We start from the raw sequence: 89,858 nt of genomic DNA, 5'->3' as shown, positions 1-89,858 counted from the left end.
GGGAGATCCGAATTGAGATCAACTGTTTTTTGAAGTTTTTATGAAAAAAATGACTGTTCGCGCAAAATACGAACGAAACGGGTGAAAATAGCACTAAAAAAGGCCCTAAAGGGCCTTTTAACGTTATTTTACTATGAGCTTCCAACCTACTTTTGCTTGTAGCTTGGACTCTAGTTGCAGTTCACTGGCCATTAATGGATGATATTTTAACCAATCACCATCAAATGTCAGTGTGAGGGTGTTTTCATTAACACTGAGATCAATCGCTGGTAGTACATCATCTTGGCGACGCATTGATAAGATCACAGCGATCCGCACTACCCTTGTTAAGCATTCAGCGAGTACTTGATGACAGCCCAAGTGAGCAAAACTGTTTTTAACTAGATCAGCGCGATGCTCACAAGCAACAGCGGTAATTAATTTATGCTCAGATTGCGAGAAACCTGGCATATCAGTGTTTTCTATAATGTAAGCTGTGTGCTTATGATAAAGCTTGTACTCTATTAGTAAGCCAATCTCGTGCAATTTTGCTACTGTTCTTAGTAATGCGATTGCATTTTCATCGATTGATTGCCATTGCCCCATCACGCTTTTTGCCAACTGCTCTGCAAGTTGCGCAACCCGACAAGCCTGTTTTTGATCTACATGATAGCGATTCATTAAACCATCAACTGTACGCTTGCGAATGTCGTGGTTATGAAGCTCTGGCACCATGCTATATAAAACACCTTCACGCAATGCACCGCGAGCAAGACCCATTTGTTTTATATCTAACGATTCAAACAAGGCGATCAATATAGCGAGGCCAGAAACAAACACTAGACGACGCTCTTCACTCAAGCCTGGAAGCTCAAGATCAGCAATTGTTTCAAATTGCACTGATTGCTCTTTAATAGCGAGAAGTTTATCAAGCGTTAAAAGCTCATCTTGGTTTTGTGCAACCATGATTTCTTGAATCGCTTGTACTGTGCCTGACGCGCCGCTCGCAATTTGCCATCCGGTTGCTTGGTATTCATCGACAATTTCTGCAACCACTTCACTTGCAGCTTTAATTGCAGCAGCAAAGTTTTCATTACTGAGCTTTTGATCTTTGAAGTAGCGCTCTAGAAAGGTAACACAGCCCATATGCAGGCTTTTATAATGCAGTGCATCAAAGCCCTGACCGATAACAACTTCAGTACTGGCTCCGCCAATATCGATAACCAGTTGTTTACCGCTGCAAGCTGAGGTATGAGCCACGCCTTTATAGATTGTCTTAGCTTCTAGCTCACCGCTGATAACATTGATTTTATGACCAAGGATCTGTTCAGCTTTATGCTTGAATACATCAGCATTGCTAGCAAGACGTAAAGTTGCGGTCGCAACAATTGTGATGTTTTTCTGTGGTATGTCTTGCAGACGTTCAGCAAACAAGGCTAGGCATTCCCAACCTCGTTGCATGGCTTCAGTGCTAAGGACGTTGTTTTCATCAAGCCCTGCAGCAAGCCTTACTTTACGTTTGACTCGACCGATCGTTTGTAGACCGCCAGCAATCGATTTAGCGATCAGCATATGAAAGCTATTTGATCCTAAGTCGATTACTGCATACACATTTTTTTGCGGTTGAAGTTGCCCCACCGTTCAAAAACCTCTAGTTACTACTAAGTCTTCAACAACGGTCGTTTATTACGACCGTGATTTCTGGTAACTATTATTTGGTCGACGTCCGTTGTTATTACGACTACGTGGGCCTGTAGAATAGTTCCGCTTTTTCTGAATAGTAGGCTTAGTTAAATCATCAAGCAATGCACTTTTATCATAATGTGATAATGGAATGCTGTGTTCTATATATTGCTCAATTTCGTGGAGATTATAGGCATACTGTTCACAGGCAAAGCTAATAGCGTGTCCTGATGCACCAGCACGTCCGGTACGACCAATACGGTGTACATAGTCTTCACAATCATCTGGCAAATCAAAATTAAATACATGACTTACTTCTGGGATATGTAAACCACGAGCTGCAACGTCTGTTGCTACTAAAAAGTCTAAATCGCCTTTGGTAAATTGAGCCAAAATTGATTGACGCTTTTTCTGGTTTACATCACCGGTTAATAATCCAACTCGGTGACCATCGGCTTTCATCCATGCATAAACATTTTCACAACTGTGTTTCGTATTTGCAAACACAATCGCTTTATCTGGCCATTCTTCTTCAATTAAAGTTAACAGTAACTTAATTTTGTCATCTTGTGATGGATGGAATAGCTCTTCTTGAATACGCTTACCTGTTTTTACATCAGGCTCAACTTGTACGTGCTCTGGGTTAGTCATATGTTCAAACGCTAATTCCTGCACACGATATGACAAGGTTGCAGAAAATAATAGGTTTAGTCGCTCAGAGGTTTCTGGCATACGTCTAAACATATAACGAATATCTTTTATAAAGCCTAAATCGAACATACGATCTGCTTCATCAAGTACTACAACCTCGATTTCATTGAGGGTATAACAGCCCTGCTTGTATAAATCGATAAGGCGTCCAGTAGTACCAATTAAAATATCAACGCCTTTTTCTAGTTGTGCACGTTGTTTTTCGTAATCTTCGCCACCATATACTAATCCTAAGTTAAGATTACAGTGTGGCGCTAAAATTTTTGCATCTTTGTGTATCTGAATCGCCAGCTCCCTTGTTGGGGCCATGATCAGGGCTCTTGGATGTTTACTAGATGCTTTGCTAGATTGTAATAACCGATGGCACGTGGCAGTTAAAAACGCCAACGTTTTGCCCGTACCTGTTTGCGCTTGGCCCGCAATATCGCGGCCTTCACAAATAAAAGGTAGGCATTTCGCTTGAATGGGTGTGCAATATTCAAACCCATTTTCGGTTAAACCGGCAACCACTTCCGGTGCGATAGCAAAGTCTGAAAACTTTTTATCGGTCAAATGTGTCTTAGTCATAGCGTTTAAGCATAACGTTTAAACTTGCAATAAGAAACAAGAGTGTTTAAATACGCATTAAATATTTCGCCTAACTAATCGGAGATCGCAATGAGCGAGAAAATTATTCAATTAACTGACGATAGCTTTGAAGCTGACGTACTACAATCAGACAAACCTGTACTTGTTGATTTTTGGGCTGAATGGTGCGGACCTTGTAAAATGATCGCCCCTATTCTTGACGAAGTAGCTGGCGAGTTTGATGGCCGAGTTACCGTTGGTAAACTTAACATCGACCAAAATGCAGGCACACCACCAAAGTTTGGTATCCGTGGTATCCCTACATTACTCCTTTTCAAAGATGGTCAAGTTGCAGCAACTAAAGTTGGTGCACTTTCTAAAACTCAATTAGTAGAGTTTTTAGAAAACAACATCTAATGAAAATATAAAAAAAGGGCTTTTTGCCCTTTTTTTAGCTTTATTTTGTTTAAAGACTGGACGCCTTGCTAGTGACCTGCTAGTTTATAAAGCCAACTAATCCTTAGTTATACCAACAAACCTCACTCATGTATCAAACGATGATTTTGAGTATGACAATTGTAATAAAGAACCCACCAATATGCATTTACGCGAATTAAAAGACAAGTCTATCAAAGAGCTTGTAAACTTAGCTGAGTCCATGGGGCTCGAAAACGTAGCCCGTTTAAGAAAACAAGACATTATTTTCGCCATCCTTAAAGCGCACGCTAAAAGCGGTGAAAACATCTATGGCGGCGGTGTACTAGAGATCTTACAAGATGGTTTTGGTTTCTTAAGATCATCAGAAGCATCTTACTTAGCCGGTCCAGATGATATTTATGTATCACCGAGTCAAATCCGTCGATTCAGCATGCGTACTGGTGACTCAATTTCAGGCCTTATTCGTCCACCTAAAGACGGTGAACGTTACTTCGCACTATTAAAAGTAAATGAAGTAAACTTCGACAAACCTGAAAATTCTCGCACAAAAATCCTATTTGAAAACCTTACCCCACTACACGCAAACGAACGTTTACGTATGGAGCGTGGTAACGGTAGTACTGAAGACATCACAGCACGTGTACTTGATTTAGCTTCACCAATTGGTAAAGGCCAGCGTGCGCTTATCGTTGCTCCGCCAAAAGCGGGTAAAACGATGCTCCTGCAAAACATTGCGCAATCAATCAGCTATAACCAGCCTGATTGTGAGCTTATGGTTCTTCTAATCGACGAACGTCCAGAAGAAGTTACAGAAATGCAGCGTCTTGTTAAAGGTGAAGTAATTGCATCAACGTTTGATGAGCCGGCAAGCCGTCACGTTCAAGTTGCTGAAATGGTAATTGAAAAAGCGAAGCGCCTAGTTGAGCACAAAAAAGACGTGGTTATCTTACTTGATTCAATCACACGTCTTGCCCGTGCCTACAATACGGTTATCCCTTCATCTGGTAAGGTATTAACTGGTGGTGTTGATGCAAACGCATTACACAAACCTAAGCGTTTCTTTGGTGCAGCTCGTAACGTAGAAGAAGGCGGTAGCTTAACAATTATCGCAACGGCTCTTATCGATACTGGTTCGAAGATGGACGAAGTTATCTACGAAGAGTTCAAAGGTACTGGTAACATGGAATTACACTTAAATCGTAAGATTGCTGAAAAGCGTGTATTCCCAGCGATTGATTTTAACCGCTCAGGTACGCGTCGCGAAGAGTTACTCACTAAACCTGATGAACTTCAGAAGATGTGGATCTTACGTAAGATCGTTCATGAGATGTCAGAAATTGATGCCATGGAATTCTTAATTGATAAGCTTTCAATGAGCAAAACCAATGATGAATTCTTTGACTCAATGAAACGTCAGTAACTATTACTAGTTTTTAAAAAATGCCTGTTTAATACAGGCATTTTTTTTGCGTAAAACTGAGGACATAACACTTTAAAAGTTATACTTTTACAGAATAAGTTTATTGGTAATAAATAGAAATTTGTTCTATACATTATAGGATTAAAAGGTAAGGACCCCCCTCAATGACTCGCATTAAAGTAGCTGTAGCTCTATTCTTAGTAAGCTTACTTAGTTGTATTGCTAGTTTTACTGTATTTGATATTTCTACTACTGCTATGGCTGTGCTTACACTTGTTGTAATCATTCCATGGCTAGCTTTGATTGCTTTTGTTTATACAACGGATAAAAAGCAACAAGATCATTTAAGCTACTTTGTTAAGCAGATTACTTCTGAAAAGGGCATCGATTTCACTTTCCGTTTTGACGAAAATGATCGTCAATTACCACAAGCTTGTCATGCCCTCAATGCAAGCCTGACGATGGTTGAGCACATGCTTGGCGAAATATACTCGTCATCTGCCCGCTTATTACCTATGGCTGACGCACTTCGTGATACCTATGCATCGATGACTCAAAAAGCCACCATACAAGATGCTCATGGTATTGATTTAGCAGATACCATTACCCGCACCATTGAAGTATCGAAAGAGCTAGATAAAAGTTTAGAACAAATTTTTAATTCAGTATCTGATGCCACCAAATCAGTACAACAAACCCGTTTAGACACAGATAAAAGCCAGGCGAGTCTTATCAAGCTTGCCGATAATATTAACCTGACGAGTGAGCAGATTATTTTACTTAAGCAAGATAGTGATGCGATTGGCTCAGTTATTGATGTTATCAATAGTATTGCCGAACAAACTAATTTACTTGCGCTAAATGCTGCTATTGAAGCTGCGCGTGCTGGCGAGCAAGGGCGTGGCTTTGCGGTAGTCGCTGATGAAGTAAGAAACCTGGCTGCCCGCACCAGTAAATCAACACAAGAAGTGCGTGAGATGGTAGCTAAAATTCAGCACAGTACAGAGCAAGCATATCAATTAATGCAAACCGCACTGAAAGAAACCGAGCGCACGGTTGAGCTATCTGAGGCATCAACTAAAGAAACCAATAAAATTGAACAAGCGATGCTAGAAATTAATGCGTTTTCTGAGAGTGTTCATGAGCAGGTGGCGATGCAAAGCCAAATGTCAGATGAAGCACAAACCAGTATTGATGCAATGGTTGAGCTCAATTCCGATGCACTTTCAAGTTCACAAATACAAGCTGTATCGAGTAAAGACTTGGTTCGCCTTGCCCATACCTTAGACGATAAGCTTTCGATGTTTCATATTACACCACCAGAAACCGATCACGAACAGCGCATCGATCGCTCACGCTTCGATACCAATCAAGAAATTGAAAAAATTCAAGACGGTGATATTGAACTGTTTTGATCAACCGAAGCATTATGTAGTTGCTCAAGTAGTTGAGCAACTAAGCTTGTTAAATCAGTCAGTTTATCTTGCTTTAACGCCGACTCAAGTGCCATGGCACTCATCGCAACGTCATCTAACTCAAACATTTTTGCCGCGCCACCTATACGGTGAGCATCCTGCTGTAAATTAAACAATTCATAAGCTGCAAGGTGCTGTTGTATTAATGCGCTTTCATGCTCAAAGCTATTGATAAAGCTTGCCACTAAGTCACTCATATCATGCTGGGACTTAGTTGTGGCACTGTCTTTTTTGCAATGCTTAGCAAGTTGCGTGTAAAACACTTTTTTATCAATCGGTTTAGCAAGGTAACCTGTAAAACCAGCTTCAAGGTAACTGTCGATTTCGTGGCTAATTGCATTGGCAGTTAATGCATATACAGGCTGGGTAAAGCCACACTCTTGTAGTAGCTTGAGTGCATTTAAGCCATCTAACACTGGCATTTGAATATCGAGCAGCACCACATCAGGGAATTCCTTTAGACAATGCTCTACAGCTTGCTCACCATTTTCTACCGCAATAACCTCAAGGCCCATTGACTCTAAATAACGAGAAATTAAACGGCGGTTATCGGGATGATCTTCAGCAAGTAGCACTTTTCCAGACAAGCCTTTTGTTACTGGCTGGACATACTTTGCAAGCTCAACTGTTTCCGTGCTTGGTGTATGCTCTTTACACGGCAAGTAAAACGAAAATATGCTGCCTTTATTTAGCTCACTTTCAACACTGATATAGCCGCCCATCATCATCGCAAGCTGTTGCGATAGGCTTAAACCAAGCCCGGTGCCCCCAAAGCGACGGCTGATGCTATTGTCGCCTTGTCTAAAACATTCAAAGATTTGCTTAAGCTGCTCAGCGTTCATACCAATACCGGTGTCAGTTACACGAAACCATACGCCTTGCTCAACTTTATAGACTTTTAACTCTACTTCACCTTGATTAGTGAACTTAATTGCATTGGCACATAGGTTGATAAGAATCTGTTTAATGCGGGTAAAGTCGAGCTGACTGTAAAACTGTTCGCCAAGCTCATTATGAAATGAAAAGTTAAGCCCTTTATCTTTAGCTTGACCACTAAGCATAGAATGAACATCAGTAAGTAATCGAACTAAATCACCTTCCTTTAGGCTTAACTCTAGCTTGTTAGCTTCGATTTTACTGATATCAAGTACGTCATTAATCAGCTCTTTTAAGTGATCGCTTTGTTTTTGAATAACAGCCAGCTCATCGTTTAACTGCTCTGGTTTATAATAACCATTCATAAGATTATCGGTTTGGCCTAGGATTGCAGTTAAAGGTGTACGAATTTCATGGCTAATATTTGCTAAAAACTGACTTTTAATTTCATTAGCGCTGCGTAGTTGATCTGCGGTTTCTTCAAGCTCTTTGGTGCGTTTAGCAACCATTAACGAAAGTTGCTCTTTTGCCCCTTTTTCAATATTACGGCGATAAATAGTAATACCCGTCACCACTATCATCACAAACAAGATAAATAGCATAATGCCCAACTGACGTTGTTTAGACATTTCGAGCTCTTGCACATTCTGTAGCTGCTTTAATTCAACAATTTCTTGATTAAGCTGACTTGCTTGGATTTGGCTTTGCAGCTCACCCATAGACTTTAATAATTTTAGGCTTTGCTCGCTTTTGAAAGCACGAACAAACTCATCAAAACTAGCAACGGCTGCTGCATAGTCACCCTTACCTGACTTAATTAGGGCCATCATTCCGGCGCCGTCTTGTACTCTCAAATCATCTTTATATTGTTTAGCCATAAAAACTGAGGTAGTCAGAGTGGCCTCAGCTTCAGTGAGCTTTCCTTGTAATAACTCGATTTTTGCTTGTGACAATAAGCCAGCCAGCTCTAATGTTTTATTATCAATTTTTTTTGCAAACTCAACGGCTTTTTCTGCATGACTTAAGGCAAGCTCTAAATCACCGGTGCGAAGATACACATTAGCGATATTAGTGTGGCGTGAAGAGAGAAAGTAAGCGTTATTCGTTTCTTGGTAGTAGCGCAAGGCACGCTGATAGTAGTGTAAAGAAAGTTGATACTGGCCAAGCTCTGAGTAAGCCACTCCCATATTGCCATACGACTGAGCAACGCCATCTTCATCACCTAATTTTTGGAAAATCTCTAGCGTTTCTCGATACATATCAAGCGCAATATCATAGCTCGACAAACGAATATAAATACCCGCTATGTTGTGTAAAATATCGGCTTTATCTTGCTCGCTACCATGCTCTTCATAAATTTCTTTCGCTTCTTTGTAATATTTAAGTGCTTGATCCATATTGAACATGTCAAAGTAAGCAAGGCCAATATTACTGAGTAAGTTTGCTTCGGCAATTGGCTCTGGTAGTTTTTCTGCAACGCTTAATGCCTTGCTATAAGCAAGCACCGCTTGTTGCATCAAGCCTTGATAATAATAAGTGACGCCTTGCATTTTTAGGCTACGAAAATAGCGATTTGGCGTTGCTGTAAAACTAGTTACTTGCTCTGCCAATTGGTAGTTTTTTACCGCCGCAGAGAAATTACCTCTCTCTAACGCAAAGTCGGCAAGCTGCATGTATATATCGAGGCTTAGTTCTTGATTTGTTGTATTTTGATTAAGCAGCTTTTTGGCAAGCTGTTGCTTTTCTTGCCATTGCTCGGATTGGCTAAATTGCTCAAGTAGCGAAGTGGATGCAAAGCTAGACTGCGAACCAAACAAACTACAGCTGAACAATAAAGCAGTGAGCAAGCTTACACGCAGTGATGTGAACATATGGCGAAATCCCTTAAAATCAACTTAGCCTGAAAATGAAGTTATTTAAGCTCGGCTAAATGCATTCCCTAGTATCTAAAAACATTAGCGTAGTTTCAAAAAAGCAGCTGTGATAGCGTATACCACTGTAGATTACACTAAAGATAGGCTTGCGAACAATGGTTAACCCACTGATTGATGAGATTTTTTACCTTCTTTTGGTACAGCCTATTTGGAAGGTTCATACGCTTGCCAGCGCACTTAGTGAATCAGGAAAAATAGAGCAATTAGACAATGACCCACAAAAAGATCTGTTTAAACGCAACTTTTTAGTTATGAATGGTCTTTATCAACTACAAGCACAACTTGCACCTGAGCAACAGCTACAGATTGCGTCACTTCACATTGAACTTGTTAGTAAGCAAACGGGTAACGCATTAGAAAGTCATGATCCACTACGGGATTACTATTTAGATTGGCAAAACTTTGATACAACGAGCGATGAAATAGGTGCGTTGTTAACTGATTTTTGGCAGCGCTTTTCATCATTTAGCTCAAAAAAAGCCATTCATTCATTACCTCAGCAGCAGCTATTACAATTACTAAAAGCGTGGCAGCTACCTACTGATTTTTCGGAAAAACAGTTACAAAAGCGTTGGCGACAACTGGCGCTAAAACACCACCCAGACCGCCAAGGCTGTGCAATTGAGTTTAAGAAAATACAACTCGAATATGAGCAACTTAAAGCAAGCTGCTCATAACTCAACAATTTATCTGCTCAAACGTCGCGCACGGATCTTGCGCTTTTTAATATTACCTTCAGTCAATTTACGTAATGCAGGTTTTGCAGCAGCTCGCTCCACAGCAATAAAGGCCACATTATCAAGTACGTTAATTTTACCTACCTGATGACCGGCAATTCCCTCTTTACCAGTTAATGCACCTAAAATATCACCAGCACGAATTTTTTGCTTCTTGCCAGCATCAATCATAATGGTTGCCATGGCTGGCTTATAAGCGGGTTTTTCTAGCAAGCTAAATGGCGGAATTGGTTCAGGGTCAAAGTCGCGCTCGTAGTGGTCGCCAATTTGTGCCACTTTAAATTGCTCAGCTTCACCATAAATAGAACATGCAATACCCTTTTTACCTGCTCGACCAGTACGACCAACACGGTGCACATGGGTTTGTGGGTCATGCGCTAGGTGGTAATTCACTACCATATCCATATCGTTGATATCTAAGCCGCGTGCGGCAACATCCGTTGCAACAAGAATACAGGCGCTTTTATTAGCAAAGCGAATTAAAGTACGCTCACGTTCACGTTGATCTAAATCACCGTGTAAGGCAACCGCACTAAACCCTTCAGCATAAAGATCATCACAAATCTGCTGTGTTTCAACCTTGGTGTTACAAAAAACCACACAGCTTTCTGGTTGGAACTTCAATAACAACAGCTTCAATGTATTAAAGCGCTGCTTGTTATTATCTAGCTTGTAAAAGTATTGCTTAATTGTGCTTTTTGTTTGCTCTTCTTCTACCTTAATCATTTCTGGGTTGCTAAGCACCCGCTCTGCAATCGCTGCTATTGATTTTGGATAAGTCGCACTGAACAATAATGTTTGGCGTTGGTTAGGAATACACTCAACAATAGCATCAAGGGTATCCTGAAAACCCATGTCTAGCATTTGATCAGCTTCGTCTAACACCAAGGTCTCGACATCATCTAAGCGCAATGTGCCTTTGCGAATATGGTCATCAACACGACCTGGAGTACCAACGATGATATGCGCACCATGCTCTAATGAGCCAATTTGTGGACCAATAGAGACACCGCCACATAAAGTTAAAACTTTAATGTTATGAATACCACGGGCAAGCTTACGAACTTCTTCAGCTACCTGCTCTGCTAACTCACGGGTTGGACATAAAATGAGAGACTGAATACGAAAGCGTTTCACATTTAACTTAGCCAGCACACCTAAACTAAATGCAGCCGTTTTACCCGACCCCGTTTTGGCTTGGGCAATAATATCTTTGCCTTGCAAGATCACTGGCAAACTTTGCGCTTGCACTGGCGTCATTTGCGTATAACCTAAAGTTGATAAGTTATCGGTTAACTCTCGCGGCAAAGCCAAAGATGAAAAAGCAGTAGCAGTCACAGTAATATTCCAAACTTGATAATTGAGGGACATCCTCGAAGATGCTGTGGATCATAGCAGAGAATGTGCTGTTTCTCTAAACGAAAACACTGTTCAGCATATTTAATTCATATTTGCTTACAGTTTGCTGCTTTCTAACTCTCTGCATTTGTTCTAGTTTATTGATAGCAACCTTCAGGAAGAAACTATGCTTCTATTTAATACTGCTGCAGCTGATGTTTTCTATAAAAAACAAAAAACGTGCCCTCACTGTCATAGTGAACATTATTCTTTAAGCAATCACAGTAAAGTTTTGCGCTTTACTATTTTGCCCATCATGCCACTTTCTATTAATTATCAAAGACAATGTGATGACTGTGGCTATGTTACTCCTGCACCTTGGTATTCATTGCCCGCCTTAGAGTTAGCGTCGTTTATAAAATACTTTATTGGCCTGTTCATTATCGTTTACCTATTAACAAATGCATTAATCGGTGCGAATAAACAAACTGAAAATGAGCAAAATTACTTAAACGAGCCAAAGTTATTTGATACCTATTTTGTCTATTCAGATAAATTTACTGGCAAACCAAAACGTATTAACAACTTAAAAGTAGCTCAGCTCGTTGAATTCGATGACAAGAACATGACTTTTAGAGTTGCTAACTACACTTACAAATACAATAAAGACATCGAGATTGCCATGCGTACCAGCATGCTAGTTCAAGATGATTACTTTTCTAGTAAAACCCTGACTTTCAGTAAGTCACAAATAAAGCAGCTTTATGATGAGGGCAGCATTTATAAAATTATGCGACCTGAGCTTTATAGTTTATTTGGTGGTTTTGTTATGCACCCGCCTAGACCTAAGCCTTTATATACGGGCGTTAAGCTCGATAAACATAATCAAGAAGGGATTACTTACTTCAAAGATGGCTTATACGAGGAAGCGTTGAAAAGTTTTACTCTGTCTGCGGAAGATGGTTATGCATGGGGGCAATTAAACTTGGGTCAGATGTATCGTGATGGCCAAGGGACAGAAGTGAATAACGAAAAAGCAGCTTACTGGCTCAACAAAGCTACCTTACAAGGGAATCCTAAAGCAAAGATTGAGCTCGCAGAGCTATGCTTGAGTTACGATTGTAGTAAATTGAATACTCAATAATCTATTACCCATAAATATCACACATAAGAAACCAGCCTAATTATATGGTTCTCACTATTTACTTTAAACTTGTTATGTTATAACATTTTTATAGTGGCGTAGTATTTATACTCTTTTAAAGCCGAGTTACTCTCCCTGCTCTGCTTTTGAGATTACGCGGCCTGATGAAAGAATCATCTTTTGAGTTTGTATAACTTGAAGGAAGACCTTGCACACTAGCACGCTTACGTTCCCGTGCTAAATCCTTGCCGGCGAGCTTGCTCGCCGGCACTTTTCTTTTAAAGCTTTAAATGTTCATCTAAGAAAGCCAATACTTTTTTATAGTAAAGAGTACGGTGCTCTTCTTTATAAAAACCGTGGCCTTCATCATCTAGAATAGTGATTTCATATGGGTGCTTAGCTTTTTTCAACGCTGCTTCTAATGATTCTGCTTGCTCAATTGGCGCACGTTCGTCTTCACCACCATGCACAATAAGAACAGGTGCTTTTAGCTTATCGACATTATAAGCAGGTGAGAATGCTTTTAACTCGGCTTCATCAGTACCAATCACTGTTTTAAGGTAATTAACACCATAGCTTCGGGCTTGCGTATCACCTTCTTCATACATAAGAGGCAAGTCGTAAACCCCCATCAGGCCTATTGCACACTTGAACATATCCGGCTCGATAATCGCGCTTTGTAGTGCTGAGTAACCACCGAAGCTGGCTCCCATAATACAAATATTATCTTTATCAACTGTGCCGTCATTAATTAATAGTTTCACACCATCAATAATGTCGTGTTGAATATTTTGTCCCCACTGACGATAGCCAGCTTCTCTAAAATTCTGTCCAAAACCTGGTGAGCCACGAAAATTCACCTTTAGCACTGCCATACCTCTATTAGCTAGCATTTGCGCTTCAGGGTCGTAACCCCAATAATCTCTTGCTTGGTAAGGACCACCATGCGGCATAACAACTAAAGGTAAGTTTTTCTCAGCTTTGCCATTTGGCACAGTTAAATAAGCAAGAATTGTTAAACCATCGCGGCTTTTAAAACGCAGTGGTGTGGTTTGCGCCATATCTTTTTGGTTTATCCAGCCACGCGCAGAGAATAACGCTCGTAATTTATTGGTATTCGCGTCATATAGATAATATTGCCCAGGGTTTATATCGCTCGATGCGAAAATAATATTTTTTGAATCATCTTCTGTACTGCTGACTAGCTGCACTTGACTACCAGGCAATGCACCTAACATATCTTTAAGACGCTGAGACTTTACTGAGTTACTATCAACAAAAGAGTAGCTTGGGTAGTCAGCCTCCGTTTCTATTGCAAATAACTCTTTAGTAACTTCATCAACCCAAATATGTGATGGTGACACATGCTTATCTTGGAAGATTTTCGTCACTTCTTTGGTTTTTAGGTTAATTTTAATAACGCTCTCAGCTTCACCACCCTTTGATGCAGTGGCATATACAGACTCACCTGATTTATCAAATGCCTTTAATGAAATATCGGTGTAATCAATACCTTCTAAATCAAGCTCTTTCCAAAAGCCACCCTCAGGCTCTCGAACATGAAGTGTCGCATTGAGGTAATCGTCACTCGATTCAGCGATACGGACGTTACCATCATGGTCTGTTAGAAACTCACCCATAGGTGCTGGTGAACGAGTAATTAAAGTACGAAGGCCGCGATAAACATCGACTTCATATACAACGGTAGTTGGTTCATTGGTTGCAGTCCACGGGTAAGTGACAACCAAAACTTTTTTATCATCATGAAGTAAGGGATCTAAAAGGTATGACGTTCCTTGAACTGGTGTTTGTTTTTTTAACCGAGTACCAGTTTGCTGTTCACCATGATAACCAATTACGTATGCGCCACGGCTACCATCGACGTTCACGGCAAATAACTCACCATAATAAATAGGGGTATCTTGCCAACCTTTTAAATACTCTTTTTCAAGAATAACTCGTTCATTGTTAACCCAATGGTATTCGCCAACCTGTGCATTACCCGGAAAAGCAACCGCATGGGTTACTGCAAACTTGGTTGTATCAACAATGATGAGTGAATTTTTACCTTCGTGTTTTTTTATAGCTGCGACGTAGTTGCCATCAGGGGAGATAGTTACACGACTAAAGTCATTACCTTTACTAAAGTCTTCTACTGATAATTTTGCAGGTTTAGCGAAGCTGGTAAATGATAGCGTAAATAACGCTAGTCCCAGCACAAAAGTGAGATATCGAGACATGATTAACTCCATTTAACGATTTAATTGTTATTTTTAGCTGAGCAATAATAAAGCAAAGACCCTATATTTGCTACAAAAATTTAACAAAACAACCCAATAATGGATGCTATTTAGCGACGAATTTTGTGCCAAAGTTCAACCACTAACACAACGATAACCCCGGCAACAACGCCTAATAAACCATCAAATATAATCGGCGTAGCCAGCTCACCCGTTTTACCAACTAAATCCGTAACAAACTCAGTGCTACCTTGCTGGGCGTGATGTAAAACGGGGATCCCATGTACCAATATGCCTCCGCCAACTAAAAACATAGCAACCGTTCCTGCAAAGGCTAAAAAGCGCATTAACTTAGGCGCTGCAGCAAGTAAAAACTTACCTACTAACTCTTTAAACTTACCGCCACTTTGCTGCGCTTTTTGCAGTAAATACAAACCAGCATCATCTAGTTTAACAATGCCTGCAACTAACCCATACACGCCAATGGTCATAATAATTGCTATTTCACTAAGCACTAAAGCTTGATTCACCAGTGTTGCGTCAGCAACCGTGCCTAGCGTTATCACGATAATTTCTGCTGAGAGGATAAAATCAGTGCGGATCGCCCCTTTCACTTTTTGCTTTTCGTATTCTTGTAAGTCTTTTTGTTCAGCCAGAGTTTCATCTTCTTGTTGAGCATGACCAAACAGCTTTTCGATAATTTTCTCTGCACCTTCAAAGCACAAAAACAGCCCGCCAACCATTAACAGCGGAGTAATTAACCAAGGCAACCAAACACTAATCAATAATGCTGCGGGCACTAAGATGGCTTTGTTAATAAACGAGCCTTTTGCCACAGCCCAAACTACAGGCAACTCTCTATCGGCAGTTACCCCTGTGACTTGCTGAGCATTAAGAGCCAGATCATCACCTAACACCCCCGCTGTTTTTTTTGTTGCGACTTTACTCATCGTCGCAATGTCGTCTAAAAGTGTCGTAATATCATCAAGTAAGGTTAGTAAATTAGTGCCTGCCATGGTGGTTCCTTGCCCATTAAATACACTATCAACATAACTTATCCTGCCATTTTCACCAACGGTTAATTTTTCTTTGTTAGGCTTATAGCTCATTCAAAAATAGAGGTGTTTCTATGATTAAACCACTTCTCTCAGGGCTCGCTTTAGTTACCTTGTGCGCGTGTGCTGAGCAAAGTGCACCAAGCAATTATCTGTGCGATGAAACCCTTAGCGCCAGTATTGTTGAATACAGTGATGAGGAAGCAAGACTGACATTTAAGGACTCTGAATTTTTACTCAATCGCCAAGTAAGCGGCTCAGGGGTTAAATACAGTGCCGATAATGTGCTGTTTTGGTCTAAAGGCGATGAAGCCATGCTGATTTTAAAAGGTAAAAAGTACCAATGTAGCTTAACTCAGTAATAGCAAAAGCTTTGCTCGCTAAATTAGCTTAATCAGTGGTTTTGAGTATAATAGCGACAGTTTATTCAGCGTTTAAGCGGCTATAATGAAATACAAAGATCTTCGCGAATTTATCGAGTTATTAGAACAAAAAGGTGAATTAAAAAGGATCAAACAAGAAATTGATCCTTACCTTGAAATGACCGAAATTGCCGACCGTACTTTACGTGCCGAAGGCCCAGCTCTGTTATTTGAAAACCCTAAAGGCCACACTATTCCCGTTCTTGCCAACCTTTTTGGTACGCCTAAGCGTGTTGCAATGGGCATGGGGCAAGATGATGTTAGTGAACTGCGCGAAGTTGGTAAGTTATTAGCTTTTCTAAAAGAGCCTGAGCCACCGAAAGGCATTAAAGAGGCACTAGGGCAAATCCCAGTATTCAAACAAGTACTGAATATGCCAGCTAAAGAAGTAAAAAAAGCGCCTTGTCAGCAAGTTATACTTGAAGGCGATGATGTTGACTTAACTAAGCTGCCTATCCAACATTGCTGGCCAGGTGATGCTGCTCCCTTGATCACATGGGGTCTAACGGTTACCAAAGGGCCTTATAAAAAGCGCCAAAATTTAGGCATTTACCGTCAGCAGCTATTGGGTAAAAACAAAATTATTATGCGTTGGCTATCGCACCGCGGTGGCGCATTAGATTTTCGTGAATGGTGTAAAGAGCACCCAGGCGAACCTTACCCTGTGTCTGTCGCATTAGGTGCCGATCCTGCGACTATCCTAGGCGCTGTAACACCAGTACCAGACACCCTAAGCGAATATGCATTTGCTGGTTTACTACGCGGTAGTAAGACTGAAGTTGTTAAATCGGTTTCAAATGACCTACAAGTGCCTGCTACCGCAGAGTTCGTACTTGAAGGTTATATTATGCCGGGTGAAACAGCACCAGAAGGCCCTTATGGCGATCACACAGGTTACTATAACGAAGTAGACGAGTTCCCGGTGATGACGGTGACTCACATTACACATCGTGAAAATCCAATTTATCACAGCACTTATACTGGCCGTCCACCTGATGAGCCAGCAGTACTCGGGGTTGCCTTAAACGAAGTATTCGTGCCAATTCTGCAAAAGCAATTTCCTGAAATTGTAGACTTTTATCTACCACCCGAAGGCTGTTCATACCGTATGGCTGTGGTCACGATGAAAAAACAATATCCAGGTCATGCCAAGCGCGTGATGATGGGGGTGTGGTCTTTCTTACGTCAATTCATGTATACCAAGTTCGTGATTGTTTGCGATGATGACGTAAACGCACGCGATTGGAACGACGTGATCTGGGCAATTACCACGCGTATGGACCCAGCTCGCGATACGACGATGATCGAAAACACGCCAATTGATTATTTAGATTTTGCATCGCCAGTTTCTGGCCTTGGCTCAAAAATGGGCATGGATGCAACCAATAAATGGCCAGGCGAAACAGATCGTGAATGGGGTGAGCCCATTGTTATGGATCCAAAAATCAAAGAACGTGTTGATGAATTATGGGACAGCTTAGATATTCTCTAGGCTGTGTCTATGTTAAACTGCTCAAAATTTAACGGTTATGAGTGCGATTCATAACCGAATTTGCTTCTGTGCTTATAAAGGTAAACTATGCAAACACTACTCGCTGACGTTGTTGCGATCAGCCCGCTTACAGACCATGTACATAAGGTCATTTTGAAACCACAGCAACCTGTGTCATTCGAGGCAGGCCAATATATGCAACTAGTATTAGGCGAAAAAGATAAGCGTGCCTTTTCTATTGCAAGCCGCCCGTCGCAAACTGAACAGATTGAACTACACATTGGTGCCGCGGGTGCTGATTCGTATGCAATGCAAGCGCTTGACCATTTACGCCAAGCTCATACAGAGCAACAGCAAGTTAATGTTGAAGTAGGCTTAGGTGTATCACAGCTGCGAGTTGAGGGTGAGCGCCCTATTATTCTACTTGCTGGCGGTACAGGTTTCTCTTATGCCAAATCAATGGCTGATCACCTTGCTGAAATTGGCTGTGAGCGTCCTGTATTATTTTACTGGGGTGTACGTGAGCAAGCTGCACTTTATGCTCATGATGAAATGCAAGCATGGGCAAACAGCAACCCACATTTCCAATACATTCCAGTAGTTGAAAATGCGCCGCAAAGCTGGACTGGCAAAACCGGTTACGTCCACAAGGCTGTTATGGAAGATATCGTGTCTTTAGAACCATACGATATATACATGGCAGGCCGCTTCGACATGATTGGCGTGGTTCGCGATGATTTTATTAATCATGGTGCGGTACGTGAGAACATGTACGCCGATGCATTCGCATTCATTAAATAACTAGCTCATACCGGTTATTTTTAAGGCATCCAATTGGATGCCTTTTTTATTTGTTTTACCTATCGCCTTAATCCGTCTAAACGATTTCACAAACTGCATTTCCTTGACCATACTCTGATTAGAATAACGATGGGGAGAGACCCAAATGCTAAATACAAAAGTACAAGACTTTATGCAACGTAAGTTGCCACACATTACGCCTGAAACTGAAATGACCACCGCGATTAGCGAGCTGCAAAAGTTTAAATTACTAGGCGCACCTGTATTCGATGACAACAAAAGCCTAGTTGGCTTTATTTCTGAACAAGAGCTGCTGCAACCGCTCATGCAAAACAGTTATTTCTGTGATGGTGTAGTGAAGGTAAAACAGCTAATGCGCACCGATGTTGTCACGGTAAGTAGCGATCAAAACATCATAGAGCTGGCAGATGGCATGCAAACAGGTAAGCCAAAAAACTACCCGGTTATCGAGGATGGTAAGGTTGTTGGCATGATCAGCCGGGGAGACGTGCTCAAAGCATTGTATGAAAACTATGTCTCATGCCAAGAGCACCAAGTGTAAGTTAGCTGCTTAACGATTAGCAGCTAACTGTTTTAAAGCAGCTTTATCAGCATCGCTTAAATAAGCAATTTCAAGCGCATTAGCTTGCGCTTTTTCCATATCGGCTTGGCTTAAGCCTGCCGCAGGTGCTGCTACTTGATACTCATACGCTATTTCAATACCTTCAACTGCTGGATCATCAGTATTAATTGATGCCAAAATACCATGGTCTAAGAAGGTTTTTAACGGGTGTTTTGCAAGCTCAGCAACAGTGCTGGTTTGAATGTTACTGGTTAAGCAAGACTCAATACCAATGCGCTTATCACGTAAGTAATCCATTAGCGCAGCATCTTCAATCGCTTTTACACCATGACCAATACGCGTTGCACCAAGCTCGTTAATTGCTTGCCAAATGCTTTCACTACCTCGCGCTTCACCGGCATGGATAGTGGCAGCTAAGTATGCATCGTGAACTTGTTTAAAGTGATCAACAAATAACTCACCTGGGAAACCAATTTCATCACCAGCTAAATCAACCGCCACTAAATCATTTTTAAAAGCAAGTAGCGCATCAAGCTCTTGCTGACAGATTTTGGTGCCATATGTACGCGACATGATGCCGATTAAGTTAGCTTTAATTGGTGCGTTATGACACGCACTTTTTACACCATCAACCACCGCTTCAACAACACCTTGCGGGTGTAGGCCTTGGCTTTGCGCCATATAATATGGGCTAAAACGAAGCTCAACGTAATCGAGGTTTTGGGCAATCGCATCTTCAACGTTTTCGATAGCAATACGACGACAAGCATCGTAATCACCCAATACTTTTACACCCCAATCTAGCTTGTGTAAAAACGCCACTAAATTTGGTTCAGGGTCGATAACCTGTACGTGCGGAATAAGCGCTTCAATGTTGTCAGCAGGTAATTCAAGATTAAACTGACGACCAAGGTCTAAGATCGTTTGTGGGCGAACATTACCATCTAGATGACGGTGAATATCAAGCAAAGGGAGTTTGTTATTGATCATAATTAGCACTCAGGTTCAGTAAATTTGCGCGGATCATACGTACCCACGGCGATATTTCAAGTTTAGATGATTTTATTTACTTTTTAGAGGTCAAATGTCTGCTTTAATGGCTGCTAGCATTATGCAAAAAATGCCACAAAGTTTTAAAAAGCTTATCTGCATCAATTGGTTTAGTTAAATAACCATTCATACCACTGGCTAAGCCTTTCTTAAGGTCATCATCGTGGGCATTTGCCGATAAGCCAATAATCGGTAAATCGGTGATCAGCAACTCATTACGAATAACCTTAGTCGCTTGTAAGCCATCCATATTCGGCATTTGAATATCCATGAGCACAAGGTCATAGCTTTTTTCACTGATCATCTTAATAGCCTCGTGGCCATCTTTAGCGATATCAGGTTGGCAGCCTTTAGTTTTTAAAATCGAACTCGCCACATGTTGATTCAATGGGTTATCTTCAACCAATAAAATTGCATCATTGGCAAATGAAACAGCAGTCACATCGATATCAGCTAACTCATCATCACTATGAATCACCTCTTCAAGAGGAGACTCTAATGGCAGCGAAATTGTAAACGTTGAACCTTGCCCCTCAGAGCTAGTTAGGCTTATCTCGCCTCCCATCATAACAATGAGTTTTTGACAAATGCTTAAGCCTAAACCTGTGCCACCAAAACGACGAGAGGTTGAGCTATCGGCTTGTGAAAATGGTTTAAACAGGCGCTGCTGAGCCTCTTTACTGATGCCAATGCCTGTATCAATAACACTAAAGTAAGTAAATTCACCCTGCTGCCAAATACGTAATGTAATCGTGCCTTCTTGAGTGAACTTCACCGCATTGTTTAACAAATTCAACAATACTTGTTTTAAACGAATTGGGTCGGTATGGATCAGTAGGTGTTCAGAAGCATCAAACTCAACTCTAAATCCTAAAGAGCGAGAGTTAAGCTCAAACTGCAATAAGTTAGTCAGCTCACTAACCAACGCATTCACAGCTATGGGTTCTTGATGTAGCTCCAATCGCCCAGCTTCTATTTTAGAAAAATCTAAAACATCATTTATCACCCGTAATAGTACATTCAGTGCACCATCGGCTTGATCAATATAACCACGGGCTTGTTGCCAGTCAGACTCTTGCATTGCTAAATAATGCAAACCCTTAATACCATTAATAGGCGTGCGTATTTCATGGCTCATATTCGCCAAGAACTCACTTTTAATTTGGCTGGCTTTATCGGCTTTTAATTTTTCTTCGCGAAGGCTTTGAGTTTGCTTTGCCACTTGCTGACGAATTTGAATATTAGTACCAGTTACAGAAATCAAAAAGGTGATCAATAACCAAACAAACAGCATACCGACTATTTGCGCCAACCAATAAGGCAACCATGACGACTGTGCAACTGACTCCCATAATTTTACCTGCCAAACGCGCTCACCAATAATAAAGTTGAAGCTCGCAATAGCTGTTGTACCTACACGGTGTGGGCTGTACATTTCGACAGGATTACTGCCGTCAGTAACGTCATAGAAGCTGGCATCGATATCAGTGTTCTGATTAAAATTAAGTGTTTGTGCTAACACTTCTAAATTGACCACGGCGACAACATAACCTCTAAATCCGACCTGGTGATTAATGTCTGAATAAACTGGGTTGAAGAATAAAACGCCCTTTTCGTTACCATCACCTTGCATCAGGGTAATAGGCTCACTGACGGTGACATTCTTAATTAACCGAGAGTCAGTTAACGCTTGTTTACGTAACTCGTTTGAGGCTAAATCAAAGCCTTGTGCTGGTTCGTTCCCTGCTAAAGGATGAATATATTGCACCGGAAAATAAACCGTTCGCTTACTCACCGGCTGCCACTGCCCTGCAGCATTTTTTTCTTTCACATAATAGTCAGCGCCCAGTTCATCACGCAGTAAATTTTGATAATTATTTAGTTGTGAGTGAATAACCTTAGGTGCCCACTCAAGGGCAAGAATTTCTTCGCTGTATTGTAGTTGCCTTGATGTGAAGCGCTTAAATTCGTCAAAATCAACCATGTCACTACTAGCAAAAAAAGTTGCGAGTAAGGCTAAGTGCGACTTAATTTCATCGACTTTATGTTCAAGGTTCGTGTGAATCGCACTGACTTTAGCTTGCTGGCGCTGTAAGTCTTTGTCTTTTTTTACACTGGCTGCACCATAAAAGCTGACACAAATAACCACGTAAATTAATAGCGCCGGCACAATGATTTGCAGCCGTTGGCGAGTATGATGGTAACTAAATGCCGCTAAAATTAATGGCGTGAATATCAGAACCCCAATGCTATCGCCAATCCACCATGCGATAAAATTATTAAGCGCCGCATAACTCGGAATAACATTGTTAATGACCAGTAAGCCGGTGCCAATTGATGCAGCAATCAAGCTACACAAAGGGCCGCCAATCATTAAACCAAGCATACTTTGCTTTAATGACGATAATTCAATCGGGCGTTTAACGACATGAATAATAATGTAATAGGCAAGCCAAGCTTGGAATGTAGATGCAGTTGTTACGCCAATTGCCTGCAGCATCATTTGCCAGTGAAAAATATCAGTGGCTTTATCAAGGTGAATAAGGTTTACAAAGAATGCCCCTAGCAGAACCCCTGGCAAGGCACGATTTCTAAGTAGCAAGATACTGGCAAGCGCAATACCTGAAGGCGGCCATGCTGCAACCGCATAGCCATCAATCGCCAGCAATGAATTACTTAAGTACCCTGTAAGAAAGTAAGCAAGTGCAATGCTTATTGTCAGTGTAAATAAGTTCTTCAAGCCATCGCTCCTTTGCTGGCTGGAGTAAAATTATTGATAGAGTACCAATGCTTTTTCTGGTTGGGCACTCTTACTGTAGCTGAGCACCGCTTGCTGCAAATAAGCATGGCGATTATCTGCATTAAGCGCTTTATCAAACACTCGCGCGGCTAGGTCATATTCACCGTGAGCATTTGCTAAACATGCAAGGGCTAGTAATAAGTCTGTATTTTCGGTGTCTTTTTTTAATACATCCTGCAAACTTGATTGCAGCTTGAGTGCATCGCCAGCGCTACTAGTACGTAAAATACGTGCTAAATCTTTATGCTGTAGCGGTTTTTTGAGCATTTTAATTAAGCTTAGCTCAATTTTGTTTAACTCACCTGCCTTCGCCATCGCCGTTAAATAGCTTACCTCTGCGTGTGGCTTCAAGTTTTTGGCTAATTTCTCATAACGCTCAGTTAAATCCCCATTTGACTGAGCTGCAAAGTAACGGTCGAACAATTGTTGCCACTCTTGCTCAGAAAGAGCTTTTTTACGTAATAAACGTGGCATAAAGTCATTAAGTGCCGCCCACTTTTGCTCTTGCACTAAAACATGGGCATACATTTTAAGCTCTAAACGAGAGGCTTTTTTGCGTTCAGCTAACGCTTTAAGGTCAGCAAAGATAGTGCTGGTTTCGCCGCTAGCAATCCATAAATTAGCCACTTTTAGCTGCTTATCTTGGCTTATTTTATCAAGATAGCTAATTGCTTTTTCATTTTCATTATTCGCCAGTGCCGCTTTAGCTAGAAGCGCAAAACGTATATCGCTCCACTTTTCTGCAACACTGTTGTTATCAAGTGCAAGCTCAAGCTCCGTATAATCGTTATTAATTAAGCTCCATACACCTTGCTCAATAGCCGCTTGTTTACGCTCTTCACTGCGCGCAAAGAAACCATGGCGTGTATGGCTATATAAAGATATTACGTAACGGCAAAGCTTATAAAGTAAAAACAGTGCAGCGAATGCCAATATTAAAAGTGCAGTAACGCCCCAAATAGTCCCTTCAATGGTTGTTTTATTAAAGGCAATTAGTACATAACCCTTTTGATCTATAAAAAAAGGGGCAATCCCTAAGCAGACTGCTATTGCAATAATGATTAATAAAAAGCGGATCATTGTGCCCACTCCTTCACCTGCTCAGTACTTTGTAGTGACACTTTTGGACTAAAATCGAGCTGCTCTTTAGAAAGCTCAGCAAGACTTTTTAAGGCCGCTTTTGTTTGCGCATCATCTTGTTTAAAGTAATCTTTTACCAAACTATGAGCAGCATCAACAGCACTAAAATACACACTACTTTGTTTACTTAATACCGCATCTTGCGCTTGAGCTAAGTATAAACTTAAGCGCTGTTTTACTAGGTGACGCTCTTGCTCACTTAAAAATGGTGCGATAACCATATCTTCACGTGTGCGCACTTCTACAAAGAAGTCTTTAAACTGCTGCCACGACTTCGCAAGGTTTTGACGCCATTCACTGACATTTTCACTTAATTGATTTGGGTCTTCTTTGACGACCTCTTCAGGGAGTGAAATAGCATTAAATACCAGTTCATCAACTTTTTGATTAATGCCATGCAGTTTTAAATAAATTGCTTCAACAGCCACAGGTTCTATGGCATTCAAGGTTTGTAAATCTTGGTGAATTGCTTGGCGAATAGCGCCTGTACCCGGGTGTTCTGCAAGTAAGCTATCTAAGCGAGATAGCACAGCAGCAGCCCCTTGGTAATCGTGCTCTGCCCACAATTTAAACTCGGCCATACGCTGCAGGCTTGTGACTTCTTGCGGATTAAGCGTGAAAGTTTGCTGCTCGGCGCGCTTTAAAGCTGCTTGTAATTGCTGCTGTGTTTGCTCAGCACTTTCATTTAGTGCATCAGTGACCTTTTGTTCACTGTTATAAAGCGAGTGCTGCATTGTTTGTTGGGCACTTTTTAATGCATCAATTTGCTGCTGTAAGCGTAGGTTTTCATCTGTCAGCTCAGTCAATGCCACAGCCGATTGCTGATCGCTATTTAATTTTAGATAAAACTCATAGCCAACTGCACCAGCCACTAAAAGTGAAATAAGTAACGCTAAGCTACCTGTTTTGCTGATACCTCTTTTAGCTTGTGCAGGCGCTTTCGCCCCAGTATTTGCCGTTTGCGCTTTTTTCTCTGGCTGTGCGGTCACTGGCTTTGCGGGTTGTTTTGATTCTGCTTCACTCATTTTGCTACCTTGCTGATTAATGCAGGTGAACATAGCGCTGTCGCTCGCCCCTGCAGCAATATGTATCTGTGTTCTTGCGACATTTTGTTGCTTTAAATAATCAGCGATACGCTCACTGGCAACGAAAAATTGTCGCTCTTTCAACCATGCAAGCTGAGGCTCATTTAGGCCATTAAAAATGGCATCCACCGCTGCATTACTGGTAATGACTATACCTTCTACATCAATTGTTTGCCAGTGGTCCATCCACTTGCCCGGTTCGCTCTCAATTGCGCTCCGCTTGTAAACAACCAACTGATTTAATAAAGCACCACGTTGTTTTAAGGTTTTTGCTATGGTCGTGCGCCCACCTTCACCTTTCACTAAAACGATGTTACTTAGCTCAACATCTTGTAGTGTTTTTAATTCAAGCAGACCTTCTGAATCATGCTGTTTGGGTACTGCAGCACGTCGCCCAAAGGCTTCATAAACCGCATCAGCCGTTTGCTGGCCGACCGCATAAAGTTGCGCTGCTTTGTTGATGGTTGGTGTGAGTTTTAACAAGGCATGCACGGCATCTTGCGAGATAAAAATGATTTTATCGGCATTTTCTAGCGGCGCGAGCTCACTACTATTTACTGTGAGGTAATCTAAGGTAAGAACAGGACACAGGGTTGTTTGATAACCCGCCTGCTGAAGCTCAAGAGCAAGCTCAGTGCCTTTACCTTCTGGACGAGTTATCAAAATATGCATATTAAGCGTCTCTATATACTTCAGCTAAAATTTTATCAGCACCTTGCTCAAGTAGTTTTTCAGCAAGTGTAATACCTAACTGCTCTGCGTCAGCCACAGGGCCTGTCACTTCATCACGCAGCATTTGGCTGCCATCAATAGCGCCCACTAAACCACGTAAATGCACTTGCTCACCATCAACCAATGCAAATGCACCAATTGGCACTTGGCAACCACCTTCTAAACGGCGATTCATAGCACGCTCGGCATTAACACGAATACGTGTTTCATTATGTTCGAGTGGCGCTAACAGTGCTTTTGTCACTTCATCATCAATACGGCACTCAATACCCACAGCACCTTGACCATTTGCAGGTAATGATACTTCTGGCTCGATAAAAGCTGTAATACGCTCAGGCATTTCTAAACGAATTAGACCCGCTGCAGCTAGAATGATTGCATCATATTGACCATCATCTAGTTTTGCTAAACGCGTATTAACATTACCGCGTAAATCACGAATGTCTAAATCTGGGCGAGCTTCGCGAATTTGGCATTGGCGGCGTAAGCTTGATGTACCAACAATAGCACCTTGTGGTAACTCATCTAAGCTTTTGTAGTTGTTTGATACAAACGCATCGCGTGGGTCTTCACGTTCACAAATAGTGTGTAATGCTAGGCCTTCAGGAAACTCAACAGGCACATCTTTCATTGAATGCACCGCAATATCTGCACGGCCATCTAGCATGGCTTGCTCAAGCTCTTTTACGAATAAGCCTTTACCACCAATCTTTGCCAGTGGCGTATCAAGGATAATATCGCCTTGTGTCGACATAGGAACCAACTCTACCGTTACGTCGTCATGGAAGTGCTCTAGTTGAGCTTTTACAAATTCAGCCTGCCATAAAGCAAGTGCACTTTTACGGGTAGCGATACGAACTAGTTTTGTTGTCTGTGTCATGAAAAATCCAATTAATTATCAGGCTGATACTAAATATTACTCAGCTAAAATTCTAAATTCTTTTTGGGCCAGTAAGTTGCCATCTGCGTCAATAACTTCAACACGCCAATCACCCAGTTGCTCTGGCATAATGTTTTTCGTTGAATAAGTACGAAAACGTGGACTACTTACCGCCAATTCAATCGAAGCAAGCTGTTGATCTTGGTAATACCATTGGTGACGAACAGTTTGCCCTTGCATATTTCTAAGCTCGCTAAAAAAGCTCAGGCTATTGCTTATTTGCGCTAATTTTACATCGTTTTTTAAAACGTTTACTGGTTCTCGATCAACAACATCGGTTGTTAATACCGCGCGGCTTACTTTGTCTGTGTCTATTTTAGCGCCAATTGCGACACTGGCAATATGCGCTGACTGCGAAAACTGCTGCTGAGCATCAGGGGCTGCAGCAATCTCTACTTGCTGTTCGGTTTGTGGTGGCTCTTCATCAAGAGTGACCTCTGATGTTTCCGGTTGTTGCTCGTCAACAACCTGTTCACTGTCGATCTCAACCTCTACTGTCGTAACCTCAGGTTCAACAATGTTTGAGCTCACAACCTCTGCTTTAGCCGTTTCTGTGCTATCAGCCTGCGGTGTTTGCTCATTAATTGACGAAGCAACAACTTCTTTTGGCTCTTCTTGCTCAGCGTCATTTAAAGGAGCTTGTAATTCAGCATTTGTAAACTCTGCTTGCGGTTCATCTTGCGGTGATTGTTCAGCATTTACAGCACCAGTTAAGCTATACACTAAAATAGCCAATGCTACTAAGATAACACTGCTAACCATAAAAATGCGTCGCCAATGCCATTGATAAGTCACTGCTGTAGGAGTTGAACCTGCCGATTCAACGGCATTCATATTTGCTGTAATTACAAGTTTCTTTGTCATGTTGGCCTCTAAAACCAAAAATTAACTCAAGCGAGCAATTAACCACTCACGAATAGCCATTAACTCTTCACCACAAACTTGGTGCGCCATCGGATAGTCTTGCCAGCTTACTTCCATGTTGTTAGCGCTAAGCACGTCAAATGCTTGTCTGCCTGCGCTATGCGGTACCACATCGTCAAATCGACCATGTGCCATAAAAATATTTAACCCCTGCTGCTTGGCTTCATCGGCTAATTTTGCAGGCACACACATGTAGGTTGAAAGTGCCATTACACCCGCTAATTTATAATCTAGACGTGGCGCTAAGTGCAGCGATACCACACCCCCTTGCGAAAAACCGGCAAGAATAATTTTGTTAGGAGCGATACCTTTTGCAATTTCTTGGTCAATAATTGCAGCCACTTTTGCAGCAGATTCACGCACTCCTTGCTCATCAGCACGCTTATCTAAATCCATCGATTTAATATCGTACCAAGAACGCATTGCCATACCACCATTTATGGTGACCGGCTGCACTGGCGCATTTGGAAACACAAAACGTACGCCAAGCTCTTTTGGTAAAGCAAGTTGCGGTGCAACGGGCGCAAAACCATCACCAGAATCACCCAAACCATGTAGCCAGATAACCGTTGCTTTGTGGTCGCCTTGCGCTGGGTACTCAACAAACTCTAAACTCATAGTTCAGAACGCCATTCAATTGTTTGACCTGCTTGGCGAGTTGCCGCATCACACATAAATTGCCAAAACTCTGCACCTGAGCGGTTATCAATCCACTTATCGTCGCGTAGTTCAAAATGGTGACCATTAAATTTAGTCGCTACCCAAACTTGGTGTAATGGTGCTTGCTTGTTGATCACAATTTTACTGCGATCAGGAAAGATGATTTCTAAAATACCTGACGCTGATTCATAGTCTAAATCGGCATCACATTCATCGATTTGCTCTTCAATAGTTAGCATTAATGCATCGGCTAGTGTGTGGTATTCATGATCAGTCATTTTAGTGTCCTTTAACTGGCTTTAAGCCTAGATCTGGGGGCAGATTGTGTACATCAAGTGTAACAGGAATAAATTCATCCGCGAATAGCTGCATTTTTTAAATATTCTGTTACTCTGCGATTATAAAGCCAGCAACCGTATTAATCTAATGAAAGAGACTCATAGCCAAAAATTAAAAACCATTTTACCTCTAAGCGTCCTTCTACTAACCCTAGCAGGTTGCGGACAAAGTGGTGCTCTTTATCTGCCAGATGATACTAAGCCGCCTGCAAAGTCTCAGCCACAAGCTGATCCATCCGAACAACCAGAGCAAAAACAGGACCAATAGATGGACTTTTTTAACTACAATAATAATCAGCTGTTCGCTGAAGACATCGCTGTCAAAGAGCTTGCCGAACAATATGGTACGCCTTGTTATATCTATTCTCGCAAAACCTTTGAACGTCATTATTTAGCATTTGCAGACGCTGCTAAGTCACATAAAAGCTTGGTGTGCTATGCCGTAAAAGCCAACTCAAATATTGCCGTGCTGAATATTTTAGCGCGACTTGGTTCAGGTTTTGACATCGTTTCAAAAGGTGAGCTTGCGCGCGTTATCCAAGCAGGCGGAGACGCAAGTAAGGTTGTGTTTTCTGGCGTTGCAAAAACCGCTGACGAAATTGCCTATGCACTTGAATTGGGGATCAAGTGTTTTAACGTTGAGTCAGTGGCTGAGCTTGAGCGTATTTCAAAAGTGGCAACGGATCTTAACTTAGTGGCACCGATTTCGATTCGCGTAAACCCAGATATAGATGCAAAAACGCACCCTTATATCTCAACCGGTTTAAAAGAGAATAAGTTTGGTATTGATATTCAAACTGCGGTAACTGTGTATCAACATGCAGCATCATTACCCGGTTTAAAAATTACCGGTGTAGATTGCCACATCGGTTCGCAGCTAACTGAAATTAAACCTTTCTTAGCAGCCCTTGAAAAAGTACTGACTCTTATCGAAGAGTTAAAAGCGGTTGGCATCAAGCTAACACACCTAGATATCGGTGGTGGTCTTGGCGTGCCTTATAATGGCGAAACACCTCCTCACCCGAGTGAGTATGTTGATAAAATTACCGCTCGATTAGCAGACTACCAAGATTTAGAACTTATTTTTGAACCTGGCCGTGCGATTGCAGCCAATGCAGGCATTTTAGTTACTAAAGTTGAGTTTATTAAACAAAACCAAGATAAGTTCTTTGCTATTGTTGATGCAGGCATGAACGACATGTTGCGTCCATCGCTGTATCAAGCTTGGCAAAGTATTGTACCAGTTGAACCTCGCGCAGATGATACGCCTACTTACAACTACGACATTGTCGGCCCTGTCTGTGAAACCGGCGACTTTTTAGGTAAAGACCGTGAGCTTGCACTTCAAGCTGGTGACCTATTAGCACAACGCAGCGCTGGCGCGTATGGTTTTACCATGAGCTCAAACTACAACTCACGCCCGCGTGTTGCAGAGATTATGGTGGATGGCCAGCAAAGCCATTTAATTCGCCAACGCGAAACCTTAGAAAGCCTTTGGCAAGGTGAGAAAATTTTACCATAAACGTTTTTATAACCGCCCTGCTCTGTGGCATGATTAGCTCAGAGCAAACCCGAATTAGAGCGTTATGTTAGTTAATTTTTCAAAAATGCACGGCCTAGGTAATGACTTTGTCGTTATTGATAACATTACTCAAAATGTTTTTTTATCACGTGATCAAATAAAGAAGCTGGCAGATCGCCATTTCGGCATTGGCTTCGATCAACTGCTTATGGTTGAAGCCCCTTACTCTCCTGATCTCGATTTTCATTATCGTATTTTCAATGCCGATGGTAACGAAGTTGAACAGTGCGGCAACGGTGCGCGTTGTTTCGCTCGCTTTGTACGTATGAAAGGCCTGACCAATAAGCATAAAATCTCGGTTTCAACAAAATCTGGTAACCTCACGCTTTATATAGAGAAAGATGGTCAAGTAACGGTAAATATGGGCCACCCCAATTTTGAACCGAACAAAATCCCATTAAAAGCCAGCAAGCGTGAGCTGACCTATATTCTTCGTACGGAAGAACATACGGTATTTAGTGGCGCAGTATCGATGGGTAACCCGCATTGCGTGTTAGAAGTTGATGACATTCATAGCGCAGAAGTCGCCACCTTAGGCCCACTCCTTGAAAATCATGAACGCTTTCCACAACGCGCAAATGTTGGTTTTATGCAGGTAATTTCGCAAGATCACATTAAACTAAGAGTGTGGGAACGTGGCGTTAGTGAAACCTTAGCCTGTGGTACAGGTGCTTGTGCTGCGGTCGTGGTTGGTCAAATTCAAAGTAAACTTGCTACTACCGTACAAGTTGACTTACCAGGCGGCAGTTTACAAGTACGCTGGCAAGGTGAAGGGCACCCTGTACGAATGACAGGCCCTGCTGAGCATGTTTTTGATGGACAAGTGGCACTATGAGCAAACTAACAGAACAACAAATTGCTGAATATTTAAAAGCACACCCTGATTTTTTTATTAAAAACCCTGATGTACTCGCTGAAGTTGAACTACAACAGCAAACGGCGGGAGCAACGTCTTTGGTGCATATTCAACAGCGCCAATTACGTGAACACAATACGTTATTAAAAAATAAGATTGAGCAGCTCGTTGAACAAGCAAAAGAAAACGAGTTAATTTACCGCTTATTTAGCGACTGTCATCGTCAGTTATGGACTAACTACGACTTTACGACACTGGCTAGCAACTTGCGCAATATTATCTGCACGAACCCATCCATTAACGAATGCCACTTAGTTAAGTACGATACAAAGTTTGATGAATTAATTGCCCACCGCCTGCAAAACGACGGTATTTATTTGGGTCGAGTAAGTCAGCAAGAAAGAGACTTACTGTTTTCAGACACAACTCAATCGACTGCTTTATATTTAATCGGTAACACGAAACACCCTGTGGCTATTTTGGCGTTTGGTAGTGATGACGTAAATCACTTCGAACCGGCAAAAGACAGCTTTTTTGTCCTTGAGTTTGTGCGCTCATTGCAACTGCGCTTATTGGAACTTGCATGAGCGATGTGACGACGCCAGACATTGATGAATTAAGTGATGCTTGGCAAACACCCATCCAACTATTTGCAGACTACTTACGCTACGAAAAACAATACTCAGCGCACACAGTAAACCAATACACTAGCCAGCTAGGCTTCGCAGCTTTGTACTTTAGTAAACTATGTGAAGACTGGTTTGCTGTTCAAGGTGAGCATATTCGCCGTTACAGCATGCAAATGCGAAGTAAACAATTGAGTGGTCGCACAATCAGTTTAAAACTAAGTTGTATTCGCAGTTTATATAAATTCTTAAAAGCCAAAAATATAGCCAGTCAGGCACATTATCACAATCCGGCAGAGGCCATTAAAGGGCCAAAATTTTCCAAGCCTTTACCCAAAAATTTAGACGTAGATCAAATGGCTAAGCTACTAGAACTGCCAGATGATGAGCCTTTAGCTATTCGTGACAAAGCCATGATGGAATTAATGTACTCTTCGGGTTTGCGTATTAGCGAGTTAGTTGGCGCTAACATACAAGATATAAACCCCACTGAAGGCGAAATTTTAGTCCGTGGTAAAGGTAACAAAGAACGTTTATTACCTGTAGGCAGCAAAGCGCTCAGTGCATTAAAAGCATGGCTGAAAATTCGCCCTCAATTTGCACATCCTGATGAAATAGCCGTGTTTGTTAGCAGCCAAAAAAAGCGAATTTCCGTACGCCAAGTTCGTCTTCGCATGCAAGAATGGGGTATTAAGCAAGGGATCAGCTCGCAAGTGCACCCACATAAATTACGCCACTCGTTTGCTTCACATATCTTAGAATCATCAGGGGATTTGCGCGCCGTACAAGAACTGTTAGGACACAGTAGTTTGTCTGCAACTCAAGTTTATACGCATTTAGATTTTCAGCATTTAGCTAAAGTGTACGATAACACCCATCCACGCGCTAAAAAGCGCTCAACATCAGAGTAACCCCTTGCCATTATGATCCGATTTAACCGTGCCCTATCGCCAGTTTCTGTTTTAAGTTTTGATTTAGACGACACACTTTACAACAACCATCCGATCATAAAGTCAGCCTTGCAAGCACAAGCTGATTACCTCGAAGCGTTAGACCAATGGCCCGCCGATAGTATCAGCTACTGGTTAAAATGCCGCGAGTGTGCTTTAAAGCAGGATGCCACTCTAATCGATGATGTGACGCGCTGGCGACAAGCAGCATTACACTATGCCATGACCGATCTGGGTTTTTCAGCAGAGCAAGCTCAGTTGCATGCCGAAAACGCTTATCAGGCATTCGCTGATGCCCGCAGTCAAATAACCGTGACTGATGAAGTGCTTGAATTACTTGCTAACCTCAGTAAACACTACCGCCTCATCGCCATCACCAATGGTAATGTCGAAGTAGAAAAGTTTAACCTTAATGGTGTGTTTGAGTTAGTTTTACAAGCAGGCCCACACGGAAAAGCAAAGCCGCACAGCGCCTTATTTGATAGCGCAGCCAAAAAATTAGAAGTGCCTCACAAGGAAATTTTGCACATTGGCGATAGCCTAGATACTGATGTCCAAGGTGCCAATAATGCCGGATGCCAAAGCGTTTGGCTAAATAACCAAGCAACGCAATATCGTTATCAAGGATTAGCAGATATTGAAATAAGCAATATCATGGCGCTCAATCATTTGATTACAAAGTAACGACTTTGAGAAATTTGTTTTATGCTGAGTAAGTAGGCAACGAAGATTTAAAACTGGTGGGCGAAACGGATGAATGCTTTTCTTAAATTAATATTGCTACTTTCTCTTAGTTTAAATGGTTACTTTATTTGGCAGCTTTTTAACCCTGCAAAGCCTATAGAAATAGAAACTGTCGCACCAGCGCCTAAAGTACAAAAAGGCACGGTCTTACCTGCCCACTTCCAGCAAGCAGTTGCACTATTTAGCAATCAGTTATTTGATAAAGCCGTCGCTGAGTACACTCAATTACTTGTGAATGAACCTCGCTATGCAAGGCAGCTAAAGCAAGCTTGGCAACAACAACTTGAGACATGGCTTTCCCATCAAAAATTCACTTTAAGTGAGCAATTTTTAACGGCCTTCTTAAATAGCCACCCTTACGATGTCACCATGCTTGAACTTGAAGCTAAGCGTTTAATCGCACAAGGTGATACCCAACAAGGTATTATCAATTTACTGGCTCTTAGCAACCAGTTAGACAGCAATGATAAGCAACAACTTAACAAACAAATAGACGAGCTAAGCACATCCTATATTGATGAGCTTACTGCAGCACAACAATGGCAAGCCCTACTTAATATTAGTCAACAATGGCTTGATTACGCGCCTGGCAACGCCCATTACTTATATAACCATGCATTAGCTAACTACCATTTAGAAGATTATGTCGCGAGCCAAATAACCCTAGATCAACTACCCGAAGATCATGACTATAAACAACAGGCTGAGCAATTACATAAATTGATTCAACAAGCCCTCGCAGGTGTTGAAGTTATAGAGTTAACCGCTCGAGGTTCACATTATTTAGTAAACAGTATTATCAACGATGATATTGAAACCGAGCTGATGATCGACACGGGCGCTAGCTTTACTGTAATTAACCAAACATTATTAAACTCGCTTAACACCCCAGCCAATTACCTTGGCACCTTGCAAGTAAACACAGCTAATGGAATTGTTGAAGCACAGCGTTATCAGCTCGCATCATTTCAAGTCGGTCAACAACGTATTCGTAATTTTGAAGTGCTGATAATAGAAAATCATGCTGGCTATGGCTTATTAGGTATGAACTTTTTAGAGAATTATAAGTTTAATATCAATCAGCAAGTGAATGAGTTAGAGTTGATAAAGAACAATTTTTAAGGACAAGCAATGACTCTTAACGAATTTCTGGCGACATTAGCAAGCTCACCACAGCAAATTGAGTTTACCGATACCATGGCGGTTATAGACAACAATTATGATTTTACCCCAAGCGGTTTTAACAATCATGGCCTGCTAAGCGAAGCAAATGAAAATAACGGTTCGTGTAAAATTTTTGCCTTTGCAAAGCTTAATCAACTAAGCAAACAAAATACCCTAGATTGTTTTGGCGCGTTTTATCGTGATGACGTGTTGCCCAATCCTGAAGGGCAAGACCATATGAACATTCGCACCTTTATGCTTGCCCCTGAAGCGACCCCTTTCTTAGGGATTACTTTTACCGAGCAAGACGTGCTTAAGGCGAAGTGATTAAAACCAATAGTTAAAGGGTTTTTTCCATAAAATAACGGCAGCCGTCGAGTGGGTAGTTTTTCATCTCGTATTTAACTTGGTAGCCGTTTTTTTCGTAAAAGGGTTTGGCTTGGAAATCGAGCGTATCAAGTTGAGCGGTGCTTGCACCAAATGCTTTAGCTTTGCTCTCTAATTCAGCTAACAATCGTGTCGCTAGCCCTTTACCACGAGTCTTATCATCACACCAAAGCCAACTAATAAGCAGCCAATTACCAAATACTTGGCCATGAATACCGGCAACAACACTATTTTGTTTATTAACAAATTTAAAGCCTAAAGGAGTACGCTCGGCATTAAAATGCGCAGCGTTAAAAGCCACAATATGTTCTCTTAGCTGGTTGTTGAGATCAGCTGAGTCATCACTTTTTAATTGATACATAGCATACCTATAAAATGTTATGACTCAGTATACGCTTATATCGTTAATCAGTATAAGTGGTTCTTGCCATAGGGTACTTCGAGCATGTTACTCGCCAGCTTTTCGGGCTGACCGCACATTTCATCATAAGCACTGGTGTGGCGTAGAACCATGTCACCATAACTTAGGTGATCAAGACGCTTTTGAATATGCAACGGGCTAATATCACGAATAAACTCACCTTGCTCATCAGTAACATAATACTCAACGTTATTAATTACCACAGACACTTGATACAGCGCCATTTCTAATGAATGAAGGATGACCTTTTGCAGTGGTTGGTGATCTGCAAGCTCTGATAACTTGATAGGCATGTGCGTTCCTCTTTGGTGGTGGAACTATTTATACGTGATTTTGATATACTGTGATCAAATTAATTGTACAAAAATCACTCATGCCAGAAAAAGTACGACTTGCTAAATTTATTGCCCATGCGGGTGTTTGCTCTCGAAAGCAAGCATCGCGCTTGATAGATCAAGGTGAGGTAACAGTAAATGGCCGTGCCGCAAATCATATAGATCATGTTGATGAGCACGATGATGTGATTGTACTTGGCGAAAAAATATCAGAAAAAGCGCCACTCACCTACTTTGCTTATCACAAACCCGTTGGTATAGATTGCAAATTAAATGCTGACGACCCAACCAGTCTTATTCATAGTCTACCTAAAACCACTCGGGTTTACCCAATTGGCCGGCTCGACAAAGACTCCCGAGGTTTGTTGATTTTGACCAATGACGGTGAGTTTTGTAATCAACTGATCCACCCTGATTACCACCAACCCAAACGCTATTTAGTCACCGTAGATAAACCCCTTGATAGCGACTTCTGTAAAAAAATGGCGAGCGGTGTGCCTGTCGATAAACAAATAACCCTCCCTTGCACGGTAACTCAAGTCAACGAAACGCAGTTTTGCATCGTCTTAAAACAAGGCTTAAATCGGCAAATACGTAAAATGGCACGTTTTTGTGGCTACAAAGTCATCGACCTTTACCGCACAGATATCGCAAAATTGTCACTCACCACGCTGAATTTGCCCGAAGGACAGATAGTCAGTATCAAAAAAAGTGACATTCTCTAACAAAAAAGTTTGCATTAATTGATTACGCGTGTAATCTTAACTTAAAGATTACATCTGTAGGCATAAAAATGATTGAACTTTCTAAAGCTGAATTTGAAGTATTAGATGCGGTATGGCTTGGCTACCCAGCCACGGCTAGTGAAATAATTGCGCGTTTAAGTGACGATAAAGAATGGCACGAAAAAACCATTAAAACGCTACTAAGCCGTTTAGTTAAAAAAGGCGCACTAAGCTTCGAGAAGCAAGGTCGCCAATATAACTACACCCCTTGCATTGCCCGTGAAGAATACACATTAAAAGAAAGCCAAAGCTTTATTGAACGCTTTTTTAATGGCCGAATTGCGCCGCTGGTGAGTGGCTTTGCTAAATCAGAGCAACTCTCACAACATGATATTGATGAGCTGAAAAAGGTCATCGATGATTGGGAAAAACAGCAAAAATAAGGCGTTGTTATGTTGGATGCATTTTTTAATTGGTTGTTAGATCAACAACTTTTGATCTCATCTGCAATTATGTTTTTATTGCTGCTAGAGCGAAAGTTACTAAGCCAGCTATCGGCACGCTTGGTTTATACACTGTGGGCGCTTTTACCAATTAGTTTATTGTTAGCGAACCTACCAGAACACTTAAAGCCAATTCAAAACGACTTTATCAGTAAGCTGACTATCACGCCAAACACAGCAATAATGCCGCAGTTTACGCTCACTTGGTTTGCTATTTATGGCTTTATTAGTGCCGCACTGCTGATCACTGCCGTATATTTTCATTACCGTTTTCTAGCAAAACTGCAATTAGCGCCAATTACGCTTGATCAGCACAGCAACCAAAGCATGCGCTTATACCAAAGCAATCAGGTGAGCTCACCTATGGTTGTAGGGGTTATAAACACCAAGCTAGTGCTGCCAACAAACTACCAAAGCCATTACAACAGCCATGCTTTAGCGCTTATTTTAGAACATGAATCAGTGCACATTAAACGCAAAGATAACCTAATTAATGCCATCGCTTTAAGTGCCACTATTTTGTTGTGGTTTAACCCTGTCGCTTGGCTTGGTTATGCAAGTCTGCGCCGCATTCAAGAGCTTTCATGTGATGAGCAAGTACTCAAAAATAAATCAACTGAGCAACGAATTCTATACAGTAAGGCATTAGTGCACTGTGCAAGCTTTAGCAGAACAGGCTTAATGGCTTATTCACAATACGGAGATAAAAACACCATGTTACAACGTCTAAATCAAATAAAGCAGATCGACAACAGCTCATTTATTGCAAAAACAGCGTTAGTTATTTTTACAGCGGGCATGCTTAGCAGCTTTGCCATTGCAAAACAGCCGATGTCCGTTGAAAAGACAAAGGACTATCAAGCGGTTATGCGTGTAGAGCCGATATACCCAATTCAAGCTGCAGAGCAAGGTATTAGCGGTTCAGTCGTTTTGAAATACGATATTTTACCAAATGGCGCCACCAGCAATGTTAGTGTGGTAAGTGCCGAACCAAAAGGTATTTTTGACCGACAAGCCAAAATAGCATTAAGACAATGGCAATATGCGCCGTCTGAATCTGGCTTTATAAACGCCTTAGTACAACTCGATTTTGCCTTAGACGAAAACTATCAAGCAAAGGATTTAATAGAAAAAATTAAAGTTAGCTCTAAGTAAAAGTAACCACTTAAGACCCTAAAGCAAGCGCCTTATTTAAGCCGCTTGCTTTGTGGTTTTAACTCATTGCTTTGTAACTAGAGACAAACAGCAATCATCGCCACAGCACAAACATAACCCACTAGCCAGACTAATGAGCGCAGAATATCTTGATTTATGTAGTAGAAAATACAGTACAACACGCGGGCAATAACATGCACAATCGCTAGGGTCTCAGTTGCCTGATAGGCATTATTGCTACCTATTACAACTGCCAGAGCGACAGCAAAAATAATCAGTGACTCAAAGCTATTTTTATGCGCAGCCAATGCACGAGCACCAAAGCCGGTTAGTTTTGCTTGTTGTTCGCGAGGGTGCTTATTGTCGTAGCCTGCTAGCTTATTTTGTGCAAAAGCCACGGGGGCTTTAGCTAAATAAGGTATGAGTACTGCGATGAGTGCGCAGATAATCAGTGTGGTCATGATATTTCCTTATTTTTAACTGTAATAGCTTACCCTACAGCAAACAAAAAAAAGCCGCTACTTCTAAAAGCAACGGCTAGCAATAGCATCATTGTCACTATAGTCTAAAGCCGGCATAAAAGCCCTGCGACATATTGTCACAGCTGAGTTTTTCTCAAGTTGGTCGATAAGCTAATGCCCTAATACTTTGGTTTTGATACTCTAAGCGCCTCTCCTAATTAATATATTTTCAATATGACTTGGATTTTCTTAACTATTTTTGCAGCGTTTATGCAGTCATGGCGCAATGCTCTGCAAAGTAAACTCAGTGCAACAGTGAGTGTTGCAGGGGTGACGCTTGCCCGCTTTATTGTTGCCAGCCCGATTGCTGCCCTTTATTTATTTGCTCTTTATCAATACCAAGATGCTGCACTTCCTGACTTTAATCTGGCTTTTATTGGCTACATTGTTGGCGCCAGTATCGTCCAAATCCTTGCCACAGGCTTGATGGTAAAACTATTTAAAATGAATAACTTTGCAGTCGGTGCTGGGCTTGCCAAAAGTGAAGCGCTGATGGCGGCCATTTTAGGCGTTATGTTCTTTGGCTCAGCGCTGTCGTTACTAGGCTGGGTTGGGGTATTTATTGGTGCAATTGCGGTATTGCTATTAAGTGGCATCGCGAATGTTAAACACTTTAATTTGGGCACTGCACTGCTTGGGCTTGCCTGTGGTACTTCATTTGCTCTCTCTTCATCATGGATCCGTGAAGCAAGTTTAAATTCAGGACTGACTTTCCCACACTCTGCCGCTTGGGTGTTGTTACTGATAATCAGCTTACAAACCCTGATGCTGTGCGTGTATATTGCATTCAAAGAACGCGATACATTTAAGAAAATGTGGCATCACAAAGGCACTACTACCGCTGTTAGTGTTTGTAGCTGTTTAGGTTCAATCGGTTGGTTTAGTGCCATGAGTTTGCAGCATGTTGCTTATGTAAAAACGCTTGGGCAGATAGAAGTATTCTTTACCATTATGGTATCGATTCTTTGGTTAAAACAACCTTTAAAGCGCCAAGACACGGCTGGGCTTGTGTTAATTGCACTGGCAGCCATTCTGGTAATGCTACCAAATTAGTCTTATCCCAAGTCATTAAAAAAGCGGCATTGCCGCTTTTTTAATGACTAATTTTTAGCGTTATTACACCGCTAATTATCAGCAATACTCCGGCAATGCGGCCAAATGTTGCGGCATCACCATAAAATAAAATACCAACTAAGAAAGTGCCCGCGGCTCCTATGCCTGTCCATACCGCATAAGATGTTCCCATCGGAATATCCTTTTGCGCCAACCACAGCATAAAACCACTAGCGACCATAAATGCGACGGCAATTGCAATGCCTAACCAGCGACTGTCTGCCTGTTGAGACATTTTAAGGCCAACAGGCCAGCCAATTTCTAACAGACCTGCGACAATTAAATACAACCACGCCATTAGTTATCTCGCTTTTTCAAGATCACGTCATACAAATCTTCGCGGCGGTCTTTTAAGTTTCTAACAGTACCTTCACTGTGAAGGATTTTCAGTTTATCCATATCTAAATCACTGAATAACAGCATTTCGGTATTCGGTGTTGCTTCATTCAAGGTCGCATCATGTGGGAATGAGAAATCAGAAGGAGTAAGCACTGCTGATTGCGAATACTGTACGTCTAAACTCTCAACCTCAGGTAAGTTACCAACCGAGCCTGCAATCACAACATAACATTCATTTTCAATTGCACGTGCTTGCGCACAATGACGAACACGTAAGTAACTATTTTTTGTATCCGTCCAAAATGGCACGAACAAAATATCTAACCCTTGCTTAGCGAGAATACGTGACAGCTCAGGGAACTCTACATCGTAACAAATTTGAATACCGACACGACCCGCATCGGTTTCAAATACAGCAATTTTATCACCGCCTTGGATCACCCAGTCATTTTGCTCGTGGGGCGTAATATGAATTTTGCGCTGCTCATCGATTTTACCGCTACGATGGCATAGGTAGCTGACATTATAAATCTTGTCATCTTCAGCAAGCGGCATGGAGCCTGTGATAATATTGGCATTGTATTCAACCGCCATGCGCGACATTGCATCACGGAAGGTTTCTGTGTATTCGGCCAGATAGCGAATGGCTTCAGTTTGATTGCTTTGCTCGGTGAGGCCCATTAACGGGGCATTGAAAAACTCCGGAAACAGAATAAAGTCACTCTTATAGTCAGACACCGTATCAACAAAGTATTCCACTTGCTTGAGCAGCTCTTCAACAGACTCAACACAGCGCATTTGCCACTGTACGGCACCGACACGGACAATTGATTTGGTCGACTCAAGTACTGTATCAGTCGGCTCAAACATAATGTTATTCCACTCAAGTAAAGTGGCGTAACCAACTGATTCTTGATCTTCAGGAAGGTATTTTTTAAGTAAACGTTTAACTTGGAAATCATTAGATAGCTGAAAGCTTAAAATCGGATCGTACAGCTCTTTGTGGTCTACTTTTTCGATGTACTCCATCGGAGTCATCTCTGCACTGTGATTGTAATAACGCGGAATACGCCCACCCGCTAGAATGGCGCGTAAGTTATACTGACGGCACAGCTCTTTTCGTGCATCGTATAAGCGACGACCCAATCGCATACCTCGGTGAGTTGATGAAATCACCACATCTAAACCATAAAGTGCATCACCTTCAGGATCACTAAATACACGGTCATGGCCATCAACAATATCTTCGTAGGTATGTGGGTTAGAAAAGCGCGCGTAATCTACCTGAACACTCAGGGCGATGCCGACTAAGACACCATCGTCAACAATACCTATTTGCCCTTCCGGAAACTGGTCTATTAGCCTAAAAATAGTATGGCTTGGCCAAGCTCCACCAAGCCCTGGGTACGCTTGATCCATAAGGGTCTTTATTTGTGGGTACTGTTCTTTGGTTAGATTACAAATCTCTAAATGCGTTTTTTCCGCCGGCATAGCTACTCCTTTTTAGGCACGAGAGAATAATCACAGCAAACATTGCTCAGCATGTTTCTAGATTAGCTTTAACTAGAGTGGCATCAAATGCCCACTCTGCCAAGCCCCAAGCTTAACAAACATGATGTGAACAAACGCTTAGCTTCATTCATAAACATCAGTGACATGCGTTTACAAAGCAAAAGCGAGCAATTATAAACCTGCATTGCTCAACTTTTCATCTATAATTACGCTACTCTCCATGTGTATTTGAGGTTGGATTGATCAAACACTTACTAAAACAATCAAAGCAATCTGGCTTAGAAGAGATTGAACACGTTAAATTTCTGATTATTTCTAAAATCGCCTATTTCGCGTTGATTGTTCATGTCTTGCTGATCCCCGTATTTGCTCACATAGGGGCAAATACGCTTGCTTTAGTTAATATCTTGAGTGTGCTTGCTTGGGCAAGCGGCATCTTTTTAATTAAACAAGGGCTGACTTCGCTTGCTCTTAGAGTATTTTGTCTTGAAGTAATTATTCATGCAGTGATTGTCTGCGCCACCCTTGGCTTAGGCGCAGGGTTCCAGTTTTACCTATGGACTGTATCTTGTATTTTAATGATCGATTATCAATTAACCTTTAAGCGTGCAGCTTTATATAGCTTAGTGATGATTGCGATATTCGCCCTGCTATATGTATTTTTTTCAGATGTTCAGTACGGCTTTGCTTACCCAGAGTTACTACCACATGTAAATGTAATCAATATTATTATTGCCGGTTTACCTATGGTCTATGGCATGGGTCTAATCAGAGAAATCACTTTGTCACAACGGGTTGAGTTAACAGAAATGGCAGCCCGAGATCCACTCACTAAGCTCTACAACCGCCGTTTTGCAAAAAAATTAATCACTGCTGCACATCAAAAGAGCATAGAGCTTGAGAGCAGTCTTTGTATTGTTATGGCAGACATCGATAAGTTTAAAAGTATTAACGACAATTATGGCCATGAAAAAGGTGATACGGTGCTCGTTAATGTTGCAAGGCTAATTCGCCAATTTATTGATGATGAAGATATAGCGGTACGCTGGGGTGGTGAAGAATTTTTAATTTTATTAACTAATACAGATGCAAAGCAGGCCTTTACAAAAATTGAAACCTTACGTTTAAGAATTGCCGAACTAGAGGCGCATCATGAATTCCCCGATCTCAATGTCACTATGAGTTTTGGGCTTATTGAATGGCAACCGCTCGCTTCAATAGAAAAAATGCTACAACACGCTGATGAAGCGCTGTATAAAAGCAAGCACGCAGGACGCAACCAAACTACCATTGCTAAAGGTCAACGCCCTGCTTTCAAAGATACTGATGCGGTTAATTAACCGCATCGATAGTGATACTGTGGGCAATCTCTTGTGGCAATAATGGCGTTAAACCATTACTAACATAATCGTTAAACCCGGCACGATAAAATTCTGACAATGGATGCCCCGATTGCCCACCCGGAATAGCCATTATCGCTTTATCTAAGTGCCCAGGTTGAACAATAAAGCGCTGTGAAGCACCAAAGCTACGTCCTTGCACCGAAGGCATAAAAGTATCACCAAACCCAGGCTCCGTAGGCATATTCAATAAGCTTTTCAGTGCAGGTATTTGCTTGGCAAATGGGTGCTCAATCACTAATTCGTTAACCTTGCCCCACTCCCAGCTATGCGGGTTGTTACCGTATTGATCGGTTAGTTTAGTGATAACGCGGTCAAAGGCTCCTATCATTTGTTGTTGCCAGTTTGCATACTCAGGGTTTAACCATGCCTGAGGCTGCGCTTCGATAAGTTGCCAAACAGCAGGTTCTAAGTCTCGTTTTACTGGTTTTAAGCTACTATCGAGAGCTTTTAGCTTATTCTCTAACGGGCTAAATAAGCCGTTAATCACTTCACTGCGGTAGCGCTTTACTAAGGTGTAGCCAATTGAGTCGCTACAAGCACACGCCTGCCAATTATTTAGCTCTTTTAAATACAGCGCGTATTTATCGCCTGCGTTGCTAAGCTGTTTGACCAGCAGTTTATGCCAAGCCGTTAAGAAACGCGCTTCGTTATCATGTTGTAAGTCATAAAAATCTTGTTCGTTGAACTGTTGTTTTTCAAATAAGCGGTCGCGAATTTGTGCCGAGCGAGCCCCCATTGCATAACCACCATTACCAAAGCGCTGGTCATCCTCTGCGGAAACAACTCGTGAGTTGCCCGTCCATAAACGGCCACTTTCTGGGTTTTTAACAAATGGACGCTGGGTTTCGTTTTCGTGCCACTGTGCAGGATACGCTTGCTCAGCCACAGATAATTGATGGGGCTCTTTACGGGCAGGCACGGCTCCCATATTCTTCCAAGCTGCATTACCTTTATCATCAACAACCATCAGATTTTGTACAGGAATACCCACCTCAGCAGCAAGCGCTAGTGCATCATCAACCGTGTTTGCTTGCTCAAGCTTAAGTAACTCCATATCAACCGCATACTCATGGTGGGCAACCCAACTTAGCGCATAAGATTTGCCATTAATTTCTTTAACTGGGCCATACTCGCTCATGGTTAAAGCGTAATTTTCGCTGTTACCGTCATTGAGTAAAATAGGTTCATCTATCTGCCAGGTTTTCTCTTTGCTCTCAAGGGCTATCCAATCGGCTGTATCTAAATAACCATTGGTGAATCCCCAAGCTATTTTATTATTGGTACCAACAACAATGGCAGGAGCCCCTGGTAATGACACACCGGTGATTTGTTGCATTTCGCCATTGAGAGGGTAATTAAGCTGGGCACGGTACCAAATGATTGGCACAGCAAACGATAAATGCATATCGTCAGACAGCATTGCAGCACCTGTTTCAGTTAACTGCCCAGTAACCGCCCAGTTATTACTGCCAAGTTCCTTTCGGTCTGCAATGTCAGTCATAGCCCATTGAGGGTCTTTGAGATTAGGAATACTGCCGTCATAAGGTGCTAATTGGCTGTTGTCGAGTGCCGCTTGATAAAGGCTAGGCTGAGTAATAAAGTCTACCATCGCCTTACCATATAAATCTTCGATTTCGATCAGTGTTTTGTCGCGCTCAAAGGTGGCTGTTTGTAAATCTAAATACATACTAAAAATGATTAGTAAGCTGTCTTCGCTTTGCCAAGGTTTTGCTTCAGCGCCTGTGAGTAAATATTCAAAGCTATCGAAACCCACTTGCGCATGGCCTTCATTAACCCCATTCGCGTAGGCTTTTAATAGCGCTTTATCTTTAGCAGGTAACTGCTCGACAGCAATCTGACTGCGTTTACGTAACTGATGAAAGCGCATTTTTTTATCAAGCCCAACGGCAGCTTTACCAAATAACTCACTAAGCTCACCTGCAGCATTACGGCGCAGTAAATCCATTTGAAAGAATCGGTCCTGACCATGAGCAAAACCAAGCGCATAGGCTGCATCTAATCGGTTTTCGGCATGAATAACAGCCTGTCCTAAGGTATCTCGCTCAATCTTAACTGATTGCGAAATAGCGTCGCTTTTACCGCGACCATCAAGTGCCGGTAAACTTAAGTTTAATACGCCATAAACAAGCCCCGTTGCGAGTAACACCACAACGAACAAACCTATTAGTAACCATTTGATTATCTTAAACATGCCAATTATCCTTGCGCTAAAGTAACACTATATTAACCTGAGTTTTGTGAAAGAATAGTGTTGCGATACAAATAATTGAAATTAGGTTTATAGATTTGCTGTTCATTGTTAATTACCACAGAAATTGTCTATAGTAGGTAAATAGTATAAAACCTGATATTTCTCATGCCGCTAGCGACCGAAACAGATAATAAAAAACTACAAAAACTGAAGCTAGCCTTCTGGTTTTCACTTGCCTGTATCATCGTGATTGGTCTTGTAATCGACCAAATTAATTACAGCCGCGAGAAAGATGCTTTTCGTGCACAGGAGCTGGCAAAAGTAAGTGCCTATCGTGCAGAGCTCGAAGCCACCTTAATATCTAACATTCAACTTGTACGCGGCTTGGCGGTTGCCGTTGCGGCTGAACCCAATTTAGACCAAGCCCGCTTCACGCAAATTGCCAGCCCCCTATTTTCAACGTCTTCAGAGCTTAGGAACATCGGCGCAGCACCGGATATGGTTATTCAGATGACTTATCCTCTTGTGGGTAATGAGAAATCTATTGGGCTCAACTTTTTAGAAAACCCAGCGCAGCGTGACGACGCAATTAGAGCACGGGATGAAAACCGTATTGTTATGGCCGGCCCATTAGAGTTGGTGCAAGGTGGTCAAGCATTGATAGCAAGAATGCCCGTATTCACTCCACCAGAGCTCACTTTTTGGGGGTTACTCTCTGTTGTCCTCGATATAGATAAAATCTATACAAACTCGGGGTTAATCGCACTGAGTCAGCATTATGATGTTGCCCTGCAAGGCAGAAATGGCCTTGGTGCTAAAGGTGATTTTTTCTACGGTTCACAAGACGTGCTCAATACCAACCCTTTGAGCTTTAGAATTAACTTTCCAGGTGGTGAGTGGCAGATGTACGCCACACCAAAATCTGGATGGCAGCCACCAAGTTCTGCTATTTGGCCGCTTAGACTGGCCATTATTCTATTTTGTATTTTATTTGCTGGCGCCTCTGTATTCTTTTTACGCATGGTCGAAAGACAGTACAAAAGCGAACGTATGTTAGAAACTATGAGTAGTCTTGCTAAAGTCGGCGCTTGGTCTTTTAATCTAGAGACAAGAACCGTCTATTGGTCTGATATGACCAAGCAAATTTTTAAGTTTCCTCTTAATGTACAGCCAGAGTGGCCTGCTAACTTTACACTTTTTAAGGCTGGTGAAAGCCGGGATAAAATTCGTCGCCTTAACGAGCGTGCAATCAAGTATGGTGAGAGTTTTGAGACTCAAGTGCAAATCATAACTGCTGAAGGTGATGAAGTTTGGGTGCTGCTACATGGTGAAGCCGAGCATAAAAATGGCCGTTGTATAAAACTTTTTGGTTCACTACAAAATATTGATACCCGTAAGCGAGATGAGCTAGAAAACAACAAAATAGCCTTACATAATGAGATTTTAGCCTCTCTTACCGTTAATGATGCGGTACTGACGGGTAACCTTAACTTATCTAAACATGTTATTGTGCAAGCAATTTGTCACGCTTTTGATATTGATCGCGCTAGTATTTGGCTATTTAGTGACGATCGCCAATCGCTCAATACCTTTGCTATTCACGACCAAAGTCAGCCTGAATTTAGTGAGCCGATTTCACTCCAGCAGTTTGAATTTCAAAATTATTTTGATGCTATTAACAATCACGCTGTAATTAATGCCAGTGATGCACAGCAACATCCACTGACTAGTGACCTACGTAGCAACTATCTTGATTGGTTTAATATACGCTCAATGCTGACTGTGATAATCCCCACAGGTAGCAAAACAATGGGGGTTGTGTGCGCCGAAAAATGTCATAACCGCAGACATTGGAGTAAAAATGAAGAAAGCTTTTTAATCGCAGTTGCGGCACTCATTGGTAGTTTACACGCAAGTCAGCGCCGTATAGAGACCGAACAACAACTCGTTCAAGCAAAAGAAGCTGCTGAACAAGCAGTAAAAGCCAAAAGTGAATTTTTAGCAAGCATGAGTCATGAGATCCGCACCCCTATGAATGGCGTGATCGGGATGCTCAATATCATCAAACAAACCAAACTAGACACCCAGCAAAACCACCATATAGATTTGGCGCAATCATCGGCTGAATCACTATTGCATATCATTAACGATATTTTAGATTTCTCTAAAATTGAGGCCGGTAAGCTCGATATTGAAAATGTTAGCTTTAATGTATCAAAACTACTTGGCGATACTATCGAATCGTTTGCCATTAAAGCAGAACAAAACAATACCAAGTTGCTGCTAGATACCACACACCTTAATCACGGCTTTATCATTAGCGACCCAAACCGGATTAGGCAAATTATCAATAACCTAGTTAGCAATGCGGTTAAATTCACAAAAGATGGTGAGATTATCGTCATCGCCAAACTCGAAACAAACAACGAAGAATTGTTCTTGAACTGCTCTGTTATTGATTCGGGTGTAGGTATCAAGCCCGAAAAGCAAGCCACTTTATTTGACTCATTCACGCAAGCGGATGCATCAACTACACGCCAATACGGCGGTACAGGGCTTGGCCTTGCAATAGTAAAACAGCTGTGTCAGTTAATGGATGGTGATGTCAGTGTGGTTAGTTCGTACGGGGAAGGCAGCACCTTTAATTTTACTGTAAAAGTTAAACGTGATCATACAAAGCAAGCGCCAGAGCCAAGCCACATTATAGATAAAAAGCATATTTTAATTGCTGATAATTGTAAGCTCAGTAGCAATATTGCCAAAAAACAATTGCAGCTATGGGGAGCAGAGGTCGAGACCTATAGTGATATGCCAAGCTTACTCAATCGTGCTGCAATGCCAACCGATAATGGCTGCGATGCAATTTTAGTGGATTATCTTTTTTATAGCAGCGCAACAAAAGAGCACCAACAATCATTCTTAAAATACTTTAATGCCACCAGCTGTAAACGGATTTTGATGGCCCCAATGAGTCTTACTGAAAAACAAACGAGACAAACATTAAAAGTTGAGAGTATTATCTTTAAACCATTAACGCAGTCTGATTTATTTAATTCTCTGGCAAACGACAAGTACATTGAACAGCAGCAGGTTAATAAAGAAACCTTAATAACTAAGGTCGTGACCAGTAGCGATAGCGCTGAATCGCAAGTCTTACTGGTTGAAGATAATAAAGTGAATCAGATGGTGGCAGGTTCGTTGCTAAAACAAGCAGGCATTAGTTTTGATATCGCTGAAAATGGCCTTGAAGCGATTGCAAAGCTTTCAAGCCGCGAGCAAAGCCCCTACCAATTAGTGTTAATGGATTGCCAAATGCCAGAAATGGATGGTTACCAAGCAACGCGAGCCATTCGGGCAGGTGAAGCAGGCGCAGCTCATCAGGGGGTTAATATCGTCGCACTCACTGCAAATGCGATGCAAGGTGACAAAGAACGTTGTTTAAACGCAGGTATGAACGACTATGTCACCAAACCCCTTAAATTTGACTCGCTCAATAAAAAGTTAACAGTGTGGCTAAGCACTGAAGAATAAAAAGAGAGTAAAACCATGCAATTATCATCAATTCAACAACGTGTTATTGGCTGTTTACTCGAAAAGCAAAGTACAACACCCGAACATTACCCGTTATCTTTAAATTCACTGACTAATGCATGTAATCAAAAGTCGAACCGTGAACCTGTATTGTCTTTAACTGAAGCGCAAGTACAAGATACCCTCGATGAGCTTATTGCATCACGCTTAGTGACGGTTGATGAAGGGCTGTCAGGGCGTGTAAATAAATATGCTCACCGCTTTTGTAATACCGAATTTGGCAGTTTGCAGTTTACTGAGCAGCAACGCGCCATTATTTGTTTGTTACTGTTACGTGGCCCGCAAACACCAGGCGAGTTGAGAACACGCAGCAACCGCCTCGCTGAGTTCAGTAACGTCAATGAAGTCGAAGCCGCATTAAACGCACTCATTGCACAAGAACATGTGGCACGCTTAGCACGAGAGCCCGGCAAACGAGAGAGCCGCTACATGCACTTATTTGTTGACCCAGACAGCATTACTGAGGACATGGCTGCTAATGAGCCAATGCAGGATAATAGTAGTGAAGTGCAGCAATTACGAAGCGAAATCGAAGAACTTAAGCAACAAATTAACGCAATAAAAGCGCATTTAGGTCTTTAATAAAAACCGCGCCCGTAACATAATGTACAAGACGCTGACAACCACAACGAAAAATAGGAGCTCTACCATGCGTGCCGACATTCTGGCGGAAATGAAAGTCCAACCAACTATTGATGTAAAAGCGGAAATCACCCGTCGTGTTAACTTTCTTAAAAGCCGACTTATTGCTGCGCACTCTCGCTCACTTGTATTAGGGATCAGTGGCGGTGTTGACTCATCAACCTGTGGCCGTTTATGCCAATTAGCGGTTGATGAATTAAATCAAGAACATAACACCAACGAATATCAATTTATTGCTGTGCGCTTACCTTACGGCGTACAAGCAGATGAAGACGAAGCACAACTAGCCGTAGATTTTATTCAACCTAGTAAACGTATGACGGTTAACATTAAAGCGGCTGTCGATGGCATGCATGAACAAGCAATGGCGGCAGTTGTTGGTGGTGGTGCTGAATTACCAGAGCAAGCTAAAATCGACTTTATCAAAGGCAATGTAAAAGCGCGCCAACGCATGGTTGCGCAGTATGAAATTGCCGGTTTCAGCCAAGGCTTAGTTGTTGGTACCGATCACAGTGCTGAAAACATCACTGGCTTCTACACAAAATTTGGTGACGGAGCATGTGACCTGGCACCTTTATTTGGCTTATCAAAGCGTCAAGTTCGTGCGCTTGCTGAGCACTTGGGAGCGCCAGCTGTCCTTGTACATAAAGCCCCAACGGCCGACTTAGAGTGTGATCGCCCAGGTCTAACTGACGAAGAAGCGCTTGGCCTCACTTACGATCAAATTGATGATTTCTTAGAAGGTAAAGAAGTCAGCAATGAAGTCGAAGAAAAGCTAACAGCAATTTACTTACGTACTCAACATAAGCGCCAAGCGATCCCAACGGTATACGACGAGCTTTAAAAACGGTTAAAACACTAAAAGGGCAATAATAATTGCCCTTTTTCCTTCCTCGTAAAGTCCCTTAGCAATATTCAAAAACTTCAATCACTCATTATCGGCCGCGCTAAATGATCTAGAGCGCTATGCTTGACGTAAAAGTTAGCAACATGATTGCAGTAAAGATGAAATAGTTCTGTAATTTGGTTTATAGTTGTTACAGTTAAATACATTACATTTCAAATCAAAAATCTAAGGTTTTATATTAGTTTATGTCATCGCCCATTTTAATTACTGGCGCAGGCCAACGTATTGGACTCGCTCTGGCCGAGCACTTTTTAGCGCAAGGGCAAGAAATCATAGTCACTTACCGTACCCGCCATGAAGCAATTGATGTGCTTGCAGGTAAAGGCGCTATTTGCATCCATGCTGATTTTAATAGTGACCAAGCTATCGGGCATTTTATCGAAGAATTAAAAACCCATACCAACCAGCTCAAGGCAATTATCCATAATGCGTCTAGCTGGGATTGCGAAGCAAATAACCACGACTACGCAGACCTATTCGATAACATGATGCGTATCCACGCCAAAGCGCCCTATTTAATTAATTTAGCAGCTTCTGATTTGTTACTGCATTATCAGCAAAACAGTGGTAAAGCCGCAGATATTATTCACTTAACCGATTACGTAGTTGAAAAAGGCAGCCCTAAGCACCTTGCTTATGCAGCAAGTAAAGCGGCGCTTGATAATTTAACCAAGTCGTTTGCCGCTAAATTTGCACCAGACATTAAAGTGAATGCTATCGCCCCTTCGTTAATTATTTTTAATGAACACGATAGCGCCGAATACAAAGCCAAAACATTAAAGAAATCGCTAATGGGCATTGAGCCCGGCTGCGCCGAGATTATTAACAGCGTAGAACTATTACTAAGCAGTCACTACATCACAGGTCGTTCTATGCCTGTTGATGGTGGCAGACATTTAAAATAACGAATTACTGAGAAAGCTATGCACGATGATTTAAAAAATAGTTACCAACAAATAATTACCGCAGTAGGTGAAGATCCTGCTCGTGAAGGATTACTCGACACACCAAAACGCGCAGCAAAAGCGATGGAGTATCTGACTAAAGGCTATCGTCAAACATTAGATGAAATCACCAACAATGCGGTATTCACTTCAGATGCCGATGACATGGTATTGATCCAAGACATTGAGCTTTACTCTATGTGTGAGCACCACTTGCTGCCATTTGTTGGCCGCTGCCATATCGCTTATATTCCTGATGGCAAAGTACTTGGTTTATCTAAGTTTGCGCGAATTGTTGACATGTTCGCACGTCGTTTTCAAATTCAAGAGCAATTAACCCATCAAATTGCTAAAGCAGTTGAAGAAGTAACTGGCGCGAAAGGTGTTGGCGTAATCGTTGAAGCAAAACACATGTGTATGATGATGCGCGGCGTTGAAAAGCAAAACTCAAGTATGCGTACATCGGTTATGTTAGGTAATTTCAGAGCCGATCCAAAAACCCGTAACGAGTTCTTACAACTAGTTAGAGGGTAATGATGGCCAACGCAATTATTAATGTCACTAACCTCAGGCTAAGAACATTTATTGGTTTTAACCCTGAGGAACGTGAGAAAAAACAAGATGTAGTGATTAATTTAGAAATTCATTACCCAGCTGATCAAGCTTGTGAAACTGACGCAGTCGATAAAGCACTAAACTACAAGACCATTACTAAAGAAGTGATCAGCCTTGTCGAAGAAGGCCACTTTTTGCTGTTAGAAAAACTGGTTGCTGAAATTTTAGCAATTTGCCACCAGCATCAAAGTGTTCACTATGCCAAAGTACGCGTCGATAAACCTCATGCGCTGCGCTTTGCAGATTCAGTATCGCTGACCCTTGATTGGCTAAAAGGTTAAAATAATTTATCAAGTCCAAGAGCAAAGGCAAGCACAGCTAAATAACGTGCGCCTTTGCCTAGGGTCACGAGTAACAAAAAGATTGAAAACTTAACCCTAAAAATTCCGCCAACAACCGTTAAAGGGTCGCCGATAATAGGCAGCCAAGCAAACAACAAACTGTAAACACCGTACTTATTAAATTGCTGTTCGGCTTTGTCTATCGAGTTTTGTGAAACAGGAAACCATTTACGGTCTTTAAATCGCATAACCTGCGTGCCCAGCCAATAATTCACACAACTCCCAAGCACATTGCCTACAGTTGCACTTAACCATAACAACCAAAGTAGATAGTCACCACTGGCTATCATAGCTGTCATTACTAATTCTGAAGAGCTAGGTAATAAGGTTGCGGAAATAAACGCGCTGAAAAATAACGATAAGTAGGCCATAAACATCACATAAAAAAGCTCAGCAAATGGCTGAGCTTTTAGTATATGGCAATTAGTTTACTTTATAAATTCTATCGCCATTGGATATTTAACTTCTTTACCATCGTTGGCTTTAATCGCCGATACGACCACCATAATCAATGAGAATAGCGCTACTAATGGCAGCAGGATGACTCCAACGACAACAAACATCAGCATAAAGCACACAATGTAAGCAATCATCATGGTTAATTGAAAGTTTAGTGATTTGCGGCCATGCTCAGCAACAAGTGGCATTTCTTCTTTTTTTACAAGCCAAACAATCAAGGGCCCAATCACCGAACCAAACGGGAAAAGCAAGCCAGCTAAGGCACTTAAGTGACAAAACATTGCCCATGTGCGCTGCTCTTTATCTGCCACAATTATTTCAACTTTTTGATTATCATCCATTTTAAATTCCTTGTTATGGGTCTGTTTGTATCTCTACTATAAACCGTAATGACCTTTTACCCTAGTTAAATTGGTTAAATTTAAAACTCTCAACCAGCAAAAAAGGCTGTAATCAACGTTGTGATAAAAATGTGATAACTTCGTGAGGGTTTCTGGATATTGCTATTCGATACTGGTTTTGAATCATCAAAAACAGGAATCTCACATGAAAGCTTTACCTTTAACTTTATTCGCTGCATGCGCAGTAACTAGCCTTGCAAGCCAAGCTGCTGAGCTTGATATAAAACTAACTAACCTCACGCAAGGTTTACACTTTACCCCTATTCTCATTACTGCCCATAACAGTGATGGCAAACTTTTCAGCGTTGCTATGCCTGCTTCTACAGCCCTACAGACTATGGCTGAAGGTGGCAATCTCGAGCCATTAATGACTGAAGCCACAGCCGCAAACAGCGACATGGTTGCCAACCCAGCTGAAGGTTTATTAGCCCCAGCAAGCTCAACGATGGCGAGCTTGTCCACCAAGGATGGCAATAACTACTTATCTCTAACAGCCATGCTACTGCCTACCAATGATGGCTTTGTAGGTTTAGATAGTTGGATGATCCCAACCGAAGCTGGTACCTACACTGTTTATCTCAATGCCTATGATGCAGGAACCGAAGCCAATGATGAGCTTATTGTTGAGGGTTCAGGAATGCCGGGCACGCCAGGCATTCCTGCCGCACCTGGTGGTAATGCGGGTATGAATGGCAGCGGCGTCACCAGTAACGAAACCAATATGATGGTGCATATTCATCCGGGTAATTTAGGTGACGACGATTTAGAAGCAGGTATGAGTGACCTCGATAACACCGTACACAGATGGTTAAACCCAGTTGCGATGCTAACAGTTACGGTTAAATAGGAGGTTATTATGCGCTTTTCAAAAAGCTTAATTATCCTCGCATTGAGTGCCGGCCTTGCGGCCTGTGGGGATTCAGATAAATCATCAGACAACATGGATGAAGCGCTGGAAGAAATGACAATGGAAATGGGTGAGATGGCAACAAATCATCAATTTATGGTGGAGGTAGTCAATCTCACCGCTGCTCAACCTTTCTCCCCTGTTGCTGTGATTGCTCACACCGATGGCATGCTTTGGAAAATTGGCGAGCCAGCATCTGAAGCACTTGAAATTGTGGCTGAAGGCGGCAATAACAGCGAGCTACTCGCAGCAGAAATGACAATGCAAGCAGCTTCAGCAGAAAGCCCATTACCACCAGGGGAGCAAGTCACGCTGACCCTGACAACGGGAGAGCTTGATTCATTAAAAATTAGCTTAGCGACCATGTTGGTGAATACAAATGATGCGTTTACCGGTCTTAATGCTATAGACGTGTCTTCGTTAGCGGTTAATGAGTCACTGTCTCGTACTAGTTTTGCCTATGATGCAGGCACCGAAGCTAACTCTGAAGCGCAAGGCACGATCCCAGGCCCTGCAGACTCAGGCGAAGGCTACAACGAAATACGTGACGATATTAACCGTGTTGCAATGCACCCAGGTGTGGTTAGTCAAGATGATGGCCTGACAAACTCAGTGCTCACCAGCCAGCATAAGTTTGATAACCCGGTTGCTCGGATCACGATAACGCGGACGCAATAATAATCGCACTCCTTACACAGAAGGTCATAAGGATGTGCCTCTGTGATTTGGAGTGAGCCATGCGCCAAGAAAAATTATTAATCGTCGAAGATGATAGAGCAATCCGCCAACTTATCAGCACACAATTGCACTGCCTAAACTTACATATTGATGAAGCCTCGAGCGCAGAAGCTGCAATAAAGAAGCTTGCCAGCTCAAGTTACGGCTTAGTACTGCTTGATATTAATCTGCCACAAATGGATGGCTTGAGCTTATGCCGCAAAATTAAAGAGCACTACCCAAGTATTGCCGTTATTTTACTGACCGCACTCAGTAGCGATATGGACAGAGTGATTGGTCTGGAAATGGGCGCTGATGACTATATTTGCAAACCTTTCTTCGCCAGAGAATTACAAGCACGAATAAAAACACAATTACGGCATAGGTCACAACTTATGGCAGCTCAATCACATCATGAAGATAGCGCTCAAGCGGCAATTCAACTTGGAGAACTACACATTGAATTTGCCAGCCACCAAGCATTTTTAGCTGACCAAGCAATTAACTTAACCGCCACCGAATTCGATTTACTGGTCTATTTTGCTAAACACCCAAACCATGTTTTTAGCCGCCAACAGTTACTTGACCAAGTATGGGGTTATCAACACAGCGGCTACGAGCATACGGTTAATTCCCATATAAACCGTTTACGCAGTAAGTTTGAGCAACATCACCCAGCCAACTTTATCGAAACAGTTTGGGGTGTAGGCTATAAACTAAACCCCGGTCAATTGAGTGCAAGCTAATGAAACCAATGACGCTATATCAAAAACTCGCTTGGTCATTGGTGCTTATTTTTAGCCTGTTGTGCGCACTCGTTTTAAATTGGAGTAAGCAATTAGAACAAAGCTCTGTTCATCATGCTCAGCAAAACTTGCACCTCCAACTAGCCGAGCATTTAGTGCACGACAACCCACTGATCCAGCAAGGTGTGTATGACTATAAGGCACTAGAAAACTTATTTCACACGCTGATGATACTTGGTCCGGCTTTTGAGTTTTATTTTGTAGACCCAGAAGGTCATTTACTGACTTATTCAGCCAAACCGGGGCAAGTCGTAAGGCAACAAATAAACTTAAGCCCAATACAGCAGCTACTCGACAACCCCACTGCCACGCCAATTTATGGTGACGATCCACGTAGCAAGGATGGCGTAAAAATTTTTTCGACCGCACCAGTTTATAATCAGCAACAACTGCAAGGCTATTTGTACGTGATAATTGGCGGGCAAGCTTACGATACAACCCTGAAAAACATTAAAGCCAATGATAACCTTTGGCTAGCCGCAATGTGGTTTGTAGCCGCCTTAGTTGCGCTCTTTATTGCGATGTTGCTGTTATTTCGGTTTTTCACCTTACCGCTCAAAAAACTCAATAAAGAGCTTAATAAAATAGAAGCGGCTAACTACAGCCTAACCAAAATGTCATTGGACTCTAGCTATACAGCTGATGATGAAATTGGCAATTTAAGCAAAGGCGTCAATGCCATGCTGGCGCGTATTGATGAGCAGTTTCAGTCATTACAGCACGCTGATAAGCAACGCCGAGAGTTACTCACTCATTTATCACACGATTTACGTACGCCGCTCTCTTCACTGCACGGCTTTCTAGAGGTGATCAATAAACCGGATAGCCACTTAAACGAGCCCGAGCAACGTCATTATCTCAACCTTGCAATGGATAACTGCCAGCAACTAAAACAGCTGATTGAACAAATTTTTGAGCTGGCTAATTTAGAGTGCGGCCAAGTGAAAATACAATCCGAGACCTTTAATTTGGGCGAGTTGATTTATGATTGTGTGGCAAAGCTTGCTCTAACAGCGCAATCAGCTGGGATTTCGCTCAAGGTTATTCCCGAAATTTGCGATTTTACCGTGACAGCAGATATTGCAAAATTAGAGCGGGTGCTTACAAACTTAATCGAAAATGCCATTCGGCACACCCCAAATGGCGGTGAAATAGCCGTTAAAGTTAGCCAGCAAAGTGATCAGTTATACGTGGCAGTGTCTGATACCGGGGTTGGTATTCATGAGGATGAACTCAATGCGATTTTCGAACCTCACTATCAGGCGCGTAATAGTATAAAACGAGGCTCAACAGGCTTGGGACTTGCTATTTGCAAGCAACTGCTCAACCTAATGGATAGTGAAATAAACGTAAAAAGTACCTTAGGAAAAGGCAGTGAATTTCGTTTTAATTTAGCGATGCAGGCATCCGCTTAATCACGGATGCCTGTGTTGTTATTATTTTTCGATACCCGCTAAATCGAGCATAAAGGCGTAATATAAAGCGGTATCTTGCAAGCTTTTAAAGCGCCCAGAAGCGCCGCCGTGCCCTGCTTCCATGTCGGTTTTGAACAGCAACAGGTTATCATCGGTTTTATATTCACGTAGCTTGGCAACCCATTTTGCAGGCTCAAAATACTGAACTTGAGAGTCGTGTAAGCCGGTGGTGACTAACATATTTGGGTAAGCCTGCTTCTTAACTTGGTCATACGGCGAATATGACAGCATGTAATCGTAATAGACTTTATCGTTCGGGTTGCCCCACTCGTCATACTCATTCGTTGTCAGTGGTAAGCTGGCATCTAACATGGTCGTGACTACATCAACAAAAGGCACTGCTGCAATCACCCCTTTATAAAGTTCAGGCGCTTGATTCACAACAGCCCCCATTAGTAAGCCACCTGCACTGCCACCCATGGCAAAAATATTATCCTTATCACCATACTTTTGAGCTGCTAATGATTTAGTCACATCAACAAAGTCATTAAAGCTGTTTTGTTTTTTCAGCAACTTGCCGTCTTCGTACCAAGGACGACCCAGCATTTGTGAGCCACGTATATGCGCAATCGCAAACACAAAACCACGATCAAGTAAGCTTAATCGAGAGCTAGAAAAGCTCGGATCCATGGTCGCACCATACGAACCATAACCATATTGCATAAGCGGATTAGAGCCGTCTTTTTTGAACATGTCTTTACGATAAACAAGGCTCACAGGAACATCGACACCATCTCGGGTGGTCACGTAAACTCGCTCAGAGGCATAATTGTCAGGATTAAAATCACCTAACACTTTACGCTGTTTAAGCAGGTTTTTTTCACCACTTTCTAGGTTGATATCGTAGCTGCTGCCTGGCGTCGTCATACTTGAATAGTAAACACGTAAGTTAGGGTTATCTAACTCACCATTACCATAACTAAAGACCATATAGGTTGGGTCATTAAACGCAACGACTTGCTCTTGTTGGTTACGAAGGTCACGAATAGTGATACGGGTTTGCCCTATTTCTCGCTCTTCGTATACTAAATGATTGTTAAATAACTCAATGCCTTCAAGCTTTACGTTATCACGACCAGCAATTAGCGTTTGCCAATTTGCTTTATCATGCGCTTTATCGCGATGCACTTTCATCAGTTGAAAGTTAACTGCATTTAAATTGGTAACGATGTAATACCAATCGCCTAACTTTTTGATGTCATATTCAAGCCCTGCTTCGCGTTCAATAAAACGTTTTGGCATTGCTTTGACATCATTTGCATCAATAACCGAGACGCCCGATGCACTGGTGCTGCCATGGCTAATATAGATTTCTTGTTGGTCTTTACTCTTGTAAATACCGGTGTAATAACTGGTATTTTTCTCTTCGTAAACGAGTTCGTCGTCGGCTTGCGGGGTGCCTAGCGTATGGCGATATACTTGGTAGCCTAACAGCGTTTGTAGGTCTTTTTTGATGTAGTAAAAGGTTTTGTTGTCATTAGCCCACACGACATCACCTTCTGTACCTTCAAGGCTTTCTGTGAGCATTTTACCTGTGGTTAAATCTTTTACTTTAATTGTGTAAATACGACGACTCACAGTGTCTTCACCATAAGCCAGCAAATTGCCATTTGGGCTGACAGCTAAACCTGTTACGGCAAAATAATCATGATTTTTAGCAAGCTCATTCACATTTAAGATAACCTGCTTACCTTCTCCTTGGCTATCTTTGCTGCGCACATAAACCGGATATTCGTCATCACCGCGCGTTTGTGAGAAATAGTAATATTCCCCTTTTTTTGTCGGTACCGTATCATCATCCTTCTCAATACGCCCTTTAAGTTCTTCGAACAGGGTGTTTTGTAGCGTTTGAGTATGCGCTAACTTACTTTCAACATACGCATTTTCAGCATTCAAATGAGCAATAACAGCGGCATCTTTGCGCTTATCATCACGCATCCAATAGTAGTTATCGACACGAGTGTCTCCATGAATGGTCATTTCATGAGGTATTTTTTTGGCGACGGGTGCTGCAATCTGAACTTGCTCTGTGATAACAGCTTTTTCTTTATTATCTGGGACTTTATTACACGCTGATAGAACAGCTAAAGAGAGTGCCGCTAGGCAAAGTGAATGGCCAACTTTCATGGGATTCCTGTTTTCGTTTTATTATTCTGTCTCCAATATAAGTAAAAAAACTGCAATATATAAGTAGCCTTTGTGAAGCAATGTAAAAAGGGAGCCGAAGCTCCCTTTTATCACTTACTTATCAAGTAATTACTTTTGCTTACGACGACGCATAAATGCGAACGGTGTAGCAAGTAATGTTAACCATGCTAGTGAACCTGAAGAAGATTTTTTCTTCTCTGGTTCTTCAACTACAACTGGTTGCTCAGACGCTTCATCAGCTAGGTTGTTAACTGTAACAGTTACCATAGCAGACTCTGAAACATTACCTGATCTGTCAGTTGCAACAACTTCTAGTTCAATTGATGTTAAACCAGCGTCATAATCAAGTACGTCTTGATTCATAACTACAACATCACCTGAAGATGTTACTGAAATAGCTGTTGAACTTGAGCTAATTACAATGAACTCTGTAACAGGGCTTGCTAAATCAGCACCATAAGTTGCTTCTAGCGTACCAATTACCGTACCATTTTCAGTGTTTTCATCAACAGAGAACTCAGTATCAACAATAACTGGTGGAGTATTCGAGTCTGATTCAGGTGTTGCAGCATACGCTTTAGAACCCGAGTCTGAAAGAATCATGAAGTCTTCACCTGCATTGTATAAAGTAGCTGAAGCACCTGGTTCAATTGAGCTAACAGCTTCACCAGCTTCATCTACAAACATTGCATATACATCACTTGATGCATCTGTGAATGTGTAAGTACCCATTGCAACATCACCTTCTTCAGTTGCAATTGGTGTCCATGTTTCTTCTTCTGTACGGAAACGAACATCTACAGTTGCTCGACCAATGTCATCGGCTGTTAGGCCAAATGCTTCAATACAGCTTTGCATTGTGAGGTGGTTGTTACCGATAATTTGGTAATAATTATCTAAGAAACCAGAAGCACTACCATAGCCGTGAGTAAAGGTAATTGCAGTGCCCGGCTCAACATCGTAGAACCACTCTAACTTACCATTTTGTACTGTAACATCGTAAACACCATCTTGGTCCATATCGAAGTCAGCCATGAAACCACCCACGTAAGAGTGAGTAATTCCCTCGTTTAGCACTAATGTAGTAAGTGTTACATAACCGCTTTCACAAATTTCAGCTGATACAGCAAATGTTTCGATTGATGCGCCTACTAAGTCAAAACGTTGGTCTTCATCAATATCATCAGTCATTACTGTAGGAGCAAATACAGGATCAAGTGCTACCGCACCTGTGTTTGTTACTTCATGTGCAACGCCGTTATCAGTCACAACTGGCATGAAGCTCATTGCCGCATTTGCTTTTGGTAATACGTGATAAACAAGGTGGAATGCTTCATCGCTGCCATCAGAGAAGATTAGCGCACCATCAAGCTCTAGGTTAGTTAAGTCAGCCGTAGCATCTTGAGAACCAATATTTTCCTCAGTTAAAGTCCACTCAGGTAGAGTTGCAGGATCAATTGTTGCTGTCACGTCAAATGACATTGTTTGACCTGCTGGCACTGTAATTGACTCTGGGTAGTCAAGTGAGAATGAACCACGCTCAACATCGTCTGCATAACGTTGTTCAAGAGAAAGTGTGTACACTTGGTCTTCGTTAGAGAAGTTCTTAACTTGAACTGTTTTAGTAAGCTCAACTGTTTCTGATGCGTTTACTAAACCAAACGAAAGCGCAGCTTGTTTGGTATCTGCAGCCCAAGCAGCAACCGGTAAGTTAGCCGCTTTGTTTACATCAACAAGACCCGCACCGATATAACTAATTGGTGCAAGCTCAGCGTCTGGGTTAATCGCTAACGGCTCCATAGTTACATTTAGGTTTGCCGTGTTCATTAATGTCGCTTTAATTTCAAACGCGTTACGCTCTGGCAGCGCTTCTTTTAATAAGCTCACCGCACCAGCAGTAATAGGACCCGAGAATGAAGTACCTGTTGCGCCAGTAAGACCATCACCAAGACCAGGATGAGCAGTCATGATGTTTACACCTGGTGCTGTAATCTCTGGTTTTAACAGCCCGCCCATTGAAGGACCACGCGATGTGAAATCAGCAATCGCGCCAGACATAACAAGACGCTCAACTGTTAGGTTAAACGTACCGCCCGCTTTTAGAGCTGTACCAGCTGCAAACGTTACGCCTACAGAAGGGATAGTAACAGTTGGATCTGAACCGCCCATAGGTGCTGGCGTGCCATCGTCATTATTGTTTGCAATAATAACAAACTTTGCGCCTTTAGCTTGTGCTGCTAATACTTTAACTGTAAATGCACATGCACCACGGTCTATGATAACGCCTTTACCTGTAAAATCTACGTCGTCAGCAAACGCTTCACAAGCCGTTTGATTTGCATCTGGGTACACAAGTTCCAAGTTTTCATTAGTGTAGCTAAATGCCATCTGTGGACCAAAGCTGGCTGGCTGCACAACAGCTTCTTCACCATTAACTGTACCACTACCAACTGATTCTTCACCGGTAGGGTGAGTCATCGCACCCACTGAAAGAGCGTTTTCAGTTGTACTTGGGCCACCTACGATGAATGGATAAGCACCATCATTACCAGCAGAGATAACAACGTTTGTACCAAGTTTAACTGCTTGGTTGATGAATAGGCCAACTGCATCGTTTGCAATATCACCGTAATCGCCACCAAGTGACATATTTACAACATCAACACGGTCGCTCATATCACCGTCACCATTCGGATCCATTGCACTTTCAAGAGCTAAAAGTTGTGCAAGGCCTGGACAGCCACTATTACATACAGAGTAAACAAATAAATCTACGTTTGGTGCAATACCGTTAACAGAGTGAGAAACGTGTGTACCGTGGTTTGTATCTACATCAATAGGATCGGCATCATCGTTAATGTAATCATAACCACCTAATACTTTACCTTGTGGCCAATCAACTGACGCAGGATCAGCAATAGCTGCCGCATAGGCTTCATCAGTCCCCGCACCACCAAAAGCGGTATGAGTGTAGTCAATACCTGTATCAAGCACAGCAACGCGAACACCTTCACCTGTTGCTAAACCATTAGATACCAAAGGAGTTGCTTCAATATAGTCAGCGCTGTCAGCAACATGCAATTCATAATCGTATACTGGGTAAATGCCCTCAACTTGAGAGTTCGATAGTAACTTAGCAACATCTTGCTTATTACCATTGACTACGATTGAGCTTACTAGTGTTGATGTTTTAGCGACAACTTGTACAGGCAAGTCCATACTATTGATTGCTTGCTCTACGCTTGCTTGCGCTACTTTTGCTTGCGCTTGAATTGACGCTACATCCGCGCCCATTGTTTTAGCATTAACTGATGCTGGAGCATTTAACTTAATTAACCAGCTTGTAGCTTCGCGATGAGCTTTTTGTTCTTTTTTAGTTACCGCGCTCGATTGGATTAATTTTTTGCCGGCAAGATTATATTTAGAAAAGTCATTGGCTTGTGCACTAGCGCACATTGCACTGGTTACAGCCAAAGCAACTGCAGTTCTTTTTATTAGATTTTTAGACATGGGTTCCCCTGGGATATGTTATGTTATCGTCTAAATAGTGATTGAAACAAAGTTTCAGAACCAATATAAAACGGAAACCCTAGCAAGAACAACATTTCTGTTACATAAGAATTACATTCAGCTAAAACAAAGAACACTGAGTTTAAGTAACATATTGTTTTAAAATGATTTAAAGATGCAAGCTAGAGTTGTAAATATTTGTAAATGAACAGTGTGTTGAGTTTTAGTAAATAGAGTATTGAAAATGAATTCAGAAGTAATCAACATTCTTACCATGGCAAAGGTGATTCAAACGGCTGTTGCACCCGTCTTTTTAATTACCGGTATTGCTGCAACGTTAGGCGTGCTTTCAAACCGCTTAGCGCGTATTACCGATCGAGCGAGACAGTTAGAACGTAAACTTAAAGTCAGTACGGATGAAGACTTCAATAAGTCATTAACAACGGAGCTAAGGGCACTGTTGAAACGCTCTCGCTGCATCCATATTGCATTTAGTCTAAGTGTACTCAGTGCCTTATTAGTATGTGCTGTGGTTATGTGTCTATTTTTATCGCATATTCAATCTATCAACTTGAGCGTGACAATTGCTAGCTGCTTTGTGGCTGCTATGGCGCTTTTGATATGTGGATTTTTATCTTTACTATGCGAGGTTTTCTTAGCAACAAGAAGCATGCGCCGCGGCATGATCTTCGCTGATATTGATATAAATGATTAAATTAAACTTAAGTTAAGATTAACCGCGATACACTTGAATATTATATTGAGCTAAGATAAAACTCAGTTAGTTTACTTTTATGACATCTTAAGGGGCAAAAGGAATGAAATTAAAACAATTAGTAGTGGGTGCAATGCTTTCAACAATGGCACTAGGCGCTTCAGCAAATTCTGTATTTGAAGAGCCAAGCGATGCAATCGAGTATCGTCAAGCAGCATTTTCAATGATCCGCGTACAAATTGGTGACATGGGCGATATGCTAAAAGGAAAAGTACCTTTTGATGCAGAACGTTTTCAAAAGCGTGCCGACAATGCAGCGGCATTATCTAAAATGCCTTGGGAAGCTTTCGTAGCGGGTTCTGACAAGGGTGATACATCTGCACTTGCAGCTGTATGGAGCGACAACGAAACCTTTATGAAAAAAGCAGTTGCTTTCCAACAATATGCTGATGAGCTAGCAGTAGCAGCACAAAGTGGCGATAAGAAAGTAATCGGCAAAGCATTTGGCGCTTGGGCTAAAGGCTGTAAAGATTGCCATAAGTCTTTCAAAGACTAGTCAAGTTATGATTTAAACTAAAAAGGCGCTTATTAGCGCCTTTTTTTCATGTTTTGAAGTTGCTACCCAAGCAAATAGCTGAGCGGCTCTGCACCCCAAGTCGTAAATAGCACCACTAAGCACACTGCAAAAATAACAAAAGCTATCAACGGTGATTTAGTGACAGGCTCAGTAACCGCAACTTGCTCACTATTACCCGTAAGCATAGGTTTCACTAAGTTTTTTCCTTTAATGCGGTAAATCACAATCGCTATTACATGCAACACAATGGCATACAACAAAATATCAAAGTTTAAATGATGTAACCAACCGGCAAACTCTACGGTATCTGAGGATACATGCTCGACGAGTGGACCATCCGTTAATATATCGTCACTAGTCATTAAGCCAGAGGTTAGCTGCACAATGAGTAACGCAAAAAAGGCTATCACCATATAACTACCCGCCGCGCCGTGACCCGCCTTATGTTCATTGCTTGTAAATGACTTAATTGCAGCAACAGGTGAGTGAATAAGCGCAGACAGCTTTGCCGTTTTACTACCAATAAGGCCCCAAACAAGACGTGTAATAATAAGCGCTAGAGTGAAGTAGCCTGCAGCAAAGTGCAGCTCCAACATACCTTCTTCAGCACTAAAATAGAGGGTTGCGATGGCCGCAACTAATAACCAATGGAAGCTTCTTATAAAGCCATCCCATACTTTAACTTTAGACATTGTAACTTTCCCTTTAAAGACGCTTATAACTTGCAGATATGAAATTTCAGCAATGGGTTCGGCTATACATTATTGCAAACTTCAGTTATTTTGACACACCTCTATTTCAGCTGTTTTGATCTGAGCCATAACAACAAACATGAGCGATAAGATGCATAAATCAACAATAAGAGCCTTGCTAAAAGGGTTTTTCGACATGCTCCCCTTATGTCTTGCGGTGTTACCTTGGGGGATTTTATGTGGCTCGTTAGCCGTTCAAAATGGCTTCAGTGCTTTAGAAACACAAGCTATGTCGTTGTTGGTATTTGCAGGATCAGCACAACTCGTTGCGATTGAATTAATGGCCGGCAATACCCCGCTTTTAACTATCTTATTTACCACTCTCATTATTAGCTCACGGCACTTTTTATATGGTTTAGCTATTCGCCACAAAGTCATAGATCAACCCTTTCGTTGGCGACTACCAGTGAGTTTTGTACTGACGGATGAGTTATTTGCTTTTTCGCACCATCGCAAAGCGTACCGCACAAAAGTGCGCCTTATTTATGCACTCAGTGCCGGTTTTAGTTTTTATATTGCTTGGAATATCTGGACCTTGCTAGGTATTGTCGCAGGAAGTCTCCTTCCCGATTTAACAAATCTTGGCCTTGATTTTGCCATCGCTGCCACGTTTATTGCTTTAGTTATTCCGGGTGTAAAGAACCTTGCAACACTGGCTACAGTGATCACCGCAGGCGTTGTTGCAACACTATTAAAAAGTCAGGGCTTTCAACTTTGGCTTGTCACCGCGGCTCTTATCGCTATGACGGTTGGTTATCTAATTAGTCGCTGGCAAGCAAAAGAGGAGCATACACAATGATGACCACCATTTTATTAATGGCGTGTATCACCTTCTTCACACGTTACTTATTTTTACACCGCGCATTACCGTTTAAAGTCGGCCCGAAAATGCAGCAATTCTTAAGTTTTAGCGCCCCTGCAGTACTCACCGCAATTTGGGTGCCCATTGTGTTTATTAATGACGAAGGGATAAATCTAGATTGGCAAAACCCTTACCTAAGTGCTGCTGTTGTGTCTGTTATCGTGGCCTATAAAACACATAACATATACTACACAACACTGGCAGGGATGGGATTGTTTATAATTTTAAGTTAGCTGCGATGCTTAACGCCAAGTAAGAAAAACCGCTGATTAAAATTTACCCTTTTAGAAAGATGCCAAGCAAGTTAGAATCAATGCAACAATAATAAAAAGTTATCATTATGAGCGAATTTCACCAACTTTCTGCCACCAGCCTACAAGGCCAAACCGTTGACTTTTCTGATTTTGAAAACAAGGTTGTGCTTGTTGTAAATACCGCAAGTAAATGCGGTTTCACTCCACAATATGAAGGCTTACAAGCACTGCATGAAAAGTATCATGAGCAAGGCTTAGTCATAATTGGTTTTCCATGTAACCAGTTTGGCAAACAAGAACCAGGTGATGCAAAAGAAATTAAAGAAGGCTGCCTAATTAACTACGGCGTTAGCTTTTTAATGATGAGCAAAGTCGATGTGAATGGCGAACATGCTCACCCTGTTTTTAGATACCTAAAATCAGAATTACCGGGGTTTATTACCCGCAAAATAAAATGGAATTTCACCAAATTTTTAATTGGTAAAGATGGCAAGGCCATTAAGCGATATGCGCCACTGACAAAGCCTGAACAGCTCGAGTCAGACATCGCAGCTGCACTGGACAAATAACAAAGCCTAAAAGCAATAAAGAGGCAAATTGCCTCTTTATCTAAATTTATGCTTAGTCGTTCAAGTACTCGTCAAAGTCGTCATCGCCTAAGTTTCTGCGCAAGCGTTTTTGTTCAAGATAGTCTTCCAACTTCTTCTTTACGCGTTGCTTTTTCTTGTCGTGTTGATTACGCCCGACCATTTCGTACTCGTCTTCAACAAAATCGTCATCTAGCGCGTCATAACTAAATGTCTTACCCACAACCCACTCCATAAAGTGTTTGAGACCAATTCTTGAGATTAAAATTTGCTCGATGAATTGGCAAAGATTAAAAAGCTCAGTAGTAATTTAGTATCTAAAAAACCACCAAAATAAAGCCATACACCCATGCTAAATAGGTCATATGTCAATATTGTGAATAAATAGCGCTAAATTTGATTTCTGAAAAGTGAGAGTTTTTTATCGTTTCGATAAAAGTCATTTATGCATGTGTATTTTTTAGTTAATTTGACTAAAAAATGGTTAAAAAGTTATTCCCCGCAATTTTTGAAAAAGCCTCAAAACACAGCAAGATTTTGAATTAATTGAATTTATAAATTTTGGCATTCAATTTGATTATGTATTTGTGTCATTTCAAACAGGAAAGAAAAAAATGAAAAAGTTATTGTTAGTAAGTTCTTTATTTATCGCTACCGGCGCAATGGCTCATAACGATAATGATACAAATATTTCATTCAGCGGTGAGCAGTGTGATGTTGAATTTATAAATGATGTACGCATTACACCAAGCGAGTTAGAAGTATACACAGCCGATAATCGCACTATGAAAATCATCGATCAACACACTTTATATATCGATGGTCAAAGCGTGTCGCTTGATGCTTCACAACAGCAAGCAATTGCAGATTACTCAGACAGCTTACGCAGCCAACTTCCTGAAGTAGCAAATATCGCACTTGATGGTGTAAAAATAGCTGGTGTAGCCATCGAAGAAGTCTCAAATGCTTTCAATATTGATGGCCTAAGCGACATTTCAGAATTAATGGACGATATCAGCGTAGAAGTACAAAACGCTTTCTATCAGCAAGGTGCGTTCACCATGGGTCAGCAAAATTTCGAAAAATTTGGCCAAAACTTTGAAGACCAATTCGATGAGCAAATCGAATCGGCTGTCGAGTCAGCCATGATGCAATCGATGGGCAGTATTTTAGTGGCGCTAGGCTCTGAGCTTTTAGGTTCAGGTGGCGACATGGATGAGTTTGAGCAACGTATGGAAAACATGGGCGCACAAATCGAAGCTCGTGTAGAAACACAGGCAGCTCAACTTGAAGAGCGTGCAGATGCATTATGCGGCAGCTTTGCTGATATCGCTCATAAAGAGCAAGAGCTAGTAGTTCTAGTACCAGAGCTAAAAGAGTATCAACTATTTACTTTTAAACAGAACGCAGAGTAATGAATTAACATCCCTGAACCAAAACACTTGGTCCTTTCGCGCAGAGCTTGCTCTGCGCTTTTTTATTTTTTGGCCAGCACAGTCAGCTGCGATAACGTTTTAATCGCCTGCTCTAAATTCTCAGACCAAGGCAAGCCATAACTTAAACGAAAACAGCTACGGTACTTTTTACCCGCTGAGAATATCAACCCCGGAGTAATACTGATCCCCGCCTCAAGTGCCAAATGGAATAACTTTACCGCATCATATTGGATACCAAGGTCAACCCAGATAACACAGCCACCCTGCGGATTACTAATACGCGCACAACTTGGCATATATTGCTGCAGGCACCAAATCATACGCTCTTTGTTGGTACTTAAGCGCTGTCTAAGCAAACGAATGTTACGGTCGTACTCACCGCTAGCTATAAACTCATACAAGGTCCACTGGTTTATAAGTGGCGCGGAGCAACTAAGCGCGCGTTTGTGTCGCCTTGCTTGTTCTGCAAACTTACCGGCAATGATCCAACCAATGCGGTAGCTAGGTGCGGCTGTTTTTGAAAACGACGCGCAGGTGATCACTAAGCCCTTTTTTGAATAAGCTTGTGCAGGAGTGGCGCGCTTAGCTGTAAAATGTAAGTCGCCATAAACATCATCCTCAATAAGCACCACGTCACGCTGCTCTAAAAGTGCCACTAATTGCTCACGCTTGGCATCAGGCATAAAACTGCCAACTGGGTTATTTAATGAGGTTGAAAACACACAGGCTTTTATATCATGCTCATCGAGTGCTTGAGCCAAATCATCTAGCCATATTCCTTCATCGGGGCACAGCGGTATTTCCAGAGCCTTTAAGCCTAAGCTTTCAATTAATTCGATAATGCCAAAATAACAAGGCGACTCGATAGCAATAACATCACCGGGTTTAGCGACACACTTAAGGGCAATCGCCAACGCTTCTTGAGCACCATTGGTGATCACTAATTCATCGCTATCAACCCCAATGCCAAAGTCCAGATAGCGATGAATGAGTTGTTTTTTAAGTGGTGCAAAGCCATCCATCGGGCCGTAATTAATTGCCGATGCGCCCGCTAATGTCATTACTCGGCGCATTGTTCGTGCCAGTGCTTTATCTGTCGGTGCAGCGGCTACAGGGTTGGCGATACCAAATGGCACCACATTAGCTTTATGGATAGCGCTGTAGACTTGCTCAATCAAGCCTTGCTTATTGACTGTGGTCGGCTCTCGACTGAGCCTAACTCGCTTTGGTCGTGACTGATTTAACTGTGAAGACTTTAAAAAATACCCTGACTTTTCTCTTGCTTCAATCAATCCTTGCCCTTCAAGTAATTGATACGCTTGCTTTACAGTAGGAATACTGATGTTGAGCTTGTCTGCCATTTTTCTGAGCGAAGGTAACTTTTCACCCGGTAATAACGAGCCTTGCAAGCAAAGATCTCTAACTAGCTGAATAACTTGTTGATATAAGAACTCACTGTTACTACGACTGATAACTTGTGACATAGCCCACCAAACTGTATAGGTTGCATTTCTAGTTTTCTGTATATGTTAAGTATACAGAAGAGGATTAAAATGAACATACTTTCAATTTTTGGGTACTAACTATGAAAAGCGCCGCTCTCTACCTTGCTACAGTACTGATCTGGGGATCGACTTGGCTAGCTATTGAGTTTCAACTAGGTGATGTTGCTGTTGAGGTCTCTTTATTTTACCGCTTTGCCATTGCAGCTATTTTAATGTGGGCCTTTGTGCTCATGAAAAAGCTGCCTATGCATTATTCACTGCGTGATCACGGATTTTTTGCTTTATTAGCCTTATTTAACTTTGGTTTAAATTACTTAGTGCTGTATTGGGCGCAGAACTATCTCACCTCAGCAATGGCCTCAATTGCGTTTTCTATGTTGCTATTGATGAACATTATTAATACCCGCTTGTTCTTCGCAAAGCCAATTGCGAAACGAATTTACTTTGGCGCTCTACTCGGCGTAATGGGTATTGCCAGCTTGTTTTGGCCACAAATTCAGCAATTCGACTTGAGTAATGGTGCGTTGGTCGGGTTACTACTTGCGCTATCTGGAACCTTTGTGGCTTCATTGGGGAATATGGTCAGTGTTCGAAATTCACAACGTAACATTGGCGTACTTCAAGGCAATGCCTGGGGTATGTTATACAGCGCTTTAGGTCTAGCAGCTTATGTTTTAGTAAGTGATGTTGAGCTCACGTTGAACGCCCCGAGTAGCTATTGGGTGTCGCTTTTCTACTTAGCAGTGTTTGGCACCGTAATCGCATTTGCTTGTTACTTCGCGCTACTTAAAAACATCGGCCCTGAGCGAGCAAGCTATGTAATCGTATTATTCCCACTGGTTGCAGTGGTGTTAAGTACTTTATTTGAAGGATTTGAATGGCAAGCGAATACCTTTATGGGTTTTAGCCTAGTGTTATTCGGTAATGCTATCGTGCTGACTCCTACTCGACAAATTAAAGCATTTTTTGCTGCGCGTAACTTGCAGCAAAAAAGCTCCGTCCCCAGTTAGAAGTGACTATGTCGCCTCTAACACCAAGCGCTGGCAAATTTTGCCGGCGCTTTTTTATGGCACATGAAAACGAAGTGCTTGTTTGTGAATCTTAACTTTAGCCGGAGTAAAACCAACAAGCTCACCATCGGCTTCTATAGCCAACCCTTTCGTGGTGACCTCAGCAGTAGTTAACCGGGCATATTCTAGCGCTTGCAAACCATGATGCTTTACGAGCAGTAAATACAAAAAGCTGATCAGGTTTTTCAACAAACCGCCAGCTGGCATACAGTAGCAATCAAGCTGACCATCATTTAACTTTGCCCGAGGGGCAATCTTTAAGCCACCACCAAAGTAATGATGATTAGCAAAAATCGTCGCTAAATTACTGTAGCCGAGTGCTTTACCATTAAACTCACCCTGAAGTGACTGTGCCTTAAATGAAAATAGCTGCTTGATGCCCTGCCAAGTGTAGCCAAACGAGCTAAAACTTCCGGCTTTATTTAGTTGAGTCACGACTTCAGCGTCAAAACCTATTCCCGCCACATTAATAAAATAGCGCTGATTGATTTGTCCAACATCGATTAACTCAGTACGGCTATTAAAAACAGCGTCATACCAAGCCTGTTGTTTACACGCAAAGCCGCGAGCAAAATCATTTCCTGTGCCTGCCGGAATTAACGCGATAGAACAACGACTCATCATTAATGCATTAACAGCTAAATGCAGCGTCCCATCACCACCAATCACCACAACTTGAGTCTGGTTCTTAGCCAAAAGCGCTATATCAGCGCAATCATTCTCAAACTTGCCTGTGGTTAAATACAGTTCAGGCTCAATCTGTCTTTTTTTACATTCTTTTAGTAGCCAATCAACACTGTTTTTATGATTTTTTTTGTCACTTGGCTTTATTATTATCAACATCAACGGTTACTTCTTTTCTTGCATGGTAAAAACACCACACTCGTTCAAATTATATTAATCTGAATATTTAGTCACTTTCTCACTCTAAAAACGCATAAATAAAAAGAATAAAAACTAAAAACCTTTATTTACCTAAACTTCAGCGTCAAACAAACTGCATAAGAATGCAAGATACCACTAAGGTAAAAACTTAACCCCATGTTAATAAAAGGTTTTTGGATTAGAAAAAGTTATCCGACAGACTCAATTTTTATCGTTTTATTTTTGTTCAGTTTGATTGCAAAATACTCACGTTTTCAACCAAACACAACCCGGAGCAAAGTAATGAACCCAATTAATACATTAAACCAAAACGCTGCAACTCATGTTGCCGTAAAACCAACAAACCGCAAAGCAAAAATGTTGGCAAAACTAAATCGCTACGGCAAAAAGTTAGCTCTTGGCGGCGCAGTACAACACAAGTAATCCCCAACCATGGTTACTTTATCGGTGCAGTAAACACCCAACCACTAACGAAGATCCTTCTTTAGCTCCTCCGTTTACTGCTCCAACCCCTTTCTTTTAAGTTAAAAACAGCAATTAATTAAACCTTTTTACAAAAAACTCCCTCTTTACGCTCAAAAAACAAGCAAACAAACTTTTTCCTATTTACACAGCCGATTCAGCTAAGTATTATTCTCGCATCACGATGTGGAGAGATGGCAGAGTGGTCGAATGCACCGGTCTTGAAAACCGGCAGGGGTTTGTAGCCCCTCTAGGGTTCAAATCCCTATCTCTCCACCACTTATTTTTATTTGTTGATTAATTTCAGCAAATTACAATCAGAATTATGCGCTGGAGAGGTGGCCGAGTGGCCGAAGGCGCTCCCCTGCTAAGGGAGTATAGGGTTTGTAGCTCTATCGAGGGTTCGAATCCCTCCTTCTCCACCATTTTATTATTAAAAACCGCTTTTAAGCGGTTTTTTTATGCCCGAAAACTTGCACACTTCATTATATTTCATGCATGCTAAGTATCTATTTGCTACACAAAGTGATGCTATGTTTCGTTTTGCATTTTTTACTCTTGCCCTACTTGCCTGCGCCAACAGTCAAGCCACTATTTATAAGTGCATGATTGACGGGGTTGCCACTTTTACGGAGCAGCCTTGTGGAAAAGATGCAGTAATCGTGAAAATTGCACCGCCACCAGCAACTAGCCAAACACCAGCTACAGAGCAACCGCAAAAACCACAAAAGCCTGCCGACTTAAGTGTTGAAGATTATTTAAAAATTCAAAAAGCCGATCGTGAAATAGAGCGCCTTCAGCTAGAAATTAAAGAACTACAAAAACAACAAAGTGAGCGCATCGATAAACTCAATAATATGACGCAAGATGCCGCAAATAGGTTAGGCGCAACGTCTATTGATGATGCTATCAGCAAACAAAGTGAGCGTATTAACGCTTACTATAAGAGCCAAATCAGCATCCTCGAAAAACAGGTAGCACAGTTAGAAGAAAACAAAAAGCAGCTCAAAGAGCGAGGCACGCAATCCAATTAGCTTAACTTACCAAAACTGGTCAGACATGATATAACAACATTTGCTGATTTAGTTTAGGGATCAATTGTTTTGCACATTCACACGCTCGAAGGTTATATTCAAAATATCTATTTAGTTGAATATCCAGATAAATTGATGCTGCTTGATGGGTGTTGCCGTGCTGATGTTGATACAGTATTTGACTATATTACCGAACAACTAAAGCGTCCCATCACTGACTTAAAACTGATTGTTGTCACCCATATGCACCCAGATCATGCCGGTGGAGCGCATGCACTAAGAAAGTTAAGCGGCGGCAAAATAGCGACGTCGAATGCTCCAGGTCAATGGTATAGAGGCATTGATGGTTTCTTAATGCATTTAACCGATATCGCTTTGGCTTGGTGGGTCGCCGGTAGGTTAAATAAAAAACGGCACAACCTTTGGTACAGCCGCCATCTAGATGCAGATTATTACCTTGCTACTGATGCAACCTTACCCGGCTTTGACGATTGGCAAGCACTACATAGCCCAGGTCACACTGACCGAGATATTAGCCTGTATCATATTCCTAGCGAGCGAATTTACATTGCTGATTTACTAGTGAAAGTAAAAGGGCAGCTTGTACCACCCTTTCCTGTTTTTTACCCGAAGCTGTATTTAAGCTCTTTGTTGATGCTAAAAGCGCTACAACCAAAACGGATTATGTTTGCCCACAGCAACGAAGTCAGTATTGATGACATCGACTTTGAGCAAATTTTAGCGCTGGTCCCCGAAAAACCAATGACGCACTGGCGTTCCGTCAAAGCAAAAGCTCGACAAGCTCTTAATTTAAGGCGCTTTTCACAGTCGTGATAAAAGTATCTATATCCTGCTGATCATTATAAATATGAGCAGAGACTCTTAAGCCTAAGTGACGTTCATCAACCGCAATATTCGCTGCAATAAGCGCAGCTTTAACAGCCGCTTGTTGCTCGCCAAAATGCATAATAGCCGTACCAGAGCATTTGTCAGCCTGTATTGGTGAGCGCATATAATCAGCTAATTGATCATGAAACTGAGCGAGCATTGCTAAGTTATGAGCGCGTACTTTCTCAATACCAAGATCAGCAAAGTAATTAATACTATGCGAAGCTAAAATATAAGGTGCAACTGAAGGAGTACCGCCCCAAAAGCGTAACGCGGTTTGATGATAAGCAAAGTGCTTAATATCAAACTCAAACGGATTTTGATGAGAAAACCAGCCAACATCTTGTGGCTGACAAAGTGATAGCTGCTTGCTGTTAACCCATAAATAAGCAGCACCCGGTCCACCACATAGCCATTTAACACTCGAGCCCAACATAAAATCGGCATCAAGCTTAGTTAAGTCGACCTCTAAAATACCCGCAGACTGCGCAACATCTAGTAAGCTCAATGTGTTGTGTTGTTTCGCGATATTTATAATTTCATGAATAGGCGCTTGCTGACCCGTGTTTGAATAAACATGGCTAATAAAGACTAAATCAATATCATTTTTCGCTAAATATGACTGCCAAATCTGCGCATCAGTTAAATCTTCATGCTTACCAATAAACACGATTTCAGCACTTTCAGGTAGGGCTTTTTGCATCGCAAAACCCATGCTTGGAAAGTCACTTTCTGCCATTAACACTTTGCAATTTTCTTGTTGCAGTCGCGGGTGCGACATCAACAGCTTGGTTAAACCACTCGATAAGTTAACTTGTGGACAAAATAACTCACTTTGCGAGTTAAATAGTTTAGCGAGACTACTCGTAAATGCTTCAACACCTTGCAACCACTGTTGCCATGGTTCTTTATTTTCATTTTGCCAAGCGGCAAAAAACTGCTGATGAAAATGCTGCTCAGCAGATTTTAAGGGGCGCCCAACAGAGTGGTTAAGCAAATAGCTGCCTTGTGGAATTACAAAATCGTCTTTACTCATTACTTAATCCACTGCTTTAACTTAGTTAAATCATCAAACCGAGTACGAATATCATCCCGTTTTGCTGCCGCACGGCGATCACGTAACTGCTCTAATGAGTTAAGTAACACATGCAAAGGCGGCCCACTGGCTGTGACTTTATCCATATGTTGTTGCTGCATTTGCTGTGAAGGCTGCGCAATGTATTTACTGACTAATTGATTATGGTGGCCAATGGCTGTATCACCATGCAGTTTACACACTTGAATGAACAGCTTTAAGTTAGTTTGTAACCATTCGCTATCGCGCTCAGCTTCTGCTGCTAAAAAGTCATCCATAATGCTTGTCATACGCATGCTTTCACGCAGGATCTGCTGATCTTCAGGCATCATATACAAGAATTTATCCACCAGCATTTGCGAGTAACTAGGTTCGTTAGCAAAACAAAGACCAAGCAATAAATCGATGACATTAATGCCCGCAAAATCACCAGCATTCGCGCCACGATATACCTCTTTACCTACTCGATACGGCTTGTAATACGGGCGTACACAATAGAAAAAGCGGTCTGTATCGAGCTTGTTGTATAACGTATTGTTCGACTCAATCACATCAAGCAATGCTTGTTTTGCTACTGCGAGTAAATCTGCCGCGATAGGATGTGATATCCCTAACGGCTGAATTTTTAATAAAGCATCCGCCGCGCGCTTATACGCTAAAATGCCCTTGGTATTGTAATCGATAAAGATTTTCTCATCTTCAAGGTCAGTAAAACGCTTATACAAACCATCAACCGCTTTGTTGTGGGTGGTTAAATGCGCCGTTGCAAAACGCGGGGTTACACCAATAGATGCACCAATGTGCATTGCCAACGCAGAAGCTTCAACAAGAGGTGAACTTGTTTCACGAGAAGGCTCAGTGATCTCATGACGACGGCATGCCGCCATATACAAACCAACATTACCTAATAAATCGAAGGCGTTATCAAAGCCTTCATCGGTATTGCCCTCAGCCAGTAAAGCACGAATATGCTCATTACCTTCTTGCTCTAATTGACGTTTAAGGTGCTCACCGACACCCTCTACATTCGCTTTATCGTCTTGTTGCCAATATAGTTTTTCTAATTCGCTGTTGATCTCAACAAAACGGGTGCGAAGCCAGCTATCAAATGCCTTAGTGTTCTCAGTCACAGGCTCACTCCAAAATAATTATATTGCGATAATGTTAACAGAGTTCAATGAGTGCTAATCGCCAAAATATAGACTAGAATCCATCTAGATTAGTGAAAATCACTCAAATAAAAATGAAATTAGATAAAAAAGACCAACAATTACTTAATGCTTTACAGGATAATGCGAGAACTTCTGTCTCAGAGCTGGCACACTCGGTTAGCCTGTCCGATACCCCTTGCCTACGCCGCATTAAAAAGCTCGAATCAGCAAATGTGATCAGTGGTTACCATGCTGCCATCAATCCTAAAGCAGTTGATTTAAATGTGTCTGTGTATGCCTTTGTTCGCTTAAACCAGAACTCTGTTGCCGCTGCTGAGCAATTTGAACAGCAGGTTGAGAAGCTTGACCATGTACTTGAGTGTTCTGTTATTTCAGGCAGTTATGATTACCTGCTGAAGATCGTTGCCGCTGATTTAGAAAGCTATGAAAGCTTTGTGAAACATAAATTAGGTAGTATTGATTGTATTGCTAACATCGAATCGACAGTGGTCTTAAAACAAGCGTTCACTAAGCGTCATTTACCGCTCGCTTGACGCACCTTGCTTGCAAATAAAACATAACTCGATAAGCTAAAAACAGGCTTTAAAAGGATGCTTAAATATGAAATTCATCAACTTAGTTGCTATCTCTTGGGCCATCAGTGGGCTATTTAGCAGCTCATTAATGGCGCAGCAACAAACCTGCCTTACTCAGCTTGAAGACCAAAAACTGATGATGAAAAGTAAGCGCGAAGGACTATTTAGAGAGCCATTACCACGCACCCATAGCACCTTTAGCTATAATATCGAGCAAGCATTTAGTGACTATTTAACCGCTGCCTACTTGCAAATTAGTAGCGAAAACCCGCGTGCTAGTTTGCCATGCCCTGTTTACACAGACACCTATCAGCAGCTTGTTGCACAAGGCGCTCGACCAGCTAACGCGACTGTTGCCGATTTAATAAGCCCATTTGAACTTAAACAGGCCAATAGCCGTAAAGCAGTGCTCTTGATCCACGGTTTAACCGACTCACCCTTTACCTATCACGACCTTGCACAAGTGTATTATCAACAAGGGTATACGGTACGCACAATTTTACTACCTGGGCATGGTACCGCTCCTGCAGCACTTAGAGACATAGATGCCGATGATTGGCAAAAGGCTAGCGTGTATGCCATTGAGCGCACATTAAAAGATTTTGATCAGGTGATATTAGGGGGGTACTCAACCGGTGCTGCACTAGTTATTGATTACTTAACTCAAGGCCCGGTCGATAATAAGATTACTGCTGCTATGCTGTTTTCACCCGCAAGCGAGCCACACAATAAAAACGGTTGGCTGGCGAAATGGGTCGATGCGATTCCATTTGTGAATTGGATTGATAAAGACGCGGACCTTGATTTTGCCAAGTATGAGTCGTTTCCATTTAGTGCAGCCTCAGCTAGTCACGAAGCAATGAGCCGTATTAGCCTTGATGAACTACGTCATCGCCAACTCCCTAATGTAGCGATATTTAGCACTTTTAGTGATGTTGACACCACAATAGATAACCAAGCAACCTTTAAGATTTTAACTAAGCTGCACGACCCAAAAACACGCAAGAATAACCAACTTGATCGGCTTGTATACTATGGGGATGACAAAAACATCCCCGCCAGCTTTCCAGCTGATTACCAAATAATTCGTGATGACTGCGACACCGATGACTGTAAAAAAATCAAAGGAATGTCACATATTGGTATTGTTAATAAACCCAGCAACCCTTACTACGGTCGCACAGCATTGTATCGCAATTGCGGAAGCTACTTAGATGACGACACGCTTTATACAGCCTGCAAATACCAAAAAGACATTGTGATGGGTGAACGAACAGCCGAAAATTTACAAGCGCACAAACCCTTTGCACGACTCACGTTTAACCCTTATTTCGATAAGCTTGCTATGCATATCAACGGTTTCATCAAAGATATTGAATCGGCTGCACAATGAGTGAGTTTAGCCACCGCTGGTTTAATCAAATAAGCGAGATTGATGCCGCTCTTTGGCAGTCATTTTTTGATGATACGCCCTTTACTGATCACGCTTTTTTAGCGGCTTTAGAACAAACGGGCTGTGTGAGTGAAGAGTCGGGTTGGCAACCTATGCACCTAGCAATTTACCAGCAAGAACAGGTCATAGCCTTACTACCCGGGTATCTAAAACACCACTCTTATGGTGAATATGTATTTGACTGGGCTTGGGCTGAAGCCTATCAACAACATGGCCTAGAGTATTACCCTAAATGGCTGTGTGGCGTCCCCTTCACACCTATTGCAGGGCAACGAATTAGTATAAATCACAATAAGCCCACTGAAGTCTATGCGTATATTCAGCACATACTCACAGCAACAGCAGCGCAATTAGACTGGTCAGGTTGGCATATAAATTTTTGCCACCAGCAACAAGCGACAGCATTAACTAGCGACACCGTAATGCAACGTCATGGCGTGCAGTTTCAGTGGTTTAATGAAGGCTATAATTGCTTTGAGGACTTTTTAGCTTCACTCACCGCAAGAAAACGTAAATCGCTCAAAAAAGAACGCGCTAAAATAGCTGAACAACAGATAACCATAGAATGGCTCGAAGGTGCTGACATCAACAAACAGCATATGCAGCAATTTAGTCATTTTTACCGCCAAACCTATTTAAAGCGCTCAGGCCACAATGGTTATTTGAATACCGCCTTTTTCGAGTTATTGCAGCAAAGCATAGCCGACAAACTGGTGCTAATGTTCGCTAAGTATCAAGGAGAAGTGATTGCCGCCACACTCAGCTTTAAAGATCAGAACTGTTTATATGGTCGATACTGGGGAACGAACTATGAGCTCGATAGTTTGCACTTTGAGCTTTGCTATTACCAAGGCATTGAATACTGCATTGCCAACAAACTTAAACAGTTCCATTCTGGCGCACAAGGTGAGCATAAAATAAGTCGCGGTTTTAAGCCCGTAAATACCTATTCATTGCATCATATTCAGCACACTGAGTTTGCAGTTGCCATTAGTGATTTTATTAGTAGAGAACGCCAACATATGGCGCTCTATAAAGCCCAATGCGAAAGCTTACTGCCTTTTAAACAGCAATAATTGGTTATTCGCTGGCATTTGCACATCTTCAACCAAGGTTAAGCCAGCTTGCTCTGCAAGTTGGCAAATCGCTTCAAAATCACGAATCGCACTATTTGCATCTTGCTGTTTTAAAAAAGCATCGAATTCAGCATTACTAGCACTGGTAAACTTACCTTGGTACTTAAATGGTCCATAAATACACAGCTTACCTTTTGGCGCTAAGTGCTTTGCTACACCTTGGAAAAAGCGCTCCACCAGTGGCCAGCTAATAATGTGCATTGTGTTCGCCGTAAAAATGGCATTCACAGTTTCAACCGGCCAAGGATCATTAAGGTCGAGTGTCAGTGGCGCATGCAAGTTAGTTAATGCAGCTTCTTGATGCCATTGTAAAATCCCCGGGTGATTAACCTCGCGATCACTACAATGCCACTGCAAATGTGCTAAATGCGTTGCAAAATGCACACTATGTTGCCCAGTACCTGAGCCGACTTCTAATACATCCGTCACATCAGAAAAGAACGCTTCTAATACGTTTAAAATAGGTAATTTGTTGTTTTCACAGGCTTGAGAGAAGGGTTTATCCATACAAATTAGTGCACCATGTTTGGTAATTAGTGCACAACAGTAAAGCAAAAATAAATAATAAAGTCGCGGTAAATTCATTAGTTAAAAATATAAAACTATTATTTTCAACAAGTTAAATTTATTGATCAATATTGGTACAGCTTATGCTATTTCCTAAGTGAGTTAACCAATAGGAGCAATATTATGTATATCTCACCCTACACCGCTGTAGATGCAGCACTTGCAGCCAGCGAACGTGCTGAAAGCGAAAAAGCCGCCTTAACAAGTTGTGACGACAGAGCAACCGTGATCGATCTTCTTTCTCAATGTAACAAAGAAAATGTACAGGCGCCGAAAAAACATGAAACAGACCAGATTTTTATTCTCGGCTACAATTAATCACACACAGTTAATCCATTCAGTCTTAGCTTCATTATATAAGACTTGCACTAAAACCGATTAACTGTAATGATAACAATTATCATTACAGTTAATCGGTTTTTCTATGCACTCTCACAATGCTATGCTCCATTATCAGCGGCAAATGAAATGTGTTTGCCAAAGACCTGGGCTACATGCCCCTGCACTTGTTGCTAACTATGTTGAAGCGGGTTTAAACATTGCACGCTATTACGAAAAGCATCACAACTTTATTTTGCAAGAGCTGTATCTAAGACGCACCTTTCATGAGCTACTTGAAAAGATGTGTGATTCATTAGTGCATAATGCAATTCGTAAACAATGTTTGGCTCAGCTTTATAAACCGCAACTTGCGCTAAAGCGTTACTACAAAACTCATAACTGTATTGAAAAGTATTTCAGTTTGGAGCGAGAAGCGTGCCTTCTCAGCCAAGAATTTAACCAGATTTAGGAGTGTTTATGAGCCAATTTAGAACCGAATCAGATAGCATGGGTGAACTACAAGTCCCTGCGAATGCGTTGTATCAAGCTCAAACGCAACGCGCTATCAATAACTTCAAAATTAGTGGCTTAGCCATGCCTAAGCAATTTATCACCGCCCTCGCCTACATTAAGCAAGCTGCCGCTCAAAGTAATGCTGCTTTAGGCCATTTGAGCCAAGGTAAAGCCAAAGCCATTGAGCAAGCATGCCAAGAGGTCATCGACGGTAAGCATTTTTCAGAGTTTCCTGTTGATGTATTTCAGACCGGCTCTGGCACTAGCTCAAATATGAATGCCAATGAAGTCATTGCAACGCTGGCGAGCCAATTTGCAGGAGAAACCATTCACCCCAACGATGATGTGAACATGGGACAAAGCTCAAATGATGTGATCCCCACTGCGATTGCTGTAAGTAGCGCTATTAACATCATTTATGAGTTGTTTCCTAAACTCGATAAACTCAGTCAAAGCCTACAAAGCAAACAAGCCGAAGTAGGCCATATTGTTAAAACCGGTCGCACTCATTTAATGGATGCAATGCCGGTGAGTTTTGCACAAACACTGGCTGCATGGCAGTTACAAGTTGATCATGCAATGGCTGGTATTCGACAAGCTCTTGAGCGAGTTTGTGAACTTGCACAAGGTGGCACAGCGGTTGGTACCGGCATTAATGCCGACCCAGCGTTTGCCGGTGAGTTTTGCCAACACTTGAGTGAGAATGTGGGTATTCGCTTTAGCCCAAGCAAAAACTTCTTTTATAACATCGGTTCACAAGATGCCATTGTTGCGCTGTCAGGCCAGCTAAAGGTACTTGCTGTAGCACAAATGAAAATAGCCAATGACTTACGCTGGATGAACTCAGGCCCTCTTGCAGGGCTTGGAGAAATTGAGCTTGAGGCTTTACAGCCAGGTTCATCAATTATGCCGGGGAAAGTAAACCCTGTGATCCCTGAAGCGGCCGCTATGGTCAGCGCACAAGTCATTGGCAATGACGCAACCATTACAGTGGCTGGTCAAGCCGGTAACTTTGAGCTCAATGTAATGCTGCCTGTGATTGCCTTAAACATTTTGCAAAGTATCGAACTGTTAGCAAATAGCAGTGAAGCACTGGCAGATAAAGCGATTGCCAGCTTTAAAGTAAACCAAAGCAATGTTGATAAAGCGCTCGCTAAAAACCCAATTCTGGTCACTGCACTTAATCCGGTGATCGGCTATAGCAAAGCCGCAAAAATTGCCAAATTAGCTTATCAAGAAGGTCGCCCTATTATTGATGTTGCTGCAGAGCATACGGATATTTCGCGCGAAGAACTGAGCGAGTTACTGAACCCAGCCAAACTAACCCAAGGTGGTTTGTAATACCTATTTATTGCAGATAGCTGTAAAACTTTTATCTTATTGTAGCTCTGTGAATACAGAGCTACTTACTGAAAGCTAACGTTTTTATTGCTCCACTTTGAGCAATGTGTATGATAGTGAGTACTTATTCAACGATTTTTAGGTATGTTATGCGCTATCCACTATTGGCAATTTTATTTCCTGTGTTATTAACTGCGTGCTCGGACGCTGCAACTAATGAGCAAGCCGAATCAACGGCAACCAGCAATAAACTTGTCGAGGCACCAAAAGCCGTTGAAATAAAAAACGCTGAGGAAGTGACCAAAGCAGCCCCAGATAAAGCCACTATTAGCTCTGCCCAGGAACAACTTAAACAGCTAATCGATGATCCAAGCTGTGACAACAGCAGCCAATGTAAAGTATTACCTGTTGGTAGTCGTGCGTGTGGCGGCCCAAGTAGTTTCATTGTGTATTCAACTAAAACAGCTGACACTGCTGAGGTTGAAAAACTTGCAAAAGATATCACCGCCCTTGAAAAGCAATTTAACGCAGCAAACGACATGATGAGTATTTGTCAGCATCTAACCGCGCCAGGTGCGCAGTGTTCTGAGAATACTTGTGTTAGAATCGAAGGCTCAGCGGCAAGTGTATACTAAGGAATAAGCAATAATGGTTCGTTCATCGACTTTCAAGAAACTTTTCATCACCACAACTGTGTTAGCAAGCATTGCTTTAAGCGGTTGCGAAACAACAACGTCGGGTAGCTCTGCACGCGTTGATCTAGGTGATTTAAATGATCAGCTGAACGATATCGTTAGCAATAATAGCTGTACTGCGAGTTTTCAATGTAAGGTGTTAGAAGTTGGTGAGCGGGCATGTGGTGGCCCAAGTCGCTATGTGGTTTATTCAACGTTAAACAATACACAAGAGCAAGCAGAGCAACTTGCAGAGCGAATTACAGCGGCTGAGAAGTCATCTGATCAAGCATTAACTGTTAACGATTGCTCACCAGTTTTGCCTGTACAATCGCTGTGTATTTCACAGCAGTGCCAAGCAATCGAGATTAAGTAAATAATGCAATAAGGCCGGAAACAATCACCACGCTGATGATACAAACCCCGGCCTTATATATGTATTTAACCTGCATTGTATTATGCACCCAGTAAGCATAAATATAGCGAACAAAGTAACTTGCTGCAGTGCCAAATAATGCAAAAATAACTAAATACGCAAGTAAAATAATATCCACAGTCATGCCACTTCTTTAAAACATCTAGTCTCAGTGTAAGGGCTTAAAGAAGTAAAGGCAAAACCTTAGCTTTTTTTACTGTGTTCAATGAGTAATTCAGCCACGCGCTGCTTCACAGCACGCTTATCATCGGCTGCAACACCAAAGCGCTCAGCCAATAAAGCAATCTCTTCATCATTTAAGTTAAACGATAAACGCTGTCTGGTTTTTTTTGACTTAACGTCGAGATCCAAAATCTTACGGATCATATCTGATGGCGTAAGCTCTTGGTCAATGGCTTGCTTCTTAATTGATTTTTGCACTTCAGAGCTTAAATCAAACGCCATTTGCGTGGCTCTAACGGCTTGCTCCTGACGCTGCCATTTGGCTTTTGCATCACTCACTTGGCATCCCCAGGAAATAAGTCAACAATATCGCTAATTGGTCTGGTTAACGTCAGTGATACCTCTGTTTCACCGCCTTCCCAAATCTCAATATTTAAACTATGCGATTCATCATCTGAGCTTAAACAGATCATTTCACACGGTTCACCGCCTTCATCTTCATAACGAGGTAAAGGCTTATTGCGGTAGTCCTTATTATGGAAATAACACACATAAGGCGCTTCTGATTGCTTGTAGCTCGATGCTAAAAAGTGACTAAAACGCTCCGGACTATTTTGTACATTAATTGCCGTTAATTCGTCTTCATCAAAAATACGAGCGAACTCATCAAGGGTAAAAATCTCATCAACATCATCGCGTTGAATTTTGATCGCAAAGTTTGCCCATTGCTCACCATCATCTGATTCAATTTGCAAAAACACCACTTGGCCAGATTCACTCTCGAGTACCAACTCATACTCTGCACTACGTTGGTACTGATACGTTTGCACATCAATAACACGCAGTGTTTGTCCTTTTAACCAGCTTGGGTAAGCGAACGAATCAATCACCGTCAGCATATCACCAACGAGTAATTGGCTTGGATCAGTAAGCTGACGCTCTGGGGCTTTTTTAGATTTGAAAAAGTTAAACATTGGCTGACTCCTTGTTGAAGCAAAAAAGGTAACCCAGTGCGTGGGTTACCTTTTGTTTTTCCGCTAACTGATTAGCTATTTTGTTTTGCTTTAATACGCGCCAAAATATCTGCGCTTTTCGGGTTGGTATCACCAATACCCGCTTCAGCCATTTTCGCTTTTAAATCATCGCCATTAGTATCAGCTTCTAATTGCTTAGCCGCACCTAACTGGTCTTGACGGTCTTGCTGACGCTGCTTAATACGCTCTAGAGACTCACGTGCTGATGTCATTGATGAGCTATTCGTATTTAGCGTGCTGTTTACAGCCATTGTTGCTTGCTGCACACTTTCAGTCGTTTTAACCATTGTTAATTGACGTTGGTTTTCTTTAATCGACTTTTCAGCTTCTTTAACTTGCTGCTTTAGTTGCACAATGTGGTTACTAAAACCAGCTAACACTTCTTCGTTCTCTGCTTTTTCAGCTTCAAAATCACCGATTTTTTCTGCGATTTCTAATGCAAGAGCTTCGTTACCTTTTTCAAGTGCTTGGCCTGCATACGCTTCATGTTCAGCAATTGATGCATCTAGTGCGCTAATTTTACGCTTCGTTTGCATCTCTTTTGCCATTACTTCGGTCAGGCTTTTTTTAGCGCGTTGTAGGGCATTTTGTGCATCAGCAATTTCTTGTTCAAAGATACGGATACCGTTTGCATCAACAATTGCTTGTCCTGCTTCACGAGCGCCACCACGTACAGCTGTAAATAGTTTCTTTAAAATACTCATAATCTTAACTCCAGAAATTGCTAATTAATCGTTTAAATAAATGGTCACGGCTTCAAGTGCATCAATCGCATTGTCTGCCAGTGTTACCAACTCATGGGTAATATCATCAAACGATGAATTAACCGATAACGCGCCAAAAATAGCGTATTTATCATCAATTTTTGCAAATGCGCTTAATGGGATTGGTACATTTAAACGTAGTAACGTTTCGTTTAACTCATTACGCATATCTGCTTGTACTTCGTTTTCAGCAAACAGGTAGCTAATACACAGTAATTGCTCTTCTGTTTGAGTAACAAAGATAGGTAACTCATCATTCCCATCGACGATAACTTGTAACACATCTTGTTCACCTTCGTTGGCAATCAAGAAAGACTCAAAGCTCACACCTTCTGTTTCAAAAGAAGCCAGTTTGATTGATAGTTCATTTAATTCCATGTCTCACCTTTTTACGTTTTGACATATTATGTCTGAGTTAAGATTTGCATAGCCGACATATTATGTCAACTATAAAATATCAATTTTTGTACAATTCGGTTTCAACTTGCCACGCTTGGCGGTAATAATCATATAAGGTTCCAGAACCTAATCTATTGACTTCAATCGTGTTTACTTGTTCAAAAAAATGATTCGGAAACACAAAAGAAGCCAATAAATATTCTTTACTTACCCAACGAGATGGCACGGGTAATTCGTTAGTTTCGCGAATTCGCTGACTTGCTGATTTTCCAGCGGTAGTCGCGATTGTCCAACCCCATTGACCAAACGAAGGAATATTTTGTTGGTATTGCTCAACATAACCAAAACCCGCAGCTTTCATTGTTTTAGCAATACTCAAAAATGCTTTCTTCGCATGATAAGGCGATGTTGATTGCACGGCCACAGCCCCGTCAGGCGCCAATAACTGACGTACATGATTGTAAAAATAGTCACTGTACATCTTATTAAGATCAGGGTGATTAGGGTCTGGTAGGTCAATTAAAATAGTGTCAAAGCGCTCGCCTTTAGCAAGCATTGCTTCGACCTCTAAAAAGGCATCTGCAATGCGAATATCAGCACGAGGGTCGCTCATAGAATGTTTATTTAGCGCTGTTAAACGTGTTCTGATTTTCTCTGGCGCATCATAGTCGCCAACATCATTACCAAATAAGTTTAACAGCTGACCATCTAAGTCAACCAGAGTGACATGCTCTACTGGCCACTTCAAAACATCACGTAATGCAAGCCCATCACCGCCACCGATGATCAACACGCGGTCATGGCGATTTGAGGCCAACATAGCAGGATAGACAAGCATAGAATGATAAATTTGCTCATCCACACTTGAGAATTGTAAACGGCCATTGAGGTAAAGATCGGTAATTGCATTGGGCTGATTGCGGCTCAAACGCTCAGTTAAAACTAGGTGCTGATACTTAGTTGCTTGCGAGTAGATAACTTTATCTTTGTATAAAACATTACTTAAGTTTTTCATCCAGCTGGTGCCAAGCACAAGCACAAACGCAAAAAACACCAACAACAGTACATGGCAAACTAACAGTAACTTAGCGAAGCGAACATGCTGATGATAGCGCCATAGAAACACGAGGCCGGCAATAATATTAAATAACGCCGTCCAAGCTGCTGCTTGCATAATTGGCATCGCAAGCATAATGCTCACCCAAATAGCAGCACCGACACCGGCACCGATATAATCCGCCCCGTAAATAGTTCCCGCATTATTTTCTAAAAAGCGGCCATAAACTTGCTGGCGAATACGCGCAATCAGCGGGATCTCCATACCGATCAATAGCCCGAGTAACAGACCAAACACATAGGGTAAGAAACGTGACCACTCTTGTAGCTTTTCAAATACATAGCCATTAAGTACGGTATCTGCAGGCAAGTTAAAAATTTCGGAGAAGATATGCGGCAATGAATAACTGACAGCGATAACACTCGCTATCGCTAAAATACAGCCCATGCCGACCAAGGCAATAATACTCTCTAGCCACGCGAAAGCAGTAAATGCATCTTTAAACCAACGTGCTAAAAATGCACCGATACCCATAGCGACAATCATGGTGCCGATCATGGCATAAATGGCACTCTCGACCGAGCCTAAGACACGACCTGCATAATGAGATAGCAGGTACTCATAAATAAGGCCGCACCCAGCGAGTACGGCCATAACAGTTATTAATAGGAAATCATGCCCAAGTAGATTGGCTCTACTTGGGGCGCTTGTTGTAGTAGACACTTAATTAGGCACCTAACAAGGTTGCCATAGTCGAACCAATCGCAAATGAGATTGCTGCAGAGATAGCTGCTACACCCACGTTCTTCTGGCGGTTCACTTCATCTGAAATATCACAACCAGATAGGATGATTTTGATAGTCACTAAGTGTAGTAAAATGAAAGCAACTAAACTCACTGCTGCACTTAATGCCCAGTAACCTAAACTAGCAACAATGTTGTCAGCCGCATAAGGAGCAATACCTGATGCAGCCGTTAATGCCAACGCACTACCCACTAAAAAGCCAGCATAACGAATACCTACTGCTAAGTTACCGTCAATAACCGCTTGCTGTAAGCAATCACCACTGCGATTAGTACGCTTGAATAACTGCACTCGATATTGACTGATCAGTAGCATCGCAATACTGCCAATGGCAAAAGCTGCGATCACAATTGGAATACCATGCCAGCCTTCTGTCGCAACCCAAAATAAAGCTGAGCGAATAACAATAGCCACACTCACCACATGGCCAAAATCAATGAGCGCAGCAGTAGCATTACCTTTTACGATTTCGTCATGCAGGCTCACTTTACGAAGCGCTACCTTGTCTTGGAAGAAGTGACCTAGCTTGATAAGCACAATAGCCATCACACCATAACCTAGCATTTGTAATGCTTCTTGTTGTAAGGTCGGTGCAAATGCGCCGCTGCTCACGCCACTAAGAACAATAGCAAGTGCCACAAGCCCAGCCGCAAAACTAATACCAAAAGCAAAATTGTCACGCTCAGTTATTTCATCATTAGCGTGTAAGTTAGATACCCAACCCTTAATAAATTTTAGGCTGACAAATAAAGCGATAATGATTGCAAAGTCGATTGCTAAAGCTTGCAACGACCAAGTTGTTATTCCATTAAATTCATACATGTGTTGTAACTCCGGTGGTTATTCTTTTCACTACTTACCGCGGCTAATGCCACGTGATGTTCTGCTCGAGCTGTTACGTAATGACCCAGAGCTTCTACTGTAACTACTGCTAGAAGCATAGCTACTGCGTGTGCGTGGCGGCGTATAGCTGCTACGGCTTAATCCAGATGCGCCACTGCGCTTAGTGGCATACGGACTAGTGAATTGTTTACCTTGGCGTTGATAAGACTGACGAGTACGTGTCTCTACCGTTTGTTGTGCTTTAATCTGTTTTGGGCTCGAATAACGATAACGGCCATAGTCATTGTAATAGCTATACTTTCTATGACGGCTCCAGCGACCATATTCAACTCGGTCGAATACATCGCCCAGCATGCGATACATCCCGTACCAAACCCAAAAGCTAGTACCGCTGCTATTCGTTTGCCATTGCCCATAGTTAGGATTACCAACTAACTGGTTACCAACACTTTCACCTTCAGCGGCCTCACTAATTGCTCCAACCCGTGCCAGTGACCCCTGCGACATATCAGCAAGCATATTGATAGGATCGGTAAGCGCATCTTGAAATAAAGATGGCTTGGCAGCATCACGAATGAGATCAAGTTGATGAAGAGTATCTTCATAAGGGGGTATTAGATAAGTAGACTTAACATCAGCTAAGCGTTGTGTAAGACCTGAATAAATAGCCCCTTCACGAGTGGCATCAAGACTAATTACACGGGCGATCTCAGAAAGTTGCGGTTGCTGCTCAGCAAGCACCTTGCCGTATTGTTTTAGTATCGTCGCATTACGCAAAGAGCCATTATCAAGCGCTGTACCGAGTTGATTTAATTCAACTTCAGCTTTTTCTATGGATTGTTGTATTGTTTGTTTCAGCTGCTCTTCTTTCGACTCACAGCCCATAAGCAAGCTTACCAAACAAAACAGGCTAATAAGTTTCCAAGCTTTTATTTGAGACATTCATGTCACCTGATTGTGGTTTAAAAACGCAAATAGTTTTACATAGCTCAGGTACTAAACCAAGATTAAAATTGCAACAAAGGGTAAATTAGGTTGGTAGGTTACATAAGTTAGCGAGAGTAAAGTTAGCGAGGGGAAAGTTTTAAGGTCTGGCGTAGGTTGGGTAGAGCGGAGCGAAACCCAACACATCACAGAGCTATCAGTTTTCAGCCGTCAGCGATCAGCCGCGCGGTGTGGTTTTTTGGGTAATAGTCTCCCTCTACTCCAGGCTCTAGGCTCTAGGCTCTAGGCTCTAGGCTCTAGGCTCTAGGCTCTAGGCTCTAGGCTCTAGGCAAAGTGTGCTTGTAGGAATGGCTTTAGCCATGAATGTGTTTGTTAAGGTCTAGATTCGGCACTGAAGTGCCTCCTACGCGGGGTTGTTGCTGAGGGTGACTCTGTACTTAACAACCCTACAGTTCAACTAACATCTAATATCTGACGTCTAACATTCTCATCACGTAGGAATGGCTTTAGCCGTGAATGTGTTTGTTAAGGTCTGAATTCGGCACTGAAGTGCCTCCTAAGGGGTTTTGTTGCTGAGGGTGACTCTGTACTAAACAACCACACAGTTCAACTTTACCCTTGCTAACTTGCAACTCGCTAACTCGTGTTGGGTTTCGCTCCGCTCTACCCAACCTACCTCAAGAATGAATAGGGCACGTTATGTGAATAGCTAAAACGCAAAAAAGCCCGACTCTTTCGAATCGGGCTTTCTCTTATTTGGAGCCTGGCGATGACCTACTTTCACATAGCAGCTGCTACACTATCATCGGCGCTGTTTCGTTTCACTACTGAGTTCGGCATGGGGTCAGGTGGGTCCAAAACGCTATTGTCACCAAGCAAATTTGGTTTAATTCGCTCATCTGAGCAAATTAATAAATCTGGAATTCTGATATTTTCTTACAGCTTAAAGCTTATGGCTTACAGCTTCGTAAAATCTACTTTAGT

At 41.9% G+C, this 89,858-nt stretch carries 89 protein-coding genes, 2 tRNA genes and 1 rRNA gene; 52 read left to right on the top strand and 40 right to left on the bottom strand.

The window, feature by feature from the left end; translation table 11 throughout:
• Positions 1-123: 123 nt before the first annotated feature.
• Both gppA and rhlB read right to left on the bottom strand, forming a co-directional pair.
• Positions 124-1,617, bottom strand: coding sequence for a guanosine-5'-triphosphate,3'-diphosphate diphosphatase (gene gppA / locus VRK28_RS02425; RefSeq protein ID WP_175083174.1), 1,494 nt, complete (start codon positions 1,615-1,617; stop codon positions 124-126).
• Positions 1,618-1,665: 48 nt separating this feature from the next.
• Positions 1,666-2,940: an ATP-dependent RNA helicase RhlB gene (gene rhlB, locus VRK28_RS02420; protein WP_063529730.1), complete on the bottom strand. Its 1,275-nt coding sequence runs from the start codon at positions 2,938-2,940 to the stop codon at positions 1,666-1,668.
• A gap of 90 nt (positions 2,941-3,030) precedes the next feature.
• Here rhlB and trxA point away from each other — a divergent pair, with 90 nt between their 5' ends.
• From trxA to VRK28_RS02405, 3 genes are all read left to right on the top strand, one after another.
• Complete coding sequence (trxA, locus tag VRK28_RS02415; protein ID WP_054554679.1) at positions 3,031-3,357, top strand: thioredoxin TrxA; 327 nt, start codon at positions 3,031-3,033, stop codon at positions 3,355-3,357.
• Between the two features lie 181 nt (positions 3,358-3,538).
• On the top strand, positions 3,539-4,798 hold the full coding sequence (rho, locus tag VRK28_RS02410) for a transcription termination factor Rho (protein WP_062566226.1): 1,260 nt from the start codon (positions 3,539-3,541) through the stop codon (positions 4,796-4,798).
• A gap of 164 nt (positions 4,799-4,962) precedes the next feature.
• Complete coding sequence (locus tag VRK28_RS02405; RefSeq protein WP_332393213.1) at positions 4,963-6,213, top strand: methyl-accepting chemotaxis protein; 1,251 nt, start codon at positions 4,963-4,965, stop codon at positions 6,211-6,213.
• Here the strand turns inward: VRK28_RS02405 and VRK28_RS02400 are convergent.
• A complete protein-coding gene (locus VRK28_RS02400) occupies positions 6,186-9,020 on the bottom strand; it encodes a tetratricopeptide repeat protein (RefSeq protein WP_332393212.1) in 2,835 nt (944 codons plus the stop codon). The two genes, VRK28_RS02405 and VRK28_RS02400, sit on opposite strands and share 28 nt — an antisense overlap.
• A 158-nt stretch (positions 9,021-9,178) precedes the next feature.
• On the opposite strand from VRK28_RS02400, the gene VRK28_RS02395 reads away from it, so the two are divergent.
• On the top strand, positions 9,179-9,760 hold the full coding sequence (locus tag VRK28_RS02395) for a DNA-J related domain-containing protein (protein ID WP_332393211.1): 582 nt from the start codon (positions 9,179-9,181) through the stop codon (positions 9,758-9,760).
• Positions 9,761-9,769: 9 nt separating this feature from the next.
• On the opposite strand, the gene dbpA is transcribed toward VRK28_RS02395, so the two are convergent.
• Complete coding sequence (gene dbpA / locus VRK28_RS02390) at positions 9,770-11,158, bottom strand: ATP-dependent RNA helicase DbpA (RefSeq protein WP_332393210.1); 1,389 nt, start codon at positions 11,156-11,158, stop codon at positions 9,770-9,772.
• Positions 11,159-11,345: 187 nt separating this feature from the next.
• On the opposite strand from dbpA, the gene VRK28_RS02385 reads away from it, so the two are divergent.
• Complete coding sequence (locus VRK28_RS02385) at positions 11,346-12,302, top strand: tetratricopeptide repeat protein (RefSeq protein ID WP_063529732.1); 957 nt, start codon at positions 11,346-11,348, stop codon at positions 12,300-12,302.
• A 278-nt stretch (positions 12,303-12,580) separates the two neighbouring features.
• Here the strand turns inward: VRK28_RS02385 and VRK28_RS02380 are convergent, their stop codons facing one another.
• Entirely contained in the window at positions 12,581-14,542 is a 1,962-nt protein-coding gene (locus VRK28_RS02380) for an alpha/beta hydrolase family protein (RefSeq protein ID WP_332393209.1), read from the bottom strand.
• A gap of 110 nt (positions 14,543-14,652) precedes the next feature.
• Positions 14,653-15,558 carry a DUF808 domain-containing protein gene (locus tag VRK28_RS02375; protein WP_332393208.1) on the bottom strand — a complete coding sequence of 302 codons (906 nt, stop codon included), beginning with the start codon at positions 15,556-15,558 and terminating at the stop codon, positions 14,653-14,655.
• A gap of 113 nt (positions 15,559-15,671) precedes the next feature.
• Here VRK28_RS02375 and VRK28_RS02370 point away from each other — a divergent pair, with 113 nt between their 5' ends.
• From VRK28_RS02370 to VRK28_RS02355, 4 genes are all read left to right on the top strand, one after another.
• Entirely contained in the window at positions 15,672-15,959 is a 288-nt protein-coding gene (locus VRK28_RS02370; protein ID WP_062566231.1) for an MliC family protein, read from the top strand.
• Between the two features lie 85 nt (positions 15,960-16,044).
• A complete protein-coding gene (gene ubiD, locus VRK28_RS02365; RefSeq protein WP_054554671.1) occupies positions 16,045-17,511 on the top strand; it encodes a 4-hydroxy-3-polyprenylbenzoate decarboxylase in 1,467 nt (488 codons plus the stop codon).
• Between the two features lie 87 nt (positions 17,512-17,598).
• A complete protein-coding gene (gene fre, locus VRK28_RS02360) occupies positions 17,599-18,312 on the top strand; it encodes an NAD(P)H-flavin reductase (RefSeq protein WP_058585406.1) in 714 nt (237 codons plus the stop codon).
• 145 nt (positions 18,313-18,457) lie between these two features.
• Positions 18,458-18,874: a CBS domain-containing protein gene (locus VRK28_RS02355; protein ID WP_054563674.1), complete on the top strand. Its 417-nt coding sequence runs from the start codon at positions 18,458-18,460 to the stop codon at positions 18,872-18,874.
• A gap of 9 nt (positions 18,875-18,883) precedes the next feature.
• On the opposite strand, the gene add is transcribed toward VRK28_RS02355, so the two are convergent.
• From add to cyaY, 8 genes are all read right to left on the bottom strand, one after another.
• Complete coding sequence (gene add, locus VRK28_RS02350) at positions 18,884-19,885, bottom strand: adenosine deaminase (protein WP_269408404.1); 1,002 nt, start codon at positions 19,883-19,885, stop codon at positions 18,884-18,886.
• Between the two features lie 103 nt (positions 19,886-19,988).
• Positions 19,989-22,685, bottom strand: coding sequence for a CHASE domain-containing protein (locus tag VRK28_RS02345; RefSeq protein ID WP_332393207.1), 2,697 nt, complete (start codon positions 22,683-22,685; stop codon positions 19,989-19,991).
• Between the two features lie 30 nt (positions 22,686-22,715).
• Positions 22,716-23,825, bottom strand: coding sequence for a heme biosynthesis protein HemY (locus VRK28_RS02340; protein WP_332393206.1), 1,110 nt, complete (start codon positions 23,823-23,825; stop codon positions 22,716-22,718).
• Positions 23,822-25,642, bottom strand: a complete 1,821-nt coding sequence (locus VRK28_RS02335; protein ID WP_332393205.1) for a uroporphyrinogen-III synthase — start codon at positions 25,640-25,642, stop codon at positions 23,822-23,824. The genes VRK28_RS02340 and VRK28_RS02335 overlap by 4 nt, the downstream gene beginning before the upstream one ends.
• Position 25,643: 1 nt before the next feature.
• Positions 25,644-26,582, bottom strand: coding sequence for a hydroxymethylbilane synthase (gene hemC / locus VRK28_RS02330; RefSeq protein WP_054554664.1), 939 nt, complete (start codon positions 26,580-26,582; stop codon positions 25,644-25,646).
• A gap of 36 nt (positions 26,583-26,618) precedes the next feature.
• Positions 26,619-27,506, bottom strand: coding sequence for a DUF2914 domain-containing protein (locus VRK28_RS02325; protein WP_332393204.1), 888 nt, complete (start codon positions 27,504-27,506; stop codon positions 26,619-26,621).
• Between the two features lie 21 nt (positions 27,507-27,527).
• On the bottom strand, positions 27,528-28,184 hold the full coding sequence (locus VRK28_RS02320) for an alpha/beta hydrolase (protein ID WP_130166515.1): 657 nt from the start codon (positions 28,182-28,184) through the stop codon (positions 27,528-27,530).
• Entirely contained in the window at positions 28,181-28,504 is a 324-nt protein-coding gene (cyaY, locus tag VRK28_RS02315) for an iron donor protein CyaY (protein WP_054554661.1), read from the bottom strand. The genes VRK28_RS02320 and cyaY overlap by 4 nt, the downstream gene beginning before the upstream one ends.
• Positions 28,505-28,652: 148 nt before the next feature.
• Between cyaY and lptM the strand changes: the two genes are divergently transcribed.
• The 8 genes from lptM to VRK28_RS02275 all read left to right on the top strand — a co-directional run bounded on the left by lptM (position 28,653) and on the right by VRK28_RS02275 (position 34,813).
• A complete protein-coding gene (gene lptM / locus VRK28_RS02310) occupies positions 28,653-28,832 on the top strand; it encodes an LPS translocon maturation chaperone LptM (protein ID WP_130166514.1) in 180 nt (59 codons plus the stop codon).
• Positions 28,833-30,086 carry a diaminopimelate decarboxylase gene (gene lysA / locus VRK28_RS02305; protein WP_119854055.1) on the top strand — a complete coding sequence of 418 codons (1,254 nt, stop codon included), beginning with the start codon at positions 28,833-28,835 and terminating at the stop codon, positions 30,084-30,086.
• Between the two features lie 64 nt (positions 30,087-30,150).
• Positions 30,151-30,981: a diaminopimelate epimerase gene (dapF, locus tag VRK28_RS02300; RefSeq protein ID WP_054563683.1), complete on the top strand. Its 831-nt coding sequence runs from the start codon at positions 30,151-30,153 to the stop codon at positions 30,979-30,981.
• Complete coding sequence (locus VRK28_RS02295; RefSeq protein ID WP_062566242.1) at positions 30,978-31,589, top strand: DUF484 family protein; 612 nt, start codon at positions 30,978-30,980, stop codon at positions 31,587-31,589. The genes dapF and VRK28_RS02295 overlap by 4 nt, the downstream gene beginning before the upstream one ends.
• On the top strand, positions 31,586-32,539 hold the full coding sequence (locus VRK28_RS02290; protein ID WP_332393203.1) for a tyrosine recombinase XerC: 954 nt from the start codon (positions 31,586-31,588) through the stop codon (positions 32,537-32,539). The genes VRK28_RS02295 and VRK28_RS02290 overlap by 4 nt, the downstream gene beginning before the upstream one ends.
• 12 nt (positions 32,540-32,551) lie before the next feature.
• A complete protein-coding gene (locus VRK28_RS02285) occupies positions 32,552-33,262 on the top strand; it encodes an HAD-IA family hydrolase (protein WP_332393202.1) in 711 nt (236 codons plus the stop codon).
• A gap of 69 nt (positions 33,263-33,331) precedes the next feature.
• Positions 33,332-34,444 carry a retropepsin-like aspartic protease gene (locus VRK28_RS02280; RefSeq protein WP_332393201.1) on the top strand — a complete coding sequence of 371 codons (1,113 nt, stop codon included), beginning with the start codon at positions 33,332-33,334 and terminating at the stop codon, positions 34,442-34,444.
• Positions 34,445-34,453: 9 nt separating this feature from the next.
• Positions 34,454-34,813, top strand: a complete 360-nt coding sequence (locus VRK28_RS02275) for a HopJ type III effector protein (RefSeq protein ID WP_332393200.1) — start codon at positions 34,454-34,456, stop codon at positions 34,811-34,813.
• 13 nt (positions 34,814-34,826) lie between these two features.
• Here VRK28_RS02275 and VRK28_RS02270 read toward each other — a convergent pair whose 3' ends face one another.
• Together VRK28_RS02270 and VRK28_RS02265 are read right to left on the bottom strand one after the other, a co-directional pair.
• Positions 34,827-35,234, bottom strand: coding sequence for a GNAT family N-acetyltransferase (locus tag VRK28_RS02270; RefSeq protein ID WP_269408413.1), 408 nt, complete (start codon positions 35,232-35,234; stop codon positions 34,827-34,829).
• Between the two features lie 47 nt (positions 35,235-35,281).
• Positions 35,282-35,587: a DUF6482 family protein gene (locus VRK28_RS02265; RefSeq protein WP_062566248.1), complete on the bottom strand. Its 306-nt coding sequence runs from the start codon at positions 35,585-35,587 to the stop codon at positions 35,282-35,284.
• Positions 35,588-35,667: 80 nt separating this feature from the next.
• Here VRK28_RS02265 and VRK28_RS02260 point away from each other — a divergent pair, with 80 nt between their 5' ends.
• The 3 genes from VRK28_RS02260 (at position 35,668) to VRK28_RS02250 (ending at position 38,012) form a co-directional block, all read left to right on the top strand.
• Positions 35,668-36,354: a pseudouridine synthase gene (locus VRK28_RS02260; RefSeq protein WP_332393214.1), complete on the top strand. Its 687-nt coding sequence runs from the start codon at positions 35,668-35,670 to the stop codon at positions 36,352-36,354.
• A gap of 68 nt (positions 36,355-36,422) precedes the next feature.
• Positions 36,423-36,797 (top strand): BlaI/MecI/CopY family transcriptional regulator, encoded by a 375-nt coding sequence (locus VRK28_RS02255; RefSeq protein WP_332393199.1) that lies wholly within the window; start codon positions 36,423-36,425, stop codon positions 36,795-36,797.
• 9 nt (positions 36,798-36,806) lie between these two features.
• Entirely contained in the window at positions 36,807-38,012 is a 1,206-nt protein-coding gene (locus tag VRK28_RS02250) for a M56 family metallopeptidase (protein WP_332393198.1), read from the top strand.
• A 77-nt stretch (positions 38,013-38,089) separates the two neighbouring features.
• Here the strand turns inward: VRK28_RS02250 and VRK28_RS02245 are convergent, their stop codons facing one another.
• On the bottom strand, positions 38,090-38,473 hold the full coding sequence (locus VRK28_RS02245) for an MAPEG family protein (protein ID WP_332393197.1): 384 nt from the start codon (positions 38,471-38,473) through the stop codon (positions 38,090-38,092).
• A 234-nt stretch (positions 38,474-38,707) separates the two neighbouring features.
• Between VRK28_RS02245 and VRK28_RS02240 the strand changes: the two genes are divergently transcribed.
• Complete coding sequence (locus VRK28_RS02240) at positions 38,708-39,586, top strand: DMT family transporter (RefSeq protein ID WP_332393196.1); 879 nt, start codon at positions 38,708-38,710, stop codon at positions 39,584-39,586.
• Positions 39,587-39,626: 40 nt separating this feature from the next.
• On the opposite strand, the gene VRK28_RS02235 is transcribed toward VRK28_RS02240, so the two are convergent.
• Positions 39,627-39,944, bottom strand: coding sequence for a DMT family transporter (locus tag VRK28_RS02235; protein WP_054554646.1), 318 nt, complete (start codon positions 39,942-39,944; stop codon positions 39,627-39,629).
• On the bottom strand, positions 39,944-41,476 hold the full coding sequence (locus tag VRK28_RS02230; RefSeq protein WP_058585386.1) for a carbon-nitrogen hydrolase family protein: 1,533 nt from the start codon (positions 41,474-41,476) through the stop codon (positions 39,944-39,946). The genes VRK28_RS02235 and VRK28_RS02230 overlap by 1 nt, the downstream gene beginning before the upstream one ends.
• A gap of 260 nt (positions 41,477-41,736) precedes the next feature.
• Between VRK28_RS02230 and VRK28_RS02225 the strand changes: the two genes are divergently transcribed.
• A complete protein-coding gene (locus tag VRK28_RS02225; RefSeq protein ID WP_240701471.1) occupies positions 41,737-42,837 on the top strand; it encodes a GGDEF domain-containing protein in 1,101 nt (366 codons plus the stop codon).
• Here the strand turns inward: VRK28_RS02225 and VRK28_RS02220 are convergent.
• Positions 42,830-45,112 carry a penicillin acylase family protein gene (locus tag VRK28_RS02220; protein ID WP_332393195.1) on the bottom strand — a complete coding sequence of 761 codons (2,283 nt, stop codon included), beginning with the start codon at positions 45,110-45,112 and terminating at the stop codon, positions 42,830-42,832. The two genes, VRK28_RS02225 and VRK28_RS02220, sit on opposite strands and share 8 nt — an antisense overlap.
• Before the next feature lie 165 nt (positions 45,113-45,277).
• Here VRK28_RS02220 and VRK28_RS02215 point away from each other — a divergent pair, with 165 nt between their 5' ends.
• The 6 genes from VRK28_RS02215 to folX all read left to right on the top strand — a co-directional run bounded on the left by VRK28_RS02215 (position 45,278) and on the right by folX (position 52,092).
• The gene (locus tag VRK28_RS02215) at positions 45,278-48,643 is read left to right on the top strand and encodes an ATP-binding protein (protein WP_332393194.1); all 3,366 of its coding nucleotides are present in this window, start codon (positions 45,278-45,280) and stop codon (positions 48,641-48,643) included.
• A gap of 15 nt (positions 48,644-48,658) precedes the next feature.
• Positions 48,659-49,285: a YceH family protein gene (locus VRK28_RS02210; protein ID WP_062566253.1), complete on the top strand. Its 627-nt coding sequence runs from the start codon at positions 48,659-48,661 to the stop codon at positions 49,283-49,285.
• Positions 49,286-49,352: 67 nt separating this feature from the next.
• Positions 49,353-50,189, top strand: a complete 837-nt coding sequence (nadE, locus tag VRK28_RS02205) for an ammonia-dependent NAD(+) synthetase (RefSeq protein WP_054563697.1) — start codon at positions 49,353-49,355, stop codon at positions 50,187-50,189.
• Between the two features lie 248 nt (positions 50,190-50,437).
• Positions 50,438-51,157: a dihydromonapterin reductase gene (gene folM, locus VRK28_RS02200; protein ID WP_332393193.1), complete on the top strand. Its 720-nt coding sequence runs from the start codon at positions 50,438-50,440 to the stop codon at positions 51,155-51,157.
• Between the two features lie 18 nt (positions 51,158-51,175).
• Positions 51,176-51,730, top strand: a complete 555-nt coding sequence (gene folE, locus VRK28_RS02195; RefSeq protein WP_055199245.1) for a GTP cyclohydrolase I FolE — start codon at positions 51,176-51,178, stop codon at positions 51,728-51,730.
• 2 nt (positions 51,731-51,732) lie between these two features.
• On the top strand, positions 51,733-52,092 hold the full coding sequence (folX, locus tag VRK28_RS02190; RefSeq protein WP_063700626.1) for a dihydroneopterin triphosphate 2'-epimerase: 360 nt from the start codon (positions 51,733-51,735) through the stop codon (positions 52,090-52,092).
• Here folX and VRK28_RS02185 read toward each other — a convergent pair.
• Both VRK28_RS02185 and VRK28_RS02180 read right to left on the bottom strand, forming a co-directional pair.
• Complete coding sequence (locus VRK28_RS02185; RefSeq protein WP_332393192.1) at positions 52,089-52,523, bottom strand: YqaA family protein; 435 nt, start codon at positions 52,521-52,523, stop codon at positions 52,089-52,091. The genes folX and VRK28_RS02185 overlap by 4 nt on opposite strands.
• Before the next feature lie 57 nt (positions 52,524-52,580).
• A complete protein-coding gene (locus tag VRK28_RS02180; protein WP_054563699.1) occupies positions 52,581-52,952 on the bottom strand; it encodes a DUF4870 domain-containing protein in 372 nt (123 codons plus the stop codon).
• 205 nt (positions 52,953-53,157) lie between these two features.
• On the opposite strand from VRK28_RS02180, the gene VRK28_RS02175 reads away from it, so the two are divergent.
• From VRK28_RS02175 to VRK28_RS02160, 4 genes are read left to right on the top strand one after another with little or no spacing between them, the layout of a single operon-like run.
• Positions 53,158-53,859: a spondin domain-containing protein gene (locus tag VRK28_RS02175; RefSeq protein ID WP_332393191.1), complete on the top strand. Its 702-nt coding sequence runs from the start codon at positions 53,158-53,160 to the stop codon at positions 53,857-53,859.
• 9 nt (positions 53,860-53,868) lie between these two features.
• Positions 53,869-54,597, top strand: coding sequence for a spondin domain-containing protein (locus tag VRK28_RS02170; protein ID WP_332393190.1), 729 nt, complete (start codon positions 53,869-53,871; stop codon positions 54,595-54,597).
• A 59-nt stretch (positions 54,598-54,656) separates the two neighbouring features.
• Positions 54,657-55,382: a response regulator transcription factor gene (locus VRK28_RS02165; RefSeq protein ID WP_130166500.1), complete on the top strand. Its 726-nt coding sequence runs from the start codon at positions 54,657-54,659 to the stop codon at positions 55,380-55,382.
• The gene (locus tag VRK28_RS02160) at positions 55,382-56,857 is read left to right on the top strand and encodes a sensor histidine kinase (RefSeq protein WP_332393189.1); all 1,476 of its coding nucleotides are present in this window, start codon (positions 55,382-55,384) and stop codon (positions 56,855-56,857) included. The genes VRK28_RS02165 and VRK28_RS02160 overlap by 1 nt, the downstream gene beginning before the upstream one ends.
• Before the next feature lie 21 nt (positions 56,858-56,878).
• Here VRK28_RS02160 and VRK28_RS02155 read toward each other — a convergent pair whose 3' ends face one another.
• A complete protein-coding gene (locus VRK28_RS02155; protein ID WP_332393188.1) occupies positions 56,879-59,044 on the bottom strand; it encodes a S9 family peptidase in 2,166 nt (721 codons plus the stop codon).
• A 129-nt stretch (positions 59,045-59,173) separates the two neighbouring features.
• Positions 59,174-62,575: a S8 family serine peptidase gene (locus VRK28_RS02150; RefSeq protein WP_332393187.1), complete on the bottom strand. Its 3,402-nt coding sequence runs from the start codon at positions 62,573-62,575 to the stop codon at positions 59,174-59,176.
• A gap of 244 nt (positions 62,576-62,819) precedes the next feature.
• Here VRK28_RS02150 and VRK28_RS02145 point away from each other — a divergent pair, with 244 nt between their 5' ends.
• Together VRK28_RS02145 and VRK28_RS02140 are read left to right on the top strand one after the other, a co-directional pair.
• Positions 62,820-63,290: a DUF2721 domain-containing protein gene (locus VRK28_RS02145; RefSeq protein WP_054554628.1), complete on the top strand. Its 471-nt coding sequence runs from the start codon at positions 62,820-62,822 to the stop codon at positions 63,288-63,290.
• 103 nt (positions 63,291-63,393) lie between these two features.
• A complete protein-coding gene (locus VRK28_RS02140; RefSeq protein WP_058585373.1) occupies positions 63,394-63,846 on the top strand; it encodes a c-type cytochrome in 453 nt (150 codons plus the stop codon).
• A gap of 62 nt (positions 63,847-63,908) precedes the next feature.
• On the opposite strand, the gene VRK28_RS02135 is transcribed toward VRK28_RS02140, so the two are convergent.
• Positions 63,909-64,559 carry a cytochrome b/b6 domain-containing protein gene (locus VRK28_RS02135; protein ID WP_062566261.1) on the bottom strand — a complete coding sequence of 217 codons (651 nt, stop codon included), beginning with the start codon at positions 64,557-64,559 and terminating at the stop codon, positions 63,909-63,911.
• Between the two features lie 151 nt (positions 64,560-64,710).
• Between VRK28_RS02135 and VRK28_RS02130 the strand changes: the two genes are divergently transcribed.
• The 3 genes from VRK28_RS02130 to VRK28_RS02120 all read left to right on the top strand — a co-directional run bounded on the left by VRK28_RS02130 (position 64,711) and on the right by VRK28_RS02120 (position 66,304).
• Complete coding sequence (locus VRK28_RS02130; RefSeq protein ID WP_062566285.1) at positions 64,711-65,418, top strand: AzlC family ABC transporter permease; 708 nt, start codon at positions 64,711-64,713, stop codon at positions 65,416-65,418.
• Positions 65,415-65,714, top strand: coding sequence for an AzlD domain-containing protein (locus tag VRK28_RS02125; protein ID WP_058585371.1), 300 nt, complete (start codon positions 65,415-65,417; stop codon positions 65,712-65,714). The genes VRK28_RS02130 and VRK28_RS02125 overlap by 4 nt, the downstream gene beginning before the upstream one ends.
• Before the next feature lie 107 nt (positions 65,715-65,821).
• A complete protein-coding gene (locus VRK28_RS02120; RefSeq protein ID WP_130166497.1) occupies positions 65,822-66,304 on the top strand; it encodes a glutathione peroxidase in 483 nt (160 codons plus the stop codon).
• Between the two features lie 52 nt (positions 66,305-66,356).
• Here VRK28_RS02120 and VRK28_RS02115 read toward each other — a convergent pair whose 3' ends face one another.
• Entirely contained in the window at positions 66,357-66,545 is a 189-nt protein-coding gene (locus VRK28_RS02115) for a PA3496 family putative envelope integrity protein (RefSeq protein WP_082389337.1), read from the bottom strand.
• 391 nt (positions 66,546-66,936) lie between these two features.
• On the opposite strand from VRK28_RS02115, the gene VRK28_RS02110 reads away from it, so the two are divergent.
• A complete protein-coding gene (locus VRK28_RS02110; RefSeq protein ID WP_054563710.1) occupies positions 66,937-67,737 on the top strand; it encodes a YggN family protein in 801 nt (266 codons plus the stop codon).
• A 62-nt stretch (positions 67,738-67,799) separates the two neighbouring features.
• On the opposite strand, the gene VRK28_RS02105 is transcribed toward VRK28_RS02110, so the two are convergent.
• Positions 67,800-69,242, bottom strand: coding sequence for an aminotransferase-like domain-containing protein (locus VRK28_RS02105; RefSeq protein WP_332393186.1), 1,443 nt, complete (start codon positions 69,240-69,242; stop codon positions 67,800-67,802).
• A 101-nt stretch (positions 69,243-69,343) separates the two neighbouring features.
• Here VRK28_RS02105 and VRK28_RS02100 point away from each other — a divergent pair, with 101 nt between their 5' ends.
• Positions 69,344-70,273, top strand: a complete 930-nt coding sequence (locus VRK28_RS02100; protein ID WP_054563712.1) for a DMT family transporter — start codon at positions 69,344-69,346, stop codon at positions 70,271-70,273.
• 54 nt (positions 70,274-70,327) lie between these two features.
• Here the strand turns inward: VRK28_RS02100 and VRK28_RS02095 are convergent, their stop codons facing one another.
• The gene (locus VRK28_RS02095; protein ID WP_063527472.1) at positions 70,328-71,176 is read right to left on the bottom strand and encodes a diacylglycerol/lipid kinase family protein; all 849 of its coding nucleotides are present in this window, start codon (positions 71,174-71,176) and stop codon (positions 70,328-70,330) included.
• Between the two features lie 324 nt (positions 71,177-71,500).
• On the opposite strand from VRK28_RS02095, the gene VRK28_RS02090 reads away from it, so the two are divergent.
• From VRK28_RS02090 to VRK28_RS02070, 5 genes are all read left to right on the top strand, one after another.
• The gene (locus VRK28_RS02090; RefSeq protein ID WP_166341396.1) at positions 71,501-71,641 is read left to right on the top strand and encodes a hypothetical protein; all 141 of its coding nucleotides are present in this window, start codon (positions 71,501-71,503) and stop codon (positions 71,639-71,641) included.
• 227 nt (positions 71,642-71,868) lie between these two features.
• Positions 71,869-71,959 (top strand) — tRNA-Ser (locus VRK28_RS02085).
• Between the two features lie 53 nt (positions 71,960-72,012).
• Positions 72,013-72,105: transfer RNA gene (locus VRK28_RS02080), tRNA-Ser, on the top strand.
• Positions 72,106-72,213: 108 nt separating this feature from the next.
• A complete protein-coding gene (locus VRK28_RS02075; protein ID WP_269408423.1) occupies positions 72,214-72,714 on the top strand; it encodes a DUF4124 domain-containing protein in 501 nt (166 codons plus the stop codon).
• Positions 72,715-72,783: 69 nt separating this feature from the next.
• Entirely contained in the window at positions 72,784-73,548 is a 765-nt protein-coding gene (locus VRK28_RS02070; protein WP_062566266.1) for an MBL fold metallo-hydrolase, read from the top strand.
• Here VRK28_RS02070 and VRK28_RS02065 read toward each other — a convergent pair.
• Both VRK28_RS02065 and VRK28_RS02060 read right to left on the bottom strand, forming a co-directional pair.
• Positions 73,520-74,638, bottom strand: a complete 1,119-nt coding sequence (locus VRK28_RS02065; protein ID WP_332393185.1) for an aminotransferase class V-fold PLP-dependent enzyme — start codon at positions 74,636-74,638, stop codon at positions 73,520-73,522. The genes VRK28_RS02070 and VRK28_RS02065 overlap by 29 nt on opposite strands.
• Entirely contained in the window at positions 74,638-75,807 is a 1,170-nt protein-coding gene (locus tag VRK28_RS02060; protein ID WP_054563718.1) for a PrnB family protein, read from the bottom strand. Before VRK28_RS02060 ends, VRK28_RS02065 begins: the two co-directional genes overlap by 1 nt.
• A gap of 113 nt (positions 75,808-75,920) precedes the next feature.
• Between VRK28_RS02060 and VRK28_RS02055 the strand changes: the two genes are divergently transcribed.
• The 3 genes from VRK28_RS02055 to VRK28_RS02045 all read left to right on the top strand — a co-directional run bounded on the left by VRK28_RS02055 (position 75,921) and on the right by VRK28_RS02045 (position 78,953).
• On the top strand, positions 75,921-76,382 hold the full coding sequence (locus tag VRK28_RS02055; protein ID WP_062566269.1) for an Lrp/AsnC family transcriptional regulator: 462 nt from the start codon (positions 75,921-75,923) through the stop codon (positions 76,380-76,382).
• Positions 76,383-76,449: 67 nt separating this feature from the next.
• Positions 76,450-77,817: an alpha/beta hydrolase gene (locus VRK28_RS02050; protein ID WP_332393184.1), complete on the top strand. Its 1,368-nt coding sequence runs from the start codon at positions 76,450-76,452 to the stop codon at positions 77,815-77,817.
• Positions 77,814-78,953 (top strand): GNAT family N-acetyltransferase, encoded by a 1,140-nt coding sequence (locus VRK28_RS02045; RefSeq protein ID WP_332393183.1) that lies wholly within the window; start codon positions 77,814-77,816, stop codon positions 78,951-78,953. Before VRK28_RS02050 ends, VRK28_RS02045 begins: the two co-directional genes overlap by 4 nt.
• Here VRK28_RS02045 and VRK28_RS02040 read toward each other — a convergent pair.
• Positions 78,930-79,520: a DUF938 domain-containing protein gene (locus tag VRK28_RS02040; protein WP_332393182.1), complete on the bottom strand. Its 591-nt coding sequence runs from the start codon at positions 79,518-79,520 to the stop codon at positions 78,930-78,932. The two genes, VRK28_RS02045 and VRK28_RS02040, sit on opposite strands and share 24 nt — an antisense overlap.
• A 183-nt stretch (positions 79,521-79,703) precedes the next feature.
• Here VRK28_RS02040 and VRK28_RS02035 point away from each other — a divergent pair, with 183 nt between their 5' ends.
• The 5 genes from VRK28_RS02035 (at position 79,704) to VRK28_RS02015 (ending at position 82,805) form a co-directional block, all read left to right on the top strand.
• Positions 79,704-79,898, top strand: a complete 195-nt coding sequence (locus VRK28_RS02035) for a hypothetical protein (RefSeq protein ID WP_054554610.1) — start codon at positions 79,704-79,706, stop codon at positions 79,896-79,898.
• Positions 79,899-80,004: 106 nt separating this feature from the next.
• A complete protein-coding gene (locus VRK28_RS02030; protein WP_332393181.1) occupies positions 80,005-80,370 on the top strand; it encodes a hypothetical protein in 366 nt (121 codons plus the stop codon).
• An 8-nt stretch (positions 80,371-80,378) separates the two neighbouring features.
• Entirely contained in the window at positions 80,379-81,755 is a 1,377-nt protein-coding gene (locus VRK28_RS02025; protein WP_105181975.1) for a class II fumarate hydratase, read from the top strand.
• 149 nt (positions 81,756-81,904) lie between these two features.
• A complete protein-coding gene (locus VRK28_RS02020) occupies positions 81,905-82,390 on the top strand; it encodes a hypothetical protein (RefSeq protein ID WP_332393180.1) in 486 nt (161 codons plus the stop codon).
• Between the two features lie 13 nt (positions 82,391-82,403).
• Positions 82,404-82,805 (top strand): hypothetical protein, encoded by a 402-nt coding sequence (locus VRK28_RS02015; RefSeq protein ID WP_058585357.1) that lies wholly within the window; start codon positions 82,404-82,406, stop codon positions 82,803-82,805.
• Here VRK28_RS02015 and VRK28_RS02010 read toward each other — a convergent pair.
• The 9 genes from VRK28_RS02010 to rrf all read right to left on the bottom strand — a co-directional run bounded on the left by VRK28_RS02010 (position 82,798) and on the right by rrf (position 89,750).
• Positions 82,798-82,983 carry a hypothetical protein gene (locus VRK28_RS02010; RefSeq protein WP_062566286.1) on the bottom strand — a complete coding sequence of 62 codons (186 nt, stop codon included), beginning with the start codon at positions 82,981-82,983 and terminating at the stop codon, positions 82,798-82,800. The two genes, VRK28_RS02015 and VRK28_RS02010, sit on opposite strands and share 8 nt — an antisense overlap.
• Positions 82,984-83,048: 65 nt before the next feature.
• Positions 83,049-83,366 (bottom strand): hypothetical protein, encoded by a 318-nt coding sequence (locus tag VRK28_RS02005; RefSeq protein ID WP_062566275.1) that lies wholly within the window; start codon positions 83,364-83,366, stop codon positions 83,049-83,051.
• A complete protein-coding gene (locus VRK28_RS02000; RefSeq protein ID WP_055199258.1) occupies positions 83,363-84,001 on the bottom strand; it encodes a hypothetical protein in 639 nt (212 codons plus the stop codon). The genes VRK28_RS02005 and VRK28_RS02000 overlap by 4 nt, the downstream gene beginning before the upstream one ends.
• 71 nt (positions 84,002-84,072) lie before the next feature.
• On the bottom strand, positions 84,073-84,765 hold the full coding sequence (locus VRK28_RS01995) for a PspA/IM30 family protein (protein WP_063528139.1): 693 nt from the start codon (positions 84,763-84,765) through the stop codon (positions 84,073-84,075).
• A gap of 24 nt (positions 84,766-84,789) precedes the next feature.
• Positions 84,790-85,203, bottom strand: coding sequence for a YjfI family protein (locus tag VRK28_RS01990; RefSeq protein WP_054563728.1), 414 nt, complete (start codon positions 85,201-85,203; stop codon positions 84,790-84,792).
• A 79-nt stretch (positions 85,204-85,282) separates the two neighbouring features.
• Positions 85,283-86,935 (bottom strand): polyamine aminopropyltransferase, encoded by a 1,653-nt coding sequence (locus VRK28_RS01985; RefSeq protein ID WP_371319681.1) that lies wholly within the window; start codon positions 86,933-86,935, stop codon positions 85,283-85,285.
• A 73-nt stretch (positions 86,936-87,008) separates the two neighbouring features.
• Positions 87,009-87,908 carry a DUF350 domain-containing protein gene (locus tag VRK28_RS01980; protein ID WP_054563730.1) on the bottom strand — a complete coding sequence of 300 codons (900 nt, stop codon included), beginning with the start codon at positions 87,906-87,908 and terminating at the stop codon, positions 87,009-87,011.
• 30 nt (positions 87,909-87,938) lie between these two features.
• A complete protein-coding gene (locus VRK28_RS01975) occupies positions 87,939-88,871 on the bottom strand; it encodes a hypothetical protein (protein WP_062566278.1) in 933 nt (310 codons plus the stop codon).
• A 764-nt stretch (positions 88,872-89,635) separates the two neighbouring features.
• A 5S ribosomal RNA gene (gene rrf, locus VRK28_RS01970) occupies positions 89,636-89,750 on the bottom strand.
• Positions 89,751-89,858: the final 108 nt, after the last annotated feature.

It is taken from the genome of Pseudoalteromonas sp. P80D2 (genome assembly GCF_036680945.1).
Lineage (GTDB): Bacteria > Pseudomonadota > Gammaproteobacteria > Enterobacterales > Alteromonadaceae > Pseudoalteromonas > Pseudoalteromonas shioyasakiensis.
This window is presented reverse-complemented; position numbering and strand designations above follow the sequence as displayed.

Excerpts from the sequence above, each read along its gene's own strand:
- rhlB (WP_063529730.1), bottom strand. The coding sequence starts at position 2,940 with ATGACTAAGACACATTTGACCGATAAAAAGTTTTCAGACTTTGCTATC.
- trxA (WP_054554679.1), top strand. The coding sequence starts at position 3,031 with ATGAGCGAGAAAATTATTCAATTAACTGACGATAGCTTTGAAGCTGAC.
- rho (WP_062566226.1), top strand. The coding sequence starts at position 3,539 with ATGCATTTACGCGAATTAAAAGACAAGTCTATCAAAGAGCTTGTAAAC.
- VRK28_RS02405 (WP_332393213.1), top strand. The coding sequence starts at position 4,963 with ATGACTCGCATTAAAGTAGCTGTAGCTCTATTCTTAGTAAGCTTACTT.
- VRK28_RS02400 (WP_332393212.1), bottom strand. The coding sequence starts at position 9,020 with ATGTTCACATCACTGCGTGTAAGCTTGCTCACTGCTTTATTGTTCAGC.
- VRK28_RS02395 (WP_332393211.1), top strand. The coding sequence starts at position 9,179 with ATGGTTAACCCACTGATTGATGAGATTTTTTACCTTCTTTTGGTACAG.
- VRK28_RS02385 (WP_063529732.1), top strand. The coding sequence starts at position 11,346 with ATGCTTCTATTTAATACTGCTGCAGCTGATGTTTTCTATAAAAAACAA.
- VRK28_RS02380 (WP_332393209.1), bottom strand. The coding sequence starts at position 14,542 with ATGTCTCGATATCTCACTTTTGTGCTGGGACTAGCGTTATTTACGCTA.
- VRK28_RS02375 (WP_332393208.1), bottom strand. The coding sequence starts at position 15,558 with ATGGCAGGCACTAATTTACTAACCTTACTTGATGATATTACGACACTT.
- VRK28_RS02370 (WP_062566231.1), top strand. The coding sequence starts at position 15,672 with ATGATTAAACCACTTCTCTCAGGGCTCGCTTTAGTTACCTTGTGCGCG.
- ubiD (WP_054554671.1), top strand. The coding sequence starts at position 16,045 with ATGAAATACAAAGATCTTCGCGAATTTATCGAGTTATTAGAACAAAAA.
- fre (WP_058585406.1), top strand. The coding sequence starts at position 17,599 with ATGCAAACACTACTCGCTGACGTTGTTGCGATCAGCCCGCTTACAGAC.
- VRK28_RS02355 (WP_054563674.1), top strand. The coding sequence starts at position 18,458 with ATGCTAAATACAAAAGTACAAGACTTTATGCAACGTAAGTTGCCACAC.
- add (WP_269408404.1), bottom strand. The coding sequence starts at position 19,885 with ATGATCAATAACAAACTCCCTTTGCTTGATATTCACCGTCATCTAGAT.
- VRK28_RS02340 (WP_332393206.1), bottom strand. The coding sequence starts at position 23,825 with ATGATCCGCTTTTTATTAATCATTATTGCAATAGCAGTCTGCTTAGGG.
- VRK28_RS02335 (WP_332393205.1), bottom strand. The coding sequence starts at position 25,642 with ATGCATATTTTGATAACTCGTCCAGAAGGTAAAGGCACTGAGCTTGCT.
- hemC (WP_054554664.1), bottom strand. The coding sequence starts at position 26,582 with ATGACACAGACAACAAAACTAGTTCGTATCGCTACCCGTAAAAGTGCA.
- VRK28_RS02325 (WP_332393204.1), bottom strand. The coding sequence starts at position 27,506 with ATGACAAAGAAACTTGTAATTACAGCAAATATGAATGCCGTTGAATCG.
- VRK28_RS02320 (WP_130166515.1), bottom strand. The coding sequence starts at position 28,184 with ATGAGTTTAGAGTTTGTTGAGTACCCAGCGCAAGGCGACCACAAAGCA.
- cyaY (WP_054554661.1), bottom strand. The coding sequence starts at position 28,504 with ATGACTGATCATGAATACCACACACTAGCCGATGCATTAATGCTAACT.
- lptM (WP_130166514.1), top strand. The coding sequence starts at position 28,653 with ATGAAAGAGACTCATAGCCAAAAATTAAAAACCATTTTACCTCTAAGC.
- lysA (WP_119854055.1), top strand. The coding sequence starts at position 28,833 with ATGGACTTTTTTAACTACAATAATAATCAGCTGTTCGCTGAAGACATC.
- dapF (WP_054563683.1), top strand. The coding sequence starts at position 30,151 with ATGTTAGTTAATTTTTCAAAAATGCACGGCCTAGGTAATGACTTTGTC.
- VRK28_RS02295 (WP_062566242.1), top strand. The coding sequence starts at position 30,978 with ATGAGCAAACTAACAGAACAACAAATTGCTGAATATTTAAAAGCACAC.
- VRK28_RS02290 (WP_332393203.1), top strand. The coding sequence starts at position 31,586 with ATGAGCGATGTGACGACGCCAGACATTGATGAATTAAGTGATGCTTGG.
- VRK28_RS02285 (WP_332393202.1), top strand. The coding sequence starts at position 32,552 with ATGATCCGATTTAACCGTGCCCTATCGCCAGTTTCTGTTTTAAGTTTT.
- VRK28_RS02280 (WP_332393201.1), top strand. The coding sequence starts at position 33,332 with ATGAATGCTTTTCTTAAATTAATATTGCTACTTTCTCTTAGTTTAAAT.
- VRK28_RS02275 (WP_332393200.1), top strand. The coding sequence starts at position 34,454 with ATGACTCTTAACGAATTTCTGGCGACATTAGCAAGCTCACCACAGCAA.
- VRK28_RS02270 (WP_269408413.1), bottom strand. The coding sequence starts at position 35,234 with ATGTATCAATTAAAAAGTGATGACTCAGCTGATCTCAACAACCAGCTA.
- VRK28_RS02265 (WP_062566248.1), bottom strand. The coding sequence starts at position 35,587 with ATGCCTATCAAGTTATCAGAGCTTGCAGATCACCAACCACTGCAAAAG.
- VRK28_RS02260 (WP_332393214.1), top strand. The coding sequence starts at position 35,668 with ATGCCAGAAAAAGTACGACTTGCTAAATTTATTGCCCATGCGGGTGTT.
- VRK28_RS02255 (WP_332393199.1), top strand. The coding sequence starts at position 36,423 with ATGATTGAACTTTCTAAAGCTGAATTTGAAGTATTAGATGCGGTATGG.
- VRK28_RS02250 (WP_332393198.1), top strand. The coding sequence starts at position 36,807 with ATGTTGGATGCATTTTTTAATTGGTTGTTAGATCAACAACTTTTGATC.
- VRK28_RS02245 (WP_332393197.1), bottom strand. The coding sequence starts at position 38,473 with ATGACCACACTGATTATCTGCGCACTCATCGCAGTACTCATACCTTAT.
- VRK28_RS02240 (WP_332393196.1), top strand. The coding sequence starts at position 38,708 with ATGACTTGGATTTTCTTAACTATTTTTGCAGCGTTTATGCAGTCATGG.
- VRK28_RS02235 (WP_054554646.1), bottom strand. The coding sequence starts at position 39,944 with ATGGCGTGGTTGTATTTAATTGTCGCAGGTCTGTTAGAAATTGGCTGG.
- VRK28_RS02230 (WP_058585386.1), bottom strand. The coding sequence starts at position 41,476 with ATGCCGGCGGAAAAAACGCATTTAGAGATTTGTAATCTAACCAAAGAA.
- VRK28_RS02220 (WP_332393195.1), bottom strand. The coding sequence starts at position 45,112 with ATGTTTAAGATAATCAAATGGTTACTAATAGGTTTGTTCGTTGTGGTG.
- VRK28_RS02215 (WP_332393194.1), top strand. The coding sequence starts at position 45,278 with ATGCCGCTAGCGACCGAAACAGATAATAAAAAACTACAAAAACTGAAG.
- VRK28_RS02210 (WP_062566253.1), top strand. The coding sequence starts at position 48,659 with ATGCAATTATCATCAATTCAACAACGTGTTATTGGCTGTTTACTCGAA.
- nadE (WP_054563697.1), top strand. The coding sequence starts at position 49,353 with ATGCGTGCCGACATTCTGGCGGAAATGAAAGTCCAACCAACTATTGAT.
- folM (WP_332393193.1), top strand. The coding sequence starts at position 50,438 with ATGTCATCGCCCATTTTAATTACTGGCGCAGGCCAACGTATTGGACTC.
- folE (WP_055199245.1), top strand. The coding sequence starts at position 51,176 with ATGCACGATGATTTAAAAAATAGTTACCAACAAATAATTACCGCAGTA.
- folX (WP_063700626.1), top strand. The coding sequence starts at position 51,733 with ATGGCCAACGCAATTATTAATGTCACTAACCTCAGGCTAAGAACATTT.
- VRK28_RS02185 (WP_332393192.1), bottom strand. The coding sequence starts at position 52,523 with ATGGCCTACTTATCGTTATTTTTCAGCGCGTTTATTTCCGCAACCTTA.
- VRK28_RS02180 (WP_054563699.1), bottom strand. The coding sequence starts at position 52,952 with ATGGATGATAATCAAAAAGTTGAAATAATTGTGGCAGATAAAGAGCAG.
- VRK28_RS02175 (WP_332393191.1), top strand. The coding sequence starts at position 53,158 with ATGAAAGCTTTACCTTTAACTTTATTCGCTGCATGCGCAGTAACTAGC.
- VRK28_RS02170 (WP_332393190.1), top strand. The coding sequence starts at position 53,869 with ATGCGCTTTTCAAAAAGCTTAATTATCCTCGCATTGAGTGCCGGCCTT.
- VRK28_RS02165 (WP_130166500.1), top strand. The coding sequence starts at position 54,657 with ATGCGCCAAGAAAAATTATTAATCGTCGAAGATGATAGAGCAATCCGC.
- VRK28_RS02160 (WP_332393189.1), top strand. The coding sequence starts at position 55,382 with ATGAAACCAATGACGCTATATCAAAAACTCGCTTGGTCATTGGTGCTT.
- VRK28_RS02155 (WP_332393188.1), bottom strand. The coding sequence starts at position 59,044 with ATGAAAGTTGGCCATTCACTTTGCCTAGCGGCACTCTCTTTAGCTGTT.
- VRK28_RS02150 (WP_332393187.1), bottom strand. The coding sequence starts at position 62,575 with ATGTCTAAAAATCTAATAAAAAGAACTGCAGTTGCTTTGGCTGTAACC.
- VRK28_RS02145 (WP_054554628.1), top strand. The coding sequence starts at position 62,820 with ATGAATTCAGAAGTAATCAACATTCTTACCATGGCAAAGGTGATTCAA.
- VRK28_RS02140 (WP_058585373.1), top strand. The coding sequence starts at position 63,394 with ATGAAATTAAAACAATTAGTAGTGGGTGCAATGCTTTCAACAATGGCA.
- VRK28_RS02135 (WP_062566261.1), bottom strand. The coding sequence starts at position 64,559 with ATGTCTAAAGTTAAAGTATGGGATGGCTTTATAAGAAGCTTCCATTGG.
- VRK28_RS02130 (WP_062566285.1), top strand. The coding sequence starts at position 64,711 with ATGCATAAATCAACAATAAGAGCCTTGCTAAAAGGGTTTTTCGACATG.
- VRK28_RS02125 (WP_058585371.1), top strand. The coding sequence starts at position 65,415 with ATGATGACCACCATTTTATTAATGGCGTGTATCACCTTCTTCACACGT.
- VRK28_RS02120 (WP_130166497.1), top strand. The coding sequence starts at position 65,822 with ATGAGCGAATTTCACCAACTTTCTGCCACCAGCCTACAAGGCCAAACC.
- VRK28_RS02110 (WP_054563710.1), top strand. The coding sequence starts at position 66,937 with ATGAAAAAGTTATTGTTAGTAAGTTCTTTATTTATCGCTACCGGCGCA.
- VRK28_RS02105 (WP_332393186.1), bottom strand. The coding sequence starts at position 69,242 with ATGTCACAAGTTATCAGTCGTAGTAACAGTGAGTTCTTATATCAACAA.
- VRK28_RS02100 (WP_054563712.1), top strand. The coding sequence starts at position 69,344 with ATGAAAAGCGCCGCTCTCTACCTTGCTACAGTACTGATCTGGGGATCG.
- VRK28_RS02095 (WP_063527472.1), bottom strand. The coding sequence starts at position 71,176 with ATGTTGATAATAATAAAGCCAAGTGACAAAAAAAATCATAAAAACAGT.
- VRK28_RS02090 (WP_166341396.1), top strand. The coding sequence starts at position 71,501 with ATGAACCCAATTAATACATTAAACCAAAACGCTGCAACTCATGTTGCC.
- VRK28_RS02075 (WP_269408423.1), top strand. The coding sequence starts at position 72,214 with ATGTTTCGTTTTGCATTTTTTACTCTTGCCCTACTTGCCTGCGCCAAC.
- VRK28_RS02065 (WP_332393185.1), bottom strand. The coding sequence starts at position 74,638 with ATGAGTAAAGACGATTTTGTAATTCCACAAGGCAGCTATTTGCTTAAC.
- VRK28_RS02055 (WP_062566269.1), top strand. The coding sequence starts at position 75,921 with ATGAAATTAGATAAAAAAGACCAACAATTACTTAATGCTTTACAGGAT.
- VRK28_RS02050 (WP_332393184.1), top strand. The coding sequence starts at position 76,450 with ATGAAATTCATCAACTTAGTTGCTATCTCTTGGGCCATCAGTGGGCTA.
- VRK28_RS02045 (WP_332393183.1), top strand. The coding sequence starts at position 77,814 with ATGAGTGAGTTTAGCCACCGCTGGTTTAATCAAATAAGCGAGATTGAT.
- VRK28_RS02040 (WP_332393182.1), bottom strand. The coding sequence starts at position 79,520 with ATGGATAAACCCTTCTCTCAAGCCTGTGAAAACAACAAATTACCTATT.
- VRK28_RS02035 (WP_054554610.1), top strand. The coding sequence starts at position 79,704 with ATGTATATCTCACCCTACACCGCTGTAGATGCAGCACTTGCAGCCAGC.
- VRK28_RS02030 (WP_332393181.1), top strand. The coding sequence starts at position 80,005 with ATGCACTCTCACAATGCTATGCTCCATTATCAGCGGCAAATGAAATGT.
- VRK28_RS02025 (WP_105181975.1), top strand. The coding sequence starts at position 80,379 with ATGAGCCAATTTAGAACCGAATCAGATAGCATGGGTGAACTACAAGTC.
- VRK28_RS02020 (WP_332393180.1), top strand. The coding sequence starts at position 81,905 with ATGCGCTATCCACTATTGGCAATTTTATTTCCTGTGTTATTAACTGCG.
- VRK28_RS02015 (WP_058585357.1), top strand. The coding sequence starts at position 82,404 with ATGGTTCGTTCATCGACTTTCAAGAAACTTTTCATCACCACAACTGTG.
- VRK28_RS02000 (WP_055199258.1), bottom strand. The coding sequence starts at position 84,001 with ATGTTTAACTTTTTCAAATCTAAAAAAGCCCCAGAGCGTCAGCTTACT.
- VRK28_RS01995 (WP_063528139.1), bottom strand. The coding sequence starts at position 84,765 with ATGAGTATTTTAAAGAAACTATTTACAGCTGTACGTGGTGGCGCTCGT.
- VRK28_RS01990 (WP_054563728.1), bottom strand. The coding sequence starts at position 85,203 with ATGGAATTAAATGAACTATCAATCAAACTGGCTTCTTTTGAAACAGAA.
- VRK28_RS01985 (WP_371319681.1), bottom strand. The coding sequence starts at position 86,935 with ATGGCCGTACTCGCTGGGTGCGGCCTTATTTATGAGTACCTGCTATCT.
- VRK28_RS01980 (WP_054563730.1), bottom strand. The coding sequence starts at position 87,908 with ATGTATGAATTTAATGGAATAACAACTTGGTCGTTGCAAGCTTTAGCA.
- VRK28_RS01975 (WP_062566278.1), bottom strand. The coding sequence starts at position 88,871 with ATGTCTCAAATAAAAGCTTGGAAACTTATTAGCCTGTTTTGTTTGGTA.